The organism is Paenarthrobacter sp. 4246, from assembly GCF_040546855.1.
Lineage (GTDB): Bacteria > Actinomycetota > Actinomycetes > Actinomycetales > Micrococcaceae > Arthrobacter.
On the sequence record NZ_JBEPOP010000005.1, the window covers coordinates 171,822 to 287,164 of the forward strand.

Annotated in this window: 98 protein-coding genes, 1 tRNA gene, 1 other RNA gene, 1 pseudogene and 1 riboswitch (2 of these 102 cut by a window edge); of the genes and pseudogenes, 31 read left to right on the forward strand and 70 right to left on the reverse strand. The window is 61.6% G+C overall.

Annotated features, from left to right (window positions below; all coding sequences use genetic code 11):
- The 17 genes from ABIE35_RS11185 to argS form a co-directional block, all read right to left on the reverse strand.
- Positions 1–437: the 5' portion of a F0F1 ATP synthase subunit B gene (locus ABIE35_RS11185; RefSeq protein WP_024817283.1), read on the reverse strand. It extends 121 nt beyond the left edge of the window; 437 of the gene's 558 nt are visible here — the first part of the coding sequence; the start codon lies at positions 435–437; its stop codon lies beyond the left edge, outside the window.
- A 51-nt stretch (positions 438–488) separates the two neighbouring features.
- Positions 489–707: an ATP synthase F0 subunit C gene (atpE, locus tag ABIE35_RS11190; protein WP_011775261.1), complete on the reverse strand. Its 219-nt coding sequence runs from the start codon at positions 705–707 to the stop codon at positions 489–491.
- A gap of 79 nt (positions 708–786) precedes the next feature.
- Entirely contained in the window at positions 787–1,587 is an 801-nt protein-coding gene (gene atpB, locus ABIE35_RS11195) for a F0F1 ATP synthase subunit A (RefSeq protein ID WP_172322239.1), read from the reverse strand.
- Between the two features lie 81 nt (positions 1,588–1,668).
- On the reverse strand, positions 1,669–2,004 hold the full coding sequence (locus ABIE35_RS11200) for a hypothetical protein (RefSeq protein ID WP_207593903.1): 336 nt from the start codon (positions 2,002–2,004) through the stop codon (positions 1,669–1,671).
- The gene (locus ABIE35_RS11205) at positions 1,991–2,482 is read right to left on the reverse strand and encodes a Cg1360 family ATP-synthase-associated protein (RefSeq protein ID WP_354514915.1); all 492 of its coding nucleotides are present in this window, start codon (positions 2,480–2,482) and stop codon (positions 1,991–1,993) included. The genes ABIE35_RS11200 and ABIE35_RS11205 overlap by 14 nt, the downstream gene beginning before the upstream one ends.
- 119 nt (positions 2,483–2,601) lie before the next feature.
- Positions 2,602–3,714, reverse strand: coding sequence for an MraY family glycosyltransferase (locus tag ABIE35_RS11210; protein ID WP_354514917.1), 1,113 nt, complete (start codon positions 3,712–3,714; stop codon positions 2,602–2,604).
- Positions 3,715–3,996: 282 nt separating this feature from the next.
- Complete coding sequence (locus ABIE35_RS11215; RefSeq protein WP_354514919.1) at positions 3,997–4,953, reverse strand: glycosyltransferase; 957 nt, start codon at positions 4,951–4,953, stop codon at positions 3,997–3,999.
- Positions 4,954–5,739, reverse strand: a complete 786-nt coding sequence (locus ABIE35_RS11220) for a WecB/TagA/CpsF family glycosyltransferase (RefSeq protein WP_354514921.1) — start codon at positions 5,737–5,739, stop codon at positions 4,954–4,956.
- Positions 5,736–6,581 carry an L-threonylcarbamoyladenylate synthase gene (locus tag ABIE35_RS11225; protein ID WP_354514922.1) on the reverse strand — a complete coding sequence of 282 codons (846 nt, stop codon included), beginning with the start codon at positions 6,579–6,581 and terminating at the stop codon, positions 5,736–5,738. Before ABIE35_RS11225 ends, ABIE35_RS11220 begins: the two co-directional genes overlap by 4 nt.
- A 12-nt stretch (positions 6,582–6,593) precedes the next feature.
- Positions 6,594–7,466, reverse strand: coding sequence for a peptide chain release factor N(5)-glutamine methyltransferase (gene prmC, locus ABIE35_RS11230; protein ID WP_354514924.1), 873 nt, complete (start codon positions 7,464–7,466; stop codon positions 6,594–6,596).
- 33 nt (positions 7,467–7,499) lie between these two features.
- The gene (gene prfA, locus ABIE35_RS11235; RefSeq protein WP_354514925.1) at positions 7,500–8,573 is read right to left on the reverse strand and encodes a peptide chain release factor 1; all 1,074 of its coding nucleotides are present in this window, start codon (positions 8,571–8,573) and stop codon (positions 7,500–7,502) included.
- Between the two features lie 251 nt (positions 8,574–8,824).
- On the reverse strand, positions 8,825–10,993 hold the full coding sequence (gene rho, locus ABIE35_RS11240) for a transcription termination factor Rho (RefSeq protein WP_354514927.1): 2,169 nt from the start codon (positions 10,991–10,993) through the stop codon (positions 8,825–8,827).
- Between the two features lie 302 nt (positions 10,994–11,295).
- Positions 11,296–12,270 carry a homoserine kinase gene (gene thrB / locus ABIE35_RS11245; RefSeq protein WP_354514929.1) on the reverse strand — a complete coding sequence of 325 codons (975 nt, stop codon included), beginning with the start codon at positions 12,268–12,270 and terminating at the stop codon, positions 11,296–11,298.
- Between the two features lie 2 nt (positions 12,271–12,272).
- Positions 12,273–13,376, reverse strand: a complete 1,104-nt coding sequence (gene thrC / locus ABIE35_RS11250) for a threonine synthase (protein WP_354514931.1) — start codon at positions 13,374–13,376, stop codon at positions 12,273–12,275.
- The gene (locus tag ABIE35_RS11255) at positions 13,377–14,693 is read right to left on the reverse strand and encodes a homoserine dehydrogenase (protein WP_354514933.1); all 1,317 of its coding nucleotides are present in this window, start codon (positions 14,691–14,693) and stop codon (positions 13,377–13,379) included.
- Complete coding sequence (gene lysA, locus ABIE35_RS11260) at positions 14,686–16,158, reverse strand: diaminopimelate decarboxylase (protein WP_354514935.1); 1,473 nt, start codon at positions 16,156–16,158, stop codon at positions 14,686–14,688. Before lysA ends, ABIE35_RS11255 begins: the two co-directional genes overlap by 8 nt.
- A gap of 4 nt (positions 16,159–16,162) precedes the next feature.
- Positions 16,163–17,827: an arginine--tRNA ligase gene (gene argS / locus ABIE35_RS11265; protein WP_354514937.1), complete on the reverse strand. Its 1,665-nt coding sequence runs from the start codon at positions 17,825–17,827 to the stop codon at positions 16,163–16,165.
- Between the two features lie 217 nt (positions 17,828–18,044).
- Between argS and ABIE35_RS11270 the strand changes: the two genes are divergently transcribed.
- The 6 genes from ABIE35_RS11270 (at position 18,045) to ABIE35_RS11295 (ending at position 22,684) form a co-directional block, all read left to right on the forward strand.
- Positions 18,045–18,536 carry an FMN-binding protein gene (locus tag ABIE35_RS11270; protein WP_354514939.1) on the forward strand — a complete coding sequence of 164 codons (492 nt, stop codon included), beginning with the start codon at positions 18,045–18,047 and terminating at the stop codon, positions 18,534–18,536.
- Positions 18,537–18,540: 4 nt separating this feature from the next.
- Positions 18,541–19,413 carry an FAD:protein FMN transferase gene (locus ABIE35_RS11275; protein WP_354514940.1) on the forward strand — a complete coding sequence of 291 codons (873 nt, stop codon included), beginning with the start codon at positions 18,541–18,543 and terminating at the stop codon, positions 19,411–19,413.
- Positions 19,410–20,912 carry an FAD-dependent oxidoreductase gene (locus ABIE35_RS11280; RefSeq protein WP_354514941.1) on the forward strand — a complete coding sequence of 501 codons (1,503 nt, stop codon included), beginning with the start codon at positions 19,410–19,412 and terminating at the stop codon, positions 20,910–20,912. The genes ABIE35_RS11275 and ABIE35_RS11280 overlap by 4 nt, the downstream gene beginning before the upstream one ends.
- Positions 20,913–21,034: 122 nt before the next feature.
- Positions 21,035–21,107: transfer RNA gene (locus ABIE35_RS11285), tRNA-Arg, on the forward strand.
- 155 nt (positions 21,108–21,262) lie between these two features.
- Positions 21,263–22,303: a M4 family metallopeptidase gene (locus ABIE35_RS11290; protein ID WP_354514943.1), complete on the forward strand. Its 1,041-nt coding sequence runs from the start codon at positions 21,263–21,265 to the stop codon at positions 22,301–22,303.
- Positions 22,304–22,381: 78 nt separating this feature from the next.
- Positions 22,382–22,684, forward strand: coding sequence for a protealysin inhibitor emfourin (locus ABIE35_RS11295; protein ID WP_354514945.1), 303 nt, complete (start codon positions 22,382–22,384; stop codon positions 22,682–22,684).
- Between the two features lie 30 nt (positions 22,685–22,714).
- Here ABIE35_RS11295 and ABIE35_RS11300 read toward each other — a convergent pair whose 3' ends face one another.
- Positions 22,715–23,683, reverse strand: coding sequence for a GlxA family transcriptional regulator (locus ABIE35_RS11300; protein ID WP_354514947.1), 969 nt, complete (start codon positions 23,681–23,683; stop codon positions 22,715–22,717).
- A gap of 81 nt (positions 23,684–23,764) precedes the next feature.
- Here ABIE35_RS11300 and ABIE35_RS11305 point away from each other — a divergent pair, with 81 nt between their 5' ends.
- The 3 genes from ABIE35_RS11305 to hrpA all read left to right on the forward strand — a co-directional run bounded on the left by ABIE35_RS11305 (position 23,765) and on the right by hrpA (position 29,088).
- On the forward strand, positions 23,765–23,935 hold the full coding sequence (locus ABIE35_RS11305; protein WP_198318235.1) for a hypothetical protein: 171 nt from the start codon (positions 23,765–23,767) through the stop codon (positions 23,933–23,935).
- Positions 23,936–24,128: 193 nt separating this feature from the next.
- On the forward strand, positions 24,129–25,121 hold the full coding sequence (locus ABIE35_RS11310; protein WP_354514949.1) for a helix-turn-helix transcriptional regulator: 993 nt from the start codon (positions 24,129–24,131) through the stop codon (positions 25,119–25,121).
- Positions 25,122–25,134: 13 nt separating this feature from the next.
- Entirely contained in the window at positions 25,135–29,088 is a 3,954-nt protein-coding gene (gene hrpA / locus ABIE35_RS11315; RefSeq protein ID WP_354514951.1) for an ATP-dependent RNA helicase HrpA, read from the forward strand.
- Between the two features lie 61 nt (positions 29,089–29,149).
- On the opposite strand, the gene ABIE35_RS11320 is transcribed toward hrpA, so the two are convergent.
- From ABIE35_RS11320 to ABIE35_RS11330, 3 genes are read right to left on the reverse strand one after another with little or no spacing between them, the layout of a single operon-like run.
- Positions 29,150–29,578 (reverse strand): HIT family protein, encoded by a 429-nt coding sequence (locus tag ABIE35_RS11320; RefSeq protein WP_354514953.1) that lies wholly within the window; start codon positions 29,576–29,578, stop codon positions 29,150–29,152.
- Complete coding sequence (locus ABIE35_RS11325) at positions 29,575–30,723, reverse strand: NAD(P)-dependent alcohol dehydrogenase (RefSeq protein ID WP_354514955.1); 1,149 nt, start codon at positions 30,721–30,723, stop codon at positions 29,575–29,577. The genes ABIE35_RS11320 and ABIE35_RS11325 overlap by 4 nt, the downstream gene beginning before the upstream one ends.
- Positions 30,720–31,628, reverse strand: coding sequence for a sulfurtransferase (locus ABIE35_RS11330; protein ID WP_354514957.1), 909 nt, complete (start codon positions 31,626–31,628; stop codon positions 30,720–30,722). The genes ABIE35_RS11325 and ABIE35_RS11330 overlap by 4 nt, the downstream gene beginning before the upstream one ends.
- Before the next feature lie 71 nt (positions 31,629–31,699).
- Here ABIE35_RS11330 and cds1 point away from each other — a divergent pair, with 71 nt between their 5' ends.
- Positions 31,700–32,782, forward strand: a complete 1,083-nt coding sequence (gene cds1, locus ABIE35_RS11335) for an L-cysteine desulfhydrase Cds1 (protein ID WP_354514958.1) — start codon at positions 31,700–31,702, stop codon at positions 32,780–32,782.
- Here cds1 and ABIE35_RS11340 read toward each other — a convergent pair.
- A complete protein-coding gene (locus ABIE35_RS11340; protein WP_354514960.1) occupies positions 32,779–33,432 on the reverse strand; it encodes an MBL fold metallo-hydrolase in 654 nt (217 codons plus the stop codon). The two genes, cds1 and ABIE35_RS11340, sit on opposite strands and share 4 nt — an antisense overlap.
- 94 nt (positions 33,433–33,526) lie before the next feature.
- Here ABIE35_RS11340 and ABIE35_RS11345 point away from each other — a divergent pair, with 94 nt between their 5' ends.
- Positions 33,527–33,994: a Fur family transcriptional regulator gene (locus ABIE35_RS11345; RefSeq protein ID WP_354515219.1), complete on the forward strand. Its 468-nt coding sequence runs from the start codon at positions 33,527–33,529 to the stop codon at positions 33,992–33,994.
- Here the strand turns inward: ABIE35_RS11345 and ABIE35_RS11350 are convergent.
- The 5 genes from ABIE35_RS11350 to ABIE35_RS11370 form a co-directional block, all read right to left on the reverse strand.
- Positions 33,991–34,881, reverse strand: a complete 891-nt coding sequence (locus ABIE35_RS11350; protein WP_089595564.1) for a metal ABC transporter permease — start codon at positions 34,879–34,881, stop codon at positions 33,991–33,993. The genes ABIE35_RS11345 and ABIE35_RS11350 overlap by 4 nt on opposite strands.
- Positions 34,882–35,715, reverse strand: a complete 834-nt coding sequence (locus tag ABIE35_RS11355) for a metal ABC transporter ATP-binding protein (RefSeq protein ID WP_354514961.1) — start codon at positions 35,713–35,715, stop codon at positions 34,882–34,884. It lies immediately after the preceding gene.
- A gap of 136 nt (positions 35,716–35,851) precedes the next feature.
- On the reverse strand, positions 35,852–36,853 hold the full coding sequence (locus ABIE35_RS11360) for a metal ABC transporter solute-binding protein, Zn/Mn family (protein ID WP_354514963.1): 1,002 nt from the start codon (positions 36,851–36,853) through the stop codon (positions 35,852–35,854).
- A 105-nt stretch (positions 36,854–36,958) separates the two neighbouring features.
- Complete coding sequence (locus ABIE35_RS11365; protein ID WP_354514965.1) at positions 36,959–38,029, reverse strand: hemolysin family protein; 1,071 nt, start codon at positions 38,027–38,029, stop codon at positions 36,959–36,961.
- Positions 38,026–39,378, reverse strand: a complete 1,353-nt coding sequence (locus ABIE35_RS11370; protein WP_354514967.1) for a hemolysin family protein — start codon at positions 39,376–39,378, stop codon at positions 38,026–38,028. The genes ABIE35_RS11365 and ABIE35_RS11370 overlap by 4 nt, the downstream gene beginning before the upstream one ends.
- Before the next feature lie 489 nt (positions 39,379–39,867).
- Here ABIE35_RS11370 and ABIE35_RS11375 point away from each other — a divergent pair, with 489 nt between their 5' ends.
- The 5 genes from ABIE35_RS11375 (at position 39,868) to ABIE35_RS21190 (ending at position 46,160) form a co-directional block, all read left to right on the forward strand.
- Positions 39,868–43,665 carry a multifunctional oxoglutarate decarboxylase/oxoglutarate dehydrogenase thiamine pyrophosphate-binding subunit/dihydrolipoyllysine-residue succinyltransferase subunit gene (locus ABIE35_RS11375; protein ID WP_089595569.1) on the forward strand — a complete coding sequence of 1,266 codons (3,798 nt, stop codon included), beginning with the start codon at positions 39,868–39,870 and terminating at the stop codon, positions 43,663–43,665.
- Positions 43,666–43,804: 139 nt separating this feature from the next.
- On the forward strand, positions 43,805–44,404 hold the full coding sequence (locus ABIE35_RS11380; RefSeq protein ID WP_207593932.1) for a GDSL-type esterase/lipase family protein: 600 nt from the start codon (positions 43,805–43,807) through the stop codon (positions 44,402–44,404).
- A gap of 105 nt (positions 44,405–44,509) precedes the next feature.
- Positions 44,510–45,358, forward strand: coding sequence for a DUF4097 family beta strand repeat-containing protein (locus ABIE35_RS11385; protein WP_354514970.1), 849 nt, complete (start codon positions 44,510–44,512; stop codon positions 45,356–45,358).
- The gene (locus tag ABIE35_RS11390; RefSeq protein ID WP_354514972.1) at positions 45,358–45,972 is read left to right on the forward strand and encodes a PadR family transcriptional regulator; all 615 of its coding nucleotides are present in this window, start codon (positions 45,358–45,360) and stop codon (positions 45,970–45,972) included. The genes ABIE35_RS11385 and ABIE35_RS11390 overlap by 1 nt, the downstream gene beginning before the upstream one ends.
- A gap of 113 nt (positions 45,973–46,085) precedes the next feature.
- Positions 46,086–46,160, forward strand: a complete 75-nt coding sequence (locus tag ABIE35_RS21190) for a 50S ribosomal protein bL37 (RefSeq protein WP_369299106.1) — start codon at positions 46,086–46,088, stop codon at positions 46,158–46,160.
- 88 nt (positions 46,161–46,248) lie between these two features.
- On the opposite strand, the gene rsrA is transcribed toward ABIE35_RS21190, so the two are convergent.
- Positions 46,249–46,509: a mycothiol system anti-sigma-R factor gene (gene rsrA, locus ABIE35_RS11395; protein WP_089595572.1), complete on the reverse strand. Its 261-nt coding sequence runs from the start codon at positions 46,507–46,509 to the stop codon at positions 46,249–46,251.
- Positions 46,506–47,300: a sigma-70 family RNA polymerase sigma factor gene (locus ABIE35_RS11400; protein ID WP_354514974.1), complete on the reverse strand. Its 795-nt coding sequence runs from the start codon at positions 47,298–47,300 to the stop codon at positions 46,506–46,508. The genes rsrA and ABIE35_RS11400 overlap by 4 nt, the downstream gene beginning before the upstream one ends.
- Before the next feature lie 181 nt (positions 47,301–47,481).
- Between ABIE35_RS11400 and ABIE35_RS11405 the strand changes: the two genes are divergently transcribed.
- From ABIE35_RS11405 to ABIE35_RS11435, 7 genes are all read left to right on the forward strand, one after another.
- A complete protein-coding gene (locus ABIE35_RS11405) occupies positions 47,482–47,997 on the forward strand; it encodes a DoxX family membrane protein (protein ID WP_089595573.1) in 516 nt (171 codons plus the stop codon).
- A 6-nt stretch (positions 47,998–48,003) separates the two neighbouring features.
- Positions 48,004–49,374, forward strand: coding sequence for a 3-phosphoshikimate 1-carboxyvinyltransferase (gene aroA / locus ABIE35_RS11410; protein WP_354514976.1), 1,371 nt, complete (start codon positions 48,004–48,006; stop codon positions 49,372–49,374).
- Positions 49,375–49,376: 2 nt separating this feature from the next.
- The gene (gene rsgA / locus ABIE35_RS11415; RefSeq protein WP_354514978.1) at positions 49,377–50,492 is read left to right on the forward strand and encodes a ribosome small subunit-dependent GTPase A; all 1,116 of its coding nucleotides are present in this window, start codon (positions 49,377–49,379) and stop codon (positions 50,490–50,492) included.
- Positions 50,493–50,546: 54 nt separating this feature from the next.
- Positions 50,547–51,359: a histidinol-phosphatase gene (hisN, locus tag ABIE35_RS11420; protein ID WP_207593938.1), complete on the forward strand. Its 813-nt coding sequence runs from the start codon at positions 50,547–50,549 to the stop codon at positions 51,357–51,359.
- Between the two features lie 185 nt (positions 51,360–51,544).
- Positions 51,545–51,658, forward strand: a riboswitch (SAM riboswitch).
- 32 nt (positions 51,659–51,690) lie between these two features.
- Positions 51,691–53,100, forward strand: a complete 1,410-nt coding sequence (locus tag ABIE35_RS11425; RefSeq protein WP_354514980.1) for an aminotransferase class V-fold PLP-dependent enzyme — start codon at positions 51,691–51,693, stop codon at positions 53,098–53,100.
- 73 nt (positions 53,101–53,173) lie between these two features.
- Positions 53,174–53,998: a class I SAM-dependent methyltransferase gene (locus tag ABIE35_RS11430; protein ID WP_354515221.1), complete on the forward strand. Its 825-nt coding sequence runs from the start codon at positions 53,174–53,176 to the stop codon at positions 53,996–53,998.
- 9 nt (positions 53,999–54,007) lie between these two features.
- Positions 54,008–54,721 carry a metal-dependent transcriptional regulator gene (locus ABIE35_RS11435; RefSeq protein WP_354514982.1) on the forward strand — a complete coding sequence of 238 codons (714 nt, stop codon included), beginning with the start codon at positions 54,008–54,010 and terminating at the stop codon, positions 54,719–54,721.
- Between the two features lie 18 nt (positions 54,722–54,739).
- On the opposite strand, the gene ABIE35_RS11440 is transcribed toward ABIE35_RS11435, so the two are convergent.
- Positions 54,740–56,194: a DHA2 family efflux MFS transporter permease subunit gene (locus tag ABIE35_RS11440; RefSeq protein ID WP_354514984.1), complete on the reverse strand. Its 1,455-nt coding sequence runs from the start codon at positions 56,192–56,194 to the stop codon at positions 54,740–54,742.
- A 76-nt stretch (positions 56,195–56,270) separates the two neighbouring features.
- On the opposite strand from ABIE35_RS11440, the gene ABIE35_RS11445 reads away from it, so the two are divergent.
- Entirely contained in the window at positions 56,271–56,600 is a 330-nt protein-coding gene (locus tag ABIE35_RS11445) for a hypothetical protein (RefSeq protein ID WP_051420657.1), read from the forward strand.
- Positions 56,601–56,607: 7 nt separating this feature from the next.
- Here the strand turns inward: ABIE35_RS11445 and ABIE35_RS11450 are convergent, their stop codons facing one another.
- The 15 genes and pseudogenes from ABIE35_RS11450 to ABIE35_RS11520 form a co-directional block, all read right to left on the reverse strand.
- A complete protein-coding gene (locus tag ABIE35_RS11450; RefSeq protein WP_354514986.1) occupies positions 56,608–57,588 on the reverse strand; it encodes a S1C family serine protease in 981 nt (326 codons plus the stop codon).
- Positions 57,589–57,761: 173 nt separating this feature from the next.
- Positions 57,762–58,130, reverse strand: a transfer-messenger RNA (tmRNA) gene (ssrA, locus tag ABIE35_RS11455).
- Positions 58,131–58,242: 112 nt separating this feature from the next.
- Entirely contained in the window at positions 58,243–58,713 is a 471-nt protein-coding gene (gene smpB, locus ABIE35_RS11460; protein ID WP_017198498.1) for an SsrA-binding protein SmpB, read from the reverse strand.
- Between the two features lie 77 nt (positions 58,714–58,790).
- A complete protein-coding gene (locus ABIE35_RS11465) occupies positions 58,791–60,206 on the reverse strand; it encodes a M23 family metallopeptidase (protein WP_089595581.1) in 1,416 nt (471 codons plus the stop codon).
- A gap of 55 nt (positions 60,207–60,261) precedes the next feature.
- A complete protein-coding gene (gene ftsX / locus ABIE35_RS11470) occupies positions 60,262–61,176 on the reverse strand; it encodes a permease-like cell division protein FtsX (RefSeq protein ID WP_207593944.1) in 915 nt (304 codons plus the stop codon).
- Positions 61,173–61,937, reverse strand: coding sequence for a cell division ATP-binding protein FtsE (gene ftsE / locus ABIE35_RS11475; RefSeq protein WP_017198501.1), 765 nt, complete (start codon positions 61,935–61,937; stop codon positions 61,173–61,175). Before ftsE ends, ftsX begins: the two co-directional genes overlap by 4 nt.
- Positions 61,938–62,127: 190 nt before the next feature.
- The gene (gene prfB, locus ABIE35_RS11480) at positions 62,128–63,246 is read right to left on the reverse strand and encodes a peptide chain release factor 2 (RefSeq protein WP_354514990.1); all 1,119 of its coding nucleotides are present in this window, start codon (positions 63,244–63,246) and stop codon (positions 62,128–62,130) included.
- A gap of 75 nt (positions 63,247–63,321) precedes the next feature.
- On the reverse strand, positions 63,322–63,774 hold the full coding sequence (locus ABIE35_RS11485) for a pilus assembly protein TadG-related protein (protein ID WP_354514992.1): 453 nt from the start codon (positions 63,772–63,774) through the stop codon (positions 63,322–63,324).
- The gene (locus tag ABIE35_RS11490) at positions 63,771–64,361 is read right to left on the reverse strand and encodes a hypothetical protein (RefSeq protein ID WP_354514994.1); all 591 of its coding nucleotides are present in this window, start codon (positions 64,359–64,361) and stop codon (positions 63,771–63,773) included. Before ABIE35_RS11490 ends, ABIE35_RS11485 begins: the two co-directional genes overlap by 4 nt.
- Positions 64,348–64,767, reverse strand: a complete 420-nt coding sequence (locus ABIE35_RS11495) for a TadE/TadG family type IV pilus assembly protein (RefSeq protein WP_354514996.1) — start codon at positions 64,765–64,767, stop codon at positions 64,348–64,350. Before ABIE35_RS11495 ends, ABIE35_RS11490 begins: the two co-directional genes overlap by 14 nt.
- Before the next feature lie 2 nt (positions 64,768–64,769).
- A complete protein-coding gene (locus ABIE35_RS11500; protein WP_354515228.1) occupies positions 64,770–65,009 on the reverse strand; it encodes a hypothetical protein in 240 nt (79 codons plus the stop codon).
- 134 nt (positions 65,010–65,143) lie between these two features.
- A complete protein-coding gene (locus tag ABIE35_RS11505) occupies positions 65,144–66,085 on the reverse strand; it encodes a type II secretion system F family protein (protein WP_354514998.1) in 942 nt (313 codons plus the stop codon).
- Positions 66,082–66,937 (reverse strand): annotated as a pseudogene (locus ABIE35_RS11510) (type II secretion system F family protein). The gene ABIE35_RS11505 and the pseudogene ABIE35_RS11510 overlap by 4 nt, the downstream one beginning before the upstream one ends.
- Positions 66,937–68,160, reverse strand: coding sequence for a TadA family conjugal transfer-associated ATPase (locus ABIE35_RS11515; RefSeq protein WP_354515223.1), 1,224 nt, complete (start codon positions 68,158–68,160; stop codon positions 66,937–66,939). Before ABIE35_RS11515 ends, ABIE35_RS11510 begins: the two are co-directional and overlap by 1 nt.
- A 436-nt stretch (positions 68,161–68,596) precedes the next feature.
- The gene (locus ABIE35_RS11520; RefSeq protein WP_354515000.1) at positions 68,597–68,851 is read right to left on the reverse strand and encodes a hypothetical protein; all 255 of its coding nucleotides are present in this window, start codon (positions 68,849–68,851) and stop codon (positions 68,597–68,599) included.
- Here ABIE35_RS11520 and ABIE35_RS11525 point away from each other — a divergent pair.
- Positions 68,826–71,186 (forward strand): GH25 family lysozyme, encoded by a 2,361-nt coding sequence (locus ABIE35_RS11525; protein ID WP_354515002.1) that lies wholly within the window; start codon positions 68,826–68,828, stop codon positions 71,184–71,186. The genes ABIE35_RS11520 and ABIE35_RS11525 overlap by 26 nt on opposite strands.
- A 75-nt stretch (positions 71,187–71,261) precedes the next feature.
- Here ABIE35_RS11525 and ABIE35_RS11530 read toward each other — a convergent pair whose 3' ends face one another.
- From ABIE35_RS11530 to ABIE35_RS11540, 3 genes are all read right to left on the reverse strand, one after another.
- Positions 71,262–72,608 (reverse strand): hypothetical protein, encoded by a 1,347-nt coding sequence (locus tag ABIE35_RS11530; protein ID WP_354515004.1) that lies wholly within the window; start codon positions 72,606–72,608, stop codon positions 71,262–71,264.
- Between the two features lie 207 nt (positions 72,609–72,815).
- Positions 72,816–73,358, reverse strand: a complete 543-nt coding sequence (locus ABIE35_RS11535) for a hypothetical protein (protein ID WP_354515224.1) — start codon at positions 73,356–73,358, stop codon at positions 72,816–72,818.
- An 86-nt stretch (positions 73,359–73,444) separates the two neighbouring features.
- Positions 73,445–74,245, reverse strand: a complete 801-nt coding sequence (locus ABIE35_RS11540; protein ID WP_354515005.1) for an Rv1352/Rv1906c domain-containing protein — start codon at positions 74,243–74,245, stop codon at positions 73,445–73,447.
- Positions 74,246–74,702: 457 nt separating this feature from the next.
- Between ABIE35_RS11540 and ABIE35_RS11545 the strand changes: the two genes are divergently transcribed.
- Positions 74,703–77,915, forward strand: coding sequence for a chitobiase/beta-hexosaminidase C-terminal domain-containing protein (locus ABIE35_RS11545; RefSeq protein WP_354515007.1), 3,213 nt, complete (start codon positions 74,703–74,705; stop codon positions 77,913–77,915).
- 66 nt (positions 77,916–77,981) lie between these two features.
- Here ABIE35_RS11545 and ABIE35_RS11550 read toward each other — a convergent pair whose 3' ends face one another.
- The 10 genes from ABIE35_RS11550 to ABIE35_RS11595 all read right to left on the reverse strand — a co-directional run bounded on the left by ABIE35_RS11550 (position 77,982) and on the right by ABIE35_RS11595 (position 89,265).
- Positions 77,982–78,938 carry a glycosyltransferase family 2 protein gene (locus ABIE35_RS11550; RefSeq protein ID WP_089595595.1) on the reverse strand — a complete coding sequence of 319 codons (957 nt, stop codon included), beginning with the start codon at positions 78,936–78,938 and terminating at the stop codon, positions 77,982–77,984.
- Positions 78,939–78,941: 3 nt separating this feature from the next.
- The gene (locus tag ABIE35_RS11555) at positions 78,942–79,427 is read right to left on the reverse strand and encodes a GtrA family protein (RefSeq protein ID WP_207594012.1); all 486 of its coding nucleotides are present in this window, start codon (positions 79,425–79,427) and stop codon (positions 78,942–78,944) included.
- 2 nt (positions 79,428–79,429) lie between these two features.
- Positions 79,430–81,538, reverse strand: a complete 2,109-nt coding sequence (locus ABIE35_RS11560) for a DUF6541 family protein (protein WP_354515009.1) — start codon at positions 81,536–81,538, stop codon at positions 79,430–79,432.
- 73 nt (positions 81,539–81,611) lie between these two features.
- On the reverse strand, positions 81,612–82,343 hold the full coding sequence (locus tag ABIE35_RS11565) for an ABC transporter ATP-binding protein (RefSeq protein WP_089595598.1): 732 nt from the start codon (positions 82,341–82,343) through the stop codon (positions 81,612–81,614).
- The gene (locus ABIE35_RS11570; protein WP_354515011.1) at positions 82,344–83,201 is read right to left on the reverse strand and encodes an ABC transporter permease; all 858 of its coding nucleotides are present in this window, start codon (positions 83,199–83,201) and stop codon (positions 82,344–82,346) included. It lies immediately after the preceding gene.
- 2 nt (positions 83,202–83,203) lie between these two features.
- Entirely contained in the window at positions 83,204–85,207 is a 2,004-nt protein-coding gene (locus tag ABIE35_RS11575) for a glycosyltransferase (RefSeq protein ID WP_354515013.1), read from the reverse strand.
- Positions 85,204–86,388 (reverse strand): UDP-galactopyranose mutase, encoded by a 1,185-nt coding sequence (glf, locus tag ABIE35_RS11580; protein WP_207594015.1) that lies wholly within the window; start codon positions 86,386–86,388, stop codon positions 85,204–85,206. Before glf ends, ABIE35_RS11575 begins: the two co-directional genes overlap by 4 nt.
- A gap of 185 nt (positions 86,389–86,573) precedes the next feature.
- A complete protein-coding gene (locus ABIE35_RS11585) occupies positions 86,574–87,560 on the reverse strand; it encodes a Gfo/Idh/MocA family oxidoreductase (protein WP_354515015.1) in 987 nt (328 codons plus the stop codon).
- Complete coding sequence (locus tag ABIE35_RS11590; RefSeq protein ID WP_207594016.1) at positions 87,560–88,651, reverse strand: DegT/DnrJ/EryC1/StrS family aminotransferase; 1,092 nt, start codon at positions 88,649–88,651, stop codon at positions 87,560–87,562. Before ABIE35_RS11590 ends, ABIE35_RS11585 begins: the two co-directional genes overlap by 1 nt.
- Positions 88,648–89,265 (reverse strand): acyltransferase, encoded by a 618-nt coding sequence (locus tag ABIE35_RS11595; protein ID WP_026540062.1) that lies wholly within the window; start codon positions 89,263–89,265, stop codon positions 88,648–88,650. The genes ABIE35_RS11590 and ABIE35_RS11595 overlap by 4 nt, the downstream gene beginning before the upstream one ends.
- Before the next feature lie 191 nt (positions 89,266–89,456).
- Here ABIE35_RS11595 and ABIE35_RS11600 point away from each other — a divergent pair, with 191 nt between their 5' ends.
- Positions 89,457–93,587: a type VII secretion EssC family protein gene (locus ABIE35_RS11600; protein WP_354515018.1), complete on the forward strand. Its 4,131-nt coding sequence runs from the start codon at positions 89,457–89,459 to the stop codon at positions 93,585–93,587.
- Here ABIE35_RS11600 and ABIE35_RS11605 read toward each other — a convergent pair.
- A complete protein-coding gene (locus ABIE35_RS11605; RefSeq protein ID WP_354515020.1) occupies positions 93,584–94,084 on the reverse strand; it encodes a hypothetical protein in 501 nt (166 codons plus the stop codon). The two genes, ABIE35_RS11600 and ABIE35_RS11605, sit on opposite strands and share 4 nt — an antisense overlap.
- 239 nt (positions 94,085–94,323) lie before the next feature.
- On the opposite strand from ABIE35_RS11605, the gene ABIE35_RS11610 reads away from it, so the two are divergent.
- Entirely contained in the window at positions 94,324–94,572 is a 249-nt protein-coding gene (locus ABIE35_RS11610; protein ID WP_003804966.1) for a WhiB family transcriptional regulator, read from the forward strand.
- Between the two features lie 105 nt (positions 94,573–94,677).
- Here the strand turns inward: ABIE35_RS11610 and ABIE35_RS11615 are convergent, their stop codons facing one another.
- Genes ABIE35_RS11615 through ABIE35_RS11630 form a run of 4 tightly spaced genes read right to left on the reverse strand, consistent with a single transcriptional unit; the run spans position 94,678 to position 103,044 of the window.
- Positions 94,678–96,147 (reverse strand): sensor histidine kinase, encoded by a 1,470-nt coding sequence (locus ABIE35_RS11615; RefSeq protein WP_354515022.1) that lies wholly within the window; start codon positions 96,145–96,147, stop codon positions 94,678–94,680.
- A 31-nt stretch (positions 96,148–96,178) separates the two neighbouring features.
- Positions 96,179–101,035 (reverse strand): NAD-glutamate dehydrogenase, encoded by a 4,857-nt coding sequence (locus ABIE35_RS11620; RefSeq protein ID WP_354515024.1) that lies wholly within the window; start codon positions 101,033–101,035, stop codon positions 96,179–96,181.
- Between the two features lie 57 nt (positions 101,036–101,092).
- The gene (locus tag ABIE35_RS11625; protein ID WP_354515026.1) at positions 101,093–102,403 is read right to left on the reverse strand and encodes a CpaE/TadZ family protein; all 1,311 of its coding nucleotides are present in this window, start codon (positions 102,401–102,403) and stop codon (positions 101,093–101,095) included.
- Entirely contained in the window at positions 102,400–103,044 is a 645-nt protein-coding gene (locus tag ABIE35_RS11630; protein ID WP_354515028.1) for an SAF domain-containing protein, read from the reverse strand. Before ABIE35_RS11630 ends, ABIE35_RS11625 begins: the two co-directional genes overlap by 4 nt.
- Positions 103,045–103,200: 156 nt before the next feature.
- Here ABIE35_RS11630 and ABIE35_RS11635 point away from each other — a divergent pair, with 156 nt between their 5' ends.
- Positions 103,201–103,422 (forward strand): helix-turn-helix domain-containing protein, encoded by a 222-nt coding sequence (locus ABIE35_RS11635; RefSeq protein ID WP_354515030.1) that lies wholly within the window; start codon positions 103,201–103,203, stop codon positions 103,420–103,422.
- A gap of 17 nt (positions 103,423–103,439) precedes the next feature.
- On the opposite strand, the gene ABIE35_RS11640 is transcribed toward ABIE35_RS11635, so the two are convergent.
- The gene (locus tag ABIE35_RS11640) at positions 103,440–104,006 is read right to left on the reverse strand and encodes an SH3 domain-containing protein (RefSeq protein WP_354515032.1); all 567 of its coding nucleotides are present in this window, start codon (positions 104,004–104,006) and stop codon (positions 103,440–103,442) included.
- A gap of 149 nt (positions 104,007–104,155) precedes the next feature.
- On the opposite strand from ABIE35_RS11640, the gene ABIE35_RS11645 reads away from it, so the two are divergent.
- Both ABIE35_RS11645 and ABIE35_RS11650 read left to right on the forward strand, forming a co-directional pair.
- Positions 104,156–104,923 carry a LysM peptidoglycan-binding domain-containing protein gene (locus tag ABIE35_RS11645; protein ID WP_354515034.1) on the forward strand — a complete coding sequence of 256 codons (768 nt, stop codon included), beginning with the start codon at positions 104,156–104,158 and terminating at the stop codon, positions 104,921–104,923.
- Between the two features lie 149 nt (positions 104,924–105,072).
- Complete coding sequence (locus ABIE35_RS11650; RefSeq protein WP_354515036.1) at positions 105,073–105,495, forward strand: Rv3235 family protein; 423 nt, start codon at positions 105,073–105,075, stop codon at positions 105,493–105,495.
- Between the two features lie 133 nt (positions 105,496–105,628).
- On the opposite strand, the gene secA is transcribed toward ABIE35_RS11650, so the two are convergent.
- From secA to mtrB, 6 genes are all read right to left on the reverse strand, one after another.
- On the reverse strand, positions 105,629–108,370 hold the full coding sequence (gene secA, locus ABIE35_RS11655; protein WP_354515038.1) for a preprotein translocase subunit SecA: 2,742 nt from the start codon (positions 108,368–108,370) through the stop codon (positions 105,629–105,631).
- Between the two features lie 42 nt (positions 108,371–108,412).
- A complete protein-coding gene (locus ABIE35_RS11660; protein WP_354515040.1) occupies positions 108,413–109,702 on the reverse strand; it encodes a winged helix-turn-helix domain-containing protein in 1,290 nt (429 codons plus the stop codon).
- Between the two features lie 29 nt (positions 109,703–109,731).
- Entirely contained in the window at positions 109,732–110,460 is a 729-nt protein-coding gene (gene hpf, locus ABIE35_RS11665; protein WP_354515042.1) for a ribosome hibernation-promoting factor, HPF/YfiA family, read from the reverse strand.
- 188 nt (positions 110,461–110,648) lie between these two features.
- Positions 110,649–111,701: a ComF family protein gene (locus tag ABIE35_RS11670; protein WP_354515043.1), complete on the reverse strand. Its 1,053-nt coding sequence runs from the start codon at positions 111,699–111,701 to the stop codon at positions 110,649–110,651.
- Positions 111,702–111,784: 83 nt separating this feature from the next.
- Positions 111,785–113,497, reverse strand: coding sequence for an LpqB family beta-propeller domain-containing protein (locus tag ABIE35_RS11675; RefSeq protein ID WP_354515044.1), 1,713 nt, complete (start codon positions 113,495–113,497; stop codon positions 111,785–111,787).
- A 2-nt stretch (positions 113,498–113,499) separates the two neighbouring features.
- Positions 113,500–115,343 carry the 3' portion of an MtrAB system histidine kinase MtrB gene (mtrB, locus tag ABIE35_RS11680; protein WP_354515046.1) on the reverse strand. Its footprint extends 190 nt past the window's final position, so 1,844 of the gene's 2,034 nt are visible here — the last part of the coding sequence; the start codon falls outside the window, past its right edge; its stop codon occupies positions 113,500–113,502.

The window sequence follows — 115,343 nt, forward strand, 5'->3', positions numbered from 1 at the left end:
AGGGTGCCTACCTCGGAACGAAGCGAGACAACAGCTGCCTGACGCTCCGACTCGATGGCAGCGTGTGCCTGCTCGGTGATGCGGGCAGACTCTGCTGCGGCCTTGGCCTTGAGGTCCGCAAGGATCTGGGCGCCTTCGGCGCGTGCTTCTTCACGGATTCGGTTGGCTTCGGCGCGGGCGTCGGTGAGCTGCTGCTTGTACTCTTCAAGAGCTGCAGAAGCTTCCGCCTGGGCCGCTTCGGCCTTTGCAATGCCACCTTCGATTGCTTCGGCGCGCTCTGCGAAGGTCTTCTCGAACATCGGGACAACAAACTTGACCACGATGTACATGAGGACCGCAAAGCCGACGAGGACAACGCCCATTTCCCAGACGTTGGGAACGAGCGGGTTGCTCTTCGCTTCGCCTTCAGTGGCGGCTGAGATGATCAGCTGATTCATATTTCACCCGTCCTATCTACTCGTGCGTCGAATTCGCTTGGGTTCTTATTATTAGGAAAGAACGAAAGCGAAGACGAGGCCGAGGATGGCAAGAGCTTCAGTCAGTGCCAGGCCAAGGAACGCGATCGGCTGCAGCACACGCTGAGCTTCCGGCTGACGTGCAACACCGTTGATGTACGCGGCGAACACGAGACCCACACCGATACCACCGCCGATGGCCGAGAGACCGTAGCCGATGAGGTTGAGGGAGCCGTTGATGGTGCCTTCCATTTTTTCTTCCTTTCAAGATGCCGCCCGTGCGGCAGGTTGTTTGGGTTGCTTCATCCCCGCAAGGGGAAGTTTTGGGAGCCTAGTGGCTATCGGCGTGCAGGGCGCCTTCGATGTAGATCGCGGTCAACAGGGTGAACACGTAAGCCTGCAGGGCCATGATCAGTGCTTCGAGCATGTACATGGCGATTGCGCCGACGAGGACCAGGACCGATGCGCCCTTGAGCAGGACGTTCTCCTGCATGACAAGGAACTCGATGCCGGAACCGGCGAGCATGACGATCAAGTGACCGGCCAGCATCGTCGCGAACAGACGGAGGCTGTGCGTGACCGGGCGGACCAGGAAGTTGGAGATGATTTCGATCGGTACCACGATCGGGAGGATGTACCACGGGACGCCGGAAGGAACGGTGGCGAGCTTGAAGTACTTCAGGCCGTTCTTCTTGATGCCGATGATGATCCAGGTGAAGTACACGATGCCAGCCATGACGTAGGCGCCGCCTACGTGTGAGAAGCTCGGCAGCTGAATCACAGGGATGGCGCCGTAGATGTTGTTCACCAAAATGAAGAAGAACAAGCTGAACAGCAGCGGGACGTACTTGATGAAGTCCTTGCCGCCGATGATGTCCTTGGCGATGCTGTTGCGGACGAAGCCGTAAGCCATCTCGCCTGCGAACTGCAGCTTGCCGGGTACCAGCTGCTGCTTACGTGCAGCGAGGATGAAGAATGTAGCGATAATGACGACCGAAAGAATCACCAGCAGCATCTGCTTGGAGAATCCGTCGTGCGCACCCCAAGGCAGGATTGCCGGCAGGTGCATTTCGTCGATTCCGGGTGGGGTGAAGGACCCCGAATCCTGGGCGGGGAGCGCAAGCGCGATCAACGCGTTTCCTCTCTGCTGTGTCCATCATTGGGCATTGGTTGGAATCCGGAAGCGTTGGACGCATCCACAATCCATGTGAAATTATTTGGCATTACTGTCCCCGTCCGTGGACGGACCGCTGTCTGCGTTGCTCTCGCCAGCAGAGGAGCTTTGCCTGGTGAGGCCGTGCATATGGGAAAGATAGAACCCTCCTGCGGCTCCCAGCAGAGCGCCAAGGAGCACAATCCAGCGGGTCCCCCACAGATTATCCAGACCCCAGCCTATCAAACTCCAGACAATGATCCCGCCAATGATGTAGCTGAAGACGGCGATGCCGGCGTTGTATCCGCCGTCGTTTCCGGCTTCTGCGGCTTCATTGGCTTTTCCACGTTGCTGGGCTGGTGCGGCCGGGCGTGAATATCGCTTACGCGGAGACATCCGGGCCACCCTTCTTCTCTTCAGGATCGTTGTAGATCTGGAGGCGGGCCTTGCTGAAACCATGGATTTCTGCTGCCTGCCAGAAGACAACCGTGACCACTGCGCCAATCAGGAACCAGCGGTGGTGGAGCCAATCCGGCGCGCCGAGCACAAACAGTACTACGGCAAAACCGACCACTTTGATGAAATACGTAGCAACAAAGAGGCCAACGGCGCCTGAAGGGTTGTTGCGGCCTACATAGTGGCCAATCAAAAGGCTGATGCCAAAGAAGAGCATCACCAGCGCGGCGCCGAACGCCGCTGAAAGCGCACCCTGTCCGCCGTTCATTACGGCCGCGATCACGCAGGTGACTGCGGTGGCCGCGGCTGCGGCGGAGGCGCTCAGAAGAAGTAACCGGAGCCACAACGAGGATGCCTTGCCCATGGAACCAACACCACGTTTACCGGACGGGCGTCCGGTTTCGGCGTTGGATGTCATGGGGATACCAATCCTCGTGGCACAGGTGCCATATTCTCAAAGTGGGGTTACGGGCGAGTGACTGTCCGCAGAAAGAATTCTACATGAGATAGAACTGTGACGATAACCAGCCGTCACAACTACTCCCCCGGCCGCGTCGAGTTCCGGGTGAAGTATGGCCACGCAGTCACGGCGGCCATGACGAGAGCCGCGACAACAACCACGATGAGCACAACCTGCCAGGGGAAGACGGCGAACGCGACACCGCCGAAAGCCAGGATGCACGTCCAGACATACAGCATGACGACGGCGGCACGGTGCGAGTATCCGAGGTCCACCAGCTTGTGGTGGAGGTGCCCACGGTCTGCCGACCATGGCGACTGACCCCTCGCAGTCCGGCGGACTACGGCCATCCCCAGATCCAGGAGAGGCAGGGACAGAACCGCAAAAGGCAGCAAGATCGGAACAATCGTGGGGATGCCATTGGCACGGTCATAAAGGCCCGAGCCGATCTGCCCCGTGGCTACCACGCCGGCTGACGCCATGAGCAGGCCGATGAGCATGGCCCCCGAATCACCCATGAAGATTTTTGCCGGGAACCAGTTGTGCGGCAGGAACCCGATGCAGCTTCCCACCAGAATGGCCATCAGGAGTGTCGCAAGGTCGGAGTTGTCGGTGGACGGATTGTTCCGGTGAACCCAGTAGGCCGTGAGGAAGAAGGCCCCGCCACCAATGATGGCCACTCCCGCTGCCAAACCGTCCAGTCCGTCAATGAAGTTGACGGCGTTCATGGTGGTGACAATGAGTCCCGCAGTGAGCACAATCTGAAGGATCTCAGACTCGAGGAATATCGGTTCCGGGATGAATGGCACCACTGACATCCGGACGCCCCACAGTGCCACGATTAAAGCGGCAGCGCCCTGGCCCAGCAGCTTGATCCACCACCGGATGTCCAGGATGTCATCTGCCACCCCTACGGCGACGATCACCACAGCACCGGCCAGGATCCCCCAGGGCGCATCGTTGTGCCTGAAAATGTCCTTCACGAAGAATGAGTTGCTGGCAACTACCAAGGCGACGAAGAAACCCGCAAAGATGCCAAGCCCCCCGAGCTTGGAAATCAGGGCGGAGTGCATGTCGCGGCTGCGGATGGGACGGTACAGGCGCAGTTTGTTTCCGGCCACGCGGGCACCCCACGTTCCCGCGTAGGACACCACGGCGGCCGTGAGTGCCATCAGCAGATACATGATCATGATGCGGCTCCCGGGAGCAGCCCGCCCACTGTTCCGGAAATGGCAATGTACTGACGCTGCCGACGCGTCGGGTGAAAGCCGGTGGTTTCCGGGCACCTTGAGGTGTGGAATTCTGTGTGTGGATAAATGGAACTACTCCGTCGCCATGCCTGCACCGGCTGTGCCGAATGTTGCGGGATTTCTGTGGACTCTAGTCACGATACTAATGCCAATGGCCGTGACCACCCTGTGACGCAGCCGCAAGACCCCCGCCTGTTTGACCGGGTTTTAGCTGCGCCGCTGTCAGCTGGCAGGCTCTTGGACGTTCCGCAACGCGTAGATCCCCTCAAGCACCTGCGCATTTGAACGTGGTGCTTTCAGGCTGTGACGCAGGCCCTTGAGAAGCCCGCCCAACAGCACTTTGCGGTTGGAAGAGGCAGCAATGGTACGGGTCCAATTACGCAACGACGCACCGGTGAAAAGTACCTTTTCCCACGGCGCCAAGGCATTGGAACGGGTGTAGACCCACAGCTTGTTCCGAACCTCGTAGTAGAAGCGCGGTCCGGGGTCAGCACCGGCGTCGCCAAAGACTTTGGTGTGGTGATTGGCCACCGAAGCTTCAGTGGTCAGCGCTGTTCCCTTGCGCGAGACCCTGGCAGTGTACTCAAGGTCGTCGTTCCAGATGAAGTAATCCGCGATAGGCAGGCCGTATTTCCTGATCTGTTCGGCCCGGATCAGCACTGACACGAAGGAAGCACTGCGAATTTGCGTGGCACCGACGCGTGCGGCAGCGTTGCGAGCTTCTTCGCTGGCACCCATCCGGGGCCGCATACGGTTCATGGGGTGGTCCCGGCCATCGGTCCAGACCACGCGGCTGGCAATGAAGGCCGGCGTATCTCCCGTTTCCTGCTGATAAGCAGTGGAAACATCCAGCGCTTCGGCAAGCGCCCCCGGTTGGGGTTCTGTGTCATCGTCCATGATCCAGACGTGGTCCGCGCCGTGATCCAGCAGGGCGCGTTCCATTCCGACCACAAATCCACCAGCACCGCCCACATTGGCTGTGAGCGTGACGACGTCCGTAGCCAGCGGCCCTTGATAGTCCTGCAGGAACTCTGCGGTTCCGTCGGTGGAGGCGTTGTCCACCACGACGACGGCGTCCGGAACCCGGGTGCCGGCCGCGATGCCCGCCAGTGTGGTCTGGAGGAGATCACGCCGGTTATAAGTCACCACGACGGCGACCACAACAGCTTGGGACGTCATTTACTTGCCTTTGGTCTTGGGTGATTGAAAACGGCGCCGAACCAACAGGCCGGCAAGCTTCCACGGCTCGATGAAAACTCTGTAAGCAACCCTGCCCGGGTGGAGGACCAGACGCCAGGCCCATTCGAGCCCCAGCCGCCCCAGCCAGCGTGGCGCCAGTTTCTGGATACCGGCAACCTGCTCGATTGCACCTCCAACGGCACAATAGGTAGCTGGCGGCAATTCCCCCAGCCTGCGATGCAGGACATGCTCCTGGAGCGGCATCCCCAGACCCAACAGCACCAGTTGCGGCCGGAACGTGTTCAGCCAGCCCACTACGGCGTCTTCAAGGGCGCCATCCCAACCTTCGCCGGGCATGCCGTCCACCGTGGCGCCGGGAATGAGGGACCGCAGGCGGGCCACCGCTTCGGTATTGGCCTCCCTGCCGGCGCCGACCACAGCAACCCGCTGCAATCCGGGAACCTTTCCGAGTTCAGGGATCCAGTCCATGGAACCTAAACGGTACGCCATGGCGCCTTCGCCCAAGGGCAGTCCTTGCCGCTTCCTGGAAACCCCCCACAGCAACGTGGCGGGGGCTCCATCCAGAAGAACTATGGAGCTTGCCTCATACAGGGCGCGGACATCTGGACAGGAATGGAACAGCGTGATGCTGTGCAGGTTGTGGCCGAGCACAGTGCTCGTGTTTCCCGCAGCAATGAGCCCGCCCATGGCCTCAATGAGTTCATTGACGCGCAACGGAGTAGCGTCGACGTCAAGGACGGGGACGCGCTGGCGGTCCGGAATCATTCGGACTTGGCTTCTCGTGGGGTCGGCGGCTCCACATGGTGGTCAGGCACCGATTGCTCATCAGGCGTGGCCTCGACGTCGACGACGGCGGCCTCGGTCACCTCGACCGGCGCGTCATCCGCAGTGGGGGTCTCCGCGACAGCAACTGCCTCTGCAGCTTCCTCAACATCGGCGGGTAGAGACTCGCCAAAGCCGAGGATGGTCGGAACGATTGCACGGAGGCTTTCCAGGGAGATGGCTCCTTGGCGCACTACGCGGAACGGGGTGGCAGTTGCGTCCACAATCGTGGACGGCAGCGCGGCAGTACCTTCAACGGGCCGGAATCCGCCCTCAAGGTACACCTCTACGGATTCTGCCAGTTGCATGCGCGCTTCCGAAGCAGTCTGGGCTGCTTCCTGCCCCGTGCGATTGGCCGACGATACAGCCAGCGGCCCCGTGAGCCCCAGGAGCTCCAATGCGATTTCGTCATCGGGCATGCGCAGGGCAACGGTGCCCTTGGTCTCGCCCAAATCCCAGTCCAACGACGGCTGGGCATGGAGGATCAGGGTCAGCCCACCGGGCCAAAATGCCTGCGCCAGCGCGCGGGCGTCAGCCGGCACGTCCGTGGCCAGGCCGTCAAGGGCGTTGATCCGGGGAATCAGCACAGGAGGCGGCATCTGCCGGCTGCGTCCCTTGGAAGCCAGCAACATCGTCACGGCCAGGGGCGAAAAAGCATCCGCGGCAATGCCGTACACAGTATCCGTCGGCAGCACGATGCACTTCTTTTCGCTGATGGCACGCTGAGCGTGCTGAAGTCCCTCGGCACGCTGGTCATCGGAAGTGCAGTTGTAGGTTGTGGTCACAGCGCTATTCTTTCACTCATCAGGGGCAGTGCTTGCCAGCACCGCGCTGGTGGCACGTTCCTTGCCGTTCAGGTCGAAATGCGTGGTGACGTTGTTCCAACGTCCCGTGCGTCGCAGCATCCCGGCAATCCAGCTGGCTTGCACTTCTGCGTGTTCCATCACGAAGTAGCCGCCGGGCTTCAGGAGCCGGGCCGCGGAGGCCGCTGCCGCCGTCGGGAGTTCCATGCCGTCCGCTCCCCCACCGTACAGTGCCTCGGGAGGATCGTGGAGCGCGACTTCCGGTTCTGTGGGTATCGCCTCGGCCGGGATATACGGCGGGTTGGAGACGACGACGTCGAAGGTTCCGTTATGTTCGGGGAGCGCGTCCCTGAGGTCGCCCTGTATGAGGTTGACGCCCAGCGGCTCCAGGTTCTTCGCAGCCCAGGCATGCGCGAATGAACTGTATTCCACGGCGTGGACATCAGCGCCGGGCACCTCGTGGGCGATCGAGCCGGCGATCGCTCCAGATCCGGTGCCAAGATCCACCACTTTGGGGTTCGGGATTCCTGCCACGTGGTCAATGACCAGCTGGACCACCGATTCCGTTTCCGGCCGGGGAATGAAGACACCTGGACCCACACGCAACTCCAGGTACCGGAAATAGGCGACGCCGGTGATGTGCTGCAGGGGCACGCGGCCCGCCCGCTCCAGCACCACGTCTCCATAGCCATCAGGCGCGGAAGCATCGCCCAGCAGCATGGCCCGCAAGCGTCCCAGCCCCACACCCAGCAGGTGTTCGGCCAACAACTCCGCGTCCACCCGTGGCGTGGGGACGCCGGCGTCGGTGAGAACGGCAGTAGCCTCGCGAACTGCGTCCGCGAGGCTCTGGCCTTGGTAAAACGTCATGGATCTACTCTGCTGTTGATATGCGGCAGGGAGCTATTCGCCGATGGCATCCAGGCGTGCTTGCTCGTCCGCCTCAATGGCCGACTGGATCACAGGCTCCAGGTCGCCGTTCATGACGGCATCAAGGTTGTACGCCTTGTACCCGGTGCGGTGGTCCGCAATGCGGTTTTCCGGGAAGTTGTACGTGCGGATGCGCTCCGAACGGTCCATGGTGCGGATCTGCGACTTGCGCTGCTCCGAGTTGGCGGCGTCGATCTGTTCCTGCTGGTGGGCCAGGAGGCGGGCACGGAGAACACGCATGCCGGCCTCGCGGTTCTGCAGCTGGGACTTCTCGTTCTGCATGGCCACCACGATGCCCGTGGGCAAGTGGGTGATGCGGACAGCGGAGTCGGTGGTGTTCACGGACTGTCCCCCAGGACCAGAGGATCGGTAAACGTCGATCTTGAGATCATTCTGGTTGATCTCAAGCTCTTCGGGCTCGTCCACTTCAGGGAGTACCAGCACGCCGGCAGCCGAGGTGTGGATGCGGCCCTGGGATTCGGTCACGGGCACGCGCTGTACACGGTGCACGCCACCTTCGAACTTCAACCGCGCGAAGACGCCCTGCGCGGGATCGTTTGAGTTGCCCTTGATGGCGACGGCAACGTCTTTGTAACCACCAAGGTCGGATTCCGTGGCGGAAATCATTTCGGTCTTCCACCCGCGGGATTCGGCATATCGCATGTACATGCGCAGGAGGTCACCGGCGAACAAGGCAGCCTCGTCGCCGCCTTCGCCACCCTTCACTTCAAGGATCACGTTGCGGGCATCATCCGGGTCACGCGGGATCAGCAGACGGCGCAAGCGCTCTTGAGCCTTGGGGATCTGCTCCTCCAGCTGCTCCACCTCCGCCGCAAATTCGGCGTCCTCGTCAGCCATCTCCTTGGCCGCTTCCAGATCATCATTGAGACCGCGCCACTTGTTGTACGCCTCCACAATGCCCTGAAGCTGAGCAGACCGCCGCCCCAACTTCCGGGCTGCAGACTGATCGGCATAAACAGCAGGATCGCTCAGCTGCGCCTGAATAGCAGCATGCTCATCAAGCAATCCCTGTACGGACTCAAACATTTTCAAACCTCTTTCGACTTCTACAAGTCTAATAACTGCATCGTGGGGTCACGCACAGCCCATCTGGGGCCCACTGGGCCGTTTCTGACCTCACGTGGTGTCGGGCCAAGGATTCCTTAAACAAAGACCGCTCAAAATATGCCGGCCAGGGAGTGGCTTCGGGCCTGCCGGAGCCGGGTAGCTTCCGATCGTAGATCGGAAGCTACCCGGCTAGGGGCGGGGCCGGCATATTTTGAGCGGTTAGAGCACAGCTATTTGTCGTTATCCGACTTCGCTCCGAGCGTGGTCTTCTGTACCTGCATGAGGAACTCGACGTTGCTCTGCGTCTCCCGGATCTTGTTGGTCAGCAGCTCAAGGCTCTGCTGCTGCTCCAGGCCGGAAAGGACGCGGCGCAGCTTCCACATGATCTTGACTTCTTCAGGCGAGAGCAGGTTCTCTTCGCGGCGCGTACCGGACGCGTTGACGTCCACGGCCGGGAAGATGCGCTTGTCTGCCAGCTGGCGGGACAGGCGGAGCTCCATGTTGCCGGTGCCCTTGAACTCTTCGAAGATGACTTCGTCCATCTTGGAGCCGGTCTCGACGAGGGCCGTTGCCAGGATGGTGAGCGAGCCACCGTTTTCGATGTTGCGTGCTGCACCGAAGAAGCGCTTGGGCGGGTACAGGGCTGCGGAGTCCACACCACCGGACAGGATACGGCCGGAGGCCGGTGCTGCCAGGTTGTAGGCACGGCCCAGACGGGTCATGGAGTCCAGAAGGACTACAACGTCCATGCCCATTTCCACGAGGCGCTTGGCGCGTTCGATGGAAAGTTCGGCAACCGTGGTGTGGTCGTCAGCGGGACGGTCGAAGGTGGAGGCAATAACCTCGCCCTTGACGGTGCGCTGCATGTCCGTGACTTCTTCGGGACGTTCGTCAACCAGCACCATCATGAGGTGGACCTCAGGGTTGTTGGTGGTGATTGCGTTCGCGATGGACTGCAGGATGAGCGTCTTGCCGGCCTTCGGCGGGGAGACGATCAGGCCGCGCTGGCCCTTGCCGATCGGGGCCACGAGGTCGATGACACGCGGACCGATCTTCTTGGGGTCCGTCTCGAGGCGCAAGCGCTCTGACGGGTACAGCGGTACGAGCTTGGCGAACTCGACACGGTCCTTGAGCTCTTCCGGCGTCTTGCCGTTGACGGAAGTAACGCGAACCAGCGCGTTGAACTTCTGGCGGGCGGACTGCTGGCTGCGGTCTTCGCCGTCACGCGGTGCACGGATGGCACCGACGACGGCGTCGCCCTTGCGGAGGTTGTACTTCTTGACCTGTGCCAGGGAGACATAAACGTCGTTTGCCCCGGGGAGGTAGCCGGACGTTCGGATGAACGCGTAGTTCTCCAGGACGTCCAGAATGCCTGCCACGGGCAGCAGCACGTCGTCTTCAGTTACCTCGACGTCGTCGACGTCCGGTCCCTGAGCACGGCCACGGCGACGTTCGTTGCGGTCGCGGAAGCGGTCGCTGCGGGTGTTTCCGTCACGGCTGTCCTGACCTCCCCGACGGTCGCTGCGGTCGTTCTGGTCGTTGCGGTCACGACGGTTGCGGCGGTTGCGTCGGTTGCCGGTGTCATCGCCATCGTTGGTGTCTTCACGGCGGCCGCGGGTGTTGTCACGGCGTTCGCGCTGCTCGCCCGAATCCGACTGTTCGCGCTGTTCCGTGCGGTCAGCACGCTGCTCACGCTGTTCCGAACGGTCGGCGCGCTGCTCACGCTGTTCCGAACGGTCAGCACGCTGCTCACGCTGTTCGGTGCGGTCAGCACGTTGCTCACGCTGCTCGGTTGCGGGGGCTTCTGCCGCTTCAGCAGGTGCTGCAGCAGCTTCGCCACGGCGGCGGTTGCGGGTGCGCGGCTGGCGACGCTCGGTGCCGGACTCAGCCGCTTCAGGTGCTGCCGGTGCTTCAGCAACCGGCGCAACTGCGGTTTCGGCGGGCGCAGCAGCGGCCTCAACAGCAGCTACCACACCATCACTGGTGGCGCGGCGGCTACGGCCACGACCGCGACCGCGGGGAGCTTCCTGGGCCGGAGCCTCGGAGGTTGCCTCGGCAACAGCACCGTTATCGGCAGCCTTACCCTTGGTCTCCCCTGCAGCCTTGGCATCCACTGCCGGAGCTTCCTTGGCCACCGCAGTGGCTCCCTTTGCCGAGGCACTGGCCTTGGCGGGTGCCTTGGTAGTGGAGGTGCCGGCGCGATGGGCGGAAATGGCGGTAACCAGATCCCCCTTGCGCATACGCGATCCCCCGGAGATGCCCAACTGGCTCGCGAGAGCCTGAAGCTGGGCGAGCTTCAGGCCTGCAAGGCCGCTGCTCTTGGTGGTTGCTGCTGTTGACGACTCAGCAGCAGAAGATGTTGTGTCCACAGCTGAAGCCAGCTCAGTGGTTTCTGTCACGAAGGATCCTTCCCCCTCGACGGCGTCCAGAGCGAGAGCTGGACGCGATGATTTGTTCTGGGCTGCAGTTCAGATCTGCAGCCGGTGATTTGGGCCGTGCCTGATGGATTGTGGCCAACAGGGCCGGATACTGATCGTCATCACTGGATCCGGTTGCCCGGACTGCCGGCCGTAGGTTCAGGGAACAGAGAGATCTCGGCACCTGAGACTGGCCGGAAAGAGACGACACCACCAACGTTGGCACAGTTGACGAAAGGTACGGCGAAACACCGAGATCCGAAATCAGGGAACTGCCCGCGGCTTTACCGGCGGTGCACTTCCACTCTAGCACCTTGAACGTCCACAGCCAGCGTCATCACGCGCCAGCCAATGTCGGGTGTGTTGGACGCCGTGTAGGACTGGATGAAATCACTCGCAGTGGCGGCGTCGCGTTCCCCGTTGGCAAGCACCATCACAGTGGGACCCGCACCGGAAACAACTGCCGCGTGACCTGCGGACCGAAGCGCCGCGATGAGGTCGGCGCTGGGACGCATGGCCTGCGCACGGTAGCTCTGGTGAAGGTAGTCCTCGGTAGCAGGCAAGAGGAAGGCCGGCTGCGCCGTGAGGGCGTGGATCAGCAGGGCGGCGCGTCCTGAATTCATGGCCGCTGCATGATGGCCCACGGATGCAGGGAGCAAACCGCGTGCGGTCTCCGTGGACAACTCAAAGTCCGGGACCGCGACTACCGGAATGACTGAAGGCGCAACGTCTGCTTTGGTACTGCTGTACTGCTCGCTGTCCTGCCAGGACAGCGCCAGTCCGCCGAAAATAGCGGGTGCGACGTTGTCCGGGTGGCCTTCCATCTCGCTGGTCAACTGCAAGATCCAATCGCGATCCTTCCGCGATTCCTCCGGAACCAAGGCGTTGGCGGCGGTCACCGCTGCCACCACGGCAGAAGCTGAGGATCCGAGGCCACGTCCGTGCGGATTGACGTTGTCCGCGGTGATTTTCAGCCCGGAGTGCTGGTAGCCGAGGCGATCCAGCGCAAGATCAATGGCCCGCACCACGAGGTGGCTGGAATCCCGGGGAAGGGTTTCGGCCCCTTCACCGGAGAGCTCAAACTCGAGCTCCCCGGTGCTGAGGGTTTCCACCGTCAAGGTGTCGTAAATGGACAAAGCCAAGCCGAGGCTGTCGTAGCCGGGGCCCAGGTTGGCGCTTGTACCGGGGACCTTGACGGTCAGCCGCTGGCCTGCCGCGACGAGCGCACGATCAGTCGCGGTGGGCTGCGTTGATTCCACTCTTACTTTTCTTCCAGTCCCAGTTCTGCGGCAACGGTGACAACGTCATTCGGCACCTTAACAGGTTGAACATCACTGCCATCGTCAGTGCGGAGGGCCCACTGCGGGTCTTTGAGTCCGTGACCGGTAACCGTGATGACGATGGTCTTTCCGGAGGGAACCTCGCCTGCAGCGTGCTTCTTGATGAGGCCCGCGACGCCGGCAGCGGAGCCGGGTTCCACGAACACGCCTTCCTTGGCGGACAGCCAGCGGTGGGCTGCCAGGATCTCTTCATCCGTGACGGCCTCAATCAGGCCACCGGATTCGTCGCGGGCGGCAACAGCGGTGTCCCAGGACGCCGGATTGCCGATGCGGATGGCAGTCGCGATAGTGTCCGGCTCTGTAATCGGGTGTCCGGCAACGAACGGCGCTGCCCCTGCAGCCTGGAAGCCCCACATGATAGGCGTCTTGGTGGAGACAGCCGCCAAGGTTCCGTTGGCGGTCTCGAAGGGCGCGGAATATTCCTTGTAGCCCTTCCAGTAGGCGCTGATGTTGCCGGCATTACCGACAGGCAGCACATGGATGTCAGGAGCATCGCCGAGTGAATCGACGATTTCGAACGCACCGGTCTTCTGGCCCTGGATACGGGCGGGGTTGACGGAGTTCACCAGGAACACCGGGTAGGACTCACCCAGTTTGCGGGCAATGTCCAGGCAGTTGTCGAAGTTGCCGTCAACCTGCAGCAAAGTGGCGCCGTGCGCGATCGCCTGGCTCAATTTGCCCATGGAGATTTTGCCTTCGGGAACCAAAACGGCACACTTCAGGCCAGCCGCAGTGGCGTAGGCAGCTGCCGAGGCAGAGGTGTTACCGGTGGACGCACAGACCACGGCCTTGGCCCCGGCTTCAACTGCCGCCGTCATGGCCATGGTCATGCCGCGGTCCTTGAACGAACCCGTGGGGTTCATGCCTTCAACCTTGAGGTACACCTCTGAGCCGGTGAGCTCGGAAAGCTGACGGGCATGGACCAGGGGCGTGCCGCCCTCGCCGAGGGTAATGACCTTGGTGGCTTCCGTTACGGGCAAACGATCAGCGTATTCGCGGATTACTCCGCGCCATTGGTGAGCCACTTAGACTCCTTCTACCCGCAGTACGGATGTCACAGAATTGATGACGTCCAGACCCTTGACGGCCTCGACGGTTGCTGCGAGTGCAGCTTCGGATGCACGATGCGTCACGATCTTCAGCTCAGCCGATTCAATGTTCGACTCAGAGTCGCGGTGGATCGTCTGCCGCATGATTTCGATGGAGACGCCGTTTTCCGCAAAGATTTGCGCAATCCGCGCCAGAACGCCGGCTTGGTCAGCTACGTCCAGTCCGATGTAATAGCTGGTGTTGGATGCGTCGATGGCCAGTGCCGGGACGTGCCCCGTGGTGGTTTCCGTGCGACCCGGGCCACCCAGGACCAAGCGCCGCGCTGCGGAGACGAGGTCACCAAGTACGGCGGACGCGGTAGGAGTTCCGCCTGCACCCTGCCCGTAGAACATCAGTTCGCCGGCGTTCTCCGCCTCGATGAAGACGGCGTTGAAGGCGCCACGGACGGCGGCCAGCGGGTGTTCCCGCGGCAGCAGTGTGGGGTGGACCCGCACTGAAATGCCGCTGCCGTTCCCTGCTGAGTCGATCTTCTCGGCAATCGCCAACAGCTTGATGACGAATCCGGCTTCCTTGGCCGAGGCGATGTCCGCCGCGCTGACCTTGGTGATGCCTTCGCAGTAGACATCGTCAAGGGAAAAGCGCGTGTGGAAGGACAGGGACGCGAGAATGGCGGCCTTCGCAGCGGCGTCGTGTCCTTCGACGTCGGCAGTGGGATCCGCTTCGGCATATCCCAGGCGCTGGGCTTCGGCCAAGGCGTCAGAGAACTGGGCACCGGTGGTGTCCATCTGGTCAAGGATGAAGTTGGTGGTGCCGTTGACGATGCCCAGGACCCTGGTGATGCGATCGCCGGACAGGCTGTCGCGGATGGGGCGCAGGATGGGGATGGCACCGGCTACCGCGGCTTCGTAAGACAACTGGACGCCGGCTTTGTCAGCCTCTTCGTACAGGGTGGGGCCGTCCTGCGCGAGCAGAGCCTTGTTGCCGGTGACAACACATGCGCCGTTCTGGATAGCCGTCAGGATCAACGAACGAGCAGGCTCAATGCCTCCCATGAGTTCGATAACCAGGTCGGCATCCTTGACCAGGGTGTCGGCATCCGTGGTGAAAAGCTCACGCGGCAGTTCGACGTCACGCCGGGCATCGATGGTGCGTACGGCGATGCCCGAAAGTTCCAGGCGGGCGCCGCTGCGGGCAGCCAGGGCATCGGCGTCGTCAATCAGAATCCGCGCGACCTGGGCCCCAACGTTGCCACAGCCCAGCAGGGCCACCTTCAAGGTTCGCACTTCAGACATTCGCCACTCCCATGTCGCGGTTCAAGAGATCTTCTTCGGTTTCCCCGCGGACAATCAGCCGGGCAGCTCCGTCGCGTACAGCGACAACGCCAGGCCGTGCCAGGTAGTTGTAGTTGCTGGAGAGGGCCCAGCAGTAGGCGCCGGTACCCGGTACTGCGAGCAAATCACCGGCTGCCACATCCGCGGGCAGATATACATCTCTAACAACTATGTCGCCGCTCTCGCAATGTTTGCCCACTACGCGGGACAGCTGGGGAGCCGCCGAGGAGTCACGGGAAGCCAGAATCGCCGAATAATCCGCGTCGTACAGCACCGGACGGGCGTTATCGCTCATGCCGCCATCCACTGACACATAACGGCGCGGATACGTAACGTTCTTTTGACCATCCCCACCCTCAGGGGCGTCAACCCGGACGGTCTTGAGGGTGCCCACTTCATAAAGCGTGAACGTAGTGCTGCCTACGATGGCGCGGCCGGGTTCGATGGAGATGCGCGGCGGCTTGATGTCCAGCTCAGCGCATGTGGAACGCACGACGGCGGCCATTGCCTCCGCGATCTCGGCCGGTGGGCGGGGGGTGTCCACCGGGGTGTACGCGATGCCATAGCCACCCCCGAGGTCCAGTTCCGGCAAGACAATGGAGTACTTGGTCTGCATGGCCGCGAGGAAACCCAGGAGCTTCTCCGCAGCGACGGCAAAACCATCCGGCTCAAAGATCTGCGAGCCGATGTGGCAGTGCAGGCCGAGCAGTTCGACGCTTGGGTAGGAGGTGGCTGCTGCCACAGCTTCCTCGGCTGCCGAAAGGCCGGCTTCCTCGGTGGAGTCTTCCGCCATGGAGAGGCCAAACTTCTGGTCCTCGTGTGCGGTGGCGATGAACTCGTGGGTATGGGCATGCACACCAGGTGTCAGGCGCAGCATGACCTTGGCAACCTCGCCGCGGCTGGAAGCTATTTTGGCAACCCGCTCGAGTTCATCGAGGCTGTCCACCACAATCCTGCCCAGCTTCATGTCCAGGGCGCGGTTGATCTCCGCGTCCGACTTGTTGTTGCCATGCAGCCCCAGGTTGGAGCCATCAATTCCCGCACGTGCAGCGACAGCGAGTTCGCCGCCGGAACATGTATCCAGGCGCAGGCCCTCTTCTGCCACCCAGCTGGCCACGGCGGTGCACAGGAAGGACTTCCCTGCGTAGTAGACGTCCACTCCCCCGCAGATGTCGGCGAAGGCGGTGTCGAAGGCATCCTTAAACGCCCTGGCGCGGGCGCGGAAGTCCGATTCGCTCATGACAAACAGTGGAGTTCCGAACTGTTCCTTGAGCTCGCTGACGGAAAACCCGTCAACGGTGACTTCACCGGCGTCGTTCTTTCCGACCCCGGCGGCCCACATGGGTTCCTGCAGTGCGTTGAGGTCCCCAGGTACGGCCAACCATTCAGGAGCAAGCGGAGAAGCGTGATCAGCGGCTGTGTTCATTGCCCTACATCCGTTCCGGCGCCGAAACGCCCAGCAGTTCGAGTCCGTTGGCAAGTACCTGGCTGGTGGCGTCATTGAGCCACAGGCGCGTGCGGTTCACATCAAGGACGGGATCGTCACCCTGCGGCGACACACGGCAGGCGTCATACCAGCGGTGGTAAGCGCCGGCAATGACTTCAAGGTGGCGCGCCACACGGTGCGGCTCCCGCAGTTCAGCGGCCTTGGCCACGATGGACGGGTAGCTGCCCAGATAGGAAAGCAGCTCGTTTTCCGTGGCGTGGTCCAGGAGCGATGCGTCGAATGCATCCACTCCATCAACCTGGCGCTCTACACCGGCTTCGGCAGCGTTGCGTGCCGTGCCGCGGGAACGGGCGTGGGCATACTGCACGTAAAACACGGGGTTCTCGTTGCTGTGCTTCTTCAGCAGCTCCGGATCCAGCGTCAGCGGCGAGTCTGCCGGGAACCGGGCCAGGGAGTAGCGCACGGCATCCTTGCCCAGCCAGGAGATGAGGTCCTTGAGCTCGATGATGTTGCCCGCACGCTTGGACAGCTTGGCGCCGTTGACGGACACGAGCTGGCCAATGAGGACTTCGATGTTGACCTCAGGATCATCGCCCGCGCAGGCCGCTATGGCCTTCAGGCGGTTGATGTATCCGTGATGGTCGGCGCCGAGCAGGTAGATCTTCTCAGTGAACCCGCGGTCCTTCTTGGAAAGGTAATAGGCAGCGTCCGCGGCGAAGTAGGTCGGTTCGCCGTTGGCACGGATCATGACGCGGTCTTTGTCGTCACCGAAGTCGGTGGTGCGCAGCCATACGGCACCCCCGTCGTCGAAGACGTGGCCCTGCTCGCGAAGACGGGCAACGGCGGATTCGATCGCACCGGCGTCGTGCAGCTCCTTCTCCGAGAAGAAGACGTCGAACTCTACGCCGAAGTCCGCCAGGGTCGCCTTGATGTCCGCCATCTGTGCCTCATAGGCAGCGGAACGGATCACGGGGAGGGCGGCCTCGTCCGTCAGTTCCCGGATGCCGGGGTGTGCGTTGAGGACTTCGTCGCCGAGCTCCCGGATGTACTCACCCGGGTAGCCGCCCTCAGGGACGCCGCGGCCGTGCAGCCGGGAAAGGACAGAGTTGGCAAAGACGTTCATCTGCGAGCCGGCGTCGTTGATGTAGTACTCAGCGGTGACGTTTGCACCGGAGGCGCGCAGGACCCGGGCAATCGCATCGCCCAAGGCTGCCCAACGGGTGTGCCCAATGTGCAGCGGTCCCGTGGGGTTCGCGGAAACGAATTCCATGTTAACCACACGACCCGCGAGCGCCTGGTTGGTTCCGTAGCTGGCGCCGGCCTCAACAATGGCCTTGGCGAGGGCGCCGGCGGTGGCGGCATCCACGGTGATGTTCAGGAAGCCTGGACCAGCGATTTCCACCCCGGTAACACCGGGAATGCCCTGCAAGTGGTTGCTGAGGATGCCGGCGAATTCGCGCGGGTTCATGCCGGCCTGCTTGGAGAGCTGCAGGGCGATGTTGGTGGCCCAGTCTCCATGGTCCCGGTTCTTGGGTCGCTCCACTCGCACGGAATCGGGCACGGCAGATTCCGTCAAGGTAATTTCGCCGGTAGAGACGGCGTCCTTAAGGCAGGCGGATATGGCAGCAGAGAGTTCTTCGGGAGTCACGCTTCTAGCCTACCGGGGGCCCGCAAAGTCGCGGAATTGGGGGTCGCTTATGTGGACAATCCGGTCACAGCCTGCACACAGAAACGACTGGCAGGTGGCACAGACTGAACCATTACGCTGAATTCAACGTTGTGAACACGTAGGAGGTGGCCTCGTCGGCCATTCCGCGAGCACCAATCCCATGACCATTTCTTGTCCAGTTGAAACGAGCAGAACCATGACTACGCCACTCCGCAAGAGCATTTTCGCTGGAATTGCCGGCCTTTCACTCATCGGTGCTGTGGCGGGCTGCGCGCCATCTGCACAGTCCCCGTCCGCTGAATCCACGCCGGCTGCCGAAAATGGCGGCCAGGCCAGCACGTCCAGCCCCACCTCTTCATCCACCGCTTCCGGCTCCACTGCCGCGGGCACCTCCGAGTACAAGGACGGCACCTACAGCGCCGACGGCACGTACACCTCCCCCAACGGCCAGGAGACCGTGGGCGTGGAATTGACGCTTGCCGGTGACACTGTCTCCGCGGTCAACATCACCACGCACCCTTCGAACCCCAACACCAAAAAGTTCCAAGGCGAGTTCGCCAGCGGCATTTCGGCGCAGATTGTTGGCAAGAACATCGACGAACTCAATGTCTCCAAGGTGGCTGGTTCCTCCTTGACGTCCGGCGGGTTCAACGAAGCCGTGGAACAGATCAAGTCCCAGGCCAAGTAGCACCATGCCGCACGCGGACTGGAGCTCCTTCAGTTTTGACGGCATCGGGACACGCTGGGAGATTTCGACGCCGGAGGCACTGGCACCCGCGGTGCGGCAACGATTGCTGGAGACAGTCGGTGACTATGACATGACGTATTCGCGGTTCAGGCCGGACTCCCTGGTGTCCGGCCTGTCCCGCGAACCGGGCAAGATTATCTTGCCCGGGCATGCCGTAGCCCTTCATGACGTCTACGCCGTCCTGTATCGGCTCAGCGGGGGCGCCATGACTCCCCTCATCGGCAGCAGCTTGGAACGGCTTGGCTACGATCCGGGTTACACGCTGGCCCCCTCCGGAGATCCCCAGCCCCCGCCACGCTGGGAGGACGTCCTTGAATGGACGGATACGACCCTGACCACCACCGAAGCCGTGGTCCTGGACATTGGGGCTGCGGGGAAAGGGCAGCTGGTGGACCTGCTGGGTGGGATCCTGCAGTCAACCGGCCATGCTGAATTCCTGGTTGATGGGAGCGGCGACATGCTCCATGCGGGAACCGATCCTGTGGTGGTCGCCTTGGAACATCCCTATAGTCCCGGCCAGGCCATTGGCACTGTCGAGCTCCACAATTCAGCACTCTGTGCCTCGGCTTCCAACCGCCGTGCCTGGGGCGATGGCCTGCATCACGTCCTGGACGGGACCACGGGCCGGCCCATCCACACCACGGTGGCTACCTGGACCATGGCTGCGAGCGCATTGGTGGCGGATGCGGTGGCCACTGCGCTGTTCATGCTTGAACCGGCCCAATTGCAGGATGAGTTCGACTTCTCCTGGCTCAGGGTGTCCTCCAGTGGTGCCGCCACGTTTTCGCACCGTTTCGAGGGGAGACTGTTCACATGATTGCCGCTAAGTCCCGCGTAGACACCTGGTTGGGCCGCTTCACGATGTACCGCTTGATTCTGTGGGTGCTGGGTGCGCTGGTGGCGTACAGCATGCTCCTCAACATTCTGGGCTGGCTCACGTTCGGCCTCCCGGAGATGCTGGTGCATCTGGCGCTCTGCCTGACGGTGACATACGCCTCCAACCGGCTGCTGGCCTTGATCTTCCGCGTCAAGCCACACACGGAGTCCTCCCTCATTACGGGATTGCTGCTCTATTTCCTGTTCTGGCCTGCCTTCGGAGTCACTGACATGACAGGCGTAGCCCTGGCCTGCGTGGTGGCAAGTGTCTCCAAATATGCGCTGGCCTTCCGTGGGCGGCATATCTTCAATCCAGCCGCGGCCGGGGCGTTCGTCACTGGCCTGACGGGGTTGAACATCGCCACGTGGTGGGCTGCGACCCCTGCAATGCTGTGGCTCCTGGTTCCAGGTGTGCTGGTTGTTCTGTACCGCACGCGAAAAATGTTGATGGCAACGGTCTTCCTGGTGGTGGCTGCTGGCATCATCACGGTGGAGCTCCTGAGCCGCAGCATGACGTTTGGCCAGGCACTGTGGCAGTCCCTGGCGCAGAGGCCTCTGCTGTTTTTCGTGGGCTTCATGCTCTCGGAGCCGCTCACCCTCCCTCCGCGCCGCTGGCAGCAGCTGGCGCTTGCCGGTGTGGTGGGTGTTGTGTTTGCGGTTCCCTATAACTTCGGCTTCGTTGCCAACTCCCCCGAGCTCGCTTTGTTGCTGGGCAACCTCCTGGCCTTCTTCCTGGGCCAACGGGGCGGGGTGGAGCTGACGTTCAAGGGCTCGCGTGCCCTGACTCCGGGCAGCACGGAGTTCAGGTTTGAGCCACAGCGCCCAGTGCGGTTTGCTGCAGGCCAGTTCATGGAGCTCAACCTGCCGCACCCGGCTTCCGACGGCAAGGGCCGCCGGCGGGTCTTCAGTATCACCAGCGCCCCGGGCGCCCCGGAAGTGACCTTTGGAGTTGGCACGGCCGAGCCGCTGTCCACGGCAAAGAAGGCGTTGCTGGCTTTGAAGCCCGGCGACAAGCTCTCCGCCACGGCCGTCGGCGGGGACTTTGTCCTACCGCACGACGCCGGCAAACCGGTCCTGCTGATCGCTGCAGGAATCGGTATTACGCCTTTCCTCTCGCACCTGTCCGCTGGCACCGCGCCTCGCGACACCGTGGTGATGTACCTCGCCAAGGGTCGCGATGAGTTGGCCGGCGTGGAGCAGCTGGAAGCCTCCGGGGCCAGGGTTATCGCCAGGCTGGCGGACGGTTCCGCTCCCCCGGCGTTCATGGTCGACGCCGGTGCCGCCAGAATCGACGCTGAGCGCCTTAAGGAGTTGGTCCCTGACGTTGCGGATCGGGAAGTTTTCGTTTCCGGCTCACCAGCGAGTGTTGATTCACTGCGTGCCGCTGCCCGCTCTGCAGGGGCGCGCCGTATCCACGTCGATTCGTTCGCCGGGTACTGACGCCAGGGGCCGGTCCGGATGGTCCATGGCGGGGATCGCCGCTGGGGCGTCGGGTTTTCATTTGCGGCGCAGTGACTGCTAAGCTCTAGGACGTCCCACCGGCAACGGAGGGAACCCTGGATGCCCTCGTAGCTCAGGGGATAGAGCGTCTGCCTCCGGAGCAGAAGGCCGTAGGTTCGAATCCTATCGAGGGCACAACGAATACCCCGCCAGTGAACTGGCGGGGTATTTTTGTGTGCCGGCGCCGGCTATCAGTTCGGGGCTTGCCGGGCGTTCACCGCAATATTGTCGGCGGCTGCTTTTAGGCTGAATCCAGTTGGTCTTTCCGATAGCCAAAGGGGTTTGCCGTGATGTGCTCGATCGTTCCTCCGTACATGCTTCGCAGGATTGCCGCCCAGAGCGAGCCACGGCTGCGGGCGGTGGCCAGGGCAGCAAAGGAGTCGCTGCTGCACATCAAAGACCTGCAGGCCATCCGTACAGCACCCATCCCGGCGGCGCCGCCCAGCGCCCGCCAGGCAAAGCCGGGCCCGCCCAAACGGACTATTTTCGATGCCGAATCCACAGAGACCTTGCCCGGCCGTGTTGTCCGCAAAGAAGGCGCCGGGCCCGTCGGGGACGTGGCAGCCGATGAGGCCTACGACGGCCTTGGCAGCACACACCGCCTGTATGCGGAAATCTTCGGCAGGGACTCCATCGATGATACTGGCCTTGCCCTGGATGCAACTGTCCACTACGGAAAGCTCTACGACAACGCCTTTTGGGACGGATCGCAAATGGTCTTTGGCGATGGCGACGGCCAGATCTTCCAACGCTTCACCAAGTCCGTCAGTGTTATCGGCCACGAACTCGCCCACGGGGTGACCCAATACACGGCCAACCTGGCCTACCGGAACCAGGCCGGTGCACTCAACGAGTCCATGTCTGACGTCTTCGGTGTCCTCGTGGAGCAGTACCTGAAGCAGGAGGCTGCATCGAAAGCCAGCTGGCTCATCGGCGAGGGTCTCTTCACGGACCAGGTCCAAGGCGCTGCCTTGCGCTCCATGAAGGCGCCGGGCACCGCCTACGACGACGACGTCCTCGGCAAGGATCCCCAGCCGGACTCCATGGACACCTACGTGCGCACCAGTGCGGACAACGGTGGAGTGCACATCAACTCCGGCATCCCCAACAAGGCTTTCTACGTGGTGGCCTCGGAACTCGGTGGCAATGCGTGGGAGGCGCCCGGCCAGATCTGGTACGGGACGTTGACCAGCGGCTCCCTCCCCGCGACCTGCACTTTTGGGAAGTTTGCGAAGACCACCGTGGCTACCGCCGAGGAACTCTTCGGCTCCGGTTCTGCGGAGCATGACGCCGTCCTCAAGGCGTGGGAGACTGTGAAGGTCAAGGTTTAAGTCGGTTGGCGGACCGGACGGCTTGGTGCGGACCGCTGGCTGACTGACGAGGAAACGTCGAACGAGAAGCAGCCGGCCATGAAGATCACCGTCCAACGCAGTGGGGGAATTGCAGCGATGACGCGCGTCTGGAGCGTGGACGCGGTCTCCCCCGACGACAAGGAACGATGGGTTCCGATGGTAGAGGCCTGCCCTTGGGAGGAAGCCAAGAGCCAGTCACGGGCGGCCAACCAACCGGACAAGTTCATGTACTCCATCAGGGCAGGCCAACGCCGGGCCACCCTCCCGGACCGCGCCGTCACCGGGCCCTGGCAGGAACTGGTGGAATGCGCCAAAGCGGAGGGCTCTGAGTCCCGCGGCCGCCTGGGAAGCAGACGCTGAAGCCCAGGGTGTACTCAACGCAGCGCGTCCCTAAATGGCCTCGGCCAACTGCCCACGGAACGCACGGCGATAACTCTGTGGGCTGGTATCGAGCACCTTGGTGAAATGGTGGCGGAGAAGCACGGAATGTCCGAACCCCGCTTCCCTGGCAATTTCGTCGATGTTCAGCTCCGTGGTCTCCAGGAGCTCCTGGGCCCTGAGCACCCGCTGCGAATTCAGCCAGGCAGCTGGAGTAGTTCCCGTCTCTGCCCTGAAGCGGCGGGCGAAGGTCCTCGGTGACATGTGGAGGCGGGCCGCCAGCTCGTTCACGCTGTGTTCCTCATCGAGGTGCTCAACCATCCACCGGAGGAGTGCCTCCATGGGCGCAGATCCACACCGGGGCATGGGCCGGTCAATAAACTGGGCCTGGCCGCCGTCCCGGTGCGGCGGAACCACCATGTCCCGGGCAATGGCGGCAGCTACGTTGGCTCCCAATTCGACGCGAACCAGGTGGAGGCAGGCGTCGATGCCGGCCGCAGTGCCTGCGCTGGTGATGATGGTTCCGTCCTGCACGTAGAGGACGTTCTCATCCACGATGGCCCCGGGGTACCGGCTGGACAGATCCTGTGAATAGTGCCAATGCGTGGTGCACCGCCGCCCTTCCAGCAATCCAGCACGGGCCAGCGCGTAGGCCCCGGAGCAGATGGACATCACCCACGCTCCCCGTGCGTGGGCTGCCCGCAGAGCCTCCATGACCGACTCGGGGACGTCCTTGTCCCGGCCGAAAGGCGCCATGATGACGAGGTCCGCGTCGGCGGCAGCTTCCAAGCCCAGGTTGACGTGGAGGGACAGCCCGGACTTCATGCGGATGTCCCCCGGCTCCGGCGCGCATACCCGGAAGTCGAAGGCCGGAACTCCGGCGCCCCGATCCGATCTGTCAATGCCGAACACTTCGAAAGCCGTGCCAAATTCGAAGATCGAGAAGTCGGGAACAACGATCACCGCCACTGATTTCAACATATCTCCAGTGTGGCAGAAAATTATCCAAATGGGGCATTTCTGCCACTGTTTCTTGACCTTCCACAGGAGCAGGCTGGAGGCATGGAAATCTTCGGAATCATCCTCTTCATAGTCCTCATCACCGCCGTCGCAGCCACTGTTTCAGCCCTGCTGAAGGATGGCCGCGGCCATAACCCTCCCATCCAGTCCAAGGAACCCTGGAGCGCTTTCGACGCTCCCAGTACCCCGTACTGGAACCCTCGCATCTACTAAGACATGCCGGGCCACTGCACACCTTCGTCAAAACCAACCCTGCCAGCCAACGCCGGCAACCCACGTTGTCCACCCGACGCCCACCCGTTCACGGAATTCTGCGCAGATTCCCCGAACGGCGGGCGTCCCTCTGTCTGCCGCAGGTGGTGGGACAGGCATCAATGCCGATGCCACATGGACTAGATTCACTTGCATGATCCAAACCTCTGCCCGCCTACTCCAGCTGTTGTCACTGTTGCAGGTGCGCCGGGAATGGACTGGTCCAGCTCTGGCGGACCGCATGGGAGTCACCGAACGGACCGTGCGCCGCGATGTCGACAAGCTCCGCAACCTGGGATATCCCATCCACGCATCCCCGGGCATCGCAGGCGGTTACCAATTGGGGGCCGGCGCGCAGCTGCCTCCTCTGCTGCTGGACGACAACGAAGCCCTGGCAGTTGCCCTGGGGTTGAACTCCGTAGCTGCGGGGCCTGTCGCCGGCATTGGCGAGGCCTCCGTTCGTGCCCTGGCAAAACTGGAACAAGTCTTGCCTTCCCGGCTGCGCCCGAAGTTCGCCATGCTGAAAGCAGCAGTGACCACCCTTCCCAGCAACGCGGCCACGGTTGATCCACAACAGCTGACGGTGGTTTCAGCCGCGATATCGGACCGGCGCCAGATCTCTTTTGACTACGTCAAGTCCGACGGCGAATCTGCACGTCGCCTCGTGGAACCCTACCGGCTGGTGGACACCGGCCGCCGATGGTACCTGGTGGCCTGGGACGTGGAACGGAAAGACTGGCGAACCTTCCGCGCGGATCGTTTTGCTTCCTTGCCGTCCGAACGCAAAAAGTACAGTCCCCGTCCCTTGCCTGCCGAAGACCTTGCAGCCTACGTGCAGCAGTCCATCACCCGTTCCCCGTACAGGTTCGACGTCGTGGTGCGGCTCCGCGCGCCGCTCGCGGAGGTGGCCGCCGTCGTCAGTTCGCAGTACGCGACGCTGACCGCTGACGGTCCGGCAGCAACCATCCTCCGTTCCGGGTGGGACAACCTTGCTGCACCGGCCGCCTATCTTGCCGCGCTGGACATGGACTTCGAGATCCTGGAACCGGAAGAATTCAGGTCATTCGCCCGCCACCTCTCCCACCGGCTCACCGCGGCGGCGGGGACTGTGACGGACACAGCGGACGGGGAACCGTGGCCACAGTAGACTGGCAGCAGCCATGACACTTCATATTTCCTACCCCGCTGAGCTGCCCGTATCCGAGCGCCGCGAGGATCTGATGGCGGCCATTGCCGCAAACCAGGTGACCATCATCGCCGGCGAGACCGGTTCCGGTAAGACCACCCAGATCCCCAAAATGTGCCTCGAACTTGGCCTTGGAGACAAGGGCCTGATCGGGCACACCCAGCCGCGCCGTCTGGCAGCCCGTACTGTCGCAGAACGCATTGCCTCGGAACTGGACGTAGAGATCGGCCAGGAGGTGGGCTTCCAGGTCCGCTTCACCGGTGAGGTCAGCGCGTCCACCAAGATCAAGCTGATGACCGACGGCATCCTCCTCGCGGAGATCCAAAGGGACAAGCTGCTGCGCAAATACAGCACCATCATCATCGATGAAGCCCATGAGCGCAGCCTCAACATCGACTTCATCCTGGGGTACATCAAACGCATCCTCCCCCAGCGCCCGGACCTCAAGATCATCATCACCTCGGCCACCATCGATCCCCAGCGCTTTGCCAAGCACTTCGGGAGCGAGGAAGACCCAGCGCCCATCATTGAAGTTTCCGGCCGGACATATCCGGTGGAAATCCGCTACCGGCCATTGTCCCAGCCTGCCGGCGGGGATGAGGACACCTCCGACGATGAACTGGAAGAAGACCGGGATCCCCTGGACGCGGTGTGCGACGCAGTGGACGAGCTCGCCAAGGAAGCTCCCGGCGATATCCTCATCTTCTTCTCCGGTGAACGCGAAATCCGCGACGCCGCCGAGGCCATCAACGGCCGCATCCAGAGCAACCGTCGCCTCGCCGGGACCGAAGTACTGCCGCTTTTTGCGCGGCTGAGCCTGCAGGAACAGCACCGGGTCTTCAATCCGGGGGGCAAACGGCGCATCATCCTGGCCACCAACGTTGCTGAAACGTCGCTGACCGTCCCGGGCATCAAGTACGTGATCGACACCGGCACCGCACGTATTTCGCGCTACTCCCACCGGACCAAGGTCCAGCGCCTGCCGATCGAGCGCGTCTCCCAGGCGTCGGCCAACCAACGCTCAGGACGTTGCGGGCGCGTGTCCGAAGGCATCGCCATCCGTTTGTACTCAGAGGAGGACTTTGAGTCGCGTCCGCTGTTCACGGACCCGGAAATCCTTCGAACCAACCTCGCCGCGGTCATCCTCCAGATGACCGCTATGGGCGTTGCCCGCAGCCCCAAGGACGTGGAGAACTTCCCCTTTGTGGAACCGCCGGATTCCAGGGCAATCAACGACGGCGTGACCCTCCTGCGCGAACTCGGTGCCTTGAGTTCGCCCAAGTCCACAGACGCAGGAGCGGGCGGCCGCAGCGGCAGCGGCCTCACCGCCGTGGGACAGAAGCTGGCCCAACTGCCGGTTGATCCCCGCCTCGGCCGAATGATCGTTGAGGCAGGCAAGCGTGGCTGCGTCCGCGAAGTCATGATCCTGGCCGCTGCGCTCACCATCCAGGACCCCCGGGAAAGGCCGACGGACAAGCAGCAGCTGGCCTCGGAAAAGCACGCACGCTTCCGCGATGAGATCTCGGACTTCACGGGCTTCCTCAACCTGTGGAACTACATCCAGGAAAAGCAACGCGAGCTGTCCTCCACCCAGTTCCGCAAGCTCTGCCGCAACGAGTTCATCAACTATCTGCGAGTCCGCGAGTGGCAGGACCTCTTCACCCAGCTACGGCAGCTGGCCAAGCCACTGGGCATCGCGCTGGACAACAAGCGTGAAGCCGATCCTGTGGGCAACTATGAGGGCATCCACATCAGCCTGCTCTCGGGGTTGCTGAGCCACATTGGGCTCCTTGATGAGCGCAAGCGCGAGTACGCCGGTGCGCGTGGCAGCCGCTTCGCCATCTTCCCCGGCTCGGCCTTGTTCAAGAAGTCTCCTGCTTATGTCATGGCCGCGGAACTGGTGGAAACCAGCCGCTTGTGGGCCAGGGTCGCCGCCAAGTTCGATCCCCTGTGGGCTGAACAGGTAGCTCCCGACCTGGTGAAACGGTCCTACAGCGAACCTCACTGGTCCTCGCGGCAAGGCGCCGTTATGGCCCACGAGAAGGTCACCCTTTACGGTGTCCCCATCATTCCCAACCGCAGGGTCAACTACGGACGGGTGGATCCCGAGCTCTCCCGCGAACTGTTCATCCGCCACGCACTGGTGGAGGGCGAATGGAAGACCCATCACAAGTTCTTCCACCGCAACCGTGCCCTGCTCCAGGAAATCGAAGAGCTCGAGACCCGCATGCGGCGCCGCGACATCCTGGTGGACGATCAAACGCTTTTCGAGTTTTACGACGCACGCGTGGGCAAGGAAGTGGTCTCCGAGAGGCACTTTGATAAGTGGTGGAAGGACGCCCGACAGGCCGATCCCGCACTGTTGGACTTCGACCAATCCCTGCTGATGAGTGAAGACGCAGATGCCTTGGACGACTCCGCCTATCCGAAGACCTGGCTGCACAAGGGCTTCGAGCTCCCCTTGAGCTACGAGTTCCATCCCGTGGCACCGGGGTCCGCGCCCAACCCATCTGACGGCGTCACCGCCGAGGTTCCTGTGCTGTTCCTCAACCAGCTGGACGACGCCCCATTCCGTTGGCAGATTCCGGGCCAGCGGGTAGAACTGGTCACCGCCCTGATCAAGTCGCTGCCCAAACAGGTGCGGAAGAACTTCGTCCCGGCCCCTGACGTGGCCCGGCAGGCAACCGCGGCACTGGAAACGGACTTTGACCCCGCGACCGATGAGCTGGAGCCTTCCTTGGAACTGGTGCTCCGCCGGCTCCGCGGACACGTCATTCCGCCCGGTTCCTGGAACTGGAATGCCGTGCCGCCGCATCTGCGCGTGAGTTTCAAGGTGGTGGACAGCAAGGGCAAAGTCCTGGACGAAGGCAAGGACCTCGCTGAACTCCAGGAAAAGCTTGCCCCCGCCACTCGCCGCGCCATCGCCGAATCGCTCGGCGCCACCCCTGCCACCACGGCACCGGCCAAGGCCGGCAAGGGTCCGGGAGCAACTGGCCTGGCGAATGGTCAAGGGGCTACTGCCAAGGCTTCGTCCACCGGAAGTCCCGATGGCGTTGTAGCTGAACGCAGCGGAATCACGGAGTGGGACTTCGGGACCGTGGAACGGCAAGTAACGCGCACCGTCAAGGGCCACGACGTCACCGGCTTCCCCGCGGTGGTTGATGAAGGCAAGTCCGTGGCCCTTCGGGTCTTCCAGACCAAGGCCGAACAGGAAGCCGCTATGCGTGGCGGCGTTATCAGGCTTCTGGCACTAAGGATTCCGCCTCCTGACCGCTACGTGCTGGAGCATCTCAGCAATGTGGAGAAGCTGACGTTCAGCCAGAATCCGCACGGATCTGTCAGTGCCCTGATCGCGGACTGCGCCCTGGCCGCCATCGACAAACTGACACCCCAGGACCTGCCGTGGAACAGGAAGTCCTTCGATGCGTTGTATGAAGTGGTCCGTGCGGAACTGATCGACACCGTGTTTGCGGTGACTGCCGTCGTCGAACGTGTTCTGGCTAGTACGCGGCGCATCCAAAAGGCACTGAAGTCCAACGCCAGCCTGCCGCTGATCAGCGCCCTCAACGACATGAAGTCCCAGCTGGAGCAGTTGGTCTTCCCGGGCTTTGTGGCACAGACGGGCTACGCACAGCTCAGCCAGTTGCCGCGATACTTGCAGGCGATCGAGAAGCGGCTGGAAAAGCTCCCCGGCAACGTGCAGCGGGACGGCTTGAACATGGCGATCGTGCAAGCGCTGGAGGATGACTATGACGACGCCGTGTCCGCCCTCCTCCCCGGACGCCGCGCGGGCACAGAGTTAACACGGGTGCGCTGGATGATCGAAGAACTGCGGGTCAGCCTCTTCGCCGTAGAACTCGGAACCGCCTACTCCGTCTCGGAGAAACGCATCCGTACGGTGCTGAACCAGGCGCTCGCCCCGGCCTAGCATCGATCAAAAAACCCGGCGGCGCTGATTCAGCACCGCCGGGTTAACGTTGTTGAAGGTCTTAGTCCTGCGGAACAGCATCGCCATGCCCTGCCGAACGCAAGGCAGCACGAAGCTTCACGGCCGTGGCATCCATGACGGCGGGATCCGGATTGTGGTCCACGTTGTGGATCTCGAAGTCTGCAGTGGAATAGGCCGGCCACACGTGGACATGCAAGTGGTCCACCTCAAAGCCTTCCATCAGGACGCCTACTCTTTTGGCGTCAAACAGGTCCTCCTGGACCTTTCCGATGCTTTGCGCAACATCCATGACCTTTGCCAGAAGTTCGGGACGCGCGTGGGTCCATGAATCTACTTCTTCACGCGGCACCACCAGCGTGTGCCCTTGCGTCAGCGGTGCAATAGTCAGGAAAGCCACCACTTCGGCGTCCTTCCAGACGAAGCGGCCCGGAATCTCCCCGTTGATGATTTTGGTGAACAGTGTGCTCATGCGTCTGCCCTTTCGGATGGGTCCTGGAGTGTTGAGGTGTCCAGCACGAAACGGTACTTCACATCACCGGCCACCATGCGGTCGTAGGCCTCGTTCAGCTGGTCGGCCCGTACCATTTCGATGTCGCTGGCAACACCGTGTTCCGCACAGAAGTCCAGCATTTCCTGAGTTTCCTCGATGCCGCCAATCAACGAGCCTGCATAGGCGAGCCGGCGGCGGATGAGCAGTCCGGGGCTGACCGGCGGCATCTCATCCGAGGGCAGGCCCAGCTGGAAGAGCGCCCCGTCCAGGCGAAGCGTGCGGAAGTAGGGGTTGAGATCGTGCGGTGCAGCAACAGTGTCAATAATGACGTCGATGCTCCTGTTGGCCGCTTCCATGGCATCGGCATCCTTGGACAGGACCACGTGGTCGGCGCCCAGCTCCCGGGCAGCGTCAAACTTGGATTCAGAGGTGGTGAAAACTGTCACTTCCGCCCCCATGGCCTTGGCGATCTTTACGGCCATATGTCCCAGGCCACCCAAGCCCACCACGCCCACGGCGTCGCCTTCTTCCACATCGAAATACCGCAGCGGAGAGTATGTGGTGATCCCGGCACACAGCAAAGGGGCTGCCGCTGCCGGTTCAAGGGCGTCGGGAACACGCAGCACGAAACGCCGGTCCACCACTACAGACGTCGAGTAGCCGCCTTGGGTGATGGCGTCACCGTGACGGGGGTCTGCGGCCCCATACGTGCCGATGTTGCCCCGCTCGCAGTACTGCTCCAGTCCGTCAAGGCAGCTCTCGCATTCGCGGCAGGAGTCCACCATGCAGCCGACACCGACGTGGTCGCCCGGCGTGAATTCCTTCACGGCGGAGCCCACGCGGGTTACCCGGCCAACAATTTCATGACCTGGAACCAGAGGGTACGGAGGAACCCGCCATTCACCGCGCGTCGCGTGGACGTCGGAGTGGCACAGCCCGCAAAACTCAATCGCGATCTCTACGTCATCTGCGGTGGGTGCCCGCCTCGAAAGGGTCAGTGGCACCAAGCCGCTGTCCGGGGACGTGGCACCGTACGCAGCAACCAGGGTGGTGCTTACGGTTTCACCGGTGTCCAGGGTGATGGGTTTGGCAAGGGGCGGGGGCACGGGGCGTCCTGGAGTCATGATCCGACGCTACTCCCGGCAGCGGCGCTTCTGCCACTCGGTCCCACGCCGTCGCCAGAGCCTTCATTCGACGGCTCACTGCCCACGGCCACCGGGTTGTCGGGGTTGTTGGACCACTGCGAGAAGGACCCCGGGTACAGGGCGGCGTCGTATCCGGCGATGTGCAGCGCCACGATTTCATGGCTCGCTGTGACGCCGGATCCACAATAGACCGCCACAGGGGACGAGCCATCCACGCCCAACGCTTCGAAACGGCGGCGAAGCTCTTGGGCCGGCAGGAACGTTCCGTCGGCTGCGAGGTTCTCTGTGGTGGGAGCGCTCACGGCTCCGGGGATGTGCCCTGCCCGCGGATCAATCGGCTCTGTTTCGCCCCGGTAGCGCTCCCCCGCCCGGGCATCAAGCAGAACTCCGCCCTGGTGCCACTGTGCGGCTTGGGCTTCGTCGATTGCCGGCAGGCCTCCCTCGCCCAGGGAAACACTTCCGACGACGGGCCTTACCTCACCTGTCTCCACCGGGTGACCGCCGGCTCGCCAGGCGGCGAGGCCGCCGTCGAGCAGGTAGACAGATTCCAAGCCCGCATTTCGCAGCATCCACCAAACGCGGGCCGCGGCCATGCCACCGCTGTTGTCGTACGCAACCACGGTATCGCCGTCGTTGATGCCCCATTGCCGGGCCGCGCCCTGGAACCGTTGGGTGGATGGCAGCGGATGCCGGCCATGGCCGGGCTGCGCATGGTCGGCAAGCTCTGTGGGGAGGTCCACGAACACCGCGCCGGGAAGGTGCCCCGCCAGGTACTCGCTGTGCCCGTCCGTCCGGCCGAGCACCCAGCGGACATCCAGAAGCACTGTCCGCTCACCTGAATCGAGGCGATTGCGCAGTTCGGGGGGACTCATCAGCGTGGACATCTTTTCTCCTTCATTCCTGCGGCATGGGCTCTGTTGCTGCCGGCGCCCGGTTTCCAGCCTAGGCTTATCCGGTGAGCAATTCATGCATTCAGGACAGGGCGTGGGCCAGCGAGGCCATCCGCAAAATCGAGGCCGAGAACAACCGTTCGGCGGACACGCACCTTTATGCGGTCCCACTCCCGGACCATTGGGGCGTCCAGCTGTACCTGAAGGACGAATCGACGCACCGCTCCGGCAGCCTCAAGCACCGCCTTGCACGGTCCTTGTTCCTATACGGCCTGGTCAACGGCTGGATCACTGAGGACACCACCATCGTTGAGGCCTCAAGCGGCAGCACGGCGGTCTCCGAGGCCTATTTTGCCCGGCTTATCGGACTGCCTTTCATAGCGGTGATGACAAAAACCACCAGCCCGGAAAAAATCGCCCTGATCGAGGAATTCGGTGGTGCCTGCCTGCTGGTGGACCACGCCTCCGAGGTGTATGCGGTGGCCGAAGAGACCGCGAAAACCTCCGGCGGTTACTACATGGACCAATTCACGCACGCAGAACGCGCCACGGACTGGCGGGGCAACAACAACATCGCCGAGTCGATTTTCGACCAACTCGCACTTGAGGAACACCCTGTCCCGGAGTGGATAGTCGTAGGAGCGGGCACCGGTGGAACCAGCGCCACCATTGGCCGCTATCTTCGGTACAACCGCTACTCAACCCTCCTTGCCGTGGTGGACCCGGAAAACTCGGCCTTCTACCCCGCATGGCGCGACGGAGACGCCGCTGCGGCAACAGGCCAGCCATCCAGGATCGAAGGCATTGGCCGGCCACGATCCGAGCCGAGTTTCGTGCCCGCGGTCATCGACCACATGATCCAGGTGCCGGATGCCGCCTCGGTGGCGGCCATGCGCCACCTCCGGAAGCTCACAGGACTGCATGCCGGGCCCTCCACCGGGACCAACCTGTGGGGCGTGTGGCAATTGGTGGCCCGGATGGTCGCCGAGGGTCGACGGGGCAGCATCGTGTCGCTGATGTGCGACGGCGGCGACCGCTATGCGGGCAGCTACTACGACGCCGGGTGGCTTGCGGCGAAGGGGCTGGACCCCGCACCGCACGAGGCAGTACTGGAGCGGTTCCACCGCACAGGGGTGTGGACCGGCTAGACCTCTACCGAGTCGCGTGGTGCAAGACGCTGATAGCTGGTCCCGTAGCGGGCGCCGATACGGGTCACGTGGCCTTCCACAATGCCCCGTCCCCGTTCGTTAAGCAGGGCGTCATGGACCGGGAACGCCCGGGGAGCACGGACCGAGATCACGAAATCGATAACCTCCCCCACCTTTGACCATGGGGCATGGATGGGCACCAGAAGGGTCTTGACGTCAATCCCGTCCGGGACCACGAAAGAGTCCCCGGGGTGGAACACGTTGTCATCGATCAGGTACCCGATATTGGCCACCACCGGGATCTGTGCATGGATCACTGCGTGCTGGCCGCCAAACGTGCGCACGCTGAACCCTGCGGCGTCGAAGCTGGAGCCCGGCTCAGCCGTGTGGACGCGGACTGCGACGTCGGTTTCCTCCCGCAGGGCTGCGGCAACCCCGGCGGGGGCATGGACCTCAAGCCCGGCGTTGCTCCGGAGCGCGGACACCAAGGCGGGCCGGTCGATGTGGTCATTGTGCTCGTGTGTAATGAGGACGGCATGGGCGCCGGTCAACGCTTCCCCGGACTCGGAGAATGTCCCGGGATCGATGACCAGAACGTTCCCATCTTTCTCCAACCGGACACAGGCGTGGGTGTATTTGGTGAGCAACATGACCAAAGCCTAGGACCACGCGGTGACAGTTTCCAAGCCTGTCCTGCTGGTAAAATTGGGCTTTGCCAGCATCCCCAGGGAAGTGAGTCCTTCAATGCCACACGGCACCAATTCCGCCACGACCGGCCCCTCGGCGCCGGCCAGCAGCGGCGTCAAGGAGCAGCGCGTTACCAAGCAGCGCTTGGCCGTCAGCGCCGCACTGGACGAATTGGATGACTTCGTCAGCACCCAGGAGCTGTACCGCCTGCTGCAAAACAAGGGCATTTCGGTGTCCCTGGCCACCGCATACCGCATCCTTCAGTCGTTGGCCGACGACGGACTTATTGATGTCCTCCGCAACGGTGAAGGTGAAGCGGTCTACCGCCGCTGCAACGTCACCGGCCACCACCACCACCTGCTGTGCCGCAATTGCGGCAAGGCAGTTGAAGTGGAGGCGCCCGCCGTCGAGACGTGGGCAGCACGAACGGCGTCGGAACATGGCTTCACTGAGGTGGCCCACACCGTGGAAATCTTCGGGCTGTGCCCCGAATGCACTGCGAAGAAGGCAGCCGGGACTCTCTAGAGGGCGCCTGCCGGCTGGTCCCGCGACACCCTGCCATTGAGGCCCCTGTTGGCCCTGACCCGTCCAATCACCCTGCACACCACGTAGATCAGGAATGACAGCGTGGTGACGTACGGGCTGATGGGAATCCGGCTGCCGAGGGCCAGCAGGATTCCGCCGACGGTAGCCGTCATAGCGAAAACCACGCTCAGCACTACCACCAGCCGGGGTGAGGTGGTCACCCTAAGCGCAGCTGCTGCCGGCGTAATCAGCAACGCGAGGACCAGCAGGGCGCCAACTATCTGGATGGACAGCGCAACGCTGACACCCAGCAGCACCATGAAGCCAATGGCCAGGCCACGAACCGGAACACCCCTTGCTTCCGCCATTTCAGGGTCTACGCTGGCAAAGCTCAGCGGCCGCCAGATTGCCGCCAGGGCGATCATCACCACCACTGCAGTTCCTGCAAGAACCTGCAGCTGCACGGTGTCCACTGAAACAATCTGACCGGTCAACAGTCCGAACTTGTTGGCCGCGCGGCCCTCATAGAGTGCCAGGAAAAGGATTCCCAGCCCCAGGCCGAACGGCATGATGACACCGATGATGGAGTTCTTGTCCCGTGCCCGGACGCCCATGAAGCCCAGCAACACAGCGGCAGCCACTGAGCCGACCAAGGAGCCAAAGATGATGTCGGCGCCGATCAGCAAGGCAAAAGCAGCGCCGGCAAAGGACAGTTCAGAAATGCCGTGGACAGCGAAAGCCAGGTCCCGCTTCATCACGAACGTGCCCACCAACCCGCCCAGCAGCCCCAGCACGGCTCCAGCCCAGATGGAGTTCTGGACGAGGACCAGCAACTCGCCGTAGTTCTCGAAGTTGAAAATGGTCTGCAGAATGGTGTCGAGGTCCATCTAGAACTCCTCCCCGGCGGTTGCATGGGCATCGTCATGGAAGTGCGTCGTTGCGTCAGGAAGACCGACGACGACGATCCTTCCGTTGGCGTGGATAACCTCCACATGGCTGTTGTACAGCTCCGAAAGGACTTCCGTGGTCATGACTTCCTGGGGCGTACCCACACGGAATTGGCCGCCGGCAAGGTAGAGGACCCGGTCAACGTAGTCGATCACCGGATTGATCTCGTGGGTCACGAAAACCACTGCACTGTTCCGCTCATGGCATTGCTTGTTGATCAGCGAGCTGACGCCCTGCTGGTGGTGCAGATCCAGGGAAAGGAGCGGTTCGTCGCACAGCAGGACCTGCGGCTCCGTGGCCAGTGCTTGTGCAACCCTGAGCCGTTGCTGCTCGCCCCCGGACAGTTGCCCCACGGGCACCTTCGCGTAGTCGGAAGCCCCCACCAGCTCGAGTAGTTCGTCAATCCTCGGGTTGACCTTGCCGGCCGAGAGCCGCATGCCCCACCTGTGCCCGTCGATCCCCAAGCCCACCAGGTCCCGTGCGCGCAAGGGTGTGTCTGGAGCAAACGACTTTTGCTGCGGGATGTAGCCGATCCGCTTGCTGCCTCGCTCCACCGGATGGCCCCCCAGGGAGACAGTCCCTGAATGCAGTTCCTGCAGCCCAAGGAGAACCTTCAGGAAGCTGGTCTTGCCGCTGCCGTTGGGACCCAGGACAGCGAAGAACTCGCCGGGATTGATGTCGAGGTCGAGATCCCGCCAGAGCGCCCTCTTGCCGAACTGAAGGCTCGCTCCACGGAGGCTCACTACCGGTGTCAAAAGTTGTCCTCGATCCATGCGTCGCTGGGGACGCAGTCAGTGGTGCCGCTGGCATTCGCGGCCGTGCTGGTGGCAGGCAAAAGGCCCCGCAGCCATCCTCAATATCTTAGGACGTTGGCAGGGCCCTTCACCGCATACCGGGTGTCGGGAAATGCTACTTCCTGAGTGCAGAAGAGACCGACTCCACGTTGTCGGACATCCACTGGACGTAATCCTTGCCATCAGGCAGTGTCTCGGTGAAGTTCACCACTGGCACGCCCGCAGCTTCCGCGGCCCGCTTGACGGATTCAGTCTGCGGCCCTTCGGTCTGCTCGTTGTACGCCAGGAACCGCACGGATTTGGCAGTGACCAGGTCCGTGGTTTCCTTCAATACGGCGGCCGGGACATCTGTTTCCTCTTCAATGGCAGCGCTGTAAGCCTCCGGAGTCTTGTTTTCCAGGCCCGCAGCTTCCAGCAGGTACAAGGGCACGGGCTCCGTGACAGCTACCGGCGCATGGTCGTTTGCGGCCTTGACGGCGTCGAGTTTTCCGGTGAGGTCGGCGAGTTTGGTTTTGAAGGCTTCGGCATTGGCTGTGAAGGTCGCGGCCGATCCCGCATCAAGGCTGCCAAGCTTGGCAGCAACTGCATCGGCGAGCTTGCCCATGGTGTCCAAGCTGTACCAGACGTGCTCATTGAACTCGCCGTGGTTGTGGGTGTGGCCTTCTTCGCCGTGGGATTCCCCGCTGTGGGCTTCTTCTTCGGGGGCGAGCCCGGAGATTTCCACGGCGCTGATCATGTTCTCGTGGCCAACCTTGGTCTCATCAGCAATTTTGTGGAGGAACTCGTCATAGCCTCCGCCGTTCTCCACCACGAGCTTGGCCTTGGAAATGACCAGCTTGTCCTGGGCGCTTGCCTCATAGGAGTGCGGGTCCTGGCTGGTCTTGGTGATGATGGCGTTCACATTGACTTTGTCCCCGCCAATTGCCTTCACAACATCGCCGTAGACATTCGTCGAGGTGACTACTTCAATGGCACCTGACGACGACGATTCGTTTGCCCCTGCTGTCCCCGCGCAGGAAGAAAGAAACAGGGCGGCAAGGGCTGCGGAAGCGGCCATGGACAGGCGGGCGGCGGAACGACGCACGAGAACCTCGGATCTACTCAAAATGAGAATCAAACACAATTACTGGCAGACTCAAGTGTAGCTCTAAATGGGAATGATTCCTATTTAGAGCGAACCGGCGCCGATCACGTGCGATCGGCGCCGGCCCTTTCCGCGGTGTTACTTGACCTGTTGATCTCCGTAGCGGCGGATACCGGTCGCCTGCGTAGCGTCGCGGATCTCACCAACCAACTGTTCAATGACGTCCTCCAGGAAGAGGACGCCCTGGGTCTCGCCGTCGGCGCCAATGACACGGGCCAGGTGCGATCCTGTCCGTTGCATCACGGACATGGCCTGCTCGATTTCGTCGTCCGGCGCAAGGTTGGCAAACGAGCGGATCCGCCCTTCGGCAATGGGATGCCTGCGACCCTCGTCCGGGATGGACAGGACGTCCTTCACGTGCAGGTAGCCGGCGAGTTCGCCGTCGTCGTCCACCATAGGGAAACGGGAGAATCCAGTGCGGCTGACCGCCTTTTCCAGGTCCACCGGAGTAGAGGCAGTCTTGAGCACCACCAATTTGTCCAAGGGAACCATGATGTGCGAGGCCGTGTGCTCCGAGAACTCCAGTGCACCGCTCAACAAGCCAGTTTCGTCGTCCACCAAGCCATGGCGCGTGGACTCCTGGACGATCGACTGCACTTCCTCAAGCGTGAACGAGGAGGACACCTCGTCCTTTGGCTCGATCTTCATCAACCGCAGGATGTGGTTGGCCAGCCAGTTCAGGGTCCAGATGATGGGGTTCACCAGGCGTGCAATGAACATCAACGGCGGGGCCAACAGCAGTGCGGCCTTATCGGCCACGGAAACCGAGATGTTCTTGGGAACCATCTCGCCAAAAGTGACATGCAGGAACGTGACGGACAGCAAGGCGATCGCAAAGGCGATGATGTCCGCCAGCTCAACCGGAACGCCCACCAGCTCAAGGGGCTCGGCCAACAAGTGATGGATGGCTGGTTCGGCAACCTGAAGGATCAACAGGGAACAGACGGTGATGCCCAGTTGAGCACAGGCAAGCATCAACGAAACGTTCTCCATGGCGCGCAATGTTGTCTGCGCGCGCTTTGATCCGGCTTCGGCCAAGGGCTCGATCTGGCTGCGCCGAGCAGACATGACAGCAAACTCGGCACCGACGAAGAAAGCGTTGCCGATCAGGAGAACCACGAGCCAGACAATTCCTACCCAGTCGCTCATACGGCCCCCGCTTCATGACGCGGATTCTCTGCGTCCTCCGGAGTGGACTCATCCGACTCCACATGATGGAAACAGATCCGGTCGATCCTTCGACCATCCATCCTGGTCACCGTGAGCGTCCCGCCTACCGTGTCCACGACGTCGCCCGTCCTGGCAATGCGACCCAACTGGCTCATGACGTAGCCGCCCACAGTCTCATACGCAGACTCGTCAGGCACTGTGAGGTTGGGTATCTGCTCGGAAACCTCATCCGGCCGCAAGAGCCCCGGGAAGTACCAGTCGCCGGACGCGCTCTGCAGCACTCCCGGGCGGACCTTATCGTGCTCGTCAGCGACCTCACCGACAATCTCTTCCACAAGGTCCTCGAGGGTGGTGATTCCTGCGGTTCCGCCGTACTCGTCCAGCACCACGGCCAACTGCAGGTTGCCCTCGCGCAACTCGGAAAGCAGCGCATCCAGGTGGATGGTTTCGGGAACCTGCAGGACATCGGTCATGATCGCACCGGCCTCAAGCTTGGCCCGGCGCTCTGCCGGGACAGCCACGGCTTTCTTGACGTGCACCACGCCGCGGATGTCGTCCGTGGAATCACCGATAACGGGGAACCGCGAATATCCGGTGCGCCGTGCGGCGTCGAGGATGTCGGACACAGGCTGGTCGGCATCGATCGTTTCCATGCGGATACGCGGTGTCATGACGTCTGCTGCCGTGCGCCCGGAGAAGTTCAGGGTGCGGGCAACAAAGTTGGCGGTCCCGGCGTCCAAAGTCCCCAGCTCAGCGGAGCGCCTCACCAAGGAGGCCAGCTCTGCGGGGGTCCTTGCCCCGGAGATCTCTTCCTTGGCTTCAAGGCCGAACAGATTCAGCACTTTGTTCGAGAACCCGTTAAGAACCACGATGGCAGGCTTGAAAACGGCCGTGAACATCAGCTGGGGGCGGGCAAGGCGTTTGCCCAGAGGGAACGCAAGGGCGATAGCCATGTTCTTGGGTACCAATTCGCCGATCAGCATCGACAAGAGGGTGGCGACAGCCATCGCCAGGATCAAAGCCACTGAATGGGCTGCATCCGGGCCAAGTCCCAGGGACGCAAGCGGCCCCCCAAGAAGTTGCCCCAAGGAGGGTTCCATGACGAAGCCTGTCAGCAGCGTGGTCAGGGTGATCCCGAGCTGGCAACTGGAAAGCTGCGTGGACAGCGATTTAAGGCACCTGAGCAGCGGGGCGGCAGCATGATCGCCGTTGTCAACCGCACGCTGAACGCTGGCTTGGTCCAACGCAACCAGGGAAAACTCAACTGCTACAAAGAAGCCGGTACCCAGGATCAAGGCAAAGCCGGCTAGGAGAAGAATCCATTCCACTTAGCGCATCACTCCATGAGTGGGCGCGTGCAATGGGGAGGGTGCCTTCAGCGCGGGGATTCGCCCCGGCGGAGGCTGGTCGGGTCCCGCGGACGCATGGTCCGAGGAACCACCGGCTCTGAGCACCGGCGCGTGATGGGCATGTGAACGGGTATTGCCGGCTCGACGGGCGCGCTGTGCGGAGTTGCCAGATTGGCTCCCCCGACAGTTCCCAGGCCGGCACCTAGATTTACTGTCCATAAGACTTTCAGTCTACATTCCAGCCCCCGGGCACCTCCAACAGCAGGCCAGCCTCTGCGACAAAAAAGGAGTGGCAGCCCACTAAGTCAGCCGCAACATGATTTAGGTCACCACTATTGGCAGTTAACCAACGATCCTAACTAGACTGTCAGGGGTCTGAGTTCGCGGGACCCGGACCCTGTCCCATCGTTGCGGAAAAGCAACTTTGGCCAGCGGGAAAACAACACTCATGGAAGAGGCGTATTTCAAGTGCCAGAGCAGCCCAGCCACCGTCTACCAGAGGAATTTGGCGGAAACGAGTGGCTCGTTGACGAACTGTACGAGCGGTACCAACAGGACAAGAATTCGGTCGACACCAAGTGGTGGCCGCTCTTCGAATCCTTTGCTTCTGCTGACGGCACTTCTTCCAACGGAACCTCCGCAGCTCCTTCAGCTGCCAATCCACCCACCCAAGTACTTCCCGTGGTAGCTCCGGCTGCAGCGGCTCCGGCACCGGCGCCGGCCGCTCCTGCCGCTGCCGCGGAACCGGCTGCACCGGCGGCACCCGCCCCGGCGAAGAAAGCACCGGCCACCGTTGCCCGGGACGGAGCAAAGAAGCCCGCAGCCGGAACCACGGCACAGCCCATTCCTGCCCAGCTGCCCAAGAGCACCAAGGCGCCCACGGCACCTGAGGAAGATGTAGTTTCAGTCCTCCGGGGTCCGGCCAAGGCCATCGCCACCAACATGGTGACAAGCCTTGAAGTACCTACCGCCACGAGTGTCCGCGCAGTTCCCGCCAAGCTGCTCATCGACAACCGGGTGGTCATCAACTCCAACCTTGCCCGTGCCCGCGGTGGCAAGGTCTCCTTTACGCACCTCATCGGATACGCCGTTGTCCGTGCGTTGTCCCAGTTCCCATCGATGAACGTCTACTACGACGAAATCGATGGCAAGCCCAGTGCTGTGCAGCCCGCACACGTCAACTTCGGCATCGCCATTGACATGCCCAAGCCCGATGGCACCCGCCTCCTGATGGTTCCCAACATCAAGAAGGCCGAGACCATGGACTTCGCTGAGTTCTGGCACACCTATGAGGACCTGATCAAGCGCGCCCGTAACGGCAAGCTGACGGCAGATGACCACGCCGGCACCACGGTCTCCCTGACCAACCCCGGTGGCATCGGTACCGTGCACTCCGTGCCTCGCCTCTCCAAGGGCCAGGCCGCCATCATCGGCGTCGGTGCCCTTGACTACCCCGCGGAGTTCCAGGGCGCCAGCGAGAAGATCATCGCCCAGAACGCCATCAGCAAGATCCTCACGCTGACGTCCACCTATGACCACCGTGTCATCCAGGGCGCCGGCAGCGGCGAGTTCCTCAAGCTTGTCCACCAGCTCCTGCTTGGTGCGCAGAACTTCTATGACGAAATCTTTGAAGCCCTGCGTATTCCCTACGAACCCGTCCGCTGGAGCCCGGACCTCCAGGTGGATCCTGCCGACGAGATCAACAAGGTTGCCCGCATCCAGCAGCTGATCCACTCCTACCGCGTCCGCGGTCACCTGATGGCGGACACCGATCCCCTGGAGTACGTCCAGCGCAAGCACCCGGACCTTGACGTCCTCACCTACGGCCTCACCCTGTGGGACCTGGACCGCGAATGGCCCACTGGCGGGTTCGGCGGCAAGCCGCAGCTGAAGTTCCGCGACATCCTCGGGGTCCTTCGTGACGCGTACTGCCGCACTACGGGCATCGAGTACATGCACATCCAGGAACCTGCAGAACGCAAATGGTTCCAGGACCAGCTGGAGCACCCCTACTCCAAGCCGAGCCGTGAAGAGCAGCTGCGCATCGTTTCCAAGCTCAACGCAGCAGAAGCTTTCGAAACGTTCCTGCAGACCAAGTTCGTTGGTCAGAAGCGCTTCTCCCTGGAGGGAGGCGAATCGCTGATTCCGTTGCTCGACGCCGTGATCTCGGACGCTGCCGACGACGGTCTGGACGAAGTTGCCATCGGCATGGCCCACCGCGGCCGCCTCAACGTGCTGACCAATATCGCCGGCAAGACCTACGCGCAGGTCTTCCGCGAATTCGAAGGCACCCAGGACCCACGCTCCGTGCAGGGCTCCGGTGACGTCAAGTACCACCTCGGTACGGAAGGCACCTTCACCTCGGACAACGGCAAACAGACCAAGGTCTACCTCGCCGCCAACCCGTCCCACCTCGAAGCTGTGGACTCCGTGCTTGAGGGCATCGTCCGTGCCAAGCAGGACAGGCTGGATCAGGGCGAGTCCTTCCCGGTCCTGCCCATCATGGTCCACGGTGACGCCGCGTTCGCCGGCCAGGGTGTTGTGGCTGAAACCCTCAACCTCTCGCAGCTGCGCGGCTACCGCACCGGCGGTACCATCCACGTGATCGTCAACAACCAGGTTGGCTTCACCACGGCGCCGTCGTCATCGCGCTCGTCCACGTACTCCACGGACGTCGCCAAGATGATCCAGGCACCGGTGTTCCACGTGAACGGCGACGACCCCGAGGCCGTGGTGCGTGTTGCACAACTCGCCTACGAGTTCCGGCAGCGTTTCCACAAGGACGTTGTCATCGACATGGTCTGCTACCGCCGTCGCGGCCACAACGAGGGCGACGACCCCTCAATGACGCAGCCGCTCATGTACAACCTGATCGAAGCCAAGCGCTCCGTCCGCAAGCTGTACACCGAGTCGCTCATCGGCCGTGGAGATATCACCGAGGAAGAAGCAGAGCAGTTGCTCCGCGACTACCAGGAGCGCCTCGAGCGCGTCTTCGCTGAGACGCACGCAGCGCAGACCTCGCCGATCCCGATCATCACGGCGGATTCCGCAGCTGTCTCGGACATCGAGCGTCCCATCGCGCAGCAGGCCGACTTCGGGACCAACTCCCCGGCATCCACTGCCATTTCCGCTGAGACGCTTGCCCGCATCGGCAAGGCGCACCTGGAAATTCCGGATGGCTTCACGGTCCACTCCAAGCTGAAGCAACTCCTGGAGAAGCGTGAGCAGATGTCCCGTGAAGGCGGTATTGACTGGGGCTTCGGCGAGATCGCAGCCTTTGGCTCGCTGATTATGGAGGGCGTGCCGGTCCGGTTGGCCGGACAGGATTCCCGCCGCGGCACGTTCGTGCAGCGTCACGCCGTATTCCACGACCGCGCCAACGGCAACGAGTGGCTGCCGCTGGGCAACCTTTCCGATGACCAGGCCAAGCTGTGGATCTATGACTCCCTGCTCTCCGAATACGCAGCCATGGGCTTCGAATACGGCTACTCGGTGGAGCGCCCGGATGCCTTGGTCCTGTGGGAAGCGCAGTTCGGTGACTTCGTCAACGGCGCCCAGACCATCATTGACGAGTTCATTTCCTCGGCGGAACAAAAGTGGGGCCAGCGCTCCTCGCTGGTGCTCATGCTTCCGCACGGATATGAAGGCCAGGGACCGGACCACTCCTCTGCACGCATTGAGCGTTTCCTCCAGATGTGCGCCGAGGACAACATGATCGTGGCCAACCCCACCACCGCTGCCTCGCACTTCCACCTGTTGCGCCGCCAGGCCTACAGCCGTCCGCGCAAGCCGTTGATCATCTTCACGCCGAAGCAGCTGCTCCGCCTCAAGGGCGCCGCATCCGCCGTCGAAGACTTCACTACGGGTGGCTTCCGGCCGGTTATTGCCGATCCCGAGGTTCAGCCTGCCAACGTGGACCGCGTCATCCTGGTCTCGGGCCGGTTGTACTACGACCTCCTGTCCAACCGACAGAAGTCCGGCGATACCTCCACTGCCATCATCCGCGTTGAGCAGCTTTACCCCCTGCCCAAGGCTGAGATTGACGCAGAGTTGGCCAAGTACCCGAACGCTGACATTGTTTGGGCGCAGGACGAACCTGCCAACCAGGGTCCGTGGCCGTTCATGGGCCTGAACCTGGCACCGGAGCTTGACCGCAAGCTCCGTTTGGTGTCGCGTCCGGCATCTGCCTCCACGGCTGCCGGTTCCATGAAGCGCCACGCCGCTGAGCAGGATGCCCTGATCAAGCAGGCGTTCGAACGCAAGTAAAGCGAAACTGCCCGGTCTGAGGAGTGAATGCGCCCCTCAGGCCGGGCAGTTCTGTTTAATGGGACAGGTATCCGGTTCCATTACCGGCCGATGATCCGGCAAACCGTGCAAGGACCGTAACGAGTGTGAAGAGGTAACCGTGGAAGACAGGAAGCTGCGTATCGCAGCTGTAGGAGATGAACTGCTCGCGGGCCTGGGGGATCCCCGCGCCTTGGGTTGGCTCGGACGAGTCCTGGCCCGAACGCCCCAGGACGCCGTCGTAGTGGAGAGTTTCCCGCTCCCCTGCCCCATGGAAGGCACGGAGGGCTTGGCCGCCCGGTGGCAGGACGAAGCAGGACGGCGCTTCAGCGACACCCACGAGAACCGCCTGGTCATCGGGCTTTCCGGACGCGACCTGGAGTTCGGCCTGTCTACGGCCCGCAGCCGCCTGAACCTGGCCAACATCCTGGACGGAGCCTCACACAGCAGCGTGGAGGTTTTTGTGGTGGGGCCCCCGCCCACGCTGGACCCAGCACGGAACAAGCGACTCGCAGAACTCAACACAGCCTTTGCCGATGTCACCACACGGCGCAACCACCACTACGTCGACACCTTCTCGCCCTTGCTCAATCATGAGCAGTGGAGGACGGACCTCGCAGCCAATGGTGGAACCCCGGGCCAGGCCGGCTACGGATTGATCGCGTGGCTGGTCCTGCACCGTGGTTGGTTCCAGTGGCTTAACATCGCCCAGCCGGAGTAGCTGCCCAGGAGCGACGACTCCGCATGCTTTTGGACCATTGCCTTCCGGATTTTCGCGATATATCGTGTTTTACATCAACGCGATATATCGCAACCTGGAGGGATCATGTCTGAGGAACTCTGGACCGTCACCGGTCCACAAACAATTGATGTGGACGATGTCCGCTCTCTCAAGCTGGGAATCGTCAAGGGCCGCTTCGACGTCATGACCCACGACCAGCCTTCTGTCCGCATTGAAATCAGCGAAATCACCGGCGACCCCCTCACGGTGACGCTCGTAGACGGCCGCTTGGAAGTGCGCCACCAGCTGCAAGGGCCGCAAGGGTGGTTCCGCAACCTGATGGGCACCGTCAACAACACCAGTACCAACTCAGTGGTTGTCGGGATCGCGCTTCCGCCCGGTGTGGATGTCGAGGCGGGAACGGTCAGCGGCGACGGCCTGGTGTCCGGGATCAGCGGCCGGACGCGCCTGAACACCGTCTCGGGCTCTGTCATGGCAGATGGAACCAGCGGCGAGCTGCACGTGAACACCGTCAGCGGCGAGGTCATCGTCAGGAACCACGACGGCGTCCTGACCGCCAAGAGCGTCTCAGGCGAAGTGACCGCGTCGGGCAAGTTCAAGAACGTCCGGGCCAGCACCGTCAGCGGCGACCTCAGTTTCGATCTTCAGGACTATACCAACGACCTCGGGGCGAATTCCGTCTCCGGCGACCTGACCATCAGGCTTCCCCACGACGTCGGCCTGGACATTGTGGCCAAGTCAGCCAGCGGAACCGTAGTGATCGATGACCAGATGTATGCCCATCCCGGCAGCAACGTGCACACGATTGTAGGCCCGGACGAAAAGCTCATGCTGGTGCGCACCAACACGGTCTCCGGCAAGACCTACATCATGCACGGGTCAGCGCCGGCAACGGACAACAACCGCCAGGTCCCCGGGGAAGCGGGCCTCTGATGCCTCCCGTCTTTGCCCACGGAGCCCTGCGCCTGTACCTGCTGGCGTTACTCGAAGCAGGCCCCAAGCATGGCTATGAACTGATCAAGGCTTTGGGCGACCGGTTTGGCGGGACATACTCCCCCAGCGCAGGAACCATCTATCCGCGCCTGGGCAAGCTGGAGGAAGAGGGCTTGGTAGCCACCGAAACCGAGGGCCGCCGCACCAAGTACTTCATCACCGACGCAGGCCTCGCCGAACTTAATGGCCGCAGGGACGAATTGGCTGACGTAGAAAACACCATTTCTGCCTCCGTCAGGCGGCTAGCCGACAACTTGCGCGAAGATATCCGCACCAATATGCGGGGCCTGCGGGCGGACCTCGCCGCCACTGCTGAAGCGGCCCGTACCACGGCAACCTCAGCACCTTTCCGGAGCCGGTCCGGCGGCTACACACCTGAGGGGCAACGCCTGGTGAAGGAAGCCGAGCTGATGGTCCAGTCATTCAGGGATGATATCCGGGTGGAGTTGCGCCTGCACGGTGCCTCACAACCGCTGACGCCACTGGCGCTGGAAACAGTGCGTACGGTACTGGACCAGGCGCGCATCTCGATCAGGAATTCGCTGCGGAATTGACGTGGAGTTGGCTTCTGCCGGCGCAACGCCGTTCCCGGTTCGCGACCCGGCACCCGGATGTGCGAAACTGGAGGGCAGCTCTATTGAGTATCAATCATTGAAGGAGGCCAGCTATGAGCAAGCGTGCACGTAAGCGTCGTGACCGTAAGCGCGGCGGCGCGAACCACGGCAAGCGTCCCAACACCTAAGCCAGCGGCTTAGTGTCACAGGCTTAAGAGCGAGGGCCCCGGAAACCATGAGGTTTCCGGGGCCCTTGGCGTTTATGCAGGGCTGGGATCAGGCTTCTACCGGCTTGATGGAGTGAATCCTGTCCAGAATCGAGTTCTTAAGGTTCTCCGGTGCCGACTCGGTGCATGACCGCTTGACCATGGTACGGATGAGGCACTCGAGGTCATACTGTTCCGAGCACTCCTCGCAGGTGTCCAGGTGCTGCTTGATCTCGCTGAGGTCCTCGCGGGTCAACGCGCCGTCGAGGTACTCGTAGATCCGCTGCATTCGCGTATCGTCGCAATCGCCCAATCCCTGGCAGTCGCTCATTTCTCTTTCTCCTGATTGTTGCTTCCGGCCGCGGCCTGGTCTTCGATGTGGGCCCTGAAGCCCCGTTCGGTGGCGTAGTCCGCCAGCATGTCCCGCAGCATCTTCCTGCCGCGGTGCAACCGTGACATGACCGTGCCGATGGGAGTGTTCATGATTTCAGATATCTGCTTGTACGCGTAGCCCTCGACGTCCGCGAAGTAGACAGCCAGCCGGAATTCCTCCGGGATGGATTGCAATGCGTTTTTGACGTCGGAGTCCGGCAAGTGGTCCAGCGCCTCAGTTTCCGCGGACCTCAACCCCGCAGAAGTGTGCGACTCTGCCTTCGCCAACTGCCAGTCCTCGATTGTGTCCGAGTTGGACTGCAGCGGCTCACGCTGCCGCTTCCGGTAGAGGTTGATATAGGTGTTGGTCAGGATGCGGTACAGCCACGCTTTGAGGTTGGTTCCCGGCTTGTACTGGTGGAAAGCCGAAAACGCCTTGGTGTAGGCCTCCTGAACGAGGTCCTCTGCATCCGAAGGGTTTCGCGCCATCCTCATGGCTGCCGAATACAGCTGGTCCACATATTGCATGGCGTCGCGCTCGAACCGCGCACGCCGCTGCTCGGGGGTCTCCGAAGCGACGTCTACGTCGGGTGCGGCCGCTGCGTCTTCCGCGCCGGCCGCCTGGTACATGGCCGCTGCGGCCGGTTCCGTGGTGCTCATCGTTGCCAAGTCTACTGTCAGCTGCGGGGAATCCGGCTGTGTGCCGTACCCGCGCTCCGGTAGAACCACACGGTCCTTAACCAAAGTCAAGAAATCAACTCCGTTCACCAAGGCGGCAACACCTTGCCGCGGTCCGGTCTCCACCGCACCACTAGTTCACAACGGCCGCCGCTGGGTAAATATTCCGCAAAGGTGCAAGACTAGAGCAGACTGCACCCCTTGAACACAACACCCATTGACATAGTGTGGCAAGCCATCCAGGAGGCAAGACATGTCTGTTATCCGTTTTCTCGCGCGGCCTATGCTCGCGTCCAGCTTCGTCGTCGCAGGTCTTGACAAGCTCAGGAACGCAGACGATACCGCCAAGCAGCTCTCGCCCGTCCTTCGACGGGCCTCGGAGTCCCTGCCATTCAAAGCCGATGAGAAGACCCTCGCGCGCGTCATTGGAGGCGCGCAGTTGGGAGCCGGCGCATTGCTCGGGCTTGGGAAGCTCACCCGTTTCGCCGCAACGGTGCTGGCTGTGACATCTGCGTTGAACTCCTACGTCGAATGGCGTTCAGCGGACATCAGCACCAAGGAAGGGCGGAGCGCACGCAAGGCCCAGTTGCTGAAGAACATTTCCCTGACAGGCGGGGTCCTTCTCGCCTCGGTCGATACCGAGGGACGGCCGAGCATTGCCTGGCGCGCGGAGCACTTGGCTGCCGACGCCAAAAAGGTGACGGGCAAGCAAATCAAGCGGGCAGACAAAGCAGTACGCAAGGCCGTAGACAACGCAGTTGGAGCATAAGGAAGCATGACGGGTACCACCGCCGCAAACACCGGATCAACCAAAGCCGCTGCGCTGCCTCTCTGGCCGGCGCCCTACGCCAAAGGGCCCGTGGACGCCACGGTGACGGTACCTGGTTCAAAGTCGCTGACCAACCGGTTCCTGGTGTTGGCGGCTTTGTCGGATGGTCCCTCACGGCTGCGGGCTCCGCTGCATTCCCGTGATTCGGCACTCATGATCCAGGCTTTGCGGCAGTTGGGTGCCACGGTCACGGAAGTTCCTGGCGATGGCGACTTCGGCCCTGACCTGGAGATCACCCCGATGGATCCCGCTGCCCCAAGCGCCGAAACAGCCATTGACTGCGGCCTCGCCGGCACCGTCATGCGGTTCGTGCCTCCGCTGGCCGCCTTGCGCAAGGGAACTACCGTCTTCGACGGCGACCCGCACGCCCGCAACAGGCCCATGGGCACCATCATCGAGGCATTGACCGCCCTCGGCGTCCCCGTGGCAGCCGAAGGCGGCAGGACGCCGTCGGCCCTTCCCTTCACAGTGGACGGCACCGGCGAAGTCCGGGGCGGCCACTTGGTGATCGATGCCAGTGCGTCATCGCAGTTTGTGTCCGCCCTGCTGCTGGTCGGCGCCCGTTTCACCGAAGGTCTCCATCTGGAGCACGTCGGAAAGCCTGTGCCCAGCCTGGACCACATCACCATGACCGTGGAGGTCCTCCGCAGCGTGGGCGTCAACGTGGACGACTCCGTACCCAACCACTGGCGGGTCGCCCCCGGGCCCATCCACGCCTTCGACCAAAGGATCGAGCAGGACCTTTCCAATGCCGGCCCCTTCCTGGCCGCAGCCCTGGCAACACGGGGCACAGTACGGGTCACCAATTGGCCGGCCGGCACCACCCAGGTTGGCGATATGTGGCGAAGCATCCTGGCCACCATGGGAGCCAGCGTCACCATGGAAGACGGAACCCTCTCTGTGACCGGAGGACCGGTCATCAAGGGTGCCGACTTCGACGAAACCAGCGAACTCGCACCCACCGTTGCCGCCTTGTGCGCCCTGGCTGCAGGCCCCTCGCGACTAACGGGGATTGCCCATCTTCGGGGCCATGAAACGGACCGGCTCGCGGCACTCGTTGCTGAAATCAACTCCCTGGGCGGTGACGCCGAAGAGACCGCCGATGGCCTCATCATCCGCCCCGCGGCACTGCACGCCGGAGTGGTCCACAGCTACGCCGACCACCGCATGGCCACTGCCGGCGCCATCCTGGGCCTCGCCGTGGAAGGCGTCCAAGTGGAAGACATCGCCACCACGTCCAAGACCATGCCGGAGTTCCCGGAAATGTGGGCCCGAATGGTGGGGACCATCTCCAGCACGGATGGGGCAAACAACTGACCATGGGCCGCGATGCACGCTCCTGGGACGAATCCGACGTCCGGATCCGACCCAACAAAAAAGGGTCCAGGCCACGGACCAAGGACAGGCCCAGCCATGACGACGCCGTTATCGGCCGGATCATCACCGTTGACCGCGGACGCTACAGGGCGATCGTGGACGAGGATTCCGCGAACGCACGCGTCGTCATCGCTGCGCGCGCCCGCGAATTGCGGCGTAACCCGGTAGTACCCGGGGACTTCGTCGCTTTGGTGGGGGACGTCTCCGGCTCGCCGGACACGCTGGCGCGGCTGGTCCGGGTGGAAGAACGACGAACCCTCCTGCGACGCAGCGCGGACGACACCGACCCCATCGAACGCGTGGTGGTGGCCAACGCCCATCAGTTGGTCATTGTTGTTGCAGCCGCCAACCCTGAACCGCGCACCGGATTCATCGACCGCGCCTTGGTTGCAGCCTACGACGCCGGCATTGAGCCGTTGCTGCTCATCACCAAGGCGGACGTCAAGGATCCGGCGGAATTGCTTGCCAACTACCTCAGCCTGGACTTTCCCGTGATCATCAGCCGCACAGCGGACTCCGAAGCAGGCGGCATCGACGCCCGCTCAGATGATGGCTTGTCCGCACGGTTGGACCGGGACGCCGTAGCCCAGTTGCGCTCCCACCTCGGCGGCAAAGTCACCGTGATGCTCGGCCACTCGGGCGTGGGCAAGTCCACCATGGTCAATGCGCTGACAGGTGCAGAGAGGGCCACCGGCGGCGTAAACGCTGTGACAGGCCGTGGCCGGCATACGTCCTCCTCCGCTTTAGCCCTGAAACTCGCCGACGCCCCCGCCGGCAGCTGGATCATCGATACACCGGGCATCCGTTCCTTCGGCCTCGCCCATGTGGACCCGGACCGGATTCTGCACTCCTTCCCGGATCTTGAACCTGGAACTGAAGCCTGTGAGCGGGGCTGCAAGCACGATGCCACGGCCGTCAACTGCGGACTTGATCCGTGGGTAAACGATGGCCATGCAGGACCCTCAGGAGTAGCGCGGTTGGCCTCGTTGCGCCGGTTGCTCGGTGCCGACCCCCGGATGGAAGCAAAAGAGACCAAGGAACTGGGAACCGTCAACTGATCGTTGCGGCTTCGCGTCCCCGCTGCAGCGAACGTTTCAGGATAGTTTGGTGGCATGACCCATCCCGTTTCCACCTACAACGATGACCTGCGCCTCGCCCACGTCCTCGCTGATTCAGTCGATGCCCAGACCATGGACCGCTTCAAAGCTCTGGACCTGAAGATCGAAACCAAGCCGGACCTCACACCTGTCACCGACGCCGACAAAGCAGCGGAGGAAGCGATCCGGGGTCAGCTCTCCCGGTCCCGCCCCCGGGATGCTGTCCTCGGCGAAGAGTTTGGCAGCAGCGGACACGGATCACGCCGTTGGATCATTGATCCCATCGATGGGACCAAGAACTTTGTCCGGGGCGTACCGGTCTGGGCAACATTGATCGCGCTGGTTGATGAGGGTGAACCTGTGGTTGGCGTCGTCAGCGCACCCGCCTTGGGAAAACGCTGGTGGGCTGCCAAGGACATGGGCGCTTACATGGGCCGGTCACTTGCCGCGGCCACCCGTTTGAAGGTCTCCAACGTTTCCCGCTTGTCCGATGCTTCCTTGTCCTACTCAAGCCTGTCCGGTTGGAAGGACCGCGGGAACCTGGACGAGTTCCTGGGGCTCACAGAGGATGTATGGCGAACCCGGGCCTACGGCGATTTTTGGTCATACTGCCTGGTGGCCGAGGGCGCAGTGGACATCGCGTGCGAGCCCGAGCTGAACCTGTACGACATGGCAGCTCTCGTCCCGATCGTAACGGAGGCCGGTGGCCGCTTCACTTCCCTGGAAGGTGACGACGGTCCGTTCGGCGGTAACGCGCTGGCCACCAACTCCATCCTTCACTCGGAAGTCCTCAAACGGCTCAACCCAGGCCTGGACGACCTGCTCTAGCGCAGGTGTCCCTCGGGGCTCGCAAGCTGCTTTCCAGCGAATATTCGACGGCGAAGGCCTCCTTTTGGAGGCATCCGCCGTTTTTTCTTCGCCAAACCGGCGATTTACAACCCGACGTAACAAAGCGCTTAACAAAGCGAAGTGGCTTTGGAGGGTCCGCTGGGGGTGCCCTAACCTTTTTTACAGGTCACGAGTGCCAGCGCTAAACCCCGGTTTGCTGGCCGGCAACCCTCCATTCGCGGCGGGGTGCCCCGGGTGACGACCCGGCCGGTCCGGAACGGATGCGGCAAGCGCGGATCCCCTTATGGGGATCCCTCTTGAGTGAGGTCCCATGAGCACAGTCACGTTCGACTCGAACACCATTCCTTCTTTCGCCGGTGACATCCCGTCACAGGCAGCTGCGGCAGCACGACCACTCGCCGCCGTCACTGGCGCTGAGCTGCAGGCACCGCTGATCCAGGGCGGCCACGTCCGCTACGCCAACCTCGACTACGGCGCATCGGCTCCGGCCCTGACCGTCGTCTCCGCGTACCTCAACGAAGTCCTGCCCTATTACGCCAGCGTGCACCGCGGCGCGGGCTTTGCGTCCCAGATCAGCACGTCGGTCTACGAGAATTCGCGCAATATTGTCCGTGAGTTCGTCGGTGGGCGTCCTGACGATTCCGTGATCTTCACGCGAAACACCACAGACTCCCTGAATCTCCTGGCTGGCTGCCTACCGCAGATTGACGGCCGTTTCTCCGGGGAAGTCCTTTATCTGGACATTGAACACCACGCCAACCTTCTTCCTTGGCAGGGTGTCCCGCACCGCAGCGTCGTGGCGGCCTCCACGTTGGCCGCCACGGTGGAAAAGCTCCGCGACGAATTGGCCCAAGGCGGAATCAGCCTGCTCGCTGTTACTGGTGCTTCCAACGTCACAGGTGAAATCCTGCCGATCGCCGAACTCGCTGCACTGGCGCACGAATACGGTGCCAGGATCGTTGTGGATGCCGCCCAATTGGCACCCCACCGCCGGATCAACATCACGGAGGCCGACGTTGACTACGTGGTGTTCTCCGGTCACAAGCTGTATGCCCCCTTCGGCGCAGGCGTCGTCGTGGGCCGCCCGGACTGGCTCGACGCTGGGATCCCCCACCTGGCTGGAGGCGGCGCCGTCCGTGAAGCCCGCCTGGACTCGGTGAGCTGGGCAACGGGCCCTGCCCGCCACGAAGGAGGGTCCCCCAACGTCCTGGGTGCCGCAACCCTCGCCCGCGCCACTCAGGTCCTCGCCGGGCTGGACCAGGAGGCATGGCACGCCCACGAAGCAGCCATCCGCACGTACCTGGTGGAGGGTTTGGAGGCTATCGACGGCGTGACTGTGCACCAGATTTTCACTGACTCCGACGACACCATTGGTGTGGTCAACTTCTCAGTGGAAGGATTCGACGCCGGTTTGGTGGCCGCTTATCTGGCCGCTGAGCACGGAGTTGGCCTCCGGGATGGACGCTTCTGCGCCCACCCTCTGCTCAAGCGACTCGGACTTCCCTCAGGCTCCTTGCGTGCCAGCTTTGGCGTCGGCTCCCGGTTGGAGGACGCCACGAGGCTGCTCGCAGGCATCGAGGGACTTAAGCGCAACGGGTTGGGTTGGGACTACGTGGTGGACGAGGGCCGCTGGGTACCTGCCAACGACCACCGAACCTACCCGGAATGGGCTCCCAACACACCCGGCACTGCAGGCGCTGCACCCTGCACTGTTGACTAAGCGCGCTTTACCGCGGCTGCGGTAAATTCGTAGGGTATCTTTTGGCGACCCTGTGAAGGAGTTTTTGGTGGCATTGCCTTCTCCGGCCGCCTCCAGCGGACAGCCTGGCGTTCCCGGACCTGCCGGACCACGTGGTCCCAAGCTCCACGCTGACCGTCGGCACGAGTTCGGCCGGAGTTTCCAGGACGGTGGCGAGCACTACGATCGCGTGCGGCCCGGTTATCCCTTGGACTCCGTGGAGTGGATTGTTCCCCCGGGGGCCACGACTGCTGCGGATCTCGGAGCGGGGACTGGCAAGTTCACGGCCCTCCTCGTGGGGCGCGGACTGGACGTTGCCGCCGTCGATCCTTCAACTGACATGCTGGAGCAACTGCGCAAGTCCCACCCGCACGTCATCGCGCGGGAGGGAACGGCTGAAGCAACTGGACTGACGGACTCAGCATTCGACGTCGTCAGTGTTGCCCAGGCCTGGCATTGGTGCGATCCATTGGCCGCGAGCACCGAGATAGCCCGTATCCTGCGGCCGAACGGAACTCTGGGACTGGTCTGGAACCAGTTGGATACGGACGTGCCCTGGGTTCATCGGCTCTCGCGCATCATGCATGCCGGAGACGTCCACAAGCCAGGGTTCCGACCACTTATCGGCCCGGAATTTTCCGGCTTGGAAAGTCGCTTCACCCGATGGTCGGATGCCTTGACGCCCGAAGACATCATGGAGCTGACCAAGTCGCGGAGCTACTATCTCCGCGCCAACGACGCCACCAGGGCGAAAGTCATGGGCAACCTGGAGTGGTACCTCTACGAGCACCTCGGGCACGCACCGGGAGACACCATTCCACTGCCCTACGTGACGCAGACCTGGCGGGCGTTCAAGATGCGCGAGGCGGGGCCACGGTAGGCTTGGGGTGTGAAGACCAGTACGCCCTCCTCCTCGATTGAGGACTACGTCAAGGTCATCTACTCGTACACAGAGTGGCAAGACAAGCCGATAACGTCCTCCCAGCTTGCCCAGCGCCTGGGTGTGGCCAATTCCTCCGTGTCTGAAATGGTCCGCAAGCTCAAGGACCAGGGACTGGTGGACCACCAACCCTACAGCGCCATTCGCCTGACCCCGGCGGGTATGCGCCTGGCACTGGCCATGGTGCGCCGGCATCGTCTCATCGAGACCTATCTGGTGGAAGAACTCGGGTACAGCTGGGATGAAGTCCACGATGAAGCCGAGATGCTGGAGCATGCGGTGTCAGACACCTTTATTGAGCGAATGTCCGACAAACTTGGTCACCCCGTCAGGGACCCGCACGGCGATCCGATTCCTTCGGCGGATGGCTCCGTTGAACTGCCGCACGCCTACCGCATGATCGAACTGGACCAAGGACACTCCGGCCGTATCACCAGGATCAGCGACGAGAACCCCGATCTCCTCAGATACCTGGCAGCGGAAGAGATCACCCTCGACGCCCCGGTTGAAGTGGTCGGACGCAAACCGTTCGGCGGAGCTCTAGTGGTGCGGATTGGAAGCGGCGCCACAGGTCGCGAGTTCGATCTCGCCGACGAAGTCACGTCCGCACTCTGGGTTCAGAGCTCTGAAACCCACGAAGGCTGCGTCCTTCCCGCCCGCTGACCCAACCCCGGCGAGAGTTCAGCCGGGATGCCCGGCCGCCCCGCCGTCGTCGGACGCTGCATCCGGTTGGCTGTCAGCGGCGACTGCCGCCTCCTTGGACGGATTTCTTATCCCGACGGCGGAAGCTACTGCCCCGGTAAGGAACAGAGCCGCTGTAACCAACAGGGCGTTGTACAAGCCTTCGCGGCTGAAGACCGGCCCCACGATCAGCCCCGCAAAGGCAATGGTGATCAGGCCGGCGATGCGGGCTACGGCGTTGTTCACCGCCGAACCAATCCCCGCCTCCTCCGGCGGGACAGCACCAAGAATGGCGGCCGTCAGGGGCGCTACAAGGGTAGCCAGTCCCAGTCCAAAAACAATCTGGCCCGGCAGAACCTGTGTCCAATAATTCAACGGCTCCTGGACCGACAACGACATCAGGAAGCCCACCCCACACAGCAGCGGACCCACGGTCATGAACCATCGGGGCCCGTACTTCCCTGCCAACCCACCAAAATACGAGGCACACAGCATGAGGATGACGGTGCCGGGCAGCAGGGCGATGCCCGCCGTGGTGGCCGCCATTCCCCCAACTTGCTGAAGGTAGATTCCCAAAACAAAGAACCCCAAGGAAATTCCACCGTAGATGGCCAGCGTTGCCAGGTTGCCCCACCCAAAGTTGCGGATCGCGAAGAGCCTGAGTGGCAGCATGGGCTCGTCAGTCCTGGCTTCATGGATCAGGAAAAGCACCATGGCTGCGACGCCGGCCACCAGTGGCAGCCACACCTGCACGCTCCCCCAGCCCATGCGGCCCTGTTCGATGAACGCAAACACGGGACCACCGAGGCCCACCATGGCCAGGACGGCTCCGAGGTAGTCGATGCGTTTGCTCTTGTCCCTCGCGGCATCGGATGCCCGAAGGCCTGCCAGCATCGGCCAAATGGCAACGGCGGGAATGACATTGATGAAGAAAATAACACGCCAGGAGAGCAGGTCCACCGCCATACCGCCAATCACCGGACCCACGATGGCAGCAGCGCTGGTCCAGCCGGACCACTGGCCAATTGCTTTGGATTGGGCCGGACCGGAGAACGAGGTAATAATCATGGCCAGCGAACTGGGGACCAGGAGGGCCCCGGCAATACCCTGCAGTGCCCGCGAGACCACCAGAACTTCGCCGGACCACGCCAGCCCACACAAGACCGAGGTCACTGCGAAACCCGCCAGGCCCCACTCCAGGATTCGCGCCCTACCGAAATGGTCAGACAACGAGCCGGCCACCAGGATCAGCGCACCCAAGGTCAGCAGGTACGCGTCTACCACCCATTGTTGGATGACCAGGCCGCCACCGAGTTCCCTCCCGATGGCAGGCAGTGCGAGATTGACCACAAAACCATCGAGGATTGCGATGAACGACGCCACGATAGCGACCACCAGCACGCGTTTCTGTAGCGGCGTACTCGGCAGAAGCGCGGCAGTGTCAGTCATGAGCACAGCCTACGCCCGTGAAGTCCCGTATCGTTGAGTGGTGATCAGCAGACGTGATGCCGCATTGGCCCTTGATATTTCGATGGAGATGGCACAGCGCCACGGTATTCCGTCCAGGCTTTCCGAAGCCGAACTCCGCGACATGCAAGACAATCCTCCGGCTTGGTTGGTGCAGTCGCGCGCCAACCGTACCGGCAAACGCCCCGTCTGGGTCCATCTGACCTGTGCTGTGTGCGGCTATTCCGAAGCCATTCGGCCCAAGAAGTGGTGGCCGGACTTTTCCTTCGTCTATTGCGGCACCCACCGGAACAGTGACCTTCCCAAGCTCTTCCTCGGGGAAGTACGCAGCGAATACGAGGGGGTCGGCAGCCGCTTCGTGGGCGTCGTCGATGTTCCGGAGAGCAAGGCCTAGCCTCCGTTCACGGCTGGACCATCTCTGAGGGCACCGCAAGAATCTGCACTGGTCTCCCCTCCCTCAGCACGGTCAAGGGGAAGGGTTGGCCAATGGCTTCTTCGAACAGTAACTTCTGCAGGCTCTCGGCACTGGACACTGCCCGTCCTTGGGCGCGGAGCACGATGTCCCCGGGCTGAAGCCCGGAAAGCTCCGCTGGAGACAGGGGAATCACCTCTACCACCCGCAGGCCTTCCTTCTGCCCCGTACGTACAACGGCACTGGCCTCCAAGGGGATTGGTGTGCTCACCAAGCCCAAATACGCACGGTGCACCCGGCCATCCTTCAGCAGGGACGCGATAATGCGCTGGGTGGTGGTGTTGATGGGTACTGCCAAACCCAGACCCAATCCTGCTACCGCGGTGTTGATGCCCACGATGCGTCCGCGGGTATCGGCCAACGCTCCGCCGGAATTCCCGGGATTCAAGGCAGCGTCCGTTTGGATAACGTCCTCGATGACCCGCTGGTGTTCGCCCGCCCTGACGGGTATGGACCTGCCCAACCCACTGACGACGCCCGCAGTCACCGAGCCGGACAGACCAAGAGGGTTTCCCACGGCGATCACCAACTGGCCCACCTTCAGGGTTTCGGCATTGCCCAGCACCGCCGGGGGCGGCGTGGACTTCACGCCACGGACTACGGCGAGATCGGATAAAGGATCCGCGCCCACCAACTCCACGTCTGTCTGCTTCCCGTCGGCGAACACAACCCGGCCGGACCGGATACCAGCCACGACGTGGGCGTTCGTCAGCATGTATCCATCGCCGGTGAAGACCACGGCCGAGCCACTGCCCCTGCGGATCTGGCCTCTCCGGCCGGTGCTGGTCATCTCGATGGCGGCCACATGGGGTGTTACAGATTCCGCAACCCTGACTACGATCTTCGAGTACGCATCAAGGACCTGCTCGTCGTCGGGGTCTTGCAGTTCGAGGTCCGGCTCGGTGCTCATCACATGCCTCCTGCTACCGCTACGCCGTGGTTAGGCGCTTATCCAGTTCAACCGACAGTCCTTGGCTGGTAGTCCTGCGGACAGTACGCCGTGGGTGAACGTGGGAGTGTCCTGCCTTGCTGTGGTCGGACATGGAAAAACCCCCGGATCACAGGGATCCGGGGGCTTTCCGTGGGTGGAGATGGGGGGAATTGAACCCCCGTCCGATGTCGTTTTGTCAGGGCTTCTCCGGGCGCAGTTCGCGTCGGATTTTCTCGGCCCCAGCCATCCTGCGAACAGGTGGCTGATCCGGGCCCAGTCATCTTAGAGTCCCGTTTACCTCAATGACGAAGGCAAACAGCAGTGGCTATCTAAATGACGCCAGGAACCGGGGCGATAGCAACCCCGGGCTGACGGACTGTCTTACTGCTTAGGCAGCGAGAGCGAAGTCAGTGCGCTTAGATTCGGCACTTATTGGTTTGCAGACAGCGTTTACGAGATAATTCTGCATCCTCGGCCCGCTTCACCTGTCGCGACTAACATCGTCGAAACCGATCATCCCCGTATTTTGTTACCAAACCCGACTGGAACATCGACCTCGTCGAATTCCCTTCGGACTACTCATCATAACGCATGCATCCGGTGGAACATTCCACGGTCCTGGTGGGCGTGCTGCTACCGGCGGTTGCGCTCCCGCAACTCACGCAGCGATTCACGCTTGTCCTGCTGCTCACGCAGCGTTTGGCGCTTGTCGTAATCCTTCTTGCCTCGGGCAATGGCGATTTCCACCTTGGCGCGGCCATCCAGGAAGTACAACTGGAGCGGCACCACGGTGAAGCCGGACTCGCGGATCTTCTGCGAGATTTTGTCCAGTTCATCGCGATGAAGCAAGAGCTTACGACGCCGGCGCGCGGCGTGGTTGGTCCAGCTCCCTTGGTGATACTCAGGGATATGGATACCTTCCATCCACAACTCGTCGTTGTAGAAGGTGCAGAAGCCGTCCACCATGGAGGCATGGCCTTCACGAAGGGACTTCACTTCTGTTCCCATGAGGGCGATGCCGGCCTCATAGGTGTCCAGGACATGGTAGTTATGCCGGGCCTTCCGATTGGTGGCCACTACCTTACGGCCACTTTCCTTGGGCACGGTAGAACTCCTTGTTAGATGCGGATTTCAACTAGTGTACGCCAGTGCCGGGGGCCTCCCGAGCACTGCCCCACACGCTAGAGGAGGTTCATGGGATCCACAGCGGAACCGTTCAACCACGTTTCGAAGTGCGCATGGCAACCGGTCGAGTTACCGGTGCTTCCCGAGTAGGCGATCAGTTGGCCGGCAGAAACGCGTTGGCCGTTCGACACCACAATGCTGCTGTTGTGGTAGTAGATGGTGGTCAGCGAATTGCCCTGGACTACGCCATGGGACAGCTTCACACGCCATCCACCGCCGTCGGCTGAGTTCCATCCTGAGTTGAAGACCTCCCCTGCAGCCGCCGCGTAGACCGGAGTGCCACATGCCGCGCCAAAGTCGATGCCGGTGTGCATGTAGCCACCCGTACCGTAGAAGTCGATGGTCCCCGGGGGTGTTGCGCGCCAGCCGAATCCGGAGGTGATGGGAACATAACTGGCAAAGGGGTGACGCAGTCCGAAGGCGGACGGCGATCCTGCTGCCGGTGGAACGTACGGCTGCTCTGGTGGGGCCGGACGGCCTTGGGCCGCTGCTGCGGCTGCGGCCGCTGCGGCAGCCTCTTCAGCAAGACGACGCTGCTCCGCTTCCCAGGCTTCCCTGAGTTTCCGGTCGCGCTCTACGATTTCAGCGGCCACGGTGTTCTGCTCAGCCTTGACGCGGGCCAGATTGGCTTCGATACCCGGTTTGGCAGCCTGAAGCTGCCCATTCAGGCGCGTGGTGTCTTCAATGAGCTTGTCGACTTCGGCTTTCTTGTTCGCAGCCTCGTCCCTTGCCGATTTCTCCCGGTCAAGCGCAGCGTCTGCTTTTGCTTTGAGATCTTGGATCTCTTCTTCGACGGCTACCAGCCGTGCCTGGGAATTCACGTTCGTGGCGTTCTGCTGGGTCAGCTTGGTCATGGCGGCGTTCTGGCTGCGCATGGCCTGGTCGGCCAAGTCCATGGACTCGGTCAGGTTGCCGGACTCACTGGACCCGAACAGAAGGGCGATGTTGGTGGGAACACCACCGGACTTGTAAGCCTGGGAGGCGATCTGACCGATCAGTTTCTTGGTATCAGTGATCTTCTGTTTATCACTTTCCAACTGCTCGGTGATCTTGGCCTTGTTTTGCTGGGCGAGTTCAACCCTGGCCGCCAGAGCTTCAACTTCCTTGACCGCACTCGCCACCCGGCCCTGCGCCTCAAGCAGCGCCTGCTGGGCTCCGGGAAGGCGGCCCTGGTAGATCACCAGGTCGCCGGCAGCCTTGGCGATGTTGGCATCGACAAACTCCAGGGATGCCTGAACCCTGGCGGCTTCAGCTTCAAGTGCGGCCTGCTGGTCTTCAAGGTTGTCGGCCTGGGCAGCGGGCGCGCCCGACAGGAGGCTGACAGCCAGACCCACAGCAAGCACGGCACCCATGATCCGAGCATTGCCCGACGCAAAGCGCCGGCGCAGGGAGATCGGGTCCAACGCGGTCATCAGGAGTCCTTTTCGGTTGTCAGCATGAAGGGTGATCGGGCTTGGGCGGTCATCGCTAGACCTTCAAATACTTGCGGAGGGTCAAAAGCGAGGATATCCCAGCCAAACCCGCACCCAAGGCAATCAGCACGGGCGCGATCACCAGCACCTGGGTGGAGGAAATAAAGGGGGTGTTGAGGAACTGTGTTGACAGCTCACCATTAAGCCAGAAGTGCGCCATCAACCAGAGCGTGACCGAGGCTAGGACTGCCCCCACAACGGCAGCGATAACACCCTCCAGGATGAACGGGAGTTGGATGACTGTTTTGGATGCTCCAACGAGCCGCATGATCCCGGTTTCCCGGCGTCGGCTAAAGGCAGAGAGCCGGATGGTGGTGGTAATGAGAAGCACTGCGCAGAAGATCATGACCACGGCTACGCCCATCGCAGCAACCGACGCACCGTTCATCCAGGAGAAGATGCGCTCCAAAACCTGCCGCTGGTCGCTGACCGTCTCGACTCCCGGCTGGGAGGAGAACGTCTCGCTGATGATCTGGTACTTTTCCGGGTTCTTCATGTTGATCCGGAAGGAAGCCGGCAGCTGGTCCTCGGACACCGAATCCACAATCGGTGAATTGGAGAACTGTTCCTTAAAGTGCGTGTAGGCCTCAGCCTGGGATTCGAACTGGAAATCGTTGATGTACTGCTTGACCGCCGGCGACTCAAGCATGGCCTGCAGGTTTTCCTGCTGCTCTTGGGTGGCCGGACCCGAAGCGCAGCCCACCGCCGTCGAACCGTCGTTGCAAAGGAAGACCGCCACCTGGACTTTGTCGTACCAGTAGCCCTTCATCTGGTTGATCTGCATCTGCAGCATGCCGGCCGCACCGACGAATGTCAGGGAAACGAACGTTACCAGGACCACTGAAATGACCATGGAAAGGTTCCGGCGCAAGCCACTGCCGATTTCCCCCAGGATGAACAGGAGCCTCACAGCTGCGCCCCCTGTGCACGGTTGAGTTCCTCGCCGCTGGCATCCCGCAGGCGGCGCGATTCGCCAACCACCGGAATCATCGAGGTGTAGAGCGCCTTGGCTTCGTCTCGAATGACCTTGCCGTTCTTGAGCTCCACCACCCGGCGGCGCATTTCATTGACGATGTCGTCGTCGTGGGTTGCCATGACTACTGTGGTGCCGTTCTGGTTGATCTTGTCCAGGACTCCCATGATTCCCATCGAGGTGATGGGGTCCAGGTTGCCGGTCGGTTCGTCAGCCAGCAGGATGCCGGGACGGTTTACGACGGCGCGGGCGATGGCCACACGTTGCTGCTCGCCACCTGAAAGTTCGTGGGGCATGCGCCGCTCCTTGCCCTCCAGCCCTACAGTCTTCAGGACCTCAGGAACGGTTTCGCGGATAATTGAACGGCTCTTGCCAATCACCTGCATCGCGAAGGCAACGTTGGCGAAGACATTCTTCTGCGGGAGCAGGCGGAAGTCCTGGAACACCACGCCGATGCCGCGACGAAGCTTGGGTACACGCCAGCTCGAAATGTTTGCAACGTTCTGCCCGGCAACATACACAGACCCGGACGAGGCTTTGTCTTCCTTCAGGATCAAGCGAAGAAAAGTGGACTTGCCTGAGCCCGAAGCACCTACGAGGAAGGTGAATTCGCCGCGGTTGATCTCAAGGCTGACAGAGTCGAGCGCCGGTCGGGCATTCTGCTCGTAGACCTTGGTGACATTCTCAAATCTGATCATGGCCCTTTAGAACCCCGCCGGACATGACATAGTCGCCCAGTCCAACAGCCGGAGCGCGGGCTTTCGATGGGGGAAGTGAGAGCACCGGCCACTCGACTATACGCACGGGCAGCCCGGATTTACCGGGCTTTGGAGGGTGTGTCGCGGAATCCAGAGCGTTGGCGCGAACCGGACTCCGCCCTTCTCCGTCCTAACTGGCTGCCGCGTTGCGGTTGCCAGTACGCCAACGGATGCCGGCGTCAATGAAGTCATCGATGTCGCCGTCCAGGACTGCTGAGGTGTTGCCTACTTCATGTTCCGTTCGCAGATCTTTGACCATCTGGTATGGGTTGAGGACGTAGGAGCGCATCTGGTCACCCCAGGACGCCTTGACGTCTCCGGCCAAGGCCTTCTTTTCCGCGTCCTCCTGTTCCTTCTTGACCAGCAGCAATCGGGACTGAAGCACCCGCATGGCAGCGGCACGGTTCTGAAGCTGTGACTTTTCGTTCTGCATCGAGACCACAATGCCCGTGGGAATGTGAGTCAGCCGCACTGCCGAGTCGGTGGTGTTGACCGATTGGCCGCCCGGCCCCGAGGAACGGAAGACGTCAACGCGGATTTCGTTATCCGGAATTTCGATGGAGTCTGTCTGTTCGATCAATGGAATAACTTCAACTGCCGCAAAGGACGTCTGTCGGCGGCCTTGGTTGTCGAAAGGACTGATGCGGACCAACCGGTGTGTTCCAGCTTCGACGCTCAACGTGCCGAACGCGTACGGCGCCTTGACCTCGAACGTGGCGGATTTCAGTCCTGCCTCCTCGGCATAGGACGTATCCATCACGGTGGTCGGGTACCCGTGGCGTTCTGCCCAGCGCAGGTACATCCGCATCAGCATCTCGGCGAAATCTGCCGCGTCAACTCCACCGGCACCCGCACGGATGGTAACCACGGCTTCGCGTTCGTCGTACTCGCCTGCCAACAGCGTGGTGATTTCAAGTTCCGCCAGGGCCTTGCGAATGGACGACAACTCCTTCGCAGCTTCAGCCATGGAATCTTCGTCGCCCTCGTCCTGGCCGAGTTCCACCAGGACTTCAAGGTCGTCGATCCGGGAGTCCAACTTGGAAAGTCGCTCAACTTCCGACTGCCGGTGTGACAACCGCGAGGTGATCACCTGGGCAGAGGCCGGGTCATCCCAAAGGTCCGGGGCTCCGGCCTGCTCGCTCAGTTCAGCGATCTCAGCCTTAAGTGCTTCAACATCGGTAACGTTCTCGATGGAGCTGTAAGTTGCGCGAAGTGCGCGGATTTCTGCGGGAAAATCTATCTCAGCCATGGTCATCCCAGCGTACGCTATCCGTCACGCTTCCCCGACGGCTCCGTTCTTTCCTGCCAGACCATGGCCGGACCGTTACTGGGTCAAAGCTGAGCGGGCTACCGATCGGGCCTGAACCAGGATCCCGTCCGGCAAGAGGAAGCTGATCACCGGAGGATGGGCCACCGCAGTAAGGACCACTACGGCTGTGCCGCCGGGCTCGCTGCCAGTGCCGGCCGCCAGGGCAAGGCGGTCATGATCGGAATAGGCCCCAGTGCCGGAGAGGTAAGAGGCTGCCCCGGACCGCACGCGCTCATCCACCAACGACGGCCCAGGGCGGCTCCCGGCCCCTATATCCCCCACCATGAAGGAGTCGGCAGCGGCAAGCGCTGCCCCGTCCGCCAGCGACAACAGTTTCTTGTGCTCCAAATAGACCGCCGAGACGGCCATGACCACTGTTGCCAGAAGGAGCGCAAGCACAACGAAGCCAATAATGAGAACGGCGATCTGGCCGTCTTCGCGGGTTTTTCCGTTGAGCAGCGTCGTCACAGGAAACGCCCCACTACTTGAGTGGCCGAAGCACTCAACCTGGCGGCATTCAAGCCCACCGTGTCCCCAAGGGGCGTCAAGGGCAAGGGGACATCCAGGGTGACCGTCACCGTCACCTTTGCTCCAGCCGACAGGCAGTCCGCCCTGTCACACGACACCTCGACCTTGGCATTGTCCGGGGAATGTCCGTAGTCCCCCAAGGCAAGGAAGACAGCCCGTTCCGCCGCCGCGCCGGCATCGGAAAGCCCGCCCCGGGCCACGAACACCTTCGCGGCTTGGTCGGCGGCCCCGACCACCGCGAAAGACCCACCTTGGATCTGTCCGACCGTCACCACGAAATAGACCACGGGAACCATGAGCAGTACGGCCAGGAAGGTAAATTCCACCACAGCACTACCCCGTTCGCTCCATGGCGCCCCCGTGCCTGGCCCGAACCTCCCGGCGGGCACCACGACTGGATCCCCGGCAGGCACTTCAACCGCATAGTCAGCAGGCACCCCGGCCGGCTCGACAGAGAGGCATAGTGCCTCGCGCATCCTTTGCCGGAAAGCTTTCAGCAGGTTCTGGCGTGTCTTAGTGTGCTGCATGACCCTTCACCTCCAGCAAGCCACGGGGACCAATCAGCCCGACAACCGGCAAGGGCGCCTTCACCGTCACCTCCAAAGTGCTGGCTCCGTCCACTATAACGTCGCTGCAAACGATGTCCCCGGAAAAGTCGCTGTTCAAGGCGGAGTGAATCAACTCCGCGGTCCGCGCCCGGGCATCTGCCGGAGTGCGATCCGCCAAGGCTCCGTACCGCGCCCCCGAGGCCGCGGCATCAATCAGAGTGTTGCGGACATGCAACACCAAGGTGAGCTGGACGATCGCCATAAAGAACAGGGTCAGCAGCGCGCCGACCAAGACAAAGTCGACAACGGCGGACCCGCACTCGTCGGAGACGCTACGTCGTTGCTTGCTCCGAAGACCTGGAACAACGGCGGGTTCCGGCCGCACTCCTACTGGCCCACTTTCTCTATCGCCTGATCGAACAAGCCCTCCAAAGCAGGAGCAGCCAAGGCAAGAAGGCCAGCGACCAGGACAGCAGACATCAACGTAATCATGACCCAGCCAGGCACGTCCCCTCGATCCCGGTCCTCGGCACCGGACAGTCCTCTGAACGCGACCGCCATAACCCAGGAGCTGCTGACGACGCTCAGGAAGGAGGTTGCGGACAATCTTTCTGTAATGCGGTTCATGGTTCTCCCCAGGATGAATGGATCAACGTACGGATATGGCGTGAAGTGATGCGGTGTTTTCGGTGGACCGGGCTGCATCGATGGTCTGGACTGCTTCGTTGGATGGAACTTCTTTGGCGGTCTCGACGTCCGGCTTACAGGCTGATTTCCAGCGCAGCCATGGCCGGGAAGGCAGCGAAGACGACTGTGAGCGGGAGCACCCCGAAAACAAGGGGCACCATCATGGCGATTTCCTTTCTGCCTGCGGACTCCATGAGCTCGCGTTTGGCTGCGTCGCGGACGTCCGCAGCCTGCGCCCGGAGAACATCGGCCAAGGGCGTCCCCCGTTCCACCGCGACCACCAGCCCGTCAAAAAACCTGACCAAGGGCGGCAGCCCCGACCTCGTGGAGAATGCTTGGAGTGCCTCCGAAAGTGACTTGCCGGATCTGGCATCGGCAAGGACCAGACCAAACTCTGCAGAGAGTTCCCCACTGGAACTGCGGCTGACCCTGTCCATGGCGCCCATGGCGCTCTCGCCTGCAGCAACCGCGAGCGCCATCAACTCCGCGAGACTCGGAAATTCGGACAGCATCGCCGATTCCCGCTTCTTGATCCGTTGTCCCAGAACATAGTCACGGAGCATGTACCCCCCTGCTGCGCCAATGACGACACAAACAACAAGGAAAGCCGGGCTGAACTGCCCTGCCGCGGCGCTTATCGCGACGATAAGTACCGCCGCTACGAAACCTGCGCCGGCCCACAGGAGCTGCTCGGCCCGGAAATCCAGAGTGGATTTGGAAGAGCCAGCGCGCGCCAGCCTCTTTCCCAGCGCTGCAGACCCAATATTGAACCGGGACAGGTACGTGATGGCGTCACCAATGATGGGACGCACTATCCTCTCCAGCGGGCCGAACGGTGTGAGGTTACGGGTTGCGGTGCGCAGGAGCCGCGATTCCAGGTTCCGTGACCTCAACTGGGCCTCGATGCGGTCCGAGAAGGTGTTCCCACGCATGAAAGGGAGCCGCACGAGGATCAGCCAGCACCCCGCCCCTAGAAGCAGCCCGTAGAGCACGGCGAACGCGGTGGTAGTGGTCATCGAAGCACCCGCTGATCCTCAGGCAACGCCCCAACCCGCAGCATCACGGAGTAGCTGACAACGGATACCAGCAGCCCCACCGAGCAAGACCATGGCTCCTGTGGCCGAGTTGTAGGCCAACATCGCTTCAGGCCGGCTGGCCATGACAACCAGGACCACCCAAGGAGCCGCTACCGCAAGCCGTGCTGCATTGATGGTCCATGACTGTCGGGCTTCAAGCTCACTTCGCGTGCGCGCGCTGTCTCTCAGGAACTCGGAAAGAGTGCCCAGCATCCGGCCGAGATCCGAACCACCAACCTCTCGGGTCATTCTGAGTGCCTCGATAATTCGATCCGCCACAGGATCGGCCAGCCGTGCCTTCAGCCTGTTCAGGGCAGCCTCAAACTGTCCGCCGGATCTGTAGTCCGCCCCAAAGTCCAGGAACAGCATGCGAAGTTCTTCCGGTCCCTTGTATCCCAATTGGATCAGCGCTTCCGGCAGGGCGAGACCGGCACGTATGGCTGAGCGCAAGTGGTCCACGATGTCCGGCCACAGGAGTCGAAGTGCAGCCCGGCGCTTGTGTGCCCGCCAACGGACCGCTGCGAAAGGTACCCACGAACCAAAGAGGGCAAAGCAGGCTGCAACAGGCGGTGATCCCGTCACGACGAAGAACACCAGAAATCCGAAGAGGCCGAAGCCTCCGCACGTGAGAAGAAGACCCCCACCCGTCACTTTCTCAATACCCGCTGAGGTGAGCAGCAGCTCAAGGCGCCCGGGGCCCGTTTCCTTTGCTTCCACCTCCGGTTGTACCCACGAGGACCACCAGATGAGGAACATCCCAAGGCCGCAGAGGATGCCGAGAAGGGGCGCCATCAGTTCAGTTCCAAAAGAGCGGCAACGTCGAATCCTGCCCGGGCGAATTTTTCCGCGGCAGGCATGGAGTTGGCCCGTGGCAGCAGTTGGGTGCCGACCATGCCGAACACACCCGAGGATTCGATGATTCCGTTTTCGACCCTCCGTCCCAGGGAGAGGATCTCAGTCACCTGCCTGCGGCCCGTAGAGTGACGGCTGCAGTGCACGACGAGGTCGATGCAGGATGCGACCGTGGGCACCACGAAAGCACTGGAAATATTTGCCCCTGCCAGAAGCGGGAGCGTGCAGATCTTGGTCACCGCGTCGTGTGCGGAATTGGCATGGACGGTGCACATACCTGGCAAGCCGGAGTTAAGCGCAATCAGCATGTCGAGGCTCTCCGCTTCACGGACTTCCCCCACCACCAGTCTGTCCGGGCGCATCCTCAAGGCTTCCTTGACCAACCGCCGCAGCGGAATTTCGCCTCCTCCTTCCAGATTGGGTTGCCGGCACTGAAGTCCCACGACGTCTCGCAGCGGGAGTTGCAGTTCGAAGATCTCTTCCACCGTAATGACACGTTCACGGGAACCGATGTGCGCAGCAAGGCAGTTCAACATGGTGGTCTTCCCGGCCTGGGTTGCACCCGATACGAGGATATTGAGACCGCTGGCCACAGCTGCTCCAAGGAACCGTGCGGCCTGCGGCGTAAGGCTTCCCAGCTCGACCAAATGCTCCAGGCGGCTTGCCCGGGCAGTGAACTTCCGGATGTTGACGGCCCAGTGCTTACGGGTAATGTCCGGGATGGCCACGTGCAACCGTGAACCATCAGGAAGGGCGGCATCGACGAAAGGCGATGAAAGATCCAGCCGACGCCCCGAACTCTTGAGCATTCGTTCCACAAGGTCCCTGACCTGTTGCTCTGTAAGGCTGATGCCCGTCAGTTCCGATTCACCGTTGCGGGCAACATAGATTTCGTGCGGCGCATTGATCCAGACCTCTTCAATCGCGGCATCGTCCAGGAGCGGCTGCAGCGGACCGAAGCCTGCCACCGCATCGAAGATGTGCCGCCGGGCAGTCTCAAGGTGGCCGAGGGAAGGAAGGGGAGCCAAAAGCGCACGTTCGTCGTAGTCATTCACTGCCGCTTCCACCAGAAGCCTGACGTCCGAAGCCTGCTCCAAGGGATCCAGTCCCTTGCGCCGAATGAGCTCCCTTACTTCTCCCTCGACGATCCTTACAGCATCCACTTCTTCCCCCACCGCCCACGAAGTTTGATAAACGAGAGGAACATCTCGCCTCATTCACGCTAAGGGAGCCCCCACACCCCTTCAACCCAGAGGAGCGGGCATGTGGATAACTGTGGATCAGCAGTCACGTCAGCAACCCAAATCCCACTAGTCACTCCAGTTTCAGGATGTTAGGGTAAAGCCCGTTAGGAGCTGGCCTTTGGTCTCATGCGCAAGCGCCCGCCCCGGAGCTTGGCCGCAAGCCACCCCATGCGCCGCTGAGCCGCGGTACAGGGCCGGATATAAAGATGAAAAGACGTTCAAGTGACCCGTCCCGCCGGACTCCGCTGGCCCGGGTCGGCCTGGCGCTGACGATCGCCCTGGCAGCGGGCAGTTGCCTTGGATCTCCCGCCTGGGCGGAAACGACCGGACCACGCCCAGCTCCTCCACCGGAGACTCAGTCAGCAACCACAGTGCCGGAACCAGCAGGTACCGGTGCCCCGGCACCATCCCCTGGCAGCCCGACTCCCGCGGAGACCCAGGTGCCCGGGCAGCAGCAGCCCTTGCCCGCCGTCGGGCCTTCACCTGCAACAGTGCCGCTGCCGGCAGCCGGGTCAGCGAACGATTCCCAAGCGCAGTCGCCATCAACGATGGCCATGCCCGGCAACGCCCCGAACGCTGAAGCGATGAAGGCAGCAATGCTGGCAGCCATCCCGGCGGGCGGCGCCGAAATGGGCCAAAGGTCTCCCCGTGTCCTGGCAGCCAAGCAGGGCAAGGACGCGTCGGGAGCGTCGGGTTCACGGGCAGTAGGAGGCGCAGTCAGCGCCGCCGTCCCCTTGGCCGCCGACCCTGGCCATTGGCGGCCCACTATCGGCATCGCAGGGCAGGACGTCAGTGCCCACCAAGGAAACGTGAACTGGCAAAGCCAGTGGAACCAGGGATCCCGTTGGGCGTACGTCAAGGCATCCGAAGGCAATTACTACCTCAACGAGAACTACACACAGCAGTACAACGGCTCCCGCAATGTCGGTATGGTGCGGGGCGCCTATCACTTCGCCATCCCCAACTGGTCATCAGGTGCTGATCAAGCACGGTATTTCGTAGCGAACGGTGGAGGCTGGACGGCTGATGGCTACACCCTCCCGCCAGTCCTGGACATCGAATACAACCCCTACGCCGGGCGAACCATCAACGGGTTCTACTTCGGGAACACCTGCTATGACATGTCCAAGGCACAATTGGGGCAATGGGCAGCTGACTTTGGCAACACGGTAAAAGCCCTGACAGGCCGCTTCCCGGTCATCTACAGCACCACCGACTGGTGGAACACCTGCGTTGGCAACACGACGTTCGGAAGTTATCCTCTCTGGATCGCTTCGTACTGGAACAACCCCACCAACTCCCCTGGCTCCATGCCGGTCAGTTGGGGAAACTACACCATGTGGCAGTACAGCAGTACCGGTCCCTTTGAAGGTGATTCAAACATCTTCAACGGCAGCTACGACCAGCTGCGGACCTTTGCCCGCGGGGCTGCGAATCCTTGGAATCCGTCCATCAAATCAGCCGCAGACATCCTGACTACGAGCTCGACAGGACGTTTGGACGCCTTTCCGGCGAATGGGGCCGGCAGAATCACCGGACCTGTGGCCATCGGCTCGGGATGGTCCGGCGCGAAGGCCCTTTACGTGGTGGACTGGAACCAGGATGGCGTCCAGGACATCCTCTCCCAGTGGTCCGACGGGACGCTGAAAGTCTTCCGGGGAGCTCCCGGGGGTTCTTTCTACGCACCCATCCAAGTAGGTTCCGGCTGGCAGGAAATGTCGCTGACCGTAGGCTGGTGGAACTTCAAGGATGCCTATCCCGGAGTAATTGGACAGGACTATCGGGGGAACCTGTACAGATACTCGAACAGTGGTGGCGGCGGACTCGGAAACGGTGTCCTGATAGGAACCGGGTTCAGTGGACACCAACTGAACCAGATCGACTTCGATGGTGACGGCAACCAGGACATCGTCACACGCACAACGGACGGCACCCTGCGGCTTTTCCGCTCCAACGGTGTGGGCAGCTTCATCAGCGAGCCGGGACGAGTCATTGGCTCGGGCTGGGGTGGCATGACGGCAGTGAGCTCCGCAATCAACTTCAACGGAGCGGACTCCCAGGGACTCCACGCCCGGGCCTCGAACGGAGACCTCTACTACTACCCCGCCGGTTCCGGATCGTGGGGCAACCGCAGCCTCATCGGCGTGGGGTGGAACGATGCAAGCCTCATCAGCGGTGCAGCACTTGACGTAGAGTCCACCCTTGGGATTGACCAAGAGGACATCGTGGCCGTCCGCCCCGATGCCAATCTTTACCGATACCCGGGAACCGGCACCACTGCATTGTTGCCTGAAGACCTCATCGGCACGGGCTGGGCGGGGTTGAAGGCAGGCTTCGTAACAGACTGGAACGGCGACGGCGCCCTGGATATCGTGGCGCAGTGGTCCGACGGCCGCTTGAACGTCTACCCCGGCAGGAACGGCAGCGGCTTTGGAGCCGCGATCTCCCTGGGGAGCAACTGGAAAGACTGGACCCTGAGTGTCGGCACTTGGAAGAAAGCCGACGCGCATCCGGGAATTGTGGGATATGACTCCACGGGCCGGTTGTACTACTTTAACAACCCCACCGGAAAGACCGTTTCCACCGGTGTATCCATTGGCGTCGGCTGGACGGGCCTGGAGATCACGCAGGTGGACTTCGACAAGGATTCCAATGCCGACCTCCTCGTCAAAACGGGCACCGGCGATCTTAAGCTGTACCGCTCCAACGGCACCGGGAACTTCGTCCAGGAATCCGCCGGCGTTGTGGGCACGGGCTGGAATGTGATGTCGGAGTTTGCAGCGATCCGTGGTTTCGCAGGTGCCGGTTCGCTGGGCATCATCGCACGAACCACGGTCGGGGACCTGCGATACTACCCCGTCGGCTCCAACAGGTCATGGGGAACGCCAACCAAGATCGGTACGGGCTGGAGCAGCCTGACGATTCTGGCCCCGGCTGCCAAGTAGCGGCCGACGACACAAAGTGAAGGCGGTCCAGCCCGAGGAATCCTCGGGCTGGACCGCCGTAAACTACCGCGCACGTTAGGCAAGCAAGGCATTCATTGCATTGACCAGCGTCGTCTCCACGCCATTGGTACCCGCTTTGAAATGAGCCAAATGTCCATACACCGTCATTGAGCCACCGGCAATTCCCGGGAAATCAGGCTCCCATCCACCCTCATAGCTGCCCAGCGGCATGAACGGTGGAAAGAATTCATTGCTTGGGATATAGCAGCATGATTCATTTGCATAACCTCCAACAATAATTCCGTTGTTCCCGCCATTCCTGCTCCGGAAGTAGGCTGCGTATCCGCTGACGAGCTCACCACCGATCATGGCAATTTTCAATTGGGGGCTTCCGTTGAATTTCCATACCTGGAAGGGTGACGGCACAGCCGTGTCAATACTGTTACTGTCGATCCGCCCGATCATGACCTGCGCATGGCGCTGATACCACTGGGGTTGGCCGTTGGGGTTGGCGAGTCGGGCTACGTAGGAAGCGCGGACTGCGGCCAGGTTTCCTGCAGTTGGAGTGATATCCAGCGGTAACTGGACCTCCTGGTACCGCGTGACCATTGGGCCGCTCAGCGCACGCCCGGCAGACTGCATGTTTGAGTGCACGGTGGCACCCAATGCGTCCCCGTGCTGGTCCCTGAGTTGCCAACCCCGGACTCCACCAGGGTCCTGGTCCCCGGCCGGCCCCTGGATGAACATGGCAAAACAATTCGGGTTCCGGTTTTCAATATAATTGCAGGCACCTGCGGCGAAATCTCCATCAAAAAGTGTCCGCAAACCAGCACTGATTGGATGGCATCCATAGCTGAAAATCACTGCTGCCGGCGTACCATTGCCCCGCCTGGCCACCAGAATCGGCACGGCAGTCTCGGTGTATGGCAAGCCAACCCGATTGGCGGAAAAATTCTGGGTCGAAACCTTATAGTCGAAAGTCACCGCCGTTTCATCGGCATCCAGCGCTTCCTGGGCAAGGTTGACTATGGTGTCTTCAAGATCGGCACTGTAGGAACGCACCAAACCCAGGTCCGCGAGCCCATACGCCATGAAGGGGTGAAGGGTGTCAATCAATGCGGGTCCATTATGCGTATGGGTTGCCTGGATCAGGATGTCGCTGCTGGACCACGAGGTAAGGTCAATGATCCTGTCACGGATCCTTTGATGCATGGCCCTCGGCAAAGCCAGGACGTCCAGGCTGATGATGATGTGGGGGTGGGTGTCTTCCCAGATAAGAATCGCCCGTGCGTACAACGGCTCAAACGGTGAGCTGCTGGTCGCCTCGCGTCCACCGTCAGTTGAACCATATCCGGCCATGTAGGGATTGGTGCTCAGCGACGGCGTTATGTCAGCGCTTGCAGTTCCAATTCTGAACGCCATTAAAGATCACTCCTTGATTGTGCGCAACGGGTGATCTTCGTTTGCTCTGCAACAAATTTCGTTTCCCGGATACGCTGAACAGCCAATACGTGAGACCACTTTCATTAGACCATGTGATCCCGCAATTTTGTGTGGTTGGAAGGGCTGGATATCGGCCTCTATAAGTGGCGTCCGGGCCTTGTAAATCCTGCCGGGGCCCACCCATATTCAGCTTTGAAGGGGTACTGCCGTCTTCAGCCACCTGGTGAGCTGGGCGGCCTGCGGAGCCAACGGAGCCAGCGTCAAAGCGCCCTTGACTACGGGTATGCCGTACGCGGCGAGTGAAGCTGCAAGTGTCCTGTGATCCGTGCGTGTGCAGGCCCTGATAATGAGCAGGCACAAAGCGGAGTCCTGTCCAGGAGCCGCCCCGGCCGCAACGGCCGCGTTGACGGCTGCCCGTTCTTCTGGAGTCAGGAGGTGCGGGCCGCTTCCGACGTAGACCACTTGGCAGTCAGTGACGTGCATGTACCGGGTGGAAGCCCAGACTTCCTCGAGGCTCGAAAATTTGCCAATGAGGCTGCCATCTGCCGCCGTACATGTGAACTGGTAGCGGATCAGAGGTTCCGGACGCTCAATGGGGACCTTGTCGTCGCTCGCGATAACCGGTGCCATATCGAGTGCGGCTGGTTGGGAAGTATCTACTTTGGTTCCTGAACAACCGGCCAGGGCAAGACCTGCCACACCGAGTTGAAGAACACTGCGCCTGCGCATGTTCACCGAGGGATCCCCACTTCATTCGGATGCTCCCCAGCTCCGCATGCATTGGTTATTCGCCCCAAGCCGTTTCCGGCTGCGTCTTAGTACATCTTCCCCCAAATTCCGCATTTGTCACTAGTAAACTTCTGGCCCGCCTTCAGTTCCACGGTGTTACCCGCCTCCGCGAGGCCACCGTTGGCAACAACGGAGCCGTCCTGGCTGGTGATGGACCATGCGCATCCGCCCGTCTCGACGGCCGGTTTAATCAACTGCCATCGCCCCGGCTCTTGGTTCTCGCCAGCCACGTGGGTCCCATCTCCCACCCGGGCGCCCTCTGCCCAAGCGGCAATGATCTTTCCCTGTGGAGCGTCCGGACAGAATTCCGCCGCTGCCAGCAACGTCCCCCTACTTGCTTCGGCAAATCCGCCTGGCCCGGTTTCATCACTGATCCTTGTGCAGAGGCGAAGGATATCCAGCATGGTTTCCAGCCCGTCATCAGCTGCCACGCCTTGCGGCGCAGCTGTCGAAATGGCTTCAGCTTCCCGGGGCGTGGGCTCAAACTGCCCGTCCCCCTCGAACGTGACGCCACACGAATCCATGCGGGTGTAATTGGTGGCAGCCCAAACTTCCGCCAAGCTCGACAATTGGACTTCGGGCGATGCGTCAAGGCTCGTGCAGAGGTAGGAAAAGCGGCCCGGTTCGTCGTCGCCCGCTGCCGGGGCAACGCCTCTCGGTTCGCTGCTTCCCGGAGCAGTTTCGCTGCTTCCCGGAGCGGACGACGGCGGCTGGCCGGGCCCGGCGGTGGCGCTGGCATTGCTGGTCGCCGGCGAACCGGTTCCAGCGGGCGGCTCTGATGACGGCATAGTGCAGGCGGCCAGCGCCATCACTATCGGCACTGCCATCAGGAACAGTCTGCGCATTGTGACCTCCACCTCAATCGTGCGGTGCAGCGGTTGCGCGGTCAAGACGGACGGGTGGCCAACCCCAATGTGGACCTGTTCCGGACTTTGGTAGTGACAAATGTGAAAATTGGTGGAAGATGGACGTAGACGCAGCCGGAAACGGCGTGGGGCGAATAACCAATGCATGCGGAGCTGGGGAGCATCCGAATGAAGTGGGGATCCCTCGGTGGACACGCGCAAACGCAGTGTTCTTCAGCTTGGTTTGGCATGTCTTGCCTTCGCCGGTCGCTCAAGAACCTTCTCTAAGTCTCCCCGCCACCTTGCATCCCGCAGGGCGGCCGGAAACCGGCAACACCACAAACTCACGGCAGTCCTGGCCACAGCCAGCCTCGCAACGGCGGCACTTACCGGCGTGCTGACTGCAGGCCCGGCTTTTGCTGATCAGGCACGTCAAACCGTGGCTACCGGTCTCACCAAAGCTGCCGGCACCGTTGTAGACCCGGACGGACGCTTATGGGTTTCCGATGCACGCGCAGGATTCTGCCGGGTGACAGAGGCGTCCGGGACCACCGCCGGTGGTCTCGAAACAAACACTTGCCTGGGCGGGACGCTGCCCGGGCACGACAGTGGTCCGGCCCTGGCCGGTACGCCCGCCATGATCGATCCATCGCCTGCCAGCCACGGCGATGGAGATGAAATCGCCTTCATACCGGATGCCGCCGTCGGAAGTTCCGACGTCGTACGCGCGGTTTGGAACCCCGATGGTGGCGTCTTCGAATACGATGGCGCGCTGACCATCTTCGACGGGGACCTGCGTCCGAACGCCGTCAGCGACGGTCCGGACGGCAATATCTACCTGTCGTTCGCCAACGCGCGGTCAATCGTGAAGATCGTGAATCCGACGGCACTCCACCCGAGCATCGAGTCCATCGCATCCGTCAATTCCAGTTCCCTCAGCCTTGCGGCGACGCACCGCAACAGCGCGGGCAACGTCGTGGTGTACGTTGCCGAAACCTCTGGCCTGACAGTCTTTACTGCCCCCGACGACGGCGTCCTGACCAACTATGTCCCAGCACCCCTCTATAACGTCGGCAAGCCGACGGCCATCTACTATGACTGGCAGTCGCCCCTGGTGCTCTACACAGGAACCGGCGGCGGAACCACCACCGCCGACGTCGGCAAGGACACCATCACCCGCATCGATCTGAGCACAGACACGGTCAACAACCAATGGGCCCTCGGTTTCAGTAAGGTCGGCGGCCTGGCCATGCGTGACGGCAAACTCCTGGTCATGGAAGATCCGGGACAACTGGATCCTGCCAAACCCGCTGAGCGAGGAAGGCTGCTTACCTTGGGAGGCGTTGTTCCGTCCATCGTCAGCGGTCCGACGGCGGCCAACGGAACCCAGGCAGCAAACCCGGCCTTCACCAACGACTCCACACCAACCTTCACTGTCGCCTCCACGCCTCCGGGCGGGGCCCTTGAATGCAGTCTTCAACTGAGCACAGCGACGCCGGTTTGGCAGGGATGTACCGGCGGCACCTTTACACCGTCGACTGCTCTGGCCAACGGCGCCTACACGTTCTCGGTGAGGGCCGCACCAACAGGCCTTCCTGTTTCACGGGCCTTCACGGTCGATGTCACCGCACCCGCCGCTCCGGTCATCACCTCACCCACGGCCGGTGCAACCGTCAACGGCTCGCCTGTCCTGGGTGTCACCTCCGACCCTGATTCAGCCCTGTCCTGCTCGGTGGATTCGACCACGACGTACACAGCCTGCACCAACGGCCAGGTGCTCACCCTGGCAACCGCAGGTCAGCACGTGCTGCGCGTCAGGGCCACAGACATGGCCGGCAACGTCAGCCCGGTGGCGTCGGTGACAGTCACCGCCGACCTGACTCCACCACAGGTCTCCATCAGCTCGCCGGCAGAGGGAGCAACGGTGGGCATCTCGCCGTCGTTCACCTTCGCGTCAACGGCCACGGACATTGCGGGATTCCGGTGCAAGCTTGGCTCCAACGCCTACACTGCATGTACCTCGCCCAAGGCATACACCAACGTTCCCAGTGGTCCCGTCACCTTCACGGTGGAAGCGCGGGACAACGCTGGAAACACGTCCACAGCCACCAGGAATGTGACGGTGTTTGCTGCGGACACAGCACCACCAGTGGTTTCCGTGGACCCGGCTGGAGGCACCTACGGAGCCGGCAAGTCCATCACGTTGTCGGTCAACGAAGCAGCCACCATCTACGTCACCAAGGATGGCACTGTGCCCACGACGTCGAGTCCCGTGTACTCTGGCCCGATTCCGTTGACGTCGCTGACCCTGAAGTATTTTGCGCGGGACACCGCAGGAAATTCCTCGGCTGTGGCCACGCAGACATACGTACTCGACACCACCGCTCCAACGCTGACCGTGGCACCCGCGGCCGGAGGATATGCCTCGGGACAACAGGTCACCATGTCCTCGAGCGAGCCGGGCAACATCTTCTACACCACCGATGGCACCACCCCTGCCACGGCTGCCACGGGAAGCACCAAGGCCTACACAGCCCCCTTTGCCCTCACGGGCAACACCACCGTGAAGGCCCTTGCTGTTGACGCCTATGGAAACGCCTCCGCGGTCACCACTCGGGCCTATACCGTACTGGATACGACACCTCCAGTGGTCACGGTGACCCCGCCTGCGGGCAGCTATCCCGCCAACCAGCAGATCACGCTGACGGCAAATGAGGTGGGTGCGAGCATCTACTTCACTACCAACGGCACGAATCCAACCGCTACAGCTGCCAACAAGTACTCCACGGCCATTACCCTCACAGCAGCGATGACTCTGAAGTATTTTGCAGTGGACACGTCCAACAACAGTTCGGCAATCGTCACCCAGGCCTATACCGTGACAGCGCCACCGGCGAACACCTGGAAGGACTACACCGGCGATGCAAAGAACGATGTCGTGGCACGCGATAACTCCGGCACGCTCTGGCTGTACCCGGGCAATGGAGCCGGAGGCTGGTTGGCCCAACGCTCGCTCGGCACCGGGTGGAACTCGTTGAATGCCATTGTCCCCACCAAGGACTTCAACGGGGACGGACGCAGCGACGTCCTGGCCAGGGATACCAACGGCGTTCTGTGGCTCTACCCTGGAAATGGATCCGGAGGCCTCCAGACCCGCGTTCAAGCAGGCACAGGCTGGTCCGGCATGACGCTGATCCTGGCGCCGGGCGACTTCAGCGGCGACGCGAAGGCAGACGTCCTCGCTAGGGACTCCGGCGGAATACTGTGGCTCTACCGTGGGAACGGCACTGGCGGCTTCGCCTCAAGCGCCCAGGTGGGTACCGGTTGGAATTCCATGAATGCCATCCTCAGTACCGGGGACTTCAACGGCGACAGCAAGACCGATGTTCTTGCCAGGGACACGTCAGGCATTCTCTGGCTCTACCCCGGCAACGGCACCGGAGGCTGGCTTAGCCGGGGCCAGGTGGGAAGCGGATGGAGTGGCATGACCGCCATCCTCGGGCCGGGCGACTTCAACGGCGACGGCAAGAACGACGTCCTCGCCCGTGACGCCGGCGGCAACTTGTTCCTGTATCCCGGCAACGGGACGTCTGGATGGCTCTCCAGGAGCCAGGTCGGCTGGGGCTGGGGAGGATTCACATCCCTGCCTTAGGAAGGCGAACAGGGAAGGGGCCCGGACGCGTTGGCGTCCGGGCCCCTTCCCTGTTTAAACACAAGCCTACGTACGTTCCTTCATCGGATGCATTGTTGGCCTGTTGGGGCTCGCTTGGATATCCAGTTGCAGGGATACCAGCAGCATCTGGACGCCCAGCACAAAGGGCACCACAGCGAGCATCACCGAACCCGCCGTCGGTGAACCCACACTGGCGGCAAGTACCCAGATTCCGGCCACCAGGCCCATGACGATCAAGGCAATGCCTGCAATCAGCAGGAGGGCAACTGCGGAGAAGGACCACACCATGTACTTCCACCACACACGGCGCCAGAAGCCGCCAAAGAGCATGGCAAGAAGTTCAGGAATGACCTTGCGGAGCTTGATGCTGGAGACCTCGTTGCCGTAAACAGCTGGAATAGGCACGTCAACGATCGGGACATCCAGAATGTTGAGGTGGATCAAGAGGTCGTTTTCGAAGCTGTAGCGTGCTGCCACCTTGTTCATGGGAAGACGGCGGAGGACCTCCGTGCGAATGGCGGTGTAGCCGTTCTGCGGATCGAAGATGTGCCAGTAACCGGAAGCGAGCTTCGTCATGAAGGACAACACAATGTTGCCGAAGATCCTGTAGCCGGGCATTCCCGCGAATGATTCACCCGAAAAGAAGCGGTTGGCCTTGGCGAATCCGTAGCCGTCTACCACCGGATCAAGAAGCTGCGGCAGGTAGTCGGGATCCATCTGGGCATCGCCGGCCATGACCACGTTGATGTCGGCGCCCAGTTCCATTGCGGCTTTGTGGGCCGTCAGGACTGCGCCTCCCACGCCTTGGTTGACTTCATGTCGAATCAAGGTGACCCGGCCGTCGTCGGCCCGACGTGCTGCCCCTGACGTGTCGTCCGGGCTGCAGTCATCAACAATGACGATGTCATCAACAAAATCAGGCATCGTTTCGATGACCTGTGCGATGTGGTTTTCTTCTTTGTAGGCCGGTACTACCGCGGCAATTCGAACGCCTCGATACATCGATTATCCTTCGCTGCTGTTTGGTGTGAGTTTCTGTGTTGGCGCGTCGGTGCCCGACTGGCCATCTGACTGTTCGCTGCCGCTGGTCGGTTGCTTCTTTTGCGGGAAGACCCAGTGTTTGTAAATGAAGTAGTTCCACCCCATGGTGACAATGGTCGCAACCACCTTACCTATCACGTAGCCGGCCCCGATGAACTGAAAAAGCTCAACGATGCCCATCACGGCAAGCGTGTTGAAAACCAGGAGGCCTGAGTAGCGAAGTACGCCACCCAAGGCAGTTCCACCGCCGTTGAACGCGAAATGGCGCTGCAGGAAGTAGTTGAAGAAGAAGCTGCCCCAGAAGCCCGCACCGGTCGCCAGCCACAGCGGCCAGCCGAAGACCTGGAAGCACAGGGCCAGCAGCCCGAGGTCCAAGAGGAAGCTCAGGCCGCCGATCAGCAGGAACTTGAACAAACTGGACGCCAGGAACTTGGAGATGAATGCCTTCATGATCAGCAGATCCTTCCTAGCGGTGCTATGCCATCAGGGTTCCGGTTCTCAAGGATTCCCGATACGCCGTCGAGCTGGAGCCGGTCCTTCGCTGCGGCGTCGAATGCTTCTTTGCCGCCAGGCAGCTGCGACCAGTCAATCTTGTACAGCGCAGCATTTCCTTCACGCACTACGAGCTGAAGATACGGAATGGAGTCAGGCTGCGTCAGCCCGGGCTTGGGTTCGTCCCACGCCCGGATCCTGCCATCAGCGATGTAGACCCATTCGATACCCAGTTCAGCAGCTGCGTCGCGGACCTCGGAGTCGGTGGCAAGCTCGGGGAGCTTTTGGAGAACCAGTAACTGGCGGTTGGTCGGAAGGATCTCGAAGTGGCGGATCATCGGCATGCGGTTACCCAGCGCGTACATCCAGACTGACCCATCGCAAGAGTCGTTCAGAACGGTGGCATCCTCTGGCACATACTGATCGATCTTGCTGAGGAGTCCAACCTCGGATGCACTCAACGTAGCCCCATCCACCTTGGTATTGATGTTAATGCGTTGCGCGTTTTGCTTGAAGTACGGAATGGCCGCAATGCCACTGACAAGGAGTACCGCTGCCGCAGCAACTGCGGTCACCACGTGGCTGGGCCTGCGGCCGGCTTTGATTCCGTCCGTAGTGGAGTTGGCCGAGCGGTTGCGTACCTTTGCCACCAGCCAGGCGATGGCTTCAGCCAATTGCGCCACTCCCAGACCCGCAAGGGGTACAAGGAGCATCACCAGGATGCCAAAGATGCGCCACTGGTCGTCGTAGAACGGAGCCGTCAGAGTCATGAAGCGTGGGTTGTCGGTACCCATGGTGTAGACCGAGAGGAAGGCGAAGGCGAGGACAGGTCCGAAGTACCACCACATGCGGATCCTGAGGACCACGGCCAGGCAGCCAAGGGCCACAAGGGCCGTCAGGATCGGCATCGCCATTGAACCGTGGTTCAGGAAAATGATGTTTTGGATGGCACCGTTGCGGTCAGTGTCCGCGGCCCAAACCTGCTTGGAGACGCGCTCGGATTCCTTCAGCATCTGGGCGATGATCGGCCAACCGAGGACAACTGCCAGAACACCGGAAACCGCAAGGTAGACCGTGATGCCGAGGATCCTGCCCTTACGGCGGATCAGTGCGGAAAGCAACCAGAAGATCAGGACGGGCAGGACAACAAAGGCCAGTGAGGGATGGACTGCTATGAGTCCGACTGCGCCAAAGGCGATGCCCGGGATCCAGAACTTCTGCCGCTCCAGTGCCCCCTTGACTGCCAGCAGGGCGAACGGCCCTACCAGCAGCATTCCGGCAAAGAATGGAATCAGCGGGCCACGCCACAGGAGGTCGTAAGGGTAGACCGTAAACCAACCGGCAACGGCCGCCGCGGCCGCCAGGGCAATCGGGCGGCGGGTGACCAGCATGGTCAAGGCCATGGTGCTCAACGGCAGTTGAACTGCCATCATCACCAGGACAAAGACGTTCAGGAACACCGGGATGCTGACACCGCTCATCGGCCAGAACAGCGACAACACTGCGTGGAAGGCAATCGGATAGCTCCGGATGGGAGCCTCAGGAATTGTGGTGTCGTAGTAGGCAAAGTTGCCCGCGATACTCGGATCCCACTCGTGGTTCACGGAGATCAGTCGGATCATGTTTGCGTGCCAGGGAATGTCCCAGTCCTGGTTGATTCCTTGGAGGCCTTCGGTTCCCACGATCCAAGAAACGGCCGCAACCGCACCGCCAGCGACCAAACCGGCCAGGAGGATCCACCACGATCCCCTAAAGAGCTGCTTGCCAAAGACAGGCGGCTGGGCAACAGTCCCGAACTTGTCCGGGAAATAGCGCCGCAGAGCCAGGCGCAGGGCGAACAGGAGTGCACACAGTACCAGCAGGACGGCAGTCACCGGGAGCAACTGCCAGCTGAGCCCCAGCGCATTTCCCATGACGCCGATGACAGTCAGGACGCCCATTCCGAGCAATGGCGCTACAACAGGCAGGAGAACCCGGCGAACGCCCAACGCTTCTCCCAGGATCCAGCCCGGGCCCCACCACAACACAACGATCAGGAGTACACACAACAGCAGCGGGCCGATACCCATTCCTACGATCGCCTTTCTTAGATGCTTCCACCAGCCATCCGTTGACAGACGACTCTTTGCAATTGGATGCGGGTTAGTTACGTTCCCGCAGCCACGCCACAGCTTGGTCAGCCGGACCCTCGAACTGGACCGTGCCCGAGGACAACACCACTCCCCGGTCGCAGATCCTCGAAATCATGTCGAGGTCGTGACTGACCACCACCAAAGTCCGGCCTTCATCAGAGAGCTGCTTGATCTTGGCCAGGCACTTCCTCTGGAAGGGTTCGTCGCCCACGGCAAGGATTTCGTCCACGAGGAAAATATCCGGTTGGGTATGGACAGCTACCGCAAACGCAAGCCTGAGGAACATACCCGAGGAATAAAACTTGACCTCAGTGTCAATGAACTGTTCGATCTCGGAGAAGGCAACGATGTCGTCGAACTTTTCCTGGATCTCCTGTTCCGTCATCCCCAGGATGGCTGCATTGAGGTAGACGTTTTCACGACCTGACAAATCCGGGTGAAAGCCTGCTCCCACCTCGATCAGGCCCGCGACCCTGCCCTTGGTGCGAACGGTCCCTTGATCGGGCAGGATGACGCCTGAGATCAGCTTCAGAAGCGTGGACTTGCCGGAGCCGTTGAAGCCCAACAATGCCACGGTCTCCCCGGGCTGGATCTCAAAGCTGACGTCGTGCAGGGCATCGAATTTCTTGGTGAGATCCCCTTTTCGCCCCTTGGCGAGCCACACCAGCGTTTCCTTCATGGAGTGCGAGTGGCGGAGGTTGAAAGTTTTCTTCAGGCCCTTGACGATTACTGCTGCACCCATTTAGACCTCCTGCGCAAAGTGGCCCTCGAGCCGTCGGAAGACGACCTGGCCAATAACAAGGAACAGTGCCGCCATGCCCAACCCGATGAAGCCGGTCACCAGGAGGTGTGGAGGCAATTCGACAGGCTGATTGACTGTTGGATACCAAAACGCCCAGTGAAACAATTCCACCGCAACGGTAATGGGGTTGAGCTGGTAGATCGTCAATACCCAAGGCGCAGCCAAGCGACGGATCATGGTCCAGTCATACAAGACCGGCGAAGTCCATGTCACGATCATCATCAGCATGTCCACGATGTTCTCGGCATCCCGGAAGAACACATTGATGGCACCGGCCAGCAGGCCAAGGCCTGTTGCCGTAACGGCCACAATGACAAAACCAAGAAGGGCACCGAAGAGCTGCATGATGTCCGGATGCCACCCGCTCAGCAGAGCTGCAGCCAGCAGGACAATCAATTGCGGCAGGAAGTGGACCGCAGCCACCCATACGGATGCCACCGGGAACAACTCACGCGGAAGATATATCTTCTTTACCAGCGCCGCATTCGAGACGATGGATCGGGTGGCATTCGAGAATGCCTCCGAGAAGAAGTTGATGACAATGACACCGGAGAACATGTAAAGCGCGTAGTTGGGAATTTGATCCCCAACCCGCAACACGATGCCCAAGGCAAAAAACAGGACCACATACTGGACCAGCGGCTTGACGTAGGACCATGCCAAACCCAGGACCGAGCCACGGTACCGGACACGGAGTTCCTTGCGGACAATCAGTTTAAGGAGGTAACGCCGGCGGTAGACGTCCAACAACCCGGCGCCCACCCCCGGAACAGCATACGTATCAGTGGAGTTCGACATCGCTACTTGCTGGGCTCCGACGCTTCAAAGGTTTCCCGCCAGGAGTCCATCGAAGTGATCTCTGGAAGGGCTTCACGATACTGGGCCCGCAGGGTCTCCCAGTTCGAGAAGAGCTGGGCGTGGAGTTTTGCTGATTCCACTACAAGCTGGCGCGCCAGCTTGGGGTCACGCAAGTGCCAAGAAGCTCCCGTGCCATCTGCATTGGAGACGACTGCACTGTCCAAGTGCGCAAGGCTCCACCATTTGCCGTCCTGGTGCGCCACCTGTGCCTCGGGGTTCTCCTTGGCGGAGTCACGCACGGGAGCCAGCGTTTGCTTCAGGACGGTCTTCACTGCCCAAGGAAGCAGGCCAAGGGCACCGGGCTGCTTGTAGGACTGCGGCTTCTTGGGGGGACGCTTCCGGAAGACCTCCGGGAAGGCTCCGGGATCCGTTTTCACCTGGGAGTCCTGGAATTCCTCGCGCATTGCACGGAGCTTGGGCATGGTGGTGGGCAGCTGCTGGTGCAGGTTACCCGGGCCCGCAAGGACATCCTTGAGGGCCATGATCCGCGCCTGCTCAGGGTAGTACTGCATGGACACCAAGTGCTTGACATCCGTGTTCAGGCTTTCGCGCAGGATACGTCCGCCCTTGGGGAACGGCGAGTGCAGGAGGGTCGCGATAAGCCTGTTGCGCTCATGGTAGTAGGCCTGCCAGTCAACAGAGTCGTCCTTGTCGGCCCAGGAGACGTGCCATACAGCCGCCCCGGGAAGAGTGACAGTGGGGAATCCGGCCGCACGGGCTCGAAGTGAATACTCTGCGTCATCCCACTTGATGAAGACGGGAAGGGAAAGTCCAATGGTTTCCACCACGGTCTTCGGGATAAGGCACATCCACCAACCGTTGTAGTCAGCGTCCCAGCGCCTGTGCAGCTGAGGGGTGGACCGCAATCCCGCAGAAGAGAAGTCGTGGTTGCCGAGGCCTTCCACCGGACCCCAAAGGAAGCGGTAGAAGTTGACGACCTCCGAGTAGGCATGCAGGACCGACTTGTTGTACATGTCGAACATGTGCCCGCCGACAATGGTTGGCTTGCGGCAGAGGTCAGCGAACGCCACTGCCCGCATGACGCCCTCCGTCTCAAGCTCAATGTCGTCGTCCAGCAGCATCACGTAGTCGCTCTTATCGGAAACGACCATCTCGTACATGTTGCGGGCGAAGCCGCCTGAACCGCCCAGGTTGCCCTGGTTGATGACGCGGAGCTGGTCACCCATCGACTCAGCGACTGCGTCGAATCCGGCTTCGTCGGCGACCTTTTTGTTGCCTTGGTCTACAATGATCAGCTCGGCGAGGATCTGCCTCAGGCCGGCGTCGGCGTCAATAGACTTGATGGTTTCAAGGCAGTAGTCAGCGCGGTTGAACGTCGTAACACCGAGCGTGACCCGGCCCTGCGGACGGCCTTCATCCGGGACTGCCCAGTGGGCGCTCTTCAGCGTCATTCCGTCGCCACCGGCAATGAGGTCGAACCAGTACCAGCCACCGTCGCCGAACGGCGCCAGGGTCAACTCAAAGTCGTTGCTGGCCGCGCCTTCCACGAGAATGGAATCAACTCGCTGCGAGGCACCACGGGCGTTGGAACGGTAGACAATGACTGTTCCTTCGCCCTCAGTCTCAAGATGCAGGACTGTCTTCGTGGCAACGGTCCACTTCCGCCAGTAGCTGGCAGGAAAAGCATTGAAATAGGAACCGAAGGAAAGCCGCTCACCACGGCGAACCTGCACGGAACCACGGTCCAGGATGTCCTCCGGGTGCAGTTTCCGTGTCATGCCAACGGCCTGCACGACGGCGCCGCTGTCGCCGTCGTCCTTCTTCACCTTGCTGGTGTCCGGGTCGACATACAGCGGAAGAGTGTCGAGGTCGCGGTTAGCAGGGAAAACCACACGCTGAACGATACGCAGGCTTTCTTTGGCAGGTGCCAGGTCATCCGTGGTGGTCATCGCCGTCATCTGACTTTCGTTCGTAGTAGCCGTCATGCGTCCACTCCCCCGCTTTCAAGCTTGGCGCCGCCAGTGAAGTGCGGCTTGATCTTGTTATCGAACATGGACAAGGCTGAGCCAATGGCCATATGCATGTCGAGGTACTTGTAGGTTCCCAAACGCCCGCCGAAGAGGACGGACTTCTCGCCTCGGGCGAGGTCGCGGTATGCGAGCAGTTTCTGGCGGTCGTCAGAGGTATTGACCGGGTAGTACGGCTCGTCGCCCTTTTCCGCAAAGCGCGAGAACTCACGCATAATGACCGTTGCGTCCTTGGTGTAGTCACGCTCAGGGTGGAAGTGCCGGAATTCGTGGATGCGCGTATAGGCGGCATCGGCGTCCGGGTAGTTCATCACGGAACAGCCCTGGAAGTCCTCAATGGGAAGTACTTCTTCTTCAAGGTCGATGGTGCGCCACGACAGGTCGCCTTCGGCGTAGTCGAAGTAGCGGTCCACCGGGCCGGTGTAGATGACCGGCACCTGGCCCAAAACAGAAGACCTGCCGAACTCGCCGTCGTCGAAGAAGTCCGTATTCAGGACAACCTCGACGTTGGGGTGATCGGCCATACGCTCGATCCAGGCTGTGTAGCCGTCAACCGGAAGACCCTCGTAAGTGTCATTGAAGTACCGGTTGTCGTAGTTGTAGCGCACAGGGAGCCGGGAAATAATCTCGGCCGGCAGGTCCTTGGGATCCGTCTGCCACTGCTTGCCCGTGTAGTGCTTGATGAACGCCTCGTACAGCGGGCGGCCAATCAGCTGGATGCCTTTGTCATTGAGGTTCTGCGGATCGGTCCCGGCCAATTCACCGGCCTGTTCGGCGATGAGGGCCTTCGCTTCGGTCGGGCTCATAGCCGAACGGAAGAACTGGTTGATGGTGCCCAGGTTGATGGGCATCGGGTAAACCTCGCCCTTGTGGCTGGTGTACACCTTGTGCTGGTAGCTCGTGAACTTGGTGAAGCGGTTCACATATTCCCAAACGCGTTCATTCGACGTGTGGAAGAGGTGTGCACCGTAGCGGTGGACCTCGATTCCCGTCTGCGCTTCGTTCTCGCTGTAGGCGTTTCCTCCAATATGGTGGCGGCGATCAAGCACCGCGACCTTCAGCCCCAACTCGGTAGCGGCGCGTTCTGCAATGGTCAGGCCAAAGAAACCCGAGCCGACGACGACGAGATCAGCGTTCACAAACTCTCCTGTGTATTGGCGTGCGGGCACAGAAATGCCCACGTCTACTGGTCAAGGCTACCCGACATGATGCGGGTTCCCGTATCCGGGGCGGGGCACGGTGGTGTGGTGCCACGCCAGGAAACGGCAAGGGGAGGTTGGCCAGCGGCCAACCTCCCCTTGGTGCCTTGCTTGATCTGAAGTGCTCAGAGAGTGATGACTGAGCCGGATTTCGCGGATTCCAAAACAGCCTCCGCAACCCTCAAGGTCTCGAGCCCCTCCGCCATGGTGACGATGTTCAACGACTTTCCGAGAACTGCATCACGGAAGGCCTCGTGCTCCATTTTGAGGGGTTCACGCTTTGCCAGGGCAAAGCGTGTCGATGATCCCTCCGAAACACCGCGGAATGCCGCCACGGAATCCCAGTCCGTTTGGAACGTACCGTTCTCCACGAATGTGAGGTCCGCGGAAATGGTGTCGGCAATGAACGCGCCACGTTCACCAAGGACCACCGTGGTGCGTTCCTTCATGGGCGACAACCAGTTGACAATGTGGTTCGTCACAACGCCACTCTTGAGGTGACCAATGGCCGTCACCATATCTTCATGTTCGCGGCCACTGCGCGAGGTGGTGTGGGCAACAACGTTGACGAAGTTGCTCTGGGCCAGCCAGGCTGTGAGGTCGATGTCATGGGTGGCCAGGTCCTTGACCACCCCGACGTCGGCGATACGGGCCGGGAACGGCCCCTGCCGCCTCGTGCTGATCTGGTAGACATCGCCCAAGTCACCGTTCTCCAACCGGTCCCGCAGGCTCTGCAGCGAGGGATTGAACCGTTCAATGTGCCCGACGGCCCCGATGAGCCCCTTGAATTCAAAGGCTTCCGCGATGCGTCGCCCCGACTCGGAATCGTTCGCGATCGGCTTCTCGACGAGGCAGTGGACACCTGCCTCGGCGAGCTGCAGCGCGACTTCCTCGTGCAGGATGGTGGGCACTGCTGCCACAGCCATATCAATACCCTGTGCGATGAGTTCCTCAACCGTGTTGAAAACCGTCAGGCCGTCGGCCACGTTGTGGGGGTCGCCGAAGGAATCGGCAACAGCAACGAGGTCAACGCCTTCAAGTTCACGAATGACACGGGCGTGGTGACGCCCCATCATTCCCAGTCCGATGAGGCCTGCGCGCAGATTCGCCACTAGCTACCCGCCTTGGCGACAGCGTTGACGGCGGCAACAATCCGGTCAAGGTCATCCTGGCTCAATGACGGGTGCACCGGAAGGGAAAGCACGCTTGCTGCTGCCTCTTCGGTGACAGGGAGGTCATCCGAGGTCTGGAAAGGCGCAAGACGGTGGTTGGGAATCGGGTAATAGACCCCGCAGCCAACGTTGTATTCCTCGCGCAGGGCCTTGGCAAAACCGTCACGGTCCTCAGCGATGCGGATCGTGTACTGGTGGTAAACGTGTTCGTACCCTTCAGCGACCTTAGGCGTGACAACGCCTTCGATGTTCGCGTCAAAGAAGGCAGCATTTTCCTGGCGGGTCTTGGTCCAACCGTTGACCTTGGTCAGCTGGACGCGGCCGATGGCGGCATGGATGTTGGTCATGCGGCAGTTGAAGCCAACCAGTTCGTTCTCGTACTGGCGTTCCATGCCCTGGTTGCGGAGCAACCGGAGACGACGCTCCACGTCGGCAAGACCAGTGCTGACCATGCCACCCTCACCCGACGTCATGTTCTTGGTGGGGTAAAGGCTGAACATGGCAAAGTCGCCGAAGGTGCCGACCTTGCGACCATTAACTGCTGCGCCATGGGCTTGAGCAGCGTCCTCGAAGACCTTGACGCCGTGCTTGGAGGCAAGCGCGCCAATGGCGTCGACGTTGAACGGGTGCCCGTAAAGGTGCACTGGCATGATGGCCGCTGTACGGTCGGTGATTTTCGCTTCGACCGAAGCCGGGTCCAGCGTGTAGTGGTCCGGATCAACGTCAGCGAAAACGGGAGTGGCACCAGTCAGTGCCACCGAGTTGGCCGTCGCCGCAAAAGTAAACGACGGAACGATGACCTCGTCTCCGGCGCCGATACCGGCAGCCAGCAGGCCCAGGTGAAGACCCGAGGTGCCGGAGTTAACGGCGACGGCGGCCCTGCCATCGAGGAGGACCTGGGAGAATTCCTCCTCGAAAGAGGCTACCTCCGCGCCCTGGGCGAGTTGGCCGGAAGCCAGCACGGCATCAACGGCCTTGCGCTCTTCATCGCCGATGATGGGTTTGGCCGGGGGAATGAATTCGGGGCTCATGCCTCTACCTCTCGAAGGGTCTCGTTCTGTTCAACATACGTTGCGCCGGTTTCCGGACACACCCAGTTCTCTCCGCTGCGCTGCAGGGGGAAACCAGCTTTGCCGACCCACCCGTGTCGCTTGGCCGGAACTCCGACCATCAGGGCAAAATCCGGTACATCTTTAGCCACGACCGCGCCGGCGGCAACTGTGGCCCACCGTCCAATGGTCACGGGAGCAACGCACACGGCGCGGGCACCGATTGATGCGCCCTCGCGAATGGTGACGCCAACCGGCTCCCAATCGTGAGCGCTCTTCAAGCTGCCATCTGGGCCGACAGCACGGGGGTAGGTGTCGTTGGTCAGCACAACTGCCGGGCCAATGAACACACCGGCTTCAAGTTCCGCGGGCTCGTAGACAAGTGCATAGTTCTGGACTTTGCAGTTGTCCCCCATCTTTACCCCGGTGCCGATATAGGCACCTCGTCCCACGATGCAATTGACGCCTAACTCGGCCTGCTCGCGGACTTGGGCAAGATGCCAAATCTTCGATCCATCACCAATTACCGCCTTGTCTGAAACATCGGCGCTCTCCGCAACCACTATCACCGGTGAAGGTCCTTCCTCATTGAGCACACGCGACAACGAGATTCATCTTAGCTGAGACACCATGCCGCGGCGTCAAGGGCTATCCGTGCAGATCCCTCCGGTTTGTCCACATACGCCTTACCCGAGGCTGCAAGTACGGCGTATCGGCTCTAGCGTCAAGGGTAACGACCTACCTCTGTTTGGGCAGGCGCGTTACTGACCTCGGGGAGACAGAAGCCATGACTTTGGAATGCACGTTGGTGAGGGGCCCGGCGGCCGCGGAGTTTTCGGCTCCGGAGGAATTGACCATCCGGGTCCCTGAAGGCACACCGGGAGCCCACCTTCAGTCAATTCTCGGGGAGGAGCGCGGGACTGGTCCATTGGCAGTGGATGGAAGGGACATAGCCGACCTGACGGTCGGCCGGCCTCCCCTGGTGTCCGGTGCGACAATCGTCGATGGCCCCGCACCGCACCACCCCTCCAAGCCAGCGCCCCTGCCTCTCATGCTGCTTACTCATTCGGGCCCCAGTGCCGGCGCTGTCTTCCGAATTCATCGCGGCCGCTTCCGGATAGGCCGCGGAGCCACGGAGATTTCCGTGCCGGATCCAGGCATGTCCAGGGAGCACGCGGTGCTGGATGTTTCCAGTACGGCACTGACCCTCAGCGGCGTCACAGCCGCCAACCCAGTCCTCGTGGATGGACGCCCGTCCCGGCGCACGTCCGTGACGTCGGAATCAACAATTCTGTGCGGCAACAGCGTGTTCTCTGTCTCCACGGAGAGAGGTCCGCTCCCGGAAATTTCCAACGATGCCGGACGCTCCGTGGAGGAACCACTTGAGGTGCCGCATGCCGGACGGCAAGGAAGCCGCACGGCGATCATCCTGGCCGCCGGGCTGCCGTTGATCGCAGGCGTCGGCCTGGCCATTGCAACCGGGACGTGGATATATCTGGGATTCACCGCCATCTCCGCGGTCAGTCTCCTGGTCCCGTTCATTACGGGACGGAAGAACCGCCGGGACTGTAGATTGGCTGTGGCCCGCGCCGCTCAGGAGGATCTCGGCCGCCGGCACCGTTCCTCTCCCTCCGCTGCGGAACTGGTGGTGGCTGCCTGCGGCAGGGCCGCCACCCAGGTGCGGGACGCAGCACGAGGTCAGTCCGATTCATCGTTGTCCCAATCGCCTGCAGATACCCCTGAGGAAACCGTCGGCGCAGATTCCGGCAGCTGGATTCGGCTGGGGACAGCCAACGCACAGGCAAACATCCGGTTGGTACCTGACGATCCAATGTTCAGCGCACCAGACATCGGATCAGCGGCAGTGACCTTGGACCCGAAACTTCCCACGGTGGCACTTGACGGACCTCCTGACCACGTCGATTCCCTGCTCCGGTTCATGCTGATGCAGATGGCCGGCCACCCCCGGACTGCGGAGTCACCCGTCATTGTCGTTGGGAACGTCGGAAGGGTGCCCCTGAGCGCCAGGTTCCTCGCGAAGGTAACTCTTGCGACGCAGCACGAGGCGGCCCTCACCGCCATGCAGCAACTAAGCGGCAGCGCCCATGGAAGGCTGTTCATCATCGACGAACCGGCAGGTTGGGACAAAGGCGCTTTGTCGTCTCTCCTGGGCGCCGGGCGCCGGAACGGATGGCAAGTGATCCATTGCGGCCCATCTGCTGAACACCTTGGTCCTTCAATCGAGCTTTCCACGTCAGGGACCACAGGAACACTGGAGGTGGCCGGCGAGCGCCGGTCATTCGTTCCAGACCTCGTCCCAATCAGCGTTTTCGATGCGTTCTGCCGCACGATGGCTTCGCTGGCCCATCAGGAACGAGGCGGCAAACGGCAGCCCGTTCCTGAGCAGTGCGCACTGGATACCCTTCTTCCGTTCGGGACCCGAAGGGTTCTTCTTCGCTGGGAAGACACTGCACGATTATCTGGACTAAGGGCAGTGTTGGGCCAAGGCCGTCAGGGATCCGTGACCTTTGACTTTAAGCGTGACGGTCCACACCTTCTGGTGGCGGGCACCACGGGCTCAGGTAAGTCGGAGCTCCTGAGGACCCTCGTCGCTTCCATGGCGCTGACGTATTCCCCCGATCACACAACATTCCTCTTTGTCGATTTCAAAGGCGGCTCAGGATTACGGCCTCTCGCCGGCCTGCCTCACTGCGTAGGCCTCTTGACCGATCTTGGTGGGCGTCAGTTGGATCGTGCACTTGCTTCGCTCCGGGGGGAGATCAGGTACCGCGAGGAATTGTTCGCTGCGGCTGACGTTACGGACCTGGACCAATACCACCTCGCTGCGCCTAGGACGTATCCTGCAATTCCGCATTTGGTTTTGGTCATCGACGAGTTCCGCATGCTGATTGACGAAGCTCCCGGCGCCCTTCGCGAGCTCATGCGGGTCGCCACCATCGGCCGATCCCTTGGTGTCCATCTGGTGATGGCGACCCAGAGGCCTCAAGGAGCGTTGACCGCCGACATCCGGGCGAACGTTGCGTCGAGTATCGCTCTTAGAGTGCAATCTGAAGCGGAGTCCGTGGACATCATCAATTCTAAGATGGCTGCCTCCATCAGGGCAGATACTCCGGGAAGGGCATTCTTGGTCCGGGCTTCAGACAAGCCGGAAGAATTCCAGGCCGCGTCCCTCACGGTTTCCCACGATGCCAGGGCCTCCGATGGCCCTCATGGTGGATCTCCTCCGTTGGTCCATGCAGTCACCCAGATACTCAACGGCGGCTCACGCCATCAGGGCCCATCGTCCCAGTCCTTGACCGGACATCGGGATGCCCTTCCGGATGCCGGTGTCCGGCGGCTTGTCTCGACTGTCCAGGACGCATGGCACCGCCAAGGGAGTTCCCTCCCCCGACATCCCGTAGCAGCACCCCTGCCGTCTGCGATTGCGTGGAGTGGTGGACTTTCCCTGGCGGATGCTTCTTATGTCCCCGCAACCACTGAAGCCGTGCCATGGTGTGTTGGGCCACTGGCGTTGGTTGACAGGCCCACGCGGCAGGTCGTGGAGCCCTTGCAGTGGTTGCCGGCCGAGCACGGACATCTGGCCATGATCGGAAGTGCTTCGAGCGGCATGCACGCCTGCTTCAAGGCAGTCTCGGCCATGCTGGCCATGCAAGGACCCCAGCCTCATCCCTTTGTTATGGATGCGGCAGGAATATTGGGCGACCTCGTTGGCCAGGCAAGGGTAGGTGCACTTGTTGGCCTGCACCAATTGCCGCTTGCAGCGCGTGTGTTAAAGCGTCTTGCCGAGGAAATGGACAGTCGACGCACCAGCAACGACGCCGGGTGGACCACCAAGCCCCTGGCTTTGATCATCACAGGGTGGTGCTCATGGGCCGCCGCCTTCCGGGCCGGGACCTCAGCCTGGGCAGAGAGCCTCCTGCAGGACATTGTGAGGGACGGCCGTCCTCTCGGCATCACGGTGATGATTTGTGGCGAGCGGGAATTGGTCAGTTCACGTTTCTTTGCCGCGATACAAAACCGGGCTTATTTTCCGTCAGGCTCCACGGAGGAAGCCCGGTTTCACTGGCCCCGCCTTCCAGAGGTGGAGCCAATTCCAGGGCGCGCCGTCGCCACGGGCAACTTCGTCGACGGAGATACAGTGGTTACCCAGTTTCGTGAGGCTCCCGACGAGGGAGACTGGCCGTTCGCCCCTCTCCCTCTGGGAAGACCGCCCTTCCGCCTGCGGCCGCTTCCCGATCACCTGGACGAAGAGGAATTTCGTGATGGGCTCAAAGCCTCCTCGGCCATGTTGATGTCTACCGGGCAGGCATCGGGGAACCCTCTCTGGATCGGCGTCGGAGGGGACGAAGCGATGCCCGTTTCCCTGCCTCTCCGGCCCCACGGCGTCAGCATCATCCTCGGCGGCCATCGATCAGGGAAGAGCACGGCGTTGGCATCACTCCGTCGCATGAATCCTTCCGTTGCCTGGGTTGTTCCGGCACTTGGAACATGCGCGGACTCTATCCAGGCCTCGGCCGCACAGCAAACGTGCGCGCTGGACCCGGAGAGCGTCGTGTTGGTGGACGATGCGGACTCTCTTGACCCCCAAGGGCGCCAAGCGCTCACTGCTTTGGTAGGAAAAGTCCGAGGCATCGTAATGACAGCCACTCCTGGGCCCGCACTGATGCAGCAACTGCCACTGGCCCGGGAAGTCCAAACCTTCCGGATGGGCTTGGTCCTGGCGCCGGGATCGCCTCACGACGGCGATCTCCTGGGAGTACGACTGGAAACAGACCGCCCAGCGCGCCCTGGGCGCGGCTATGTGGTGGAGGGAGGAGACGTGCAGCCGTTTCAAGCAGTTCTCACAACGGACCTCCCACCCATTGCCGCCCATGGTTCTCCCACGGAGGCGGGCTAAAGGACTCCGGAGGTACCGCCTGTGCGCGACGCGTAGGCAATCACGTCCCTTTGGAAAAGGAACACAATGGCCGCAACGGCCGGGATGACCATAGCCAGGCCCGGCAGAACAAGCCCACCGGTCATAGTGGGGAAGCCGATGGTGAGAACAAACAACTGGGCCACCAATGCAGCGGCCCGGGTCCATCGGTATCCACGGAACAGGTAGTGCCCCACTGCGAACAACCACACCGAGAAGGCAAGGAGCAACCCCAGCGTAAAAACGGCTCCCCAGAAAGTCAGTACCGGGGCGCCAGTAAGCAATTCGTACGCGTACCAGGCGGCGGCACCCATGAGCGCGAGGGCTTCCAACAGGACAACGGCAGAAATCACTGCCACCCCCCGGGGTCGGCGGCTGTAGCCCCGGCCGCTGTTTTCTTGGTGCGCCTTCGCGTTGGAGTCATCTCCCGGCTCCGGTCCGGAGGCGGGTTGGGCAGGGTTTACGGGAGGTCTTGACACACTGGCACACTACCGGACATAGTCATCTAGCAGTGAGGACACTGGCGGCTGATGTGATGCATCGCTCACAGATTCCGGGCATTTCGACCACTAACACCCCTTGTTTACAAGGCGTTAACATGAAACGCTTGACTCAGACGACCAAGGGGGCCCATGCGGGCCCCTTTCCTTTGGAGCCTCTCGTGAATGTTTTCACAAAAGGCCCTATCTAGTTCTCACGAATGGAGTGACTGATCAGCATGGATTGGCGTAATCGCGCAGCCTGCCTCGACAAGGACCCGGAGCTCTTCTTCCCAGTCGGCAACACGGGACCAGCACTTCTGCAAATCGAGGAAGCCAAGAGCGTCTGCCGCCGCTGCCCCGTAGTGGACACCTGCCTGCAGTGGGCGTTGGAGTCCGGACAAGACGCCGGTGTTTGGGGCGGTATGAGTGAAGACGAGCGTCGGGCTCTCAAGCGTCGCGCTGCTCGCGCGCGCCGCGCTTCCTAGACCTCATTAATAAGGAAGGCCGCAGACCATTGGTCCGCGGCCTTCCTTAGTTAAGCCATGGCTGTCGGCGCTCTGTCCCGGGAAACTGGGGAGAGCGCCGGCCTTTTAGGTGCGGGCCAAATTCAACACGATTTCGACGGCGGTTCCCCCACCGTCGCGAGGGCTCCACTGGATTGATCCACCGAGTTCGCTCGTCACCAGTGTGCGCACAATCTGCAAGCCCAGGCCCTCGGTGTATTGACCGTCCGGCAGGCCAACGCCGTCGTCGGCAATGGTCACGGTCAGAAATTCGTCATTTCCGTCTCCGTCAGCCCGATCAGCCAAGAGCCATACCGTCCCTGTGCGCCCTTCAAGACCGTGCTCCACGGCGTTGGTGACCAACTCGTTAATGACCAAGGCCAAGGGAGTGGCAAAGTCGCTGGGCAGCTCGCCAAACATCCCTGAACGTTCCGTTCGTACTTGCTGGGACGGCGATGCCACCTCGGCAGACAACCGGAACTGCCGTCCGATCAACTCATCAAAATCAACACTCTGCGTCAGCCCCTGGGAAAGGGTTTCGTGGACGAGCGCAATGGTGGCCACGCGCCGCATCGCTTGTTCCAAACCCTGCTTTGCTTCGTCACTGACCATACGGCGCGATTGCATTCGCAGGAGTGCCGCCACAGTTTGAAGATTGTTTTTCACCCGGTGATGGATTTCCCGGATAGTGGCATCTTTGGTAACGAGTTCCATTTCCCTGCGCCGCAGTTCCGAGACATCGCGGCACAGGACGAGGGCACCGAAACGGTGTTGCTCGTCGCGCAAGGGAATGGCCCGCAGGGAAAGACTGACGCCACGCGACTCAATTTCACTGCGCCAAGGCATCCGACCTGTGACAACCAATGGCAGTGTCTCATCCACCATCCGGCGGTCTTTGAGGAGCCCGGCAGTCACTTCCGCCAAGGACCGTCCCTCCAGCGATTCAACTTCGCCGAGTCGCCTGAAGGCTGACACCCCGTTGGGGCTCGCGTACTGCACGATGCCTTCGGCGTCCAGCCTGATGAGTCCGTCCCCCACACGTGGCGCCCCACGGCGGGATCCAGTGGGCGAAGCGAAGTCGGGCCACAGTCCCAGAGTTCCCATGCGCAGAAGGTCATAGGCGCACTGACGATACGTCAATTCCAGCCTCGAGGGCATCCGGGAGCTGGAGAGATCCATGTGGGATGTCACTACGGCCAGCGTCCTGCCGTTGCGCACCATGGGAACAGCTTCGACACGCAGTGCCATCTCGCTGCTCCAGCTCGTTTCGCTGGATCGTTCGATCGAGCGGCTGTTCCAGGCCTTTTCCACCAGCGGGCGAAGATCGGAGCGAATGCCCTCCCCCACGAAGTCCGCGTGAAACACCGTATGTGATGTCGACGGACGCACGTGGGCGAGGGCAATGTAACCGAACTCCGGGTGCGGGAACCACAATGCGAGGTCCGCGAATGCCAAGTCGGCGACCATCTGCCAGTCACCGACGAGGAGGTGCAGCCATTCGGCATCTCCAGGCCCGAAATCAGCGTGTTCCCTGATGGGGTCTGTAAAGATTGCCACTGCACCTCCATTTGCAACGCCGGGATTGCCCCTAGCGTCGAACGATTGACCTCAAGAGCCTTAATGCTACCGACAGTGAAGCCATGTCGTCGGCTTCGAGCGCATTGACCTCGTCAAACATGGTCTTGGCCCGGCCCAGTTGCTCGGCATTCTGTCCTTCCCACGCCTTCAGGCGATCTTCAGCCGAGGTGCCGGCCTCCGTCGACTCCAGGACCGACGTTGTCATATCCGCGACCGTTGAGTACAGGTCATCCCGAAGAGCGGCCCTGGCCAACGCCTGCCAGCGGTCATCACGCGGCAGCGAGCTGATCCGTTCCAACAGCGAATCGACATGGAAGCGGTTGAACACGGTGTAGTAAACGTGTGCCACGTCTACTACACTGCCGCCACCGGTCTGGGCAATCCGCGCGATATCCAACAGTGCGTAACTCTCGAACAACTCCGCCCACCTGTGGGCAAGGTGTTCGGGCAAGTCCCAGCCACGTGCCTTCTCAAGCCACCCTGAGATGCGGGTTTTGTCCTCGCCCCGGAGGTAGTCCAGCAGCTTGGCCCGCAAGGGGGCCATCATCGGCTTGAACGATTCCACCACCGTGGAAATCGGTTGGGATGCCATCCCTTGCCCCAAGACCCACCGCACAGCTCTGTCCAGCAGCCGGCGGATATCCAGGTGGACTTCACTCCAGTGTTCTGTCGGGAAGGAGGCTGGGAGCGCGTTCAACTCCGCCACCATGGGATCGAGGTCGTAAATTTCGCGCAGCGCCACAAATGCCTTGGCAACCGCCACCTCATTTGCAGATGTTTCTTCGATGGCCCGGAAGGCGAATGTGATGCCGCCCAGGTTGATGATGTCGTTGGCCACGACGGTGGCGATGATTTCGCGGCGCAGCGGGTGGGTGTCCAGTTCGGCGTCGAACTTCTCGCGCAATTGCTTCGGGAAGTAGTTACGGATGGTGTCCGCGAACCAGGGATCGTCAGCAAGGTTGCTGTCCCGCAGTGCCGCGCCGAGTTCGATCTTGGCGTAGGCCGCCAGAACTGCCAGTTCCGGAGACGTCAAGCCTTGGCCCTGCTCCAACCTTGCACGAAGCGTCTCCGTGGTGGGCAAGGCTTCGAGATCACGCTTGAGATCGGCGGACTTCTCCAACCAGTCCATCAGCCGTTCGTAGCTTGGACTCCACTCCGCAACCCGCGTCCGATCATTCAGGAGCAGGATATTTTGGTCGATGTTGTCCTGAAGGACGAGTCGTCCCACCTCATCGGTCATATCCGCCAGGAAAGCGGCCCGTTCTTCGGCCTCAAGCTTGCCGGCAGCCACCATTCGATCCACAAAGATCTTGATGTTCACTTCATGGTCGGAGCAGTCCACCCCGGCTGAGTTGTCGATAGCATCCGTGTTCAGGATGACTCCTTGCAGTGCGGCTTCAATACGCCCACGCTGCGTCAATCCGAGGTTGCCGCCTTCTCCCACCACCTTGACCCGCAGGTCGCGCCCGTCCACACGAATGGCGTCATTGGCTTTGTCGCCAACGGCCGCGTGGGTCTCCGTGCTGGCCTTGACGTAGGTGCCGATGCCGCCGTTATAGAGGAGGTCAGCCGGAGCCAGCAAGATCGCGCGAAGCAGCTCCGGCGGGCTCAGCTGCCTTGTACCTTCGGGCAGGCCGAGGGCTTTTCGGACCTGGTCAGAGACGGGGATGGTCTTCGCATGGCGCGCGTAGACGCCTCCACCTTCACTGATCAGTGACCGGTCATAGTCGTCCCAAGAGGACCGGGGCAGCTCAAAAAGCCGCTGTCGTTCGGCGAAGGATGCCGCGGCGTCGGGTGTGGGATCAAGGAAGATATGGCGATGGTCGAATGCGGCCAGCAGACGGATGTGCCGGGACAGCAGCATCCCATTGCCGAAGACGTCGCCGGACATGTCGCCGACGCCAACTACCGTGAACTCTTCGGTCTGGGTGTCCAGATCAAGTTCACTGAAGTGCCTCTTGACTGATTCCCACGCCCCGCGTGCCGTAATGCCCATGGCCTTGTGGTCGTAGCCCACCGACCCTCCGGAGGCAAAGGCATCGCCCAACCAGAATCCGTACTCGGCCGCGAGCCCGTTGGCGGTGTCGGAGAAGGTGGCGGTTCCCTTGTCGGCTGCCACCACCAGGTAGGAATCGTCGCCATCGTGGCGAACAACGTCCGACGGCGGGACAAGCCTTTCGCCGTCCGCTGACGTCACGAGGTTGTCGGTGATGTCCAGCAAACCCCGGATGAAGGTCTTGTAGCTTTCGATTCCTTCGGCCATCCATGCTGCCCGGTCAACTGCCGGGTTGGGGAGCTTCTTCGCGAAGAACCCGCCCTTGGCACCTGTGGGAACGATCACGGCGTTCTTGACAGTCTGGGCCTTCACCAAGCCCAGGATTTCCGTACGGAAGTCTTCCCGCCGGTCCGACCAGCGGAGACCGCCGCGGGCTACCTTCCCAAAGCGCAGGTGCACGCCTTCTACCCTGGGTGAGTAGACCCAGATCTCATACATGGGACGGGGGAAGGGCAATCCGTCGATCGACGTTGGATCCAACTTAAAGCTGAGGTATTCCTTGTTTTGGAAGTAGTTGGTCCGCAAGGTGGACTCAATCAGGTTCACGAAGGTACGCAGCACGCGGTCAGCGTCCAGCGTTGCCACCTGCTCAATGGACTCGGCGAGTGCTACCCGTGCTGCAGCCTGGCGTTCCGGCCGGAGATCCTCCGGAACAGTGGGGTCGAAGCGCGCAGAGAAGAGGGCATTGAGTCCGCGGGCAACGTCGGGGTTGCCCAGAAGAGTATCCGCGATGAAACCGAACGAATTGGTGTTGCCCATTTGCCGCATGTATTTGGCATAGGCGCGGAGGACCACCACTTGGCGCCAGTGCATGCCCTCACGCAGCACCAGTCGGTCAAAGTTGTCCGACTCGACAGATCCTGTGACGGCCGCTCCAAAGGAATCGCCCAGAAGTTCACCGGTAGCGAGGGGATCGACGCCGGCGGGGTATTTGAGCCCGAGGTCATAAAGGAAGAAGTCGCGGTGATCTGAGGTTTCGATCTCGAAGGGACGTTCGTCCAGAACTTCAAGACCAAGATTGTGGAAGTAAGGGAGAATCTGGCTCAGGCTCTTGGGCTCCATGAGGTAGAGCTTTACGCGGGCGTCCTCCTCCAGAGCTTCGCCGGCACCTTCTGGAAGATACACGTGAACCCCAGGTTTTACCTGCTTTGTTGCTTCACCGGCTCTCTCGGCCTGTGCCCCATACTTTTCGAAGCGTTCGATATCCTCCAAGGCGTCTTCGACTTCATAGTCCACCCGGTAGCCTGCGGGGAATGCCTCGGCCCACAGGGCAGACAGCACATCGGCACTTTCTGCCGGGCGGTGCTCACGGAGGACCTCGGCGACTCCTTCGCTCCATGAGCGGGACGCCCTCATCAGCCGGTGTTCAAGCTCCGCAACATTGACTTCCGCCAGCTCAGCCGTGCGCGGGAGGCGGATCCTGAAGAAGACACGGGCCAAGGCAGACTCAGTGATCCGGGCCTCGTAGTCGATGCTCTCGGCCTGGAACGTTTCCCGGAGTTCCTGTTCGATCCGAAGGCGAACGCTGGTGGTGTAACGATCACGGGGCAGGTACACCACCGCCGACATGAAGCGACCGTAAATGTCAGGCCGGAGGAACAACTTTGTACGGCGACGTTCCTGCAACCGCTGGATCCCCGTGGCAGTAGCAGCCAGGTCCGGAATCTCGATCTGGAACAGTTCGTCGCGCGGGTACGTCTCGAGGATACCCAGGAGGTCCTTGCCGGAGTGGGAGTCAATCGGGAACCCAGCGTTCCGCAGGACGGCGTCCACCTTGTCTCGGACAATAGGGATATTGCGCACAGAACCGGTGTAGGCACTTGTTGCAAAAAGCCCGATGAATCGCCGTTCCCCGTTGACATTGCCCTGGGAGTCGAAGCTCTTGACGCCGATGTAGTCAAGGTAGGCAGGCCGGTGGACAGTCGATCGGGAATTGGCTTTGGTGATCACCAGTGCCCGCTTTTCCCGGGCGCGCTTGCGCCCGGCATCCGTGAGGTGCTGGACCTGACGCGTGCTGTCCCCCGCGCGCAGAAGCCCAAGACCGCTGTCTTCACGCAGTTGAAGGACGTCCTCGCCGTCCTGGTCCACGAGGTCGTACTCGCGGTATCCGAGGAAGGTGAAGTTGCCGTTGTCCAGCCAGCGCAGGAGGTCCTGTGCCTGCCGGAGTTCGGCGATCTGCTCCGGGTGGGATATGCCGCCAAGGGCTTCTGCCAGTTCCAGTGCTTTGCTGCGCATCTTGGGCCAGTCTTCGACCGCTGCCCTGACATCCCCGAGGACACGGTGCAGTCCGTCAACCAGCTCTGCACGGGCGTCGTCGTTGACACGGTCAATCTCCACCGCAATCCACGACTCCATGTGCGAAGAGTTGTCACCGTCGCCCAAGAGGTGCGCCACGCTTGGCAGAGCCGCGGTATCGCCGCTGGAGATCCCTACGTTGGAAGGAACCCGGGAGATGTTTCGGAGCTCCCCGGATACACGGTCGCGAGTGACCACAAACAAGGGGTGCATGACAAGCCGGATCGCACAGTTCTGGCGAACGAGTTCTGCATTTACTGAGTCCACAAGGAACGGCATGTCGTCCGTGACGATGTACACGACGCTTCGGTCCGCTTCACCGGCGATTTCGACGACGGCGTTCCCCGGCATACGGGACTGCGCGACCTTTTTGTGGTTCGTTGCCCGCGAGATCAGCAGCTCAGGCGAATACGCACGGGCATCCTCCTCTGCGAGGTGTTCATAGTAGTCACCGAAGAAACCTTCACGGACAACTGCTGCATCGGACCGATCCTCCACGCTGGATCCTGACGACATCTACAAACGCCTCCATCACATGTTGATTGCTGCGACTCTGCAGCCCACATTTTGAGCCTAGCGCTTAAGCAAGCGGACGGCTCTGGTACTTCGGCCAAAGGATTTTCGCTTTCGCTGGGCAGGCGCACAGACCAAGTTGGCGATGGCGATCCGCAGGGCAGACTCAGGCGCAGTTTCAAGGAGGACCGAGCCGGATAGCAAGGCGGCGTCGCAGGTCACTGGATCTGCAGGGAGGTAAGCATCGATCACCAAGCCCGGCCCGTACCGGTCCCATGCTTCCGCCAGTTGCTGCTTGGGTGCGTGTCCCACGGCCGCCCTCTTCACCTTGTTCAGCACCACGCGGAGGGATGCTTGTGGAACAGCTGCTTGAAGGTCCACCAGGCCCCGGACCAGCCTCGGTACTCCGATTGCGTCAGCTGCTCCCACAGCGAACACCACGTCTGCCATTTCCAAACTCCTGAGAGTTGCTGCGTTCCGCCGTGGGGCCATGGTGTCAAAGCTCAGCTCCTCATCTGATTCGAGGCAGAATCCGGTATCGATCACCACAACATCAGACACCTCCTTGGCCCGCTCAAGGACCTGCGACAGCGCCCCCGCCCTCAGCTCCGTCCATCGATCAGCGCGTGTAGTCCCAGTGAGCACACGGAAGGAGCCCTCTTTGGTGAAGACGGGGGTCGCCGCGGCATTCAACGCACTGGCGTCGAGCCTGCCCTGGTCCGCAAGCCTGCATGCCTGGGCCAGTCCCGCGGCCTCGTCCAGCAACCCGAGAACAGCAGAAACACTGGCACCATAGCTGTCAGCATCCACGAGGATGACGGATTTACCCTCTGCTGACAATTCGGCAGCGATGTTGACCGCCAGCAGTGTCCGTCCGGGTGATCCTATGGGACCCCATACAGCAAAAACCAGACCTGAACCCTCCGGGGAGTCCTCGACAGTTTCCGGAGCAGGCATTAAAAGTGGTCCGCCTCCGGCATCAGCAAAACCTGCGTCCTGGCCCGCGCCCAGGCGTCCGCGCGAGTGCTCACGCCCCACGGCCTCGGAAATTCTTGCCGCGAGCGCAGACGGTTCTATTCCGGAGGCCGCTACAACGACTCCGATGGAGTGCAATCGCTGTACTTCGGCCGGGTCATCCGTCAGGGCCACGATCGAAACTCCAACAGCGCCAAGCCGATCCACCAAAGTCGTGGTCAATTCCTCGCAGCCCTCGGCGACGACGGCCGCCATGGCAAGGCCGCTTTGGCAGGCAGCCATCAACTCAGCAAGCTCTGAACAACGGCGAACTACCGTTACCGGACCGCGCAGGCCCTCCAGCCCGCCCACTACGGCCTCTTGGGCTGGACCTACCGTAACTACCGGAATGCTCATGGGTTGAGGCCCGCCGGGTTCCACACGACGGAGATACTGGCCTTGTTTGCTTGGGCTCCCAACAACTTGGGCATTTGCTCATCCGTCACCAGGACCAGCACTTGAGTGGTCTTCGATGCCCCCAAGGCAGCGGCGCCTGAGACCACCTGGGCGATTTCCGCACCGGGCAAGAGCAGTTGCGGCTCATCAAAGGCTCTGCTCGCACCGGGCAAGGCAACCCAGACATCCACGCGCGCTCCACCGACCGCTTGGGCGGGAAGTTCCCCTTCCACGGAAATAGCCACTGGCTTCCTGTTGAGGGCATCAGCTTTCCCCAGGCTTTCCTTTGGAACCAGCTGGTTTTTCGCCACCCGCTGCAGGGCTACCCGACCTTCAGCCAGGCCACCCTCCACAGTGACGTACCCGGACTCGACATCGTCCAGGCGCACACTGACAATTGACAGGTCGGCCACGGCAACCACCTGGCCGACTGCGATGTCTTCGCGCGCAGTGTAGACCTGCGTAGTCCTGTCAGCCGATCCAACCAAGGCGATGACGCCGGCTGTGGACACAAGCACCAGCAGCATGCCGATGAGAAGCCGCGGGTCCTTCCACGATGGCTTCTTCAATCTTGCTGCAGCGACCGCCGTAACGTGACCCATGTTTCTGCTACCCCCGATGAGCTAAAGGCATGATCGATGGACCCGCCCCCCTCATTCTTACCGGCGGTTACTACACGACAAAAGCCAACGACCCTCAAAGGGGTCGAAACTGTGGATAAACACACCAAAGAAGGCCAACGGTGGCAAAATGGTGCCATGCCCCGATTCCTGACTCTGGCCGATGTCGCCGAACAACTCCAAATCAATTCACCACAGGCCTACGCCCTGGTGCGAAGCGGCGAGTTGAAAGCCATCCAGATAGGAGGGCGCGGACAATGGCGCATCGAGGAGACGATGCTTGAGCAGTACATCCAGGAGCGCTACGCAGAAGCAAGCCGCATGATCCAGGAAGCAAAAACCAAGGCGAACCAGCCCTAGAGGCAGCCACGGAGGGGTTACTCGCCGCTTGCCGAACACAGGGCTGCAACAGCACTGAACGGGACGGTCATGACTGACGCCACGTTGCCTGCCCGCCGCACTTCACCGTCGCGGACCACAGCAACATCGAAGTGGTCCCTTCCGACCCTGTCGATGACACCGTTGATCTTGACGCCGCCTCCGGTCCGCGTGCTCACATGGACAACCAAGGCGGACCTGTCCCTGGCCAATGCCCTCAGGGCCGAGGCGAACCCTGGCAACTGCCGGACCGTGGACACGGGCTTTAAGGCCAGCCTCCCCAGACCTTGGAAAGTGAGCACTGCGGCGAAGGGCACCAGCCATTGCCGCGATCCCTCGGACAGCACCAACCACTCACCACCCACGCGGCCCAGCACTCCGTGAATAATGTTGCCGTCAGCGAGGAAGAGCTTGATCACGGAGCCGGCTGCACCACGGAGGCGATCACTCAGCTCGATCCCCGCAAGCTCTATCCTGGCCCGCTCGGTGATCTCCGATTCCGCTTCCAGGGCACGCCCGGCAGAAAATTGTGCTTCCAAGTCGTCAAAGAGAGAGTCCCATCTCATGTCATCAGACTAGGCTGCAACGTGTAGGCAGGGCGAACAATGCGTGATCCGGCGACCCGAATTGGACAGGAAGCCCGGGACGTGCCCACAATAGGCCTAACGAAGTCAAAATGCATCAAATTGCATCAAACGAAGCTTGGGGGCTTTGAATGGCAAGAACGTTACGGATCGACGCCTGCCTCGCTGCAATAATTCTGGGGCTTGGGCTACTGCTCGTCCAGGTGGGTAGCATGCTCGTTGACCAATGGCGGTCAGCAGATCACCATCATCAGAACTTCTCGTTCGAGGACCTCCTTGGTTTTGTCGCGAACGGCGCCGGCATAGCGCTGGTGGCATGGTGGGTCCTTTCCCTACTGCTCGCCGTCTTCGCATCGCTGTTGCATCGAAGTGGACGGGCGAGCGGGGCCAACACCCTTGCCAAGTTCAGCCCTGCCTTTATGCTGCGGCTTGCTGCAGCGGTGGTGAGCGTAAATCTCCTGGGCGTGACCATGGCGCAAGCAACGCCTCCATCCGACCCCGGTTGGGCGCCGACACCTGCGAGCGTGGGAACGTCTCCCCACCCGGCATGGAGGCCGCAGCCGATTACCGGGCTCGTGTCTTCGTCACCGACGTCAGTGGCCGACACTGCGGAAAGTGGGGGCGATCCGCGGTGGAAGCCTCAAGCTCCTGCACCTGCCCCTGGGCTTCTAAGTCGCCCATCTTCCAGGCAAGAGAACGCCCAGGACAGTACCGGCGTCGTCGTGAAGGCAGGAGACTCCCTATGGTCGCTTGCAGCATCGCGGCTTGGTCCCTTTGCAACGGACGTGGAAGTCGCCCTGATGTGGCCTAAGTGGTATGCCGCAAACCTTACCGTCATCGGCGGCGACCCTTCAGTGTTGACTCCGGGTCAGGTCCTGCGGCCACCCGCACCTGACTGACAGTACGGGTCATCCGACCCACCGTTTCCTTGGCCCGCTCAGGGGCCGTATCCCGCATCAAACCAAGTTCAGAGTCATCCCAGCAGAAGCCACCAGAACAGAGCGTCCCCACGCTCCTGTTCAATGTAGTGAATGCCTGAGGTATGACCATGACCGTTGTGACTGCAAGCCGGCCTGCGGGCCGACAGAGCACCCAACGAACATTTTCCGGCCACGGTTCTAGCGGTTCGGACATCGACGTTCGGCTGGTTGCGCGCAGTATTGCGCAGGCAGCTTTGGAGGTCCTGGCCGGAACACGAGCTGTGAGCCAGCTCTCCCGTTCCTTGGACCCTGAATGCTATGTCGCTCTGCAACATAGGGCAGCTCTCACCCGCAAGCACGCCGCCAGGGTCCGGGGGAACCTGCAGCCCCACCGCAGCCCTATGGTCCGCTCTGTTCGAACCTGCTCCATCACCGAGGATATTTGCGAGGCAAGCATTGTGGTGGCGGAAGAACTAAGAAGCCGGGCTGTCGCCATGAGGTTGGAACGTCTGGAAGGCGTGTGGCGGGTTACGGCACTGGAGATCGGCTAGACCTGGCGAATCCATCTGCAGGCAACAAAGGGTGGACTCCGGACATTGAGTCCGGAGTCCACCCTTTGGAGTGAGAGATTTTCGTGGCTGGCAGACCACTGAAATGGCTAACGGCCCGCCGTACGGTATTGGGTCAGCGACGCTTCTTTTTGGCCGGCTTACGCTGCTCTTGGCCCGCTGCCTTCGCCGGGTTGCCGGAACGACCGGAAGCGCGGCCTTCGATGCGTGTTTGGGTAGCGCCATCTTCACCTGGGGCGGTGTACTGCAACTGGGCCGGCTTTTCCGGTGCCTGCAGACCCGCCGCCCGGATCTGGGGTTCATGATGTTCGGTGTGCGCCCCGGCGGCGGTATCGTCGGCCACGACAACGTCTTCGGCGGGTGTCACCTCCACCTCCAGGTTGTAGAGGAAACCGATGCTCTCTTCGCGGATGGCTTCCATCATGCTCTGGAACATCACGAAACCTTCCCGCTGGTACTCCACCAGGGGGTCGCGCTGGGCCATCGCCCGGAGACCAATACCCTCCTTGAGATAGTCCATCTCGTAGAGATGTTCCTGCCATTTCCGGCCCAGAACAGAAAGCACAACACGACGCTCGAGCTCACGCATGCTCTCAGAGCCAATGGCCTCCTCGCGGGCCTGATACACCAGCCGGGCATCCGAGAGGATCTCCTCTTTCAGGAACTCGGCAGTGACACGTGATCTTCCGCCCGCTTCCTCAATGATTTCATCGGGCGTCACGGTTGCCGGGTACAACGTCTTCAGATTGGCCCAGAGTTGGTTGAAGTCCCAATCGTCGCCCGTTCCTTCAGCAGTGGCAGCATCGATGAGGGCGTTGATGGTGTCTTCAAGGAAGTACTGGACCTTCTCGTGGAGGTCGTCGCCCTCAAGGATTCGACGCCGGTCGCCATAGATCGCTTCACGCTGCCGGTTGAGGACGTCGTCGTACTTGAGAACGTTCTTACGCTGTTCGGCGTTGCGCCCTTCCACCTGGCCCTGTGCCGATGCGATGGCGCGGGAGACGAGCTTGGACTCAAGGGCAACATCATCCGGGACCGAACTGTTCATGAGACGTTCGGCCGCACCTGAGTTGAACAACCTCATGAGGTCGTCCGTCAGCGACAGGTAGAAGCGCGATTCGCCCGGGTCACCCTGACGTCCTGAACGGCCGCGCAACTGGTTGTCGATCCGGCGGGACTCGTGTCGCTCGGTACCCAGGACGTAAAGTCCGCCGAGGTCCAAGACCTCTTCGTGTTCATCTTTGACCGCCTGCTTGGCTGCCGAAAGCGCTTCGGGCCAAGCGGCCTCGTACTCTTCCGAGTTCTCCTCGGGATCGAGCCCTCGCTTTGCCAGCTCTGCAATGGCGGTGAACTCAGCGTTGCCGCCAAGCATGATGTCAGTACCGCGACCAGCCATGTTGGTGGCAACAGTGACGGCGCCTTTTCGTCCGGCCTGCGCCACGATGGACGCTTCACGTGCGTGGTTCTTTGCGTTCAGTACTTCGTGCCGGATACCTTCCTTGGCCAGCAACTTGGAGAGATACTCGCTCTTCTCAACGCTCGTGGTGCCGACCAGCACAGGCTGGCCCTTCTCGTGCCTTTCGGCGATGTCCTGGACCACGGCGTCGAACTTCACGACTTCGTTCTTGTAGACAAGGTCCGCCTGGTCGATGCGCTGCATGTCGCGGTTGGTGGGGATGGGCACGACACCCAGCTTGTAGGTGCTCATGAACTCCGCGGCCTCAGTCTCGGCCGTGCCGGTCATGCCGGCAAGCTTCGAGTACATGCGGAAGTAGTTCTGCAAGGTCACGGTGGCGAGGGTCTGGTTCTCCGCCTTGATCTCGACATTCTCCTTGGCCTCGATGGCCTGGTGCATGCCCTCGTTGTAGCGGCGGCCAGCCAGGATACGGCCAGTGTGTTCGTCAACAATCAGGACCTCGCCGTCGAGGATGACGTAATCCTTGTCCCGCTTGAACAGTTCCTTCGCCTTAATTGCGTTGTTGAGGAAGCCGATCAAAGGCGTGTTGGCTGATTCGTAGAGGTTTTGGATTCCGAGGTAGTCTTCCACCTTTTCGATACCGGCTTCGAGAACGCCCACGGTGCGCTTCTTTTCATCGACCTCGTAGTCGACTTCGGGCTGCAGGCGGAGTACGACTTTGGCGAATTCGCTGTACCAGCGGTTGGTGTCGCCCTGGGCAGGACCGGAAATGATGAGCGGAGTACGGGCTTCATCGATCAGGATGGAGTCGACCTCATCCACGATGGCGAAATTGTGGCCGCGCTGAACCAGTTCGCTGCTATCCCAGGCCATGTTGTCACGCAGGTAGTCAAAGCCGAACTCATTGTTGGTTCCGTAGGTGATGTCCGCAGCATACTGCTGCCGGCGGACCGCAGGATCCTGATTCGACAGGATGCAACCGCTGGTAAGTCCAAGGAACCTGTAAACCCTGCCCATCAGTTCGGACTGGTATTCGGCAAGGTAGTCGTTGACCGTGACGACGTGGACACCCTTGCCCGCCAGCGCGTTCAAATATGCCGGGGCAGTTGCTACGAGGGTCTTGCCCTCACCGGTTTTCATTTCTGCGATGTTGCCCAGGTGGAGCGCAGCACCGCCCATCAGCTGGACATCGAAGTGGCGCATGCCCAAGGTGCGGGAAGAGGCCTCGCGCACAGCGGCGAATGCTTCCGGAAGGAGGGCTTCCAGGGTCTCCCCGTCCTGGTGACGGGACCGGAGATGGTCCGTCTCCTCGCGGAGTTCGGCGTCCGTGAAGGACTTGAAGGAGTCTTCCAGGGCATTGATGGAATCGGCATAGTTCCGCAATTGCTTGAGTGTCTTTTTGTCACCCGTGCGGAGAAGTTTTTCGATTAGTGATGCCACGTGAAATTGCTCCCAGTCTCATGCTGCCGAATTCTGGCTGTTTCAGTCTACGGGAGAGACCAGCGCCACGTTGCCGCGTTCCCCTCTGAGCGGACTGTCCGATTGCAGCGGCCCGCCCCGGCCATCAGCGCGGTCGGCAACAGCTTCGGCTAGAACGCCTGCGAGGTCCCCCACGGGCCACACCACTACCTCCTGCAGCCTGAGCCAGGCGGCCATGAGTTCCAGCTCGGCAGCAAGTTCGACGGCGGTATCCGCCGGAGCTCCAACCTCCGCGAACGCCGAACGCACCAGGAGCTGGCCGGATGCGCGGTCAGCCTTCAAGTCCACTCTTGCAACGACACCGTCCCTGAGGAGGAACGGGAGGACGTAGTAACCGAACTGACGCTTGGCCGCGGGGGTGTAGATCTCAATCCGATAGTGGAAGCCGAACAGTTCTTCAAGACGCCGTCGCTCAAAGACCAGCGAGTCGAACGGACTCAGCAGTGCACGCCCGACCGCCGCGCGTGGAATCCTGGCGTTGACATGCTTGTAGGTTTCCCTGTCCCAACCACGCACAGAGACTGGATGGAGGCGCCCTGCGCGGACCAATCTCCGGACTGAGTCCGCTCCGGCTTTCAGGGGCGTACGGAAGTAGTCGGCGAAGCAGCGCACAGTGCCGATGCCATGTGCCTGGGCGGCCGCGTCCATCAGGCGGTCGAGCGCTTCTTCGGGAGTACCCCCGGGCTGTGCCATGGCAGGAACAACCTTGGAAGTCAGGGTGTACTTGCGTTCGAATTGCTGTGTGCGTGAGGCGGCAGAAATCCGTCCCTGTTCAAACAGATGTTCCAGGACCCGCTTAACGATGTTCCAATTCCATCCCCAGTTGCCACGGTCAGCTTCCTCATTGTGTCCGAGCTCGGCCGTCAGTTCCGAGGCCGTCATGGGTCGTCCGGCTGTGAGTGCAGCGAGAATACGGCCTTCCATGTCCTGACGGACAAGGGGCTCAAGGTTGTGGGCGCCCACCCAGCCCCGCTTTTGCCACACCAAGAGGTCTTGAAAGTGCTCCGGGCGGATAAAGCTTGCCTCGTGTGCCCAGTACTCCATCATCCTGCGGGGTTTCCGCCCGGCCATGGCATGGAGGATGCGGGGGTCGTAATCACCCAGACGGGAGAAGAAGGGCAGGTAGTGGCTTCGTGCCACCACGTTCACGGAATCGATCTGGACGAGCTGGAGTTGGGCAAAGGTCCGGCCCACCGCCCGTGATGTCACGGGGCCGGCGGGCCGGATCTTTGCCAATCCTTGAGCTGCCAATGCGATCCGCCGTGCCTGTGACAGGCTCAGCGAAGCGGTCATGGAAGTCCCTTCATGCAGGAAAGGTGGGCCTACTTGGCCGTGGACGCCTCATCATCGGAACGGTAGGCGTGGATCTTCTCTTCCACAGCCTCTTCGCCCGGTTCACAGGTGGAGTCGAGGGTGATCACACCGTAGGTCCAACCGTTGCGCCTGTAGACAACCGACGGCGCGTTGGTTTCCTTGTCCAGGAAAAGGTAGAAATTGTGGCCAACGAGTTCCATGTTGTCCACAGCGTCATCCAGTGTCAGGGAAGCTGCGGGGAAGACTTTCCGGCGGATCAGGACGGGTGAATCGCCTGCCGGAATGTCGTTCTCGATCTCATAAGGAGAACGCTCGTCAGCGGCGGGTACGGGTTCTTGGTGGTTGCTCGCCTCGACGTAGAGCGGTTCGCTCGCGCTGGCTGGCTCGAGTGTTGCGGTGGCCTCCCGCACGGCTTTCGGCGTGTGGCGTCCGTGGTGCACCTTTTTCCGGTCTTTCGCACGGCGAAGCCTCTCAAGAAGCTTGTTGTACGCGAGATCGAAGGCAGCGAATTTGTCAGCGGCTGTGGCCTCGGCACGGATGACGGGGCCGCGGCCCAGGACTGTCACTTCTACGGTGAGCTGGCCGGGCGTCTGCCGCGGGTTGGTTTCCTTGGAAACCTTGGCGTCGACTCGCTGGACCTTATCCCCCAGCGATTCAATCTTTGAGATTTTCTCGCCGGCGTATTCGCGAAAGCGGTCAGAAACTGTGAGATTTCGTCCGCTGATCATGAACTCCATGGTGCCCTCCAAATAACTCAGGTGACACGACAACGACGCTGGTGGGGGCTTGTCTGACGGACAGTCGAGCCCCTTTCCGAGCCGCTATCGACAGGTACATCTGTTCTTGGTACCCACAACCGACGTTAGTTCATCGCCACGCGTTATTCATCCTTTAGTCACTTATTTTTTGATTGAGTCTTAACGACTTAACAGGGATCGCGCCTGGCACTGTTGAAAGCATAGGCTGGTGGCCTCGTGGCCGCGAGGACAACAGCCCCGCAGACCACGCCACCCGCGGTTTCCACCGCCCTCATCGCTTCGGCAAGGGTGGCGCCGGTGGTGAGGACGTCGTCCACGAGAATGCATCTCCTGCCACTGATCTCCTTGAGGGATCGGCTTCGTACGCGCATGGATCCGCGGACCCTGCTGGCCCGCGCGCCACGTCCCAGTCCTTTTTGGCCTGCGCCGGAGCCCCATGTCCCTTTTCCGGCGAGAGAATCGGCCGCCCGAGCAAGCAGGTTCCTTATCAAAGCCCTGCTGATGTACGCTGCCGGCGAATCGCGTCTCTTCTCAAGCGCGTCGATGGTTGGGCATTCCGACAACATGCCTCGCATCCGCAAGCAGAAAAGCAACAGGTGCAGCGGACTGAATCCCCGCATCCTGTATGCCCGGCCGCTGGTAGGAATTGGTACAAGACATAATCCGGAACTGCCTCCGATGGCCCGTTGTACCGCTTTGCCCAGACATGGCGCCAAGACCCCGGCCAAGCGCCACTGGCCGAAGCGCTTGAAGGACAAGATGCACTGTGCCAGCTCATCACGGTATGGACCCGCGGCCACCACCCCGATCTTCACCGTGCCATCCGCCTCAACCAACGCGGGCGATTCGAGTTCTGCGCGGAAGGGTTGGCTGCAGAGTTGGCGTACGCGCTTTGCGCAGTCTCCACACAACACGGTGTCCTCGGCTGAACAGCAGACACAATCCACCGGGACCAGCAGCCTCAGCAGATCGACAACGGTACCCTGCAGCGCCGCCAGCAACCGGCCCCGCCCTTGTCGATCCGGACCACGACGTCGGGCCCGGACGGGATCCACCGGGTGCAGGTCCGGGTCGCGTGCCCGCAGGGGCTGCCGCCCACGTGTCCCGATACTGGGTTCGGGAGTTGCACCTAGGCCAGAGCCTCGCCCGACGACAGTGCCTGCCCCAATGACAGAGTCAGCCCCATTGCCCGGCGCGGCCCCAGTATCTTGTGTAATCATGTTGCAAGCCTGCGCGGACGCAGGCCGGGCCGGAAGCCACGTTGCACCCTATGTGGACATCCGGCGTGACATTTGACGGCAGCCTAGCCGGGGAAGGCGGGCTCCGTGGGTCCTTTGAGTTGGAGCTCCCACCCGTTGCCGACCCGTTGGAACACTCCGGCCTCGGACTGTCCATAAATCTGCTCGGAGCCGTTGCCGGCGCTGAGACTGGTCAAGCCGTCCCAAGGGGCCAATTGCTGCGGCTCTCCCGATTCGAGGGAAAGCAGCTCGGGAACCACGGTTCCCGTCGCCGATCCGGACATCACGGCCACTGTTGAACTGTTAACCCAGACTCCCTGATCAGCAGAGCCGGAGCTGACCAACGTGATGGGCGATGTGAGGTCTTTGGGAACGCCGTCGGCATTCCGGACTATTCCGGTGATCTGCACCGTTGACTTCCCGTTTGCTTCAGAAATGACCAGCGCCCTGGTCCCTTCCCTGGAAACCCTGAAGTCCTTGACGGTCCGCCCGGACAGCCAGGCAGGGGTGATGGTGACATTGGGAATGGCCATGCCAGGTGCAATGCCCGTGGGTTTGAAGGCCACTACTTCGGCGGCCCCGTTGGCACCCGGCCCTGCGGTCCATACCCAGTCGTGTGGGCTGAATGATGGCCCCGTGAGCGTGCTCCTGGTAGTCAGTTGGCGGGCGGGCTGCCCGGGTTCGATTGCATACAGGGTTGTCTTGTCACCATTGAGGAACGCGGCCGTTTGGGACACGGGGGACTCAGCCGGCGAGTGGGGCCCCAATCCGGACACGGGTTGTATGTCCGGAAGCGGAGTCATCCTGTTGTTCTCATAACGCACCAAGTCGCCGTTGCTCACAGCAATCTGGCGGGCCGGAACGCTCTTGTCCACCACGGGAGGCAGCACGGTCCCGTTATCCTCAACCCGTACGAGGTCCTGATCCGCCCGCAGTTGGACGTTGATGACATCGGGCTGGTCCCGGAAGGTCAATGCCAACTGGTTCTGCATCCTCTGGCGGTCCTCCGCCGAGGCATCGAACAGTTCCTTGGCAGACAGGTCCACCTGCGCAGATCCGGACACGACCGGAACGGATTCCCGTGCGAGTTTCATGCCGGAAGGAAAGGCGCTGACAACTGCCCCCCGAAGGTATGGGGCAGGGCCGGCCAGCACGGCAGAAGTCATGGACTTGACCGTGTTCTTCTTGATGAACCAACGGTAGTCGGGCACGGCATAGGTAAAGGTGGGGTCGTAGAAATAGATGGGGAAGGCCCCATAAATAACCTTGAACGTCTCTTCCGGTATGGCCGTCCCGTCCGGCACCTTGGAAATCCGCCATTGGCCTTCCACTTGCTCAAGAGTCAGCGGAATGGTCTCCTTGGTACCCGGCGGGAATTGCGTTGCCACGCCATCGGCATCCACCGAATAGGCGAGGTCCAACTCGTAGAGGTACTCGTTCTCTCCCGCGGCCTTGACTACCTGCGCCTCGCGAAAAACAATGGCTCGCTTGTCTGGTTTCCAGGTGACGGACTGCGCCTGCGTCAGGTACTGGCGTGCAACAGGGTAATCATCCTCGTAACCGCTGCCCGCCATGTAGAAGTCCTCGATCACCGTCTCCGGACTCGAACCAGCCCGCGGAGCCGCGGGAAAGAAGACCGGCGCATTGGGATTGCCTGCCCCCTCGTCCTTGCTCTTGCCTACAGGACCGGACCGTGGAATCTGCGCACAGGAAGCCAGCAACACCATCAGCACCGCCAGGACGGCCAAAACCGCCCGTGAACGCCGGAGACTTACCATGTTCAGTCCCTCTCCGCGAATGAGTCATCATCAGCCGCAGGCTTTCCGGCAACGGAGTGGGACGATTGCGGGGCACTTCCGGACTCTGTACCCAGGATGAGCATGTGGCGCTCGCTTGCGGTGCCGGGGAATTCGATATCAGCAGGTTCAAGCTGAAGCGGTGATTTCACAATGGTGCCGCCCTGGCGAAGGGGCAGTGTCAACCGGAAATTGGAACCTGCCCCCTTGCGGCCCCACGCCTGAAGCCAGCCGTTGTGCAGCTTGGTGTCCTCGGCGGCGATGGAGAGGCCCAAGCCGCTGCCCCCAGTGGTCCGGGCACGTGCAGGATCTGCACGCCAGAATCGGTCGAAAACCCTCGCAGCCTCTGTCTGGGTCATTCCGATGCCGTGGTCCCTTACGGAGACTGCCACAGCGTCATGGTTGGCCGCCACGGATATGTGAATCGGCTTGCCCTCTCCATGTTCCAGGGCGTTGAGCAGCAAATTACGGAGGATCCGGTCAATCCTCCGGGAGTCCATTTCCACCACGATGCTCTTTTGCCGGGCATTCAGCCGGACCTCTGAGCCGTACTCTGCGGCGACGGGGGCGGCGCCGTCCATGACGTGGGAGATGACTTGGAAAATGTCCTGGGGTTCTGCATCCAAAACAGCTGCCCCAGCGTCGAAGCGGGAGATCTCCAGCAGGTCGGAAAGCAACGACTGAAAGCGCTCAACCTGGTGGTAAAGCAACTCGGCCGATCGTTTGTTCATGGGGTCAAAGTCGTCACGGGCGTCGAAGAGGACCTCGGCAGCCATTCGAACCGTTGTGAGCGGCGTCCGCAGTTCATGCGAGACGTCGGAGACAAACCGCTGCTGCATCTGCGACAAAGTGGCAAGTTGGGTGATCTGCTCTTGCAGGCTTGCAGCCATGTGGTTGAACGAAGCGCCCAATCTCGCGACCTCATCCTCGCCTTTGACCACCATGCGCTCCTGAAGCTGTCCTGCCGCGAGCTTTTCGGAGACCACGGCGGCGTGGCTGACAGGACTGACAACATTGCGTGTGACGTACCAGGCGATGGCCCCTATCATGAGGACCAGCGCTGCCCCTCCTGCCCAGAGGACATTCTGGATTTCGTCCAACGTCTGCTGGGCGGTGTTGAGGTCATAGATGAGGTACAGCTCATAGGACGTGCCATTGAACGTCACCATGTTTCCGACCGCTATGCCGGGACGGTCCTCATTGCCGACAGGGAACTGGGTGGAGGCCCAGAACTGCTGCTTGCCACCTTCCTGGACAGCCTTCCGCAACTCCGGCGGTATGACCCGAACTGTCAGTTGATCAGATGCACGTGACTCGACCCAGCGGTTGCGGGGCTTGGTCTGTTCAGGTTTCGCTTCAAAGACGTAGCGGCGTTGGATGACCGATCCTCGACCCTCAACGGCGGTCAAGGTGTCGTAAACCAGGGTGATGACGCTGGACTGATCGGTGACTTGCGCGCCGTCGAACGTGTCTTGAACCTGCTTGACGTTGTACCGTGACTCGGATTCCGCTTGGGCCAGACGTTCCTGGAAAAGGTTGTTCGCGATCTGGTTGGACAGGTAGGCGCCCACGATTGCGAAGGATGTCACTGCCAGCAGCAAGGTGGTGAGGACTGTCCTGAACTCCAACGAGCGCCGCCAGCGCCGAAGCACTGAGCGCCAGAGGTAGCGAATTCCCGGCCTGATCTGCCGGATGCCGAGGGATACCAGTCGCGAAACCCGCAAAACCAGGATGAGTCCGCGTCGCGTCCAGATCCTCGCCCGGTTAATAATCCACGGCAGGGTCCGCGAGCTCCGTGCCGGTAGCACGGAGGACGGCGGTTGCCCTG

Excerpts from the sequence above, each read along its gene's own strand:
- ABIE35_RS11290 (WP_354514943.1), top strand. The coding sequence starts at position 21,263 with ATGTGCTCGATCGTTCCTCCGTACATGCTTCGCAGGATTGCCGCCCAG.
- ABIE35_RS11575 (WP_354515013.1), bottom strand. The coding sequence starts at position 85,207 with ATGACGGCTACTACGAACGAAAGTCAGATGACGGCGATGACCACCACG.
- ABIE35_RS11350 (WP_089595564.1), bottom strand. The coding sequence starts at position 34,881 with ATGGACCTCGACACCATTCTGCAGACCATTTTCAACTTCGAGAACTAC.
- ABIE35_RS11600 (WP_354515018.1), top strand. The coding sequence starts at position 89,457 with ATGACTTTGGAATGCACGTTGGTGAGGGGCCCGGCGGCCGCGGAGTTT.
- lysA (WP_354514935.1), bottom strand. The coding sequence starts at position 16,158 with ATGAACACAGCCGCTGATCACGCTTCTCCGCTTGCTCCTGAATGGTTG.
- hpf (WP_354515042.1), bottom strand. The coding sequence starts at position 110,460 with ATGGAGTTCATGATCAGCGGACGAAATCTCACAGTTTCTGACCGCTTT.
- ABIE35_RS11670 (WP_354515043.1), bottom strand. The coding sequence starts at position 111,701 with ATGATTACACAAGATACTGGGGCCGCGCCGGGCAATGGGGCTGACTCT.
- ABIE35_RS11310 (WP_354514949.1), top strand. The coding sequence starts at position 24,129 with ATGATCCAAACCTCTGCCCGCCTACTCCAGCTGTTGTCACTGTTGCAG.
- ABIE35_RS11535 (WP_354515224.1), bottom strand. The coding sequence starts at position 73,358 with ATGCGCAGGCGCAGTGTTCTTCAACTCGGTGTGGCAGGTCTTGCCCTG.
- ABIE35_RS11645 (WP_354515034.1), top strand. The coding sequence starts at position 104,156 with ATGGCAAGAACGTTACGGATCGACGCCTGCCTCGCTGCAATAATTCTG.
- ABIE35_RS11280 (WP_354514941.1), top strand. The coding sequence starts at position 19,410 with ATGATTGCCGCTAAGTCCCGCGTAGACACCTGGTTGGGCCGCTTCACG.
- ABIE35_RS11345 (WP_354515219.1), top strand. The coding sequence starts at position 33,527 with ATGCCACACGGCACCAATTCCGCCACGACCGGCCCCTCGGCGCCGGCC.
- ABIE35_RS11340 (WP_354514960.1), bottom strand. The coding sequence starts at position 33,432 with ATGTTGCTCACCAAATACACCCACGCCTGTGTCCGGTTGGAGAAAGAT.
- prfA (WP_354514925.1), bottom strand. The coding sequence starts at position 8,573 with ATGTTTGAGTCCGTACAGGGATTGCTTGATGAGCATGCTGCTATTCAG.
- ABIE35_RS11330 (WP_354514957.1), bottom strand. The coding sequence starts at position 31,628 with ATGTCCACGCTGATGAGTCCCCCCGAACTGCGCAATCGCCTCGATTCA.
- ABIE35_RS11465 (WP_089595581.1), bottom strand. The coding sequence starts at position 60,206 with ATGACCGCGTTGGACCCGATCTCCCTGCGCCGGCGCTTTGCGTCGGGC.
- ABIE35_RS11390 (WP_354514972.1), top strand. The coding sequence starts at position 45,358 with ATGCCTCCCGTCTTTGCCCACGGAGCCCTGCGCCTGTACCTGCTGGCG.
- prfB (WP_354514990.1), bottom strand. The coding sequence starts at position 63,246 with ATGGCTGAGATAGATTTTCCCGCAGAAATCCGCGCACTTCGCGCAACT.
- ABIE35_RS11560 (WP_354515009.1), bottom strand. The coding sequence starts at position 81,538 with ATGGGTATCGGCCCGCTGCTGTTGTGTGTACTCCTGATCGTTGTGTTG.
- ftsE (WP_017198501.1), bottom strand. The coding sequence starts at position 61,937 with ATGATCAGATTTGAGAATGTCACCAAGGTCTACGAGCAGAATGCCCGA.
- ABIE35_RS11215 (WP_354514919.1), bottom strand. The coding sequence starts at position 4,953 with ATGACGTCCCAAGCTGTTGTGGTCGCCGTCGTGGTGACTTATAACCGG.
- ABIE35_RS11530 (WP_354515004.1), bottom strand. The coding sequence starts at position 72,608 with ATGGCGTTCAGAATTGGAACTGCAAGCGCTGACATAACGCCGTCGCTG.
- ABIE35_RS11445 (WP_051420657.1), top strand. The coding sequence starts at position 56,271 with ATGGAGATGGCACAGCGCCACGGTATTCCGTCCAGGCTTTCCGAAGCC.
- ABIE35_RS11570 (WP_354515011.1), bottom strand. The coding sequence starts at position 83,201 with ATGTCGAACTCCACTGATACGTATGCTGTTCCGGGGGTGGGCGCCGGG.
- ABIE35_RS11200 (WP_207593903.1), bottom strand. The coding sequence starts at position 2,004 with ATGTCTCCGCGTAAGCGATATTCACGCCCGGCCGCACCAGCCCAGCAA.
- ABIE35_RS11425 (WP_354514980.1), top strand. The coding sequence starts at position 51,691 with ATGAGCACAGTCACGTTCGACTCGAACACCATTCCTTCTTTCGCCGGT.
- ABIE35_RS11305 (WP_198318235.1), top strand. The coding sequence starts at position 23,765 with ATGGAAATCTTCGGAATCATCCTCTTCATAGTCCTCATCACCGCCGTC.
- ABIE35_RS11365 (WP_354514965.1), bottom strand. The coding sequence starts at position 38,029 with ATGAGCGACTGGGTAGGAATTGTCTGGCTCGTGGTTCTCCTGATCGGC.
- ABIE35_RS11295 (WP_354514945.1), top strand. The coding sequence starts at position 22,382 with ATGAAGATCACCGTCCAACGCAGTGGGGGAATTGCAGCGATGACGCGC.
- ABIE35_RS11275 (WP_354514940.1), top strand. The coding sequence starts at position 18,541 with ATGCCGCACGCGGACTGGAGCTCCTTCAGTTTTGACGGCATCGGGACA.
- ABIE35_RS11490 (WP_354514994.1), bottom strand. The coding sequence starts at position 64,361 with ATGCAGCACACTAAGACACGCCAGAACCTGCTGAAAGCTTTCCGGCAA.
- ABIE35_RS11450 (WP_354514986.1), bottom strand. The coding sequence starts at position 57,588 with ATGAGCACCGAGCCGGACCTCGAACTGCAAGACCCCGACGACGAGCAG.
- ABIE35_RS11505 (WP_354514998.1), bottom strand. The coding sequence starts at position 66,085 with ATGACCACTACCACCGCGTTCGCCGTGCTCTACGGGCTGCTTCTAGGG.
- hisN (WP_207593938.1), top strand. The coding sequence starts at position 50,547 with ATGACCCATCCCGTTTCCACCTACAACGATGACCTGCGCCTCGCCCAC.
- ABIE35_RS11255 (WP_354514933.1), bottom strand. The coding sequence starts at position 14,693 with ATGTCTGAAGTGCGAACCTTGAAGGTGGCCCTGCTGGGCTGTGGCAAC.
- ABIE35_RS11640 (WP_354515032.1), bottom strand. The coding sequence starts at position 104,006 with ATGAGATGGGACTCTCTCTTTGACGACTTGGAAGCACAATTTTCTGCC.
- ABIE35_RS11405 (WP_089595573.1), top strand. The coding sequence starts at position 47,482 with ATGTCTGTTATCCGTTTTCTCGCGCGGCCTATGCTCGCGTCCAGCTTC.
- prmC (WP_354514924.1), bottom strand. The coding sequence starts at position 7,466 with ATGACGTTTTACCAAGGCCAGAGCCTCGCGGACGCAGTTCGCGAGGCT.
- atpE (WP_011775261.1), bottom strand. The coding sequence starts at position 707 with ATGGAAGGCACCATCAACGGCTCCCTCAACCTCATCGGCTACGGTCTC.
- ABIE35_RS11620 (WP_354515024.1), bottom strand. The coding sequence starts at position 101,035 with ATGTCGTCAGGATCCAGCGTGGAGGATCGGTCCGATGCAGCAGTTGTC.
- ABIE35_RS11385 (WP_354514970.1), top strand. The coding sequence starts at position 44,510 with ATGTCTGAGGAACTCTGGACCGTCACCGGTCCACAAACAATTGATGTG.
- rsgA (WP_354514978.1), top strand. The coding sequence starts at position 49,377 with ATGGGCCGCGATGCACGCTCCTGGGACGAATCCGACGTCCGGATCCGA.
- ABIE35_RS11650 (WP_354515036.1), top strand. The coding sequence starts at position 105,073 with ATGACCGTTGTGACTGCAAGCCGGCCTGCGGGCCGACAGAGCACCCAA.
- ABIE35_RS11525 (WP_354515002.1), top strand. The coding sequence starts at position 68,826 with ATGAAGGCAGCAATGCTGGCAGCCATCCCGGCGGGCGGCGCCGAAATG.
- ABIE35_RS11610 (WP_003804966.1), top strand. The coding sequence starts at position 94,324 with ATGGATTGGCGTAATCGCGCAGCCTGCCTCGACAAGGACCCGGAGCTC.
- ABIE35_RS11355 (WP_354514961.1), bottom strand. The coding sequence starts at position 35,715 with ATGGATCGAGGACAACTTTTGACACCGGTAGTGAGCCTCCGTGGAGCG.
- ABIE35_RS11630 (WP_354515028.1), bottom strand. The coding sequence starts at position 103,044 with ATGGGTCACGTTACGGCGGTCGCTGCAGCAAGATTGAAGAAGCCATCG.
- rsrA (WP_089595572.1), bottom strand. The coding sequence starts at position 46,509 with ATGAGCGACTGCCAGGGATTGGGCGATTGCGACGATACGCGAATGCAG.
- ABIE35_RS11555 (WP_207594012.1), bottom strand. The coding sequence starts at position 79,427 with ATGAAGGCATTCATCTCCAAGTTCCTGGCGTCCAGTTTGTTCAAGTTC.
- ABIE35_RS11590 (WP_207594016.1), bottom strand. The coding sequence starts at position 88,651 with ATGAGCCCCGAATTCATTCCCCCGGCCAAACCCATCATCGGCGATGAA.
- ABIE35_RS11565 (WP_089595598.1), bottom strand. The coding sequence starts at position 82,343 with ATGGGTGCAGCAGTAATCGTCAAGGGCCTGAAGAAAACTTTCAACCTC.
- ABIE35_RS11325 (WP_354514955.1), bottom strand. The coding sequence starts at position 30,723 with ATGACTCCAGGACGCCCCGTGCCCCCGCCCCTTGCCAAACCCATCACC.
- ABIE35_RS11320 (WP_354514953.1), bottom strand. The coding sequence starts at position 29,578 with ATGAGCACACTGTTCACCAAAATCATCAACGGGGAGATTCCGGGCCGC.
- hrpA (WP_354514951.1), top strand. The coding sequence starts at position 25,135 with ATGACACTTCATATTTCCTACCCCGCTGAGCTGCCCGTATCCGAGCGC.
- ABIE35_RS11675 (WP_354515044.1), bottom strand. The coding sequence starts at position 113,497 with ATGGTAAGTCTCCGGCGTTCACGGGCGGTTTTGGCCGTCCTGGCGGTG.
- ABIE35_RS11520 (WP_354515000.1), bottom strand. The coding sequence starts at position 68,851 with ATGGCTGCCAGCATTGCTGCCTTCATCGCTTCAGCGTTCGGGGCGTTG.
- aroA (WP_354514976.1), top strand. The coding sequence starts at position 48,004 with ATGACGGGTACCACCGCCGCAAACACCGGATCAACCAAAGCCGCTGCG.
- ABIE35_RS11210 (WP_354514917.1), bottom strand. The coding sequence starts at position 3,714 with ATGATCATGTATCTGCTGATGGCACTCACGGCCGCCGTGGTGTCCTAC.
- ABIE35_RS11635 (WP_354515030.1), top strand. The coding sequence starts at position 103,201 with ATGCCCCGATTCCTGACTCTGGCCGATGTCGCCGAACAACTCCAAATC.
- ABIE35_RS11550 (WP_089595595.1), bottom strand. The coding sequence starts at position 78,938 with ATGTATCGAGGCGTTCGAATTGCCGCGGTAGTACCGGCCTACAAAGAA.
- ABIE35_RS11625 (WP_354515026.1), bottom strand. The coding sequence starts at position 102,403 with ATGAGCATTCCGGTAGTTACGGTAGGTCCAGCCCAAGAGGCCGTAGTG.
- ABIE35_RS11660 (WP_354515040.1), bottom strand. The coding sequence starts at position 109,702 with ATGACCGCTTCGCTGAGCCTGTCACAGGCACGGCGGATCGCATTGGCA.
- ABIE35_RS11220 (WP_354514921.1), bottom strand. The coding sequence starts at position 5,739 with ATGATTCCGGACCGCCAGCGCGTCCCCGTCCTTGACGTCGACGCTACT.
- ABIE35_RS11500 (WP_354515228.1), bottom strand. The coding sequence starts at position 65,009 with ATGAACCGCATTACAGAAAGATTGTCCGCAACCTCCTTCCTGAGCGTC.
- ABIE35_RS11540 (WP_354515005.1), bottom strand. The coding sequence starts at position 74,245 with ATGGCAGTGCCGATAGTGATGGCGCTGGCCGCCTGCACTATGCCGTCA.
- ABIE35_RS11205 (WP_354514915.1), bottom strand. The coding sequence starts at position 2,482 with ATGACATCCAACGCCGAAACCGGACGCCCGTCCGGTAAACGTGGTGTT.
- ABIE35_RS11270 (WP_354514939.1), top strand. The coding sequence starts at position 18,045 with ATGACTACGCCACTCCGCAAGAGCATTTTCGCTGGAATTGCCGGCCTT.
- ABIE35_RS11300 (WP_354514947.1), bottom strand. The coding sequence starts at position 23,683 with ATGTTGAAATCAGTGGCGGTGATCGTTGTTCCCGACTTCTCGATCTTC.